This window comes from Ruegeria sp. C6 (assembly GCF_056537625.1).
In genome coordinates, this window is the sequence record NZ_JBQFRW010000005.1 from 167,203 (window position 1) to 276,250 (window position 109,048).

The 109,048-nt window shown below is 57.3% G+C and carries 112 protein-coding genes, 1 tRNA gene and 2 pseudogenes (1 of these 115 cut by a window edge); 49 read left to right on the plus strand and 66 right to left on the minus strand.

The window, feature by feature from the left end:
• The 4 genes from ACR0MJ_RS16405 to soxR form a co-directional block, all read right to left on the minus strand.
• Nucleotides 1-655 carry the 5' portion of a 4-(cytidine 5'-diphospho)-2-C-methyl-D-erythritol kinase gene (locus ACR0MJ_RS16405; protein ID WP_480761768.1) on the minus strand. The gene continues 164 nt to the left of window position 1, outside the view, so 655 of the gene's 819 nt are visible here — the first part of the coding sequence; it begins with the start codon at nt 653-655; the stop codon falls past the left edge of the window.
• On the minus strand, nt 645-2,357 hold the full coding sequence (locus ACR0MJ_RS16410) for a tetratricopeptide repeat protein (protein ID WP_480761769.1): 1,713 nt from the start codon (nt 2,355-2,357) through the stop codon (nt 645-647). The genes ACR0MJ_RS16405 and ACR0MJ_RS16410 overlap by 11 nt, the downstream gene beginning before the upstream one ends.
• Before the next feature lie 104 nt (nt 2,358-2,461).
• Nucleotides 2,462-4,108: an electron transfer flavoprotein-ubiquinone oxidoreductase gene (locus ACR0MJ_RS16415; RefSeq protein WP_170626187.1), complete on the minus strand. Its 1,647-nt coding sequence runs from the start codon at nt 4,106-4,108 to the stop codon at nt 2,462-2,464.
• A 136-nt stretch (nt 4,109-4,244) separates the two neighbouring features.
• Complete coding sequence (soxR, locus tag ACR0MJ_RS16420; RefSeq protein ID WP_170612843.1) at nt 4,245-4,700, minus strand: redox-sensitive transcriptional activator SoxR; 456 nt, start codon at nt 4,698-4,700, stop codon at nt 4,245-4,247.
• Nucleotides 4,701-4,789: 89 nt separating this feature from the next.
• Here soxR and ACR0MJ_RS16425 point away from each other — a divergent pair, with 89 nt between their 5' ends.
• The 3 genes from ACR0MJ_RS16425 (at nt 4,790) to ACR0MJ_RS16435 (ending at nt 6,884) form a co-directional block, all read left to right on the plus strand.
• Complete coding sequence (locus ACR0MJ_RS16425) at nt 4,790-5,170, plus strand: VOC family protein (protein ID WP_170408363.1); 381 nt, start codon at nt 4,790-4,792, stop codon at nt 5,168-5,170.
• Nucleotides 5,171-5,406: 236 nt separating this feature from the next.
• On the plus strand, nt 5,407-5,877 hold the full coding sequence (gene greA / locus ACR0MJ_RS16430) for a transcription elongation factor GreA (RefSeq protein WP_170408364.1): 471 nt from the start codon (nt 5,407-5,409) through the stop codon (nt 5,875-5,877).
• A gap of 14 nt (nt 5,878-5,891) precedes the next feature.
• On the plus strand, nt 5,892-6,884 hold the full coding sequence (locus ACR0MJ_RS16435; RefSeq protein ID WP_480761771.1) for a hypothetical protein: 993 nt from the start codon (nt 5,892-5,894) through the stop codon (nt 6,882-6,884).
• On the opposite strand, the gene ACR0MJ_RS16440 is transcribed toward ACR0MJ_RS16435, so the two are convergent.
• From ACR0MJ_RS16440 to ACR0MJ_RS16455, 4 genes are read right to left on the minus strand one after another with little or no spacing between them, the layout of a single operon-like run.
• Nucleotides 6,881-8,146, minus strand: coding sequence for a molybdenum cofactor synthesis domain-containing protein (locus ACR0MJ_RS16440; protein WP_480761773.1), 1,266 nt, complete (start codon nt 8,144-8,146; stop codon nt 6,881-6,883). The genes ACR0MJ_RS16435 and ACR0MJ_RS16440 overlap by 4 nt on opposite strands.
• Nucleotides 8,143-8,634, minus strand: coding sequence for a molybdopterin-guanine dinucleotide biosynthesis protein B (gene mobB / locus ACR0MJ_RS16445; RefSeq protein WP_170408367.1), 492 nt, complete (start codon nt 8,632-8,634; stop codon nt 8,143-8,145). Before mobB ends, ACR0MJ_RS16440 begins: the two co-directional genes overlap by 4 nt.
• The gene (gene mobA, locus ACR0MJ_RS16450; RefSeq protein WP_480587292.1) at nt 8,631-9,287 is read right to left on the minus strand and encodes a molybdenum cofactor guanylyltransferase MobA; all 657 of its coding nucleotides are present in this window, start codon (nt 9,285-9,287) and stop codon (nt 8,631-8,633) included. The genes mobB and mobA overlap by 4 nt, the downstream gene beginning before the upstream one ends.
• Entirely contained in the window at nt 9,280-10,221 is a 942-nt protein-coding gene (locus ACR0MJ_RS16455; RefSeq protein ID WP_255612005.1) for a formate dehydrogenase accessory sulfurtransferase FdhD, read from the minus strand. The genes mobA and ACR0MJ_RS16455 overlap by 8 nt, the downstream gene beginning before the upstream one ends.
• On the opposite strand from ACR0MJ_RS16455, the gene ACR0MJ_RS16460 reads away from it, so the two are divergent.
• Nucleotides 10,220-10,930 carry an AzlC family ABC transporter permease gene (locus ACR0MJ_RS16460; RefSeq protein WP_480761775.1) on the plus strand — a complete coding sequence of 237 codons (711 nt, stop codon included), beginning with the start codon at nt 10,220-10,222 and terminating at the stop codon, nt 10,928-10,930. The genes ACR0MJ_RS16455 and ACR0MJ_RS16460 overlap by 2 nt on opposite strands.
• Nucleotides 10,927-11,259 carry an AzlD domain-containing protein gene (locus ACR0MJ_RS16465; RefSeq protein WP_480761777.1) on the plus strand — a complete coding sequence of 111 codons (333 nt, stop codon included), beginning with the start codon at nt 10,927-10,929 and terminating at the stop codon, nt 11,257-11,259. The genes ACR0MJ_RS16460 and ACR0MJ_RS16465 overlap by 4 nt, the downstream gene beginning before the upstream one ends.
• Here ACR0MJ_RS16465 and ACR0MJ_RS16470 read toward each other — a convergent pair.
• The 7 genes from ACR0MJ_RS16470 to ACR0MJ_RS16500 all read right to left on the minus strand — a co-directional run bounded on the left by ACR0MJ_RS16470 (nt 11,248) and on the right by ACR0MJ_RS16500 (nt 17,752).
• The gene (locus ACR0MJ_RS16470) at nt 11,248-11,880 is read right to left on the minus strand and encodes a hypothetical protein (protein ID WP_170395709.1); all 633 of its coding nucleotides are present in this window, start codon (nt 11,878-11,880) and stop codon (nt 11,248-11,250) included. The genes ACR0MJ_RS16465 and ACR0MJ_RS16470 overlap by 12 nt on opposite strands.
• A gap of 21 nt (nt 11,881-11,901) precedes the next feature.
• Complete coding sequence (locus ACR0MJ_RS16475) at nt 11,902-12,036, minus strand: aa3-type cytochrome c oxidase subunit IV (protein ID WP_170395707.1); 135 nt, start codon at nt 12,034-12,036, stop codon at nt 11,902-11,904.
• Nucleotides 12,037-12,104: 68 nt separating this feature from the next.
• Nucleotides 12,105-12,659: a hypothetical protein gene (locus ACR0MJ_RS16480; RefSeq protein ID WP_170423670.1), complete on the minus strand. Its 555-nt coding sequence runs from the start codon at nt 12,657-12,659 to the stop codon at nt 12,105-12,107.
• The gene (locus tag ACR0MJ_RS16485) at nt 12,646-14,484 is read right to left on the minus strand and encodes a glycerophosphodiester phosphodiesterase family protein (RefSeq protein ID WP_480761778.1); all 1,839 of its coding nucleotides are present in this window, start codon (nt 14,482-14,484) and stop codon (nt 12,646-12,648) included. The genes ACR0MJ_RS16480 and ACR0MJ_RS16485 overlap by 14 nt, the downstream gene beginning before the upstream one ends.
• A gap of 64 nt (nt 14,485-14,548) precedes the next feature.
• Nucleotides 14,549-14,998 carry a DUF6173 family protein gene (locus tag ACR0MJ_RS16490; protein ID WP_170395701.1) on the minus strand — a complete coding sequence of 150 codons (450 nt, stop codon included), beginning with the start codon at nt 14,996-14,998 and terminating at the stop codon, nt 14,549-14,551.
• A gap of 4 nt (nt 14,999-15,002) precedes the next feature.
• Nucleotides 15,003-16,049: an MBL fold metallo-hydrolase gene (locus ACR0MJ_RS16495; protein ID WP_480761779.1), complete on the minus strand. Its 1,047-nt coding sequence runs from the start codon at nt 16,047-16,049 to the stop codon at nt 15,003-15,005.
• Nucleotides 16,049-17,752 (minus strand): acyl-CoA dehydrogenase family protein, encoded by a 1,704-nt coding sequence (locus tag ACR0MJ_RS16500; protein ID WP_480761780.1) that lies wholly within the window; start codon nt 17,750-17,752, stop codon nt 16,049-16,051. Before ACR0MJ_RS16500 ends, ACR0MJ_RS16495 begins: the two co-directional genes overlap by 1 nt.
• Before the next feature lie 132 nt (nt 17,753-17,884).
• On the opposite strand from ACR0MJ_RS16500, the gene ACR0MJ_RS16505 reads away from it, so the two are divergent.
• A complete protein-coding gene (locus ACR0MJ_RS16505) occupies nt 17,885-18,832 on the plus strand; it encodes an L-threonylcarbamoyladenylate synthase (protein ID WP_480761783.1) in 948 nt (315 codons plus the stop codon).
• Here the strand turns inward: ACR0MJ_RS16505 and ACR0MJ_RS16510 are convergent.
• A complete protein-coding gene (locus tag ACR0MJ_RS16510; RefSeq protein WP_170395693.1) occupies nt 18,829-19,383 on the minus strand; it encodes a YqgE/AlgH family protein in 555 nt (184 codons plus the stop codon). The genes ACR0MJ_RS16505 and ACR0MJ_RS16510 overlap by 4 nt on opposite strands.
• A 148-nt stretch (nt 19,384-19,531) precedes the next feature.
• On the opposite strand from ACR0MJ_RS16510, the gene ACR0MJ_RS16515 reads away from it, so the two are divergent.
• On the plus strand, nt 19,532-20,344 hold the full coding sequence (locus ACR0MJ_RS16515; RefSeq protein WP_480761784.1) for a protein-disulfide reductase DsbD domain-containing protein: 813 nt from the start codon (nt 19,532-19,534) through the stop codon (nt 20,342-20,344).
• 4 nt (nt 20,345-20,348) lie between these two features.
• A complete protein-coding gene (locus tag ACR0MJ_RS16520; protein ID WP_480761786.1) occupies nt 20,349-20,768 on the plus strand; it encodes an NUDIX hydrolase in 420 nt (139 codons plus the stop codon).
• Here ACR0MJ_RS16520 and ACR0MJ_RS16525 read toward each other — a convergent pair.
• From ACR0MJ_RS16525 to ACR0MJ_RS16550, 6 genes are all read right to left on the minus strand, one after another.
• Nucleotides 20,765-24,166 (minus strand): efflux RND transporter permease subunit, encoded by a 3,402-nt coding sequence (locus ACR0MJ_RS16525; protein ID WP_480761787.1) that lies wholly within the window; start codon nt 24,164-24,166, stop codon nt 20,765-20,767. The two genes, ACR0MJ_RS16520 and ACR0MJ_RS16525, sit on opposite strands and share 4 nt — an antisense overlap.
• A gap of 5 nt (nt 24,167-24,171) precedes the next feature.
• Nucleotides 24,172-25,629 (minus strand): efflux RND transporter periplasmic adaptor subunit, encoded by a 1,458-nt coding sequence (locus ACR0MJ_RS16530; protein WP_480761789.1) that lies wholly within the window; start codon nt 25,627-25,629, stop codon nt 24,172-24,174.
• Between the two features lie 105 nt (nt 25,630-25,734).
• A complete protein-coding gene (moaB, locus tag ACR0MJ_RS16535; protein ID WP_170408382.1) occupies nt 25,735-26,277 on the minus strand; it encodes a molybdenum cofactor biosynthesis protein B in 543 nt (180 codons plus the stop codon).
• 6 nt (nt 26,278-26,283) lie between these two features.
• Complete coding sequence (locus tag ACR0MJ_RS16540) at nt 26,284-26,904, minus strand: LysE family translocator (RefSeq protein ID WP_170664006.1); 621 nt, start codon at nt 26,902-26,904, stop codon at nt 26,284-26,286.
• The gene (locus tag ACR0MJ_RS16545; protein ID WP_170395679.1) at nt 26,901-27,500 is read right to left on the minus strand and encodes a metallophosphoesterase family protein; all 600 of its coding nucleotides are present in this window, start codon (nt 27,498-27,500) and stop codon (nt 26,901-26,903) included. Before ACR0MJ_RS16545 ends, ACR0MJ_RS16540 begins: the two co-directional genes overlap by 4 nt.
• Entirely contained in the window at nt 27,497-28,261 is a 765-nt protein-coding gene (locus ACR0MJ_RS16550; protein ID WP_480761865.1) for a uracil-DNA glycosylase, read from the minus strand. Before ACR0MJ_RS16550 ends, ACR0MJ_RS16545 begins: the two co-directional genes overlap by 4 nt.
• Before the next feature lie 758 nt (nt 28,262-29,019).
• Between ACR0MJ_RS16550 and ACR0MJ_RS16555 the strand changes: the two genes are divergently transcribed.
• The 8 genes from ACR0MJ_RS16555 to ACR0MJ_RS16590 all read left to right on the plus strand — a co-directional run bounded on the left by ACR0MJ_RS16555 (nt 29,020) and on the right by ACR0MJ_RS16590 (nt 34,436).
• On the plus strand, nt 29,020-29,955 hold the full coding sequence (locus ACR0MJ_RS16555) for an aspartate carbamoyltransferase catalytic subunit (protein ID WP_480761790.1): 936 nt from the start codon (nt 29,020-29,022) through the stop codon (nt 29,953-29,955).
• Nucleotides 29,952-30,470: a hypothetical protein gene (locus ACR0MJ_RS16560; RefSeq protein ID WP_480761793.1), complete on the plus strand. Its 519-nt coding sequence runs from the start codon at nt 29,952-29,954 to the stop codon at nt 30,468-30,470. Before ACR0MJ_RS16555 ends, ACR0MJ_RS16560 begins: the two co-directional genes overlap by 4 nt.
• Nucleotides 30,455-30,841 carry a hypothetical protein gene (locus tag ACR0MJ_RS16565; protein ID WP_480454241.1) on the plus strand — a complete coding sequence of 129 codons (387 nt, stop codon included), beginning with the start codon at nt 30,455-30,457 and terminating at the stop codon, nt 30,839-30,841. Before ACR0MJ_RS16560 ends, ACR0MJ_RS16565 begins: the two co-directional genes overlap by 16 nt.
• Nucleotides 30,838-32,118, plus strand: coding sequence for a dihydroorotase (gene pyrC, locus ACR0MJ_RS16570; RefSeq protein ID WP_480761796.1), 1,281 nt, complete (start codon nt 30,838-30,840; stop codon nt 32,116-32,118). Before ACR0MJ_RS16565 ends, pyrC begins: the two co-directional genes overlap by 4 nt.
• Nucleotides 32,118-32,723, plus strand: a complete 606-nt coding sequence (gene plsY, locus ACR0MJ_RS16575; protein WP_480761797.1) for a glycerol-3-phosphate 1-O-acyltransferase PlsY — start codon at nt 32,118-32,120, stop codon at nt 32,721-32,723. Before pyrC ends, plsY begins: the two co-directional genes overlap by 1 nt.
• Entirely contained in the window at nt 32,720-32,995 is a 276-nt protein-coding gene (locus ACR0MJ_RS16580) for a hypothetical protein (protein WP_480761798.1), read from the plus strand. The genes plsY and ACR0MJ_RS16580 overlap by 4 nt, the downstream gene beginning before the upstream one ends.
• Before the next feature lie 172 nt (nt 32,996-33,167).
• Entirely contained in the window at nt 33,168-33,641 is a 474-nt protein-coding gene (locus tag ACR0MJ_RS16585) for a YHS domain-containing (seleno)protein (protein WP_480761800.1), read from the plus strand.
• Between the two features lie 261 nt (nt 33,642-33,902).
• Nucleotides 33,903-34,436, plus strand: coding sequence for a porin family protein (locus ACR0MJ_RS16590; protein ID WP_170395659.1), 534 nt, complete (start codon nt 33,903-33,905; stop codon nt 34,434-34,436).
• 41 nt (nt 34,437-34,477) lie between these two features.
• Here ACR0MJ_RS16590 and ACR0MJ_RS16595 read toward each other — a convergent pair whose 3' ends face one another.
• A complete protein-coding gene (locus ACR0MJ_RS16595; protein ID WP_170423639.1) occupies nt 34,478-35,461 on the minus strand; it encodes a quinone oxidoreductase family protein in 984 nt (327 codons plus the stop codon).
• 214 nt (nt 35,462-35,675) lie between these two features.
• On the opposite strand from ACR0MJ_RS16595, the gene ACR0MJ_RS16600 reads away from it, so the two are divergent.
• Nucleotides 35,676-36,533 (plus strand): DUF2189 domain-containing protein, encoded by an 858-nt coding sequence (locus ACR0MJ_RS16600; RefSeq protein ID WP_170408392.1) that lies wholly within the window; start codon nt 35,676-35,678, stop codon nt 36,531-36,533.
• 15 nt (nt 36,534-36,548) lie between these two features.
• Here ACR0MJ_RS16600 and ACR0MJ_RS16605 read toward each other — a convergent pair whose 3' ends face one another.
• Both ACR0MJ_RS16605 and ACR0MJ_RS16610 read right to left on the minus strand, forming a co-directional pair.
• A complete protein-coding gene (locus ACR0MJ_RS16605; RefSeq protein ID WP_480761801.1) occupies nt 36,549-37,535 on the minus strand; it encodes an NAD(P)H-quinone oxidoreductase in 987 nt (328 codons plus the stop codon).
• A gap of 72 nt (nt 37,536-37,607) precedes the next feature.
• Nucleotides 37,608-38,300 (minus strand): COQ9 family protein, encoded by a 693-nt coding sequence (locus ACR0MJ_RS16610; protein ID WP_170423633.1) that lies wholly within the window; start codon nt 38,298-38,300, stop codon nt 37,608-37,610.
• Between the two features lie 112 nt (nt 38,301-38,412).
• Here ACR0MJ_RS16610 and rpsU point away from each other — a divergent pair, with 112 nt between their 5' ends.
• Both rpsU and ACR0MJ_RS16620 read left to right on the plus strand, forming a co-directional pair.
• Nucleotides 38,413-38,619 (plus strand): 30S ribosomal protein S21, encoded by a 207-nt coding sequence (gene rpsU / locus ACR0MJ_RS16615; RefSeq protein ID WP_005614280.1) that lies wholly within the window; start codon nt 38,413-38,415, stop codon nt 38,617-38,619.
• Between the two features lie 296 nt (nt 38,620-38,915).
• The gene (locus ACR0MJ_RS16620) at nt 38,916-40,145 is read left to right on the plus strand and encodes a CAP domain-containing protein (protein ID WP_170736732.1); all 1,230 of its coding nucleotides are present in this window, start codon (nt 38,916-38,918) and stop codon (nt 40,143-40,145) included.
• A 51-nt stretch (nt 40,146-40,196) separates the two neighbouring features.
• Here the strand turns inward: ACR0MJ_RS16620 and ppk2 are convergent, their stop codons facing one another.
• Nucleotides 40,197-41,135, minus strand: coding sequence for a polyphosphate kinase 2 (gene ppk2, locus ACR0MJ_RS16625; protein WP_170395648.1), 939 nt, complete (start codon nt 41,133-41,135; stop codon nt 40,197-40,199).
• A 151-nt stretch (nt 41,136-41,286) separates the two neighbouring features.
• On the minus strand, nt 41,287-41,745 hold the full coding sequence (locus ACR0MJ_RS16630) for an Lrp/AsnC family transcriptional regulator (RefSeq protein ID WP_170395646.1): 459 nt from the start codon (nt 41,743-41,745) through the stop codon (nt 41,287-41,289).
• A gap of 135 nt (nt 41,746-41,880) precedes the next feature.
• On the opposite strand from ACR0MJ_RS16630, the gene ald reads away from it, so the two are divergent.
• On the plus strand, nt 41,881-42,996 hold the full coding sequence (ald, locus tag ACR0MJ_RS16635) for an alanine dehydrogenase (RefSeq protein ID WP_480761802.1): 1,116 nt from the start codon (nt 41,881-41,883) through the stop codon (nt 42,994-42,996).
• Between the two features lie 187 nt (nt 42,997-43,183).
• Here ald and ACR0MJ_RS16640 read toward each other — a convergent pair whose 3' ends face one another.
• Nucleotides 43,184-43,990, minus strand: coding sequence for a mechanosensitive ion channel family protein (locus ACR0MJ_RS16640; protein WP_170423629.1), 807 nt, complete (start codon nt 43,988-43,990; stop codon nt 43,184-43,186).
• 223 nt (nt 43,991-44,213) lie between these two features.
• Between ACR0MJ_RS16640 and ACR0MJ_RS16645 the strand changes: the two genes are divergently transcribed.
• On the plus strand, nt 44,214-44,912 hold the full coding sequence (locus tag ACR0MJ_RS16645) for a glutathione S-transferase N-terminal domain-containing protein (protein WP_170423627.1): 699 nt from the start codon (nt 44,214-44,216) through the stop codon (nt 44,910-44,912).
• 51 nt (nt 44,913-44,963) lie between these two features.
• On the opposite strand, the gene ACR0MJ_RS16650 is transcribed toward ACR0MJ_RS16645, so the two are convergent.
• The 9 genes from ACR0MJ_RS16650 to ACR0MJ_RS16690 all read right to left on the minus strand — a co-directional run bounded on the left by ACR0MJ_RS16650 (nt 44,964) and on the right by ACR0MJ_RS16690 (nt 54,166).
• Nucleotides 44,964-45,410 carry a YtoQ family protein gene (locus ACR0MJ_RS16650; protein ID WP_170423625.1) on the minus strand — a complete coding sequence of 149 codons (447 nt, stop codon included), beginning with the start codon at nt 45,408-45,410 and terminating at the stop codon, nt 44,964-44,966.
• Between the two features lie 80 nt (nt 45,411-45,490).
• Nucleotides 45,491-47,887 (minus strand): phenylalanine--tRNA ligase subunit beta, encoded by a 2,397-nt coding sequence (pheT, locus tag ACR0MJ_RS16655; RefSeq protein ID WP_480761803.1) that lies wholly within the window; start codon nt 47,885-47,887, stop codon nt 45,491-45,493.
• Nucleotides 47,888-47,965: 78 nt separating this feature from the next.
• On the minus strand, nt 47,966-48,769 hold the full coding sequence (locus ACR0MJ_RS16660; RefSeq protein WP_480761805.1) for a CE1 family esterase: 804 nt from the start codon (nt 48,767-48,769) through the stop codon (nt 47,966-47,968).
• Between the two features lie 301 nt (nt 48,770-49,070).
• Nucleotides 49,071-49,493: a hypothetical protein gene (locus ACR0MJ_RS16665; RefSeq protein WP_480761807.1), complete on the minus strand. Its 423-nt coding sequence runs from the start codon at nt 49,491-49,493 to the stop codon at nt 49,071-49,073.
• The gene (gene pheS, locus ACR0MJ_RS16670; RefSeq protein ID WP_010443591.1) at nt 49,490-50,563 is read right to left on the minus strand and encodes a phenylalanine--tRNA ligase subunit alpha; all 1,074 of its coding nucleotides are present in this window, start codon (nt 50,561-50,563) and stop codon (nt 49,490-49,492) included. Before pheS ends, ACR0MJ_RS16665 begins: the two co-directional genes overlap by 4 nt.
• Before the next feature lie 70 nt (nt 50,564-50,633).
• Complete coding sequence (locus ACR0MJ_RS16675; protein WP_480761808.1) at nt 50,634-52,004, minus strand: glutamate--cysteine ligase; 1,371 nt, start codon at nt 52,002-52,004, stop codon at nt 50,634-50,636.
• Nucleotides 52,005-52,071: 67 nt separating this feature from the next.
• Complete coding sequence (locus ACR0MJ_RS16680; protein WP_170408404.1) at nt 52,072-52,599, minus strand: hypothetical protein; 528 nt, start codon at nt 52,597-52,599, stop codon at nt 52,072-52,074.
• Nucleotides 52,596-53,444, minus strand: a complete 849-nt coding sequence (locus ACR0MJ_RS16685; RefSeq protein WP_480761809.1) for a GNAT family N-acetyltransferase — start codon at nt 53,442-53,444, stop codon at nt 52,596-52,598. Before ACR0MJ_RS16685 ends, ACR0MJ_RS16680 begins: the two co-directional genes overlap by 4 nt.
• On the minus strand, nt 53,441-54,166 hold the full coding sequence (locus tag ACR0MJ_RS16690; RefSeq protein ID WP_480761811.1) for a 16S rRNA (uracil(1498)-N(3))-methyltransferase: 726 nt from the start codon (nt 54,164-54,166) through the stop codon (nt 53,441-53,443). The genes ACR0MJ_RS16685 and ACR0MJ_RS16690 overlap by 4 nt, the downstream gene beginning before the upstream one ends.
• A gap of 12 nt (nt 54,167-54,178) precedes the next feature.
• Here ACR0MJ_RS16690 and ubiA point away from each other — a divergent pair, with 12 nt between their 5' ends.
• The 3 genes from ubiA to ACR0MJ_RS16705 all read left to right on the plus strand — a co-directional run bounded on the left by ubiA (nt 54,179) and on the right by ACR0MJ_RS16705 (nt 57,453).
• The gene (gene ubiA, locus ACR0MJ_RS16695) at nt 54,179-55,141 is read left to right on the plus strand and encodes a 4-hydroxybenzoate octaprenyltransferase (RefSeq protein ID WP_170395623.1); all 963 of its coding nucleotides are present in this window, start codon (nt 54,179-54,181) and stop codon (nt 55,139-55,141) included.
• Nucleotides 55,142-55,208: 67 nt separating this feature from the next.
• Nucleotides 55,209-57,131 (plus strand): OmpA family protein, encoded by a 1,923-nt coding sequence (locus tag ACR0MJ_RS16700; RefSeq protein ID WP_480761813.1) that lies wholly within the window; start codon nt 55,209-55,211, stop codon nt 57,129-57,131.
• 1 nt (nt 57,132) lies between these two features.
• The gene (locus tag ACR0MJ_RS16705; protein ID WP_170395619.1) at nt 57,133-57,453 is read left to right on the plus strand and encodes a hypothetical protein; all 321 of its coding nucleotides are present in this window, start codon (nt 57,133-57,135) and stop codon (nt 57,451-57,453) included.
• Between the two features lie 5 nt (nt 57,454-57,458).
• On the opposite strand, the gene ACR0MJ_RS16710 is transcribed toward ACR0MJ_RS16705, so the two are convergent.
• The 3 genes from ACR0MJ_RS16710 to pgsA are packed head-to-tail and all read right to left on the minus strand — an operon-like array spanning nt 57,459 to nt 58,821.
• The gene (locus ACR0MJ_RS16710; RefSeq protein WP_170408409.1) at nt 57,459-57,902 is read right to left on the minus strand and encodes a molybdopterin synthase catalytic subunit; all 444 of its coding nucleotides are present in this window, start codon (nt 57,900-57,902) and stop codon (nt 57,459-57,461) included.
• A 1-nt stretch (nt 57,903) separates the two neighbouring features.
• The gene (gene moaD, locus ACR0MJ_RS16715) at nt 57,904-58,149 is read right to left on the minus strand and encodes a molybdopterin converting factor subunit 1 (RefSeq protein WP_170395615.1); all 246 of its coding nucleotides are present in this window, start codon (nt 58,147-58,149) and stop codon (nt 57,904-57,906) included.
• A gap of 3 nt (nt 58,150-58,152) precedes the next feature.
• Nucleotides 58,153-58,821, minus strand: a complete 669-nt coding sequence (gene pgsA / locus ACR0MJ_RS16720) for a CDP-diacylglycerol--glycerol-3-phosphate 3-phosphatidyltransferase (RefSeq protein ID WP_170395613.1) — start codon at nt 58,819-58,821, stop codon at nt 58,153-58,155.
• A gap of 190 nt (nt 58,822-59,011) precedes the next feature.
• Here pgsA and ACR0MJ_RS16725 point away from each other — a divergent pair, with 190 nt between their 5' ends.
• A complete protein-coding gene (locus ACR0MJ_RS16725) occupies nt 59,012-59,896 on the plus strand; it encodes a DMT family transporter (RefSeq protein ID WP_480761815.1) in 885 nt (294 codons plus the stop codon).
• Here ACR0MJ_RS16725 and uvrC read toward each other — a convergent pair.
• From uvrC to ACR0MJ_RS16760, 7 genes are all read right to left on the minus strand, one after another.
• The gene (gene uvrC / locus ACR0MJ_RS16730; RefSeq protein ID WP_480761866.1) at nt 59,893-61,767 is read right to left on the minus strand and encodes an excinuclease ABC subunit UvrC; all 1,875 of its coding nucleotides are present in this window, start codon (nt 61,765-61,767) and stop codon (nt 59,893-59,895) included. The genes ACR0MJ_RS16725 and uvrC overlap by 4 nt on opposite strands.
• Before the next feature lie 290 nt (nt 61,768-62,057).
• A complete protein-coding gene (locus ACR0MJ_RS16735; protein ID WP_480761817.1) occupies nt 62,058-62,837 on the minus strand; it encodes an SDR family oxidoreductase in 780 nt (259 codons plus the stop codon).
• Between the two features lie 21 nt (nt 62,838-62,858).
• Entirely contained in the window at nt 62,859-63,821 is a 963-nt protein-coding gene (locus ACR0MJ_RS16740; protein WP_170395605.1) for a calcium/sodium antiporter, read from the minus strand.
• 168 nt (nt 63,822-63,989) lie between these two features.
• Nucleotides 63,990-64,787, minus strand: a complete 798-nt coding sequence (locus tag ACR0MJ_RS16745) for a S49 family peptidase (RefSeq protein WP_170423599.1) — start codon at nt 64,785-64,787, stop codon at nt 63,990-63,992.
• Nucleotides 64,788-64,891: 104 nt separating this feature from the next.
• Nucleotides 64,892-65,653 (minus strand): ABC transporter permease, encoded by a 762-nt coding sequence (locus tag ACR0MJ_RS16750; protein ID WP_170395601.1) that lies wholly within the window; start codon nt 65,651-65,653, stop codon nt 64,892-64,894.
• Nucleotides 65,650-66,579, minus strand: coding sequence for an ABC transporter ATP-binding protein (locus tag ACR0MJ_RS16755; protein ID WP_480761818.1), 930 nt, complete (start codon nt 66,577-66,579; stop codon nt 65,650-65,652). Before ACR0MJ_RS16755 ends, ACR0MJ_RS16750 begins: the two co-directional genes overlap by 4 nt.
• Nucleotides 66,580-66,670: 91 nt before the next feature.
• The gene (locus tag ACR0MJ_RS16760; RefSeq protein ID WP_170395597.1) at nt 66,671-67,186 is read right to left on the minus strand and encodes an SRPBCC family protein; all 516 of its coding nucleotides are present in this window, start codon (nt 67,184-67,186) and stop codon (nt 66,671-66,673) included.
• A 155-nt stretch (nt 67,187-67,341) separates the two neighbouring features.
• Between ACR0MJ_RS16760 and ACR0MJ_RS16765 the strand changes: the two genes are divergently transcribed.
• On the plus strand, nt 67,342-68,436 hold the full coding sequence (locus ACR0MJ_RS16765; RefSeq protein ID WP_480761819.1) for a CaiB/BaiF CoA transferase family protein: 1,095 nt from the start codon (nt 67,342-67,344) through the stop codon (nt 68,434-68,436).
• A gap of 58 nt (nt 68,437-68,494) precedes the next feature.
• On the opposite strand, the gene hemE is transcribed toward ACR0MJ_RS16765, so the two are convergent.
• Complete coding sequence (gene hemE, locus ACR0MJ_RS16770) at nt 68,495-69,529, minus strand: uroporphyrinogen decarboxylase (protein WP_480761820.1); 1,035 nt, start codon at nt 69,527-69,529, stop codon at nt 68,495-68,497.
• A gap of 107 nt (nt 69,530-69,636) precedes the next feature.
• Between hemE and hemC the strand changes: the two genes are divergently transcribed.
• Nucleotides 69,637-70,593 (plus strand): hydroxymethylbilane synthase, encoded by a 957-nt coding sequence (gene hemC / locus ACR0MJ_RS16775; protein WP_480615343.1) that lies wholly within the window; start codon nt 69,637-69,639, stop codon nt 70,591-70,593.
• A 220-nt stretch (nt 70,594-70,813) separates the two neighbouring features.
• Here the strand turns inward: hemC and ACR0MJ_RS16780 are convergent, their stop codons facing one another.
• Nucleotides 70,814-73,075, minus strand: a complete 2,262-nt coding sequence (locus tag ACR0MJ_RS16780) for a CHASE2 domain-containing protein (RefSeq protein WP_480761822.1) — start codon at nt 73,073-73,075, stop codon at nt 70,814-70,816.
• Nucleotides 73,076-73,096: 21 nt separating this feature from the next.
• Nucleotides 73,097-74,053, minus strand: a complete 957-nt coding sequence (locus tag ACR0MJ_RS16785) for a FecR family protein (RefSeq protein WP_480761824.1) — start codon at nt 74,051-74,053, stop codon at nt 73,097-73,099.
• A 304-nt stretch (nt 74,054-74,357) separates the two neighbouring features.
• On the opposite strand from ACR0MJ_RS16785, the gene ACR0MJ_RS16790 reads away from it, so the two are divergent.
• A tRNA-Ser gene (locus ACR0MJ_RS16790) sits at nt 74,358-74,447 on the plus strand.
• 456 nt (nt 74,448-74,903) lie between these two features.
• Here ACR0MJ_RS16790 and ACR0MJ_RS16795 read toward each other — a convergent pair.
• From ACR0MJ_RS16795 to ACR0MJ_RS16815, 5 genes are all read right to left on the minus strand, one after another.
• Nucleotides 74,904-76,493 (minus strand): recombinase family protein, encoded by a 1,590-nt coding sequence (locus ACR0MJ_RS16795; protein ID WP_480761827.1) that lies wholly within the window; start codon nt 76,491-76,493, stop codon nt 74,904-74,906.
• 2 nt (nt 76,494-76,495) lie between these two features.
• Entirely contained in the window at nt 76,496-76,888 is a 393-nt protein-coding gene (locus tag ACR0MJ_RS16800; RefSeq protein ID WP_480761828.1) for a DUF2924 domain-containing protein, read from the minus strand.
• The gene (locus tag ACR0MJ_RS16805; RefSeq protein ID WP_170408420.1) at nt 76,852-77,130 is read right to left on the minus strand and encodes a DUF3489 domain-containing protein; all 279 of its coding nucleotides are present in this window, start codon (nt 77,128-77,130) and stop codon (nt 76,852-76,854) included. Before ACR0MJ_RS16805 ends, ACR0MJ_RS16800 begins: the two co-directional genes overlap by 37 nt.
• A gap of 123 nt (nt 77,131-77,253) precedes the next feature.
• Nucleotides 77,254-77,730, minus strand: coding sequence for a DUF5681 domain-containing protein (locus tag ACR0MJ_RS16810; protein ID WP_480761829.1), 477 nt, complete (start codon nt 77,728-77,730; stop codon nt 77,254-77,256).
• On the minus strand, nt 77,636-78,019 hold the full coding sequence (locus tag ACR0MJ_RS16815) for a DUF5681 domain-containing protein (RefSeq protein WP_480761830.1): 384 nt from the start codon (nt 78,017-78,019) through the stop codon (nt 77,636-77,638). The genes ACR0MJ_RS16810 and ACR0MJ_RS16815 overlap by 95 nt, the downstream gene beginning before the upstream one ends.
• A gap of 70 nt (nt 78,020-78,089) precedes the next feature.
• On the opposite strand from ACR0MJ_RS16815, the gene ACR0MJ_RS16820 reads away from it, so the two are divergent.
• The gene (locus ACR0MJ_RS16820) at nt 78,090-78,452 is read left to right on the plus strand and encodes a DEAD/DEAH box helicase (protein ID WP_480761831.1); all 363 of its coding nucleotides are present in this window, start codon (nt 78,090-78,092) and stop codon (nt 78,450-78,452) included.
• Here the strand turns inward: ACR0MJ_RS16820 and ACR0MJ_RS16825 are convergent.
• Both ACR0MJ_RS16825 and ACR0MJ_RS16830 read right to left on the minus strand, forming a co-directional pair.
• Nucleotides 78,373-78,651: pseudogene (locus ACR0MJ_RS16825) on the minus strand (BCCT family transporter); the annotation flags it as partial. The gene ACR0MJ_RS16820 and the pseudogene ACR0MJ_RS16825 overlap by 80 nt on opposite strands.
• A 337-nt stretch (nt 78,652-78,988) precedes the next feature.
• Complete coding sequence (locus ACR0MJ_RS16830; RefSeq protein ID WP_480761832.1) at nt 78,989-79,624, minus strand: LuxR C-terminal-related transcriptional regulator; 636 nt, start codon at nt 79,622-79,624, stop codon at nt 78,989-78,991.
• Nucleotides 79,625-79,839: 215 nt separating this feature from the next.
• Between ACR0MJ_RS16830 and ACR0MJ_RS16835 the strand changes: the two genes are divergently transcribed.
• The 14 genes from ACR0MJ_RS16835 (at nt 79,840) to ACR0MJ_RS16900 (ending at nt 94,806) form a co-directional block, all read left to right on the plus strand.
• A complete protein-coding gene (locus ACR0MJ_RS16835; protein ID WP_170513286.1) occupies nt 79,840-81,081 on the plus strand; it encodes an alanine--glyoxylate aminotransferase family protein in 1,242 nt (413 codons plus the stop codon).
• 15 nt (nt 81,082-81,096) lie between these two features.
• Nucleotides 81,097-82,293 (plus strand): malate--CoA ligase subunit beta, encoded by a 1,197-nt coding sequence (locus ACR0MJ_RS16840; RefSeq protein ID WP_170396612.1) that lies wholly within the window; start codon nt 81,097-81,099, stop codon nt 82,291-82,293.
• The gene (gene sucD, locus ACR0MJ_RS16845) at nt 82,293-83,183 is read left to right on the plus strand and encodes a succinate--CoA ligase subunit alpha (RefSeq protein ID WP_480761833.1); all 891 of its coding nucleotides are present in this window, start codon (nt 82,293-82,295) and stop codon (nt 83,181-83,183) included. The genes ACR0MJ_RS16840 and sucD overlap by 1 nt, the downstream gene beginning before the upstream one ends.
• Entirely contained in the window at nt 83,183-84,154 is a 972-nt protein-coding gene (locus tag ACR0MJ_RS16850) for a 2-hydroxyacid dehydrogenase (RefSeq protein ID WP_480761868.1), read from the plus strand. The genes sucD and ACR0MJ_RS16850 overlap by 1 nt, the downstream gene beginning before the upstream one ends.
• A 28-nt stretch (nt 84,155-84,182) precedes the next feature.
• Complete coding sequence (locus ACR0MJ_RS16855; RefSeq protein ID WP_170817896.1) at nt 84,183-85,160, plus strand: HpcH/HpaI aldolase/citrate lyase family protein; 978 nt, start codon at nt 84,183-84,185, stop codon at nt 85,158-85,160.
• Nucleotides 85,161-86,161: 1,001 nt separating this feature from the next.
• A complete protein-coding gene (locus tag ACR0MJ_RS16860) occupies nt 86,162-86,359 on the plus strand; it encodes an Arm DNA-binding domain-containing protein (protein WP_170408426.1) in 198 nt (65 codons plus the stop codon).
• A gap of 202 nt (nt 86,360-86,561) precedes the next feature.
• Nucleotides 86,562-86,744 carry a phage integrase central domain-containing protein gene (locus ACR0MJ_RS16865; RefSeq protein WP_480761869.1) on the plus strand — a complete coding sequence of 61 codons (183 nt, stop codon included), beginning with the start codon at nt 86,562-86,564 and terminating at the stop codon, nt 86,742-86,744.
• 584 nt (nt 86,745-87,328) lie between these two features.
• Nucleotides 87,329-88,450: a ring-hydroxylating oxygenase subunit alpha gene (locus ACR0MJ_RS16870; protein WP_170513307.1), complete on the plus strand. Its 1,122-nt coding sequence runs from the start codon at nt 87,329-87,331 to the stop codon at nt 88,448-88,450.
• Complete coding sequence (betC, locus tag ACR0MJ_RS16875) at nt 88,447-89,973, plus strand: choline-sulfatase (protein ID WP_480761836.1); 1,527 nt, start codon at nt 88,447-88,449, stop codon at nt 89,971-89,973. The genes ACR0MJ_RS16870 and betC overlap by 4 nt, the downstream gene beginning before the upstream one ends.
• Before the next feature lie 5 nt (nt 89,974-89,978).
• On the plus strand, nt 89,979-90,773 hold the full coding sequence (locus tag ACR0MJ_RS16880) for an SDR family oxidoreductase (protein WP_170395498.1): 795 nt from the start codon (nt 89,979-89,981) through the stop codon (nt 90,771-90,773).
• Nucleotides 90,773-91,705, plus strand: a complete 933-nt coding sequence (gene kce / locus ACR0MJ_RS16885) for a 3,5-dioxohexanoate:acetyl-CoA acetone transferase (RefSeq protein WP_480761840.1) — start codon at nt 90,773-90,775, stop codon at nt 91,703-91,705. The genes ACR0MJ_RS16880 and kce overlap by 1 nt, the downstream gene beginning before the upstream one ends.
• 10 nt (nt 91,706-91,715) lie before the next feature.
• Complete coding sequence (locus ACR0MJ_RS16890) at nt 91,716-93,134, plus strand: gamma-aminobutyraldehyde dehydrogenase (RefSeq protein ID WP_480761842.1); 1,419 nt, start codon at nt 91,716-91,718, stop codon at nt 93,132-93,134.
• Nucleotides 93,134-93,874, plus strand: coding sequence for an SDR family NAD(P)-dependent oxidoreductase (locus tag ACR0MJ_RS16895; protein ID WP_480761844.1), 741 nt, complete (start codon nt 93,134-93,136; stop codon nt 93,872-93,874). The genes ACR0MJ_RS16890 and ACR0MJ_RS16895 overlap by 1 nt, the downstream gene beginning before the upstream one ends.
• Nucleotides 93,874-94,806: a 3-hydroxyacyl-CoA dehydrogenase NAD-binding domain-containing protein gene (locus ACR0MJ_RS16900; protein WP_170648593.1), complete on the plus strand. Its 933-nt coding sequence runs from the start codon at nt 93,874-93,876 to the stop codon at nt 94,804-94,806. Before ACR0MJ_RS16895 ends, ACR0MJ_RS16900 begins: the two co-directional genes overlap by 1 nt.
• On the opposite strand, the gene ACR0MJ_RS16905 is transcribed toward ACR0MJ_RS16900, so the two are convergent.
• From ACR0MJ_RS16905 to ACR0MJ_RS16940, 8 genes are all read right to left on the minus strand, one after another.
• A complete protein-coding gene (locus ACR0MJ_RS16905) occupies nt 94,784-95,815 on the minus strand; it encodes a GlxA family transcriptional regulator (RefSeq protein ID WP_170648595.1) in 1,032 nt (343 codons plus the stop codon). The two genes, ACR0MJ_RS16900 and ACR0MJ_RS16905, sit on opposite strands and share 23 nt — an antisense overlap.
• Nucleotides 95,816-96,570: 755 nt before the next feature.
• Complete coding sequence (gene otnC / locus ACR0MJ_RS16910) at nt 96,571-97,212, minus strand: 3-oxo-tetronate 4-phosphate decarboxylase (RefSeq protein ID WP_480761846.1); 642 nt, start codon at nt 97,210-97,212, stop codon at nt 96,571-96,573.
• Entirely contained in the window at nt 97,209-98,486 is a 1,278-nt protein-coding gene (gene otnK, locus ACR0MJ_RS16915) for a 3-oxo-tetronate kinase (protein ID WP_480761847.1), read from the minus strand. The genes otnC and otnK overlap by 4 nt, the downstream gene beginning before the upstream one ends.
• On the minus strand, nt 98,480-99,280 hold the full coding sequence (locus ACR0MJ_RS16920; RefSeq protein ID WP_480761849.1) for an N-acyl homoserine lactonase family protein: 801 nt from the start codon (nt 99,278-99,280) through the stop codon (nt 98,480-98,482). Before ACR0MJ_RS16920 ends, otnK begins: the two co-directional genes overlap by 7 nt.
• Nucleotides 99,277-99,564, minus strand: a complete 288-nt coding sequence (locus ACR0MJ_RS16925; protein ID WP_480761851.1) for a putative quinol monooxygenase — start codon at nt 99,562-99,564, stop codon at nt 99,277-99,279. Before ACR0MJ_RS16925 ends, ACR0MJ_RS16920 begins: the two co-directional genes overlap by 4 nt.
• Complete coding sequence (locus ACR0MJ_RS16930; protein WP_170638038.1) at nt 99,564-101,075, minus strand: tripartite tricarboxylate transporter permease; 1,512 nt, start codon at nt 101,073-101,075, stop codon at nt 99,564-99,566. The genes ACR0MJ_RS16925 and ACR0MJ_RS16930 overlap by 1 nt, the downstream gene beginning before the upstream one ends.
• A gap of 4 nt (nt 101,076-101,079) precedes the next feature.
• The gene (locus ACR0MJ_RS16935; RefSeq protein WP_480761854.1) at nt 101,080-101,829 is read right to left on the minus strand and encodes a hypothetical protein; all 750 of its coding nucleotides are present in this window, start codon (nt 101,827-101,829) and stop codon (nt 101,080-101,082) included.
• A gap of 56 nt (nt 101,830-101,885) precedes the next feature.
• On the minus strand, nt 101,886-102,893 hold the full coding sequence (locus tag ACR0MJ_RS16940) for a Bug family tripartite tricarboxylate transporter substrate binding protein (RefSeq protein ID WP_170513339.1): 1,008 nt from the start codon (nt 102,891-102,893) through the stop codon (nt 101,886-101,888).
• Nucleotides 102,894-103,028: 135 nt separating this feature from the next.
• On the opposite strand from ACR0MJ_RS16940, the gene ACR0MJ_RS16945 reads away from it, so the two are divergent.
• From ACR0MJ_RS16945 to ACR0MJ_RS16965, 5 genes are all read left to right on the plus strand, one after another.
• Nucleotides 103,029-104,117, plus strand: coding sequence for an isocitrate/isopropylmalate dehydrogenase family protein (locus tag ACR0MJ_RS16945; protein ID WP_480761856.1), 1,089 nt, complete (start codon nt 103,029-103,031; stop codon nt 104,115-104,117).
• Entirely contained in the window at nt 104,114-105,145 is a 1,032-nt protein-coding gene (locus tag ACR0MJ_RS16950) for a Gfo/Idh/MocA family protein (RefSeq protein ID WP_480761857.1), read from the plus strand. The genes ACR0MJ_RS16945 and ACR0MJ_RS16950 overlap by 4 nt, the downstream gene beginning before the upstream one ends.
• A complete protein-coding gene (locus ACR0MJ_RS16955; RefSeq protein WP_170380084.1) occupies nt 105,142-105,819 on the plus strand; it encodes a GntR family transcriptional regulator in 678 nt (225 codons plus the stop codon). Before ACR0MJ_RS16950 ends, ACR0MJ_RS16955 begins: the two co-directional genes overlap by 4 nt.
• Nucleotides 105,820-106,034: 215 nt before the next feature.
• Nucleotides 106,035-107,135, plus strand: coding sequence for an Acg family FMN-binding oxidoreductase (locus tag ACR0MJ_RS16960; RefSeq protein ID WP_480761858.1), 1,101 nt, complete (start codon nt 106,035-106,037; stop codon nt 107,133-107,135).
• Nucleotides 107,125-107,574 carry a MarR family winged helix-turn-helix transcriptional regulator gene (locus ACR0MJ_RS16965; protein ID WP_480761860.1) on the plus strand — a complete coding sequence of 150 codons (450 nt, stop codon included), beginning with the start codon at nt 107,125-107,127 and terminating at the stop codon, nt 107,572-107,574. Before ACR0MJ_RS16960 ends, ACR0MJ_RS16965 begins: the two co-directional genes overlap by 11 nt.
• Nucleotides 107,575-107,611: 37 nt before the next feature.
• Here the strand turns inward: ACR0MJ_RS16965 and ACR0MJ_RS16970 are convergent, their stop codons facing one another.
• On the minus strand, nt 107,612-108,322 hold the full coding sequence (locus tag ACR0MJ_RS16970) for a hypothetical protein (protein WP_480761861.1): 711 nt from the start codon (nt 108,320-108,322) through the stop codon (nt 107,612-107,614).
• Between the two features lie 393 nt (nt 108,323-108,715).
• Between ACR0MJ_RS16970 and ACR0MJ_RS16975 the strand changes: the two are divergent.
• Nucleotides 108,716-109,048, plus strand: a pseudogene (locus ACR0MJ_RS16975) (hypothetical protein); the annotation flags it as partial.

A 109,048-nucleotide genomic window follows, 5' to 3' on the forward strand; every position in this document is an offset into this window, starting at 1 on the left:
TGACCTCCGCAATGCCCGGCGCTACAGATATTGCAGGTGCCTCTAAATCATTCCGCTGAGCCCTCAACCACATAGCGCAGTCTTCCGGTGTTTTGAATGCAGGGATCTCAGCAGGCATCGGTGCGTTGTCTCTGCTGTGCAAAGCGGAAAACACCGGGCCGGTGGGAACTTCAATACCCGGATTGACCAAAAGCGCCGGGAGGGGCGGCAACGCCATCGGCTCAATCTGTTCACCAATCCCGCGCATACGCGCTGCAGCAGCATGTATGCATACCGGGACATCCGCGCCGAGCGACAGCGACACGCTATCGGGCCACTCTCCCCCCTTCTTCACGGTGCGCAAAACCGCCGCAGCATCCGAGGAGCCGCCCCCGACACCGCCACCGTGCGGCAGTTGTTTGTTCAGATGAATGCGACCGGTCCAGCCTGCGGCCTCGGCGGCCTGCCAGACCAGATTGCGATCATCGGTCGGTACGCCATCCGAAAACTCACCCGTGACCGACAGAGACAGCTCGGGGCCGGAACTGAGGCTCAACTGATCCCCAACATCGGCAAAGGCCACCAACGAATCAAGCAGATGATAGCCATCCGCGCGTTGGCCGGTCACATGCAGGGTCAGGTTGATCTTGGCGGGGGCAAATGCCTCAGCCTTCATTGGCGACCTTCAGGGGTTCGGCACCTTCCTCGGCCAGAACCGCATCCAATCCGACTTCAATCTTGCGGCGGATGCGTTCAGGATCGGCTTCACCGTCGGTATCTTCAGGATCAATGAAAGATAGTGCTCGTTTCCACTGGAACTCGGCTTCACGCCCGCGACCTACGGCCCAGTAAACATCGCCCAGATGGTCATTTACCACCGGATCGACCGGCATCAGTTCAACGGCGCGCTCCATGTGGTCGACTGCTTCGTCGTACCGGCCCAGGCGGAACAACACCCAGCCCAAGCTGTCAACGATATAGCCGCTGTCAGGGCGCGCTGCGACTGCGCGTTCGATCATATTCAACGCTTCGTCCAATTTCTCGCGCCGCTCGACCAGCGAATACCCGAGATAGTTCAGCACCTGTGGTTGGTCCGGGTTCAACTCAAGCGCGCGGCGGAAATCGGCCTCGGCCTCGTCCCAGTTCTTCAGACGTTCATGCGATATCCCGCGGGCATAATGCAGGAACCAGTTTCCGCCTGCACCCTCTTCCGTCAGGCCAATCGCCTTGTCGTAAGAGGTGACCGCTGCCGCGTAATCCTCTTGCTGGCGCCGCAGGTCGGCCAAAGCTACATGCACACCGGGCAAATCGGGGCTTTGAGCGGCAAGGTTTTGCAGGACTTCGGCGGCAGCTTCTTTTCTGTCAGAGCGACTGAGGACCTCGGCGCGCCCCAGCTCGGCGGCATGATAATCGCTGCTGTCCGGAGGCACCTGCCGATAGACATCAACCGCCAGATCATATTGTTCCAGCCCATCCAACAACTCAGCGCTTAGCAAAAGCGCATCAATATGGTCAGGCCGCAGAAAGGCCGCGACGCGGGCATATAGCAGAACATAATCCTGCGCGGCCTCCGCACTCAGCGCAGCGCCAACTGTGAAGAAAACCTCGGCCATGCCATCCTGTGCAGAACGGACATGGGTAAAGGGCAGCGTTTCGCCATCAGACAGCCGGGTGGCGTAACCTTCGATGGTCGGATCACTGCCGGCGGCAAAGACGTTATCCAGAAATTCCAGCGCATCGTCGTTGCGATCCAGCTGCGACAGCACTTCGGCACGCGCCAGCGCAGCCCGGCGTGAAAAACGGGCGACCAGGCCATCATCTGCGGCAAGGATCGCCTCGGCCCCCTCAAAGTCTCCGACTGACGCCAACGCCATGGCCTTGTGATAAAGAGCAAATTCTTTCAGACCTTCCTGCGTGGTAACAACGTCAAATTGTTCCATCGCTTTGGTCATGGCGCCTTGCCCCATATGAGCCCAAGCAATCATCAGGCCATCAACCAGCGGTCCAACCCCTTGCGTTTCAGGATCGCGGGCCAGAAATTCATCCAGCTTGCCATCTGCCACCAGATTGGCGGCGATCACCATCCGAGCGGCCTGGCTGGGCAGTTCATTTTCCTCGATAACTTCGGCGACGGTCAGGGCCCGCTCAATCTCACCCAAAGCGAGCCGGGCGACGACCACGTTTTCCAGCAGTTTCGGATTTTGGGGATCAGCGCGAAGCGCCTGCGCATAGTAACGCTCGGCAGCGGGATAGTCGCTCTCATAAATCGCCTGACGCCCGGCCAGATACGACCCCGATCCGGTATCCGATACCGCAGGAAACGCGATTGAAGAACTGAGGATCACGGCCAGAGCCGCGCGTCGAACCAGGGAAACCACTGATAATCTGCCTTGCTGTCGTTGACTGACCGACAAGCTAGGGCTTTGCTGGGCGAGAGGCAATGGCAGGGCCTTCACGACCCTGCCAACGCCCGTGTTCTTGCCTACATATTGGGGTAGTTCGGCCCGTCGCCGCCCTGCGGTGTAGTCCAGGTGATGTTCTGGCTGGGATCCTTGATGTCACAGGTTTTGCAGTGAACACAGTTCTGGAAGTTGATCACGAATCGCGGCCCGTCTTCATCCTCGACCATCTCATAGACGCCTGCGGGACAGTAACGCTGTGCCGGCTCGTCGAATTTGGGCAGGTTGACCTTAACCGGGATGTCCGGGTCGGCCAGTTTCAGATGGCAAGGCTGGCTTTCCTCGTGGTTGGTGGCCGCAAACGATACGTTCGTCAGGCGGTCAAAGGACAGTGTGCCATCGGGTTTCGGATAGTCGATGGGTTGATGCTTGCTGGCATCTTCGGTCGATTCCGCGTCGTTCTTGCCGTGGCCCAGCGTGCCCAGCAGCGAGAAGCCCAGCGTGTTGGTCCACATGTCCATACCGCCCAGTACCAGGCTGGCGGTCAGGCCGTATTTCGACCACAGCGGTTTGACGTTGCGCACCTTCTTCAGATCCGAGCCGATTGCACCATCGCGAACGTCGGCCTCATAAGCGGTCAGCTCATCACCCGAACGCTCGGCCTTGATGGCGTCATAGGCGGCCTCGGCCGCGGCCTTGCCTGACAGCATCGCGTTGTGGTTGCCCTTGATGCGCGGCACGTTGACCATGCCCGCCGAGCAACCCAACAGCGCAACACCCGGTGCGACCAGTTTCGGCATCGACTGGTAGCCACCCTCGGTGATCGCGCGGGCACCATAAGCCACACGCTTGCCGCCCTTAAGCAGGTCAGCCACCATCGGGTGATGCTTGAAGCGCTGGAATTCCATGTAGGGGTACAGGTGCGGGTTTTTGTAGTTCAGGTGAACCACAAAGCCGACATAGACCTGATTGTTTTCAAGGTGATAGATGAACGACCCGCCACCCGCGTTGCTGCCCAGCGGCCAGCCCATGGTGTGCGTGACGCTGCCTTCTTTGTGCTTGGCCGGGTCGATCTCCCAGATCTCTTTCATGCCAACGCCGTATTTCTGCGGCTCTTTACCGGCAGACAGGTCGTATTTGGCGATGACTTCCTTGGACAGTGAGCCGCGCACGCCTTCCGACAGAAAGACATATTTACCATGCAGTTCCATGCCCGGTTCGGTGTTGGGGCCGTAGGATCCGTCTGGCTCCAGACCAAATACACCGGCTACAACGCCTTTGACTTCACCGTTCTCACCGTAGACCAGCTCGGAACAGGCCATGCCGGGGAAGATTTCGACGCCTAGTTCTTCGGCCTGCTCTGCCATCCAGCGGCAGACATTGCCCATCGAGACGATGTAGTTGCCGTGGTTGTTCATCAGCGGCGGCATCGGGAAATTGGGGATGCGGATCTTGCCAGCCTCGCCCAGCATGTAGAAATTGTCTTCATGCACAGGCACGTTCAGCGGGGCACCCTTTTCCTTCCAATCGGGGATCAGAGCATCCAGACCACAAGGGTCCAGCACCGCACCCGACAGGATATGCGCACCCACTTCCGAACCCTTCTCTAGAACCACGACGTTCAGGTCGGCATCCAGCTGTTTCAGACGGATGGCCGCAGACAGGCCCGCAGGGCCAGCACCCACGATCACCACGTCATATTCCATCGCTTCGCGTTCAATCTCGGCCATCGCGGGCTCCTTAGCTAACTTTCCGAATTGGCGCTTTCTTCATGCGGTCGGCGCAATATTGTTTCACGGCTGATTACATGGTCATAAAGACTTTGGTCAATCGAAACACGGCGTAACAACGCCGCTATTCGACACTTCAGGCTCCGGGTGCGTCCCCCATAAGGTATCTGGGACCGCTACCATGGGATTTGGCCCTGTCATCGGGGTTGTAAAGCTTGCATTTCGGCAGGCTGAGGCAGCCACAACCAATACATCCATCCAGATTGTCGCGCAGTCGCATCAGCGTATCGATTCGCTGATCCAGATGCGTGCGCAGCCGTTCGCTGATACTCTTCCAGTCCTGAGGCGTCGGTGTGCGATTTCCTGGCAAGCCCGACAATACCTCGCGGATCTCGGGCAAAGTCAGACCGAATTGCTGCGCGATCATCACAAAGCTTAGCCGTCGGATATCGGCGCGCTGATAACGCCGCTGCCCACCCGCGTTACGCCATGGAGATATCAAACCTTGCGCCTCGTAGTATCGGATCGCCGACACCGCCAACCCGGTGCGCCGGGCCAATGCTCCAATCGCCAGACCTTCCGAAACAACCATTACATCCTCCCAAAGAAATCTCTTGACCTAAAGTTAGGTTTAGAAATTACAGTGAGTCGGGACAAGCCTCAAATTGGAAGGAGAATCCCATGATGGCGACGCTGGAACATACTAATTTCACGGTCCGCGACCCAAAGGCATCTGCGGCGTGGATGCAGAAAGTCTTCGACTGGAAAACACGCTGGGAAGGCCCTGCCATTGCCGGTGGCTATACGGTGCATGTGGGCAGCCCGCATACCTATCTGGCACTCTACGCCCCCGGCGATCCCAAGCCATCAGGCGAAAACAGCTATGATTTCGTGGGCGGCTTGAACCATGTAGGTGTGCTGGTCGAGGATATCGACGCCACCGAGGAAAAGGTCCGCAAAGCGGGATTTGAACCGCACAACCACGCAGACTATGAGCCAGGCAAGCGGTTCTATTTCGAAGATGACAATGGCATCGAATTCGAAGTGGTTCAGTATGATTGAGATGCTGTGGCTTGGGCACGAAGCCAGCCGTTGGCGAAGTGGAGAATTGTTGGGACAGCGCCACAGGCGCACCCGCCCCCCCCGGAACGGCGGCGCTAAGTTGCGAGTTTACTGACAACGCACACCTCCCCTCTTGCAATTCACGCCTCATTTGGGTCAGGTAATTGCCAACCCATCCTTCGCCCCGACGCTATTGTGCGGCGGGGCGTAACAATTTCTGCGTGGACGACAAGACAATGGAAAAGATCCCCATGACGCCTTCGGGCAATGCCGCGCTCGAGGCAGAGCTGAAGAATCTGAAATCCGTCGAGCGCCCGGCGATCATCGAGGCGATTGCCTCAGCCCGCGAACTGGGCGACCTGAAAGAAAACGCCGAATACCACTCGGCGCGCGAAAAGCAGGGCTTTATCGAAGGCCGCATCAAAGAGCTTGAAGGCATCCTGTCGCTGGCAGATGTCATTGATCCGGCCAAACTGTCAGGGGCTATCAAGTTCGGCGCGAAGGTCACGTTGGTGGATGAAGATACCGACGAAGAAAAGACCTGGCAGATCGTGGGTGAGTATGAGGCCAATATCGAAGCGGGCCTTCTGAACATCAAATCCCCCATCGCCCGCGCCCTGATTGGCAAAGAAGAAGGCGACAGTGTCGAGGTCCGCACCCCCGGAGGCGTGCGCTCTTATGAAGTTCTGAATATCGAATACGCCTGACCGGAGCGTTTGTCATGTCAGGGTCTGAACCTGAGCAAGAACCCGAGAAACCCACCTCGCTGGGTATCTACGACCGTCCGGCGCACCGTTCGGTCACCGAGATCGAGATTGCAGCAGTTGTTCTCAGCCTGATCTGGCTGGTGGTGTCAGTCGTGTTTCTGGTACTGCCCGGCGGGCAACAAGGAGGGTTCATCGTCACCTTCCTGGCGGTGTTCATGCCGGTCGCAATGATCTGGGTCGCAGCCCTTGCGATGCGCGCCAGCCGAGTGATGCGCGAAGAAAGCGCCCGCCTGCAGACAGCCATCGATGCGATCCGCAACAGCTATGTCGTTCAGCAACAACGCGCGGCCAGCACGTATGAGCCGAGGGTCGGCAAGAAACTGGATGAAATCGCCGAAAGCGCAAAAAAGACCGAGAGCGCGCTGGCGACATTCTCGACCAATCGCGGTGAACCCGGGCGCACCCAAAGGCCCGCGCCGGACATGGCCAATCAGACTTCGTTGGAACTTGGCACCTCAGCGGAAGAAATTGCGCCCCCGTTGCCCACCGACATCTTTATCCGCGCCCTGAACTTCCCCGAGACGCAAAGCGATGCCGAGGGATTTAACGCGCTGCGGCTTGCATTGAAAGATCGCAAGACCTCGAAACTTGTGCAGGCCTCACAAGATGTTCTGACCCTTCTCAGCCAGGAAGGCATCTATATGGATGACCTGCGCCCCGATATGGCCCGACCCGAAGTCTGGCGGCAATTTGCCCAAGGCGCGCGCGGGCGGTCGGTGGCTGCCTTGGGTGGCATTCGGGACCGTTCGTCACTGGCGCTGACTGCGGCGCGGATGAAACAGGATCCGATCTTTCGCGATGCCGCACACCATTTCCTACGCCGCTTTGACCATATGATCGTCGAGTTCGAACCTAATGCCAGCGATGCCGAGCTTACAGCCCTGGGCGAAACCCGCACAGCGCGTGCCTTCATGCTGGTGGGACGTGTCGCAGGGACGTTCGATTAAAGCCCAAAACTCCCGTAGGGTATGAACCTCACCAGATCGCCGGGCTTGATATCGCGGGCACCGTCCTCGATTTCGACCAAGCCTTCGGCCCAGCTCAGCCCGCTGATCCGGCCAGATCCTTCCGAATGGAATACCTCGGCCTGTCCTTCACGGATGCGCGCCCGCAGATATTCGCGACGCCCTGGTTTCTTGCGCTTTTCGAACGCGGCGGGCACGTCGAAGCCTTGCGGCTCTTGCCAGCCTGCACCGGCCAGCAGGTTCAGTGCTGGGCAGGCAAAGATCAACGTGCAAACCAGTGCTGCCACCGGATTGCCCGGCAAGCCAAACACCGGCGTCTGATCCCACATGCCCAGCGCCAAAGGCCGCCCGGGTTTTAGTGCGATGCGCCATTCCTGCATCGCCCCGGCCTCTCGCAACAATGCCGAGACGTGATCTTCATCGCCGGCGGAGGCGCCGCCACTGGTAAGGATTACATCCACTTGCTGAGCTGCGCGATCCAAATGCTGTTTCAGCGCCGCGCGATCATCCTCGGCGCGCCCAAGATCAACCGATTTGAATCCAATCCGCTCGGCCAGTGACAGCAGCATCGGACGATTGGCATCATAAATCTGCCCCAGTCCGGCGCTGTCACCCGGCTCGACCAGCTCATCCCCGGTCGATAGCACTCCGACCCGCAAAACCTTGCGGACAGAAACCTCAGTCAGACCAACCGCCGACAAAAGCGCCAGATCCGTTGGTGTTAAACGCCGCCCAACTGGCAAGGTCAGCGCGCCTTCAACCACGTCTTCGCCTGCCTTTCGCGTGTTCGCGCCCTGTTTTAACGGACCTCGGAATGCAATGTGCCCCTGATCAAAGGTCACATCCTCTTCCAATATGACCGTATTAACACCCTTTGGCAGTGCAGCTCCGGTAAGAATGCGTATCGCATGGCCCTCTGGGACCTCACCGTCAAAGGGTACACCCGCGGCCGCCCGGCCCTCTACCAAAGGCATGACACAGGGTCCGTCCGGCACCGGACCGGCAAATCCGTACCCATCGACAGCGGTGTTGGGCTGAGGCGGGTTTGATCGTTTGGCCGACACGTCCACCGCCAGAACTCGGCCCGCCGCCCGCATCACGGGCACGTTTTCAACCCCAGCTACAACCGACAATCTGTCTCGCAAAAGCGCCAGAGCCTCATCAACGGGTGTCCAGTTCACCCCTGCAGGCAAGGCGAAACAATCATTGCGCAAGGGCGGAGGTGAGATATCCGACGTGCTCATAATCCGACCTCTTCCAGGATAAAATCTGCAATGGCCGCCGTATCATCCAGATCAAACACCGGGCAATCCAATTCCAAAGGCGTATCACTTGCAACCGCGCGAACCGTGTCATCATCCGTGGCGATCAGCGGATTTTCGGGTTCTGCGCGAAACGCTTCGATCTTGGGGTGACGCTCGCGCTTGAAGCCTTCGATCAACACCAGATCGACCGGAGACAAACGCGGCAGCAAGGTGTCCAGCTTCGGCTCGGGCGCACCGCGCAACTCCTGCATCAGTGCGATCCGCTGGCCGGATGCCAACAGCACTTCGGACGCACCCGCCGCGCGATGCCGCTGGCTGTCGGTACCCGGCTGGTCGACGTCGACGGAATGATGCGCATGTTTAACGGTGGAAACGGTATACCCACGTCCGGTGATTTCAGCCACCAGCCGTTCCACTAGGCCGGTTTTGCCCGCGTTTTTCCAACCGGTGACGCCGTAGACCCTCATACCTGCTCCAACAAGGTTTCAGCGCGGGCCAGATCATCGGGAGTGTTGACGTTGAAGAACGGATCAAACGGCTGGGCCGAAAACAGCGCCTCTCGCCCATCATGCTGGTCAGTCCACAGGACAACCTTGCGCAATCCAGCGTTCAACGCCTCCCTCAGATCATCGCGCAATGCTACCGGCCAGAGCCCAAAGGTCGGGTGCCGATTGACCCGCTTGCCGCCGCCGGATTTCAAAGCCTCGTCACCCGTGCGCGGGGTGGTTGCCAGAACGAGTGGGTGTTTCTGACCTTCGGATGCGTGCACCAGTTGCGCCACAAGATCATGCGGAAAGAACGGAGTATCCGCCGCAACCGTCACGATAGATTGAGCGCCCTGTTCAGCGGCCCAATCAAGCCCGGCCAAAACACCGGCCAGCGGTCCTGCAAAGCCCTCGATCGAGTCCGAAACAACCGGCAAGTTCAAGCGGGTAAACCGTTCGGCATCGCCGTTGGCGTTCAAAGCCAGCCCGCCGACCTGAGGGCGCAGCCTGTCTATCACCCGATCCAGCAGGCTCTGCCCGCCGATCTGCAACAGCCCTTTATCGCCGCCTCCCATTCGCGTTGCGAGGCCGCCTGCCAGAATAACCCCCAGCGGTTTTTGCGACTGTTCAGCCATCGGCACTTTTCCTGCGATGTTTTTTGTCCTCAATCGCCACGCTCGACGGATCAACATCGCGCACCAATCGGTCTTCGCCCGACAAACACACGAACCGCTGCCCGCGCATCCGGCCGATTAGAGTCAAACCGACCTCGCGCGCGATCTCGACACCCCAGGCGGTGAATCCCGATCGCGAAGCGAGAACAGGGATGCCCATCATTGCCGTTTTGATCACCATTTCCGAGGTCAAACGACCGGTCGTATAGAGGATCTTGTCAGACGCAGTCGCACCCTCGGAGAGCATCCAGCCTGCGATCTTGTCGACCGCGTTATGGCGGCCCACGTCTTCCATATAAACCAACGGGTGGCTTTCATGACAAAGCACCGTGCCATGGATGGCACCCGCCTCGAGGTACAGAGACGGGGTGCGGTTGATCTTCGACGCCAACTCATACAGCCACGAGGTGCGCACCGAGACCTGTGGCAGGCGCACGTCCTCTAGCCCCTCCATCATGTCTCCGAACACAGTGCCTACTGCGCAACCGCTGGTGCGGGTCTTCTTCTTCAGCTTGTCCTCGTATGAGGTCTCACGCGCTGTACGCACGACCACGGTTTCCAGATCGTCGTCATAGTCGACCCGAGTAATTTCATCATCTGCAAGCAGCATCCCCTGATTACGCAGAAACCCGAGCGCAAGGTATTCAGGATAGTCGCCGATGGTCATTGCCGTCACGATTTCCTGTGAGTTGAGGAAAATGGTCAGCGGGCGTTCCTCGACCACTGAGATCTGACTTATCTCACCATTCTGGTCCACACCCTCGACACCGCGCGTCAGGCGGGCAGCCCCCGGATCGGGCGCAATGAGGTAGTCTGACAGGTCGATCTCCGTGGCCAATTGCAACCCCTTCCCAAGACGGCTACTGCTGCTCGCGTCACCATAGGATTTAGCCATGGCCTCTGCCACATCCAAGTCGTACTTCTGGATAGGTTTTCGCGACGGGACGCCGTTTATCTTCGTCGCCATGCCCTTTGGCCTTCTGTTTGGTGTTTTTGCCACAGAAGCAGGGCTGGATATCATCCAGACGATGGCCTTTTCCGCCACGGTGTTTGCCGGCGCCGCTCAGTTCACCGCATTGCAATTGCTCCAGGACAATACACCAACGGTTATCGTTCTGATCTCGGCCCTGGCTGTGAACCTGCGGGTGGCCATGTATTCGGCTTCACTGACCCCTTATCTGGGGGCGGCTCCGCTGTGGCAACGGGCCCTTGGAGCCTATCTTATTGTTGATCAGTCTTACGCCTGTTCGATTGTCCGATTCGAGAAAGAACCGGATATGTCCGTGCCTCAGCGCATGGCGTACTTCGTCGGCTCGGTCACGCCGATCACGCCGCTTTGGATACTCGCCACTTATCTGGGTGCTGTTCTGGGGGCGCAGATTCCGGAAAGCTGGGCTCTGGATTTTGCGCTGCCGATCACGTTCTTGTCCATGATCGGACCGATGATGCGCACCATGGCGCATGTTGTAGCCGCGCTGGTCGCGATTGTTGTCGCCCTGCTCTGCGTGGCAGTGCCGTTCAATCTTGGACTGTTGATCGCAGGAATAGCCGGGATGATGGCAGGTGCGCAGGCTGAATTGATGTTAGAGCGAAAAAAGTCATGACGCAGATCGACTCGACAACCATGTGGATCATCATCGTAGGTCTGGCTATAGGCAGCTACCTTCTGCGCTTTACCTTTATCGGGCTGGTTGGCGACCGCCCGATGCCGCCCTGGCTTCTGCGGCACCTGAGATACACAGCAGTGGCGATTCTGCCTGCCCTGATCGCACCTTTGGTAGTCTGGCCGACAGCCACCGAAGGACAACCGGATATGCCGCGCATGGCGGCTGCGGCAGTTGCGTTGACGGTAGGAATTGTAACGAAAAACGTCATAGCGGCCATCTTTTCAGGGGCCGCCACGCTTTACGGTCTGCTTTACCTAGTTGGTTGAGACCGCTTCAAGCTGATTGAGACGCGCATTGTTTTCCGCCAGCCCCTGCTGCAGATCAGCCGAGTCATTCTCACGATAGTCCGTGGTCACAACGCCTGGAATCTGACCAAACTGATCGGATAGCTTCACCGGGTAGAATGTTGTTTTGATTTGCTCGAACCCCGGGACCTGTTGCAGCAATTGCGAGGTCGAATTTGCACAAAAAGCCTGCGAAACCGGGCCCATCTGCTTGGCCAATTGCAGCGCGATCTCGGCCTGCTGTGGCGTCACTTCGATCGTCTGAATACGGGCATAATGCGTCTCGCGCGCATGACTGCTACGATAGGCGCGTTCAACATTTGGCGTGATGCCATAAAGGACATCATTCTTGATCGGCACCACATCCGCCCGGAACGATCCGGCAGGATCAAATATGACCCGCTCGCTGCCGCTGATCATCAGCGACGTGTGTGCCCCCGATCCGGTGCGCGTGCTGATCATCGTATAGAGCGTCAGTGTCGATGGCCCCGGATCACGATAGGACCGAGCCACGATTTCCGAGGGATCAGCCTGCGGGCGCTGCGATCCCGCGCAACCCGCAACTGTCACTGCCAGCAGGCAGGCAATCAGAATCCTGAACAAGAGATGCGCCTCGTGTACCGTTTAGGCCGCAAAGACCGCCAGGAACAGGCAAAGGAGTACAATTGCCACCACGCACCACGTGGTGAATTTGATGAAACCGTCAAAGGTTTTTGTTTGAACGGTGATGTCCATCTCGCCGTGCTTGTGATCAGCCATGTTTATTAGAATCCCAATTCGCGTATTTGAAATGTTGGATAATGCAAAACTCAGGGCCTGTCACGACGTCATTCGCGCGCAGTTGGTCCAAAAATCGTGCAGCCTGGATAACCAAACCCCCAGCGCCAGGGCAACCCGCTGCAGGGACCACCCCCAAAACGCACGGCCAGAAACATCGCCTCGGAGGTGATCGAATGAACCGAGCGGATTTGATCCGGCGTCATATCATAGCGTTCGGCATATTCATCAGCATGGCTTTCGCCGTGGGTTTTGACACAGGTGCGCAGCGCGTCATCGGCAGCGAGCCGGGCGTCAAAGCTGGCCTCGGCCTGCGATGCGCCGCCTGCGTTGTAATAGGCGCGATCGTGAGTAACGCAGCAGTACTCCCATGGCGGGTGTTCTTCATAAAGCAGACTGAACTTCGGAAAGGTCTCGGCAACCATACGCCAGCTGGAAGATAATCCGCCCGAACAGCCATCCGTTTCAAAGGGGGTCAGTTCAGCGCCTTCTATCGTGTCGGCCAACGCCCGGTGAGCGGGCATTTCCACGCTACGCATCAGGTCCTGCGCAGCTGCAGGCAGCGCGCAACAGGCCAGAATGAGGGTGAGTTCACGGGTTCGCATCGCGCATCTCGGCAGTATCGATAGACAATCCGAACGTCGTCGCCAACCATAGCATCAGACGCTCGCCCGGTCCCATCTCGGCACGAACACGCAGCACTTCGCGGGCCATGGCAGGACGATCGGTGATCAGCCCGTCGACCCCCATCGATGCCATGGCCGACATCTGTAGCGGGTCATTCACCGTCCAGACATAGATGTCCTTGCCCGCCTCATGGACCGAGCGGATCAGACCCGGAGACACCGTCGCCGCATTTACGGCCACAAAATCGCCCTCAAGCCCCGACAGATTGCCGATGGCGGTCGCGGCCAGAACGCCTGCCCGCCAATCGGGGCGCAGCGCTTTCATCTTCTGCACGGCCGGATATTTCAATGACATGGTGGCGATGTCATCCTGCATATCCAGCTCCTCGACAATCGTGGCAACTCGGTTTTCCAGGTCGACGTCATGGCCATAGTATTTCAGCTCGATGATGACCTTGGATTTGCCCTTCGCAGCTTCCAGAACATCCCGCAGCGTGGGCGTCCGTTCCGAAGCATATTCGGGGCCGAACCAGCTGCCGATATCGATCTCGGCTATATCCTCCATGGTTGCGTCCCAGACCTTGAGCGGCACACCCGCCAGTTTCATGAAATCACTGTCATGCGCGATGATGACCACACCATCCGCAGTCTCCTGAACGTCGATCTCAACCCAATCGGCGCCATCTTCGATAGCCTTCAACACAGCCGCCATGGTATTTTCCGGCCTTATCGCCGCCGCACCCCTATGACCAATGACATCCGCATGATCGGAGGCCTGAATGCGGACCAGCAACTCCTGCCCGGACCAGAGCCCGATCAGCAGGGCGATTGCCGCGCCACCGACCACAGCGTAAAGCGGCGCGCGCAGGTTGCCGGGTTCGGGATGAGGGACCTCTCGGCCTTGTGTGACGAAGAACCCATCCAGCAGAACCGCCAATGCTCCCAGAGCGACGGCTGCAAGCACAAGCCCAGCCAGCGACCAGAGGCCCGCTACGATCATACTGAGGATCAGCGCAAAGCGCAGGTTCGTGCTTTCCTGCAACGGCACCAGATCGAACAACAGTCCGGCCACAAAGGCAATCAGTGCGGCGATCACGAGACGCATCGCAAGCCAAAGGCCGAGCTCGATCTTGAGGCGACCGCGTTTTCCTTCCATTCGATCCGTGCTGGTGGAGAAGGCTTCGGCGGGTTTGCAGCCCTCAAATAATACAAGATGCAGCGACAGCGCCCAGGCCGAGAGCCTGCGGATCAGAACCCAAGCCAGACACAGCACCACAAATCCGATCAGCACCACTGCGACCCAGAATGAAGGCGGGTGGAAGGTGAGGTAATAGTTGATGTCGTATTCAGTCAGCATCCACCAGGCGATCAGGCCAGCCACGGCGACAAAAGGCAGCGCAAGTACCAGCACACGCAAAATGAACCGTGCGGCAAAGCCGAAAAGCGCAGGTAAACGCGTCAGGATCAACCGGATGGAAGCACTGCCCGCGCGCCAAGGGTCACGCTCACCCATCCGCAATGATCCGGCCATGACCGAGAAGACAAAGACCTCGGCCAGTAAGAACAGGCTGAGAACTACAACCGCAGCGATGAAGCCCGCTGGTGACAGCAGGAACATCGCAATGTCCTGATCCGTCAGCGCCGATTGATCAGACAATGAAACAGCAAGATTGACGGCGATGGCAACGCCCGGAGCGATCAGTGCAACCAGCAGCAACCGGACGGCGACATAAACAGGCACAAACACGCGCCGCCGCGCCCATGCGCCCCGGTAGGCAGTTGTAACGGCTGAGAAATTGGTCACGCGGTTGCCTCCTGAATGGTCTATCCATTCAAGGCTGCGTAAGTGTGAATTGCAAGAGTGGGCGTCAGCTTTCTTCCAGATCAGCCGCCAGCCGGAAACCAATGCGGTTGGCTGGTTTATCCTCGATCGATTTCGGCAAGGCACGTAGCATCACATTCAACTGGCTGACATGCTGGACGAGCTGCGTTTTGGCGCCGCCTCCGTCCGAGCCATAGAAGGTAATCACATCCGGATCGAAATAGCCCATGCCCTCGATCCGCATTACACCGGCATCACCACCGGTAAATCCCATGGCAACCTCGTGATCGCCATCCAGAGTCTTCTCGAAATTCTGAATATACATGATCAGCCGCTCATAGGCCCATTGAGCAGGGCTTTTGCTTTCGACCGGCTTTTGCAATGGCTTGGGCAAATCCTTGTTCCCCGATGCCGCTTCAGGGTTGGCGTGCACCTCATAGCACCGCGGCAACGCCGCAGATTCCGCTGCCTCGGCTGAGGTTTCGATCTTGTCCATTGCTCTACCCTTTGCGCTGATATTCCCAAGCTCCGTCCGCGCGCCGCGTCCGGGCGACAGCTCCAATGTGGTAGAGATGGTTCATATGTGCAACCGCCTCGACCAGCGCGAGACCGTATTCCCCGCCCCTGATCTGGCGCTTGAACAGCGGGGCAAAGCACTCGGCGGCGGTTTTGGGTTGATCGAGATCGTTCAGCAGACGCTCCAGCGCGCCGTGGTGGTTATCGATCAACTGCCGCATGCGGATCGGCAACCCGGTGAACGGCAGTTTGTGCCCGCCCAAAACCAAATGATCGGGCCGGGCCAGCGGTTGCAGGCGTTCGCAAGCCTCCAACCAGTCGGCCACCGGATCGGCCATCGGCTCGGTGGCATAGACGCCCAAGTTGGAACTGATCGAACTGAGGATCTGATCGCCGGTCAGCACCAGATTGTCCTCGCGGCTCCAGAAGGTGCAATGCTCGGGCGCATGGCCGTTGCCCATGTGAACATCCCAGTCGCGGCCACCCATGCGGATCACGTCGCCCTGTTTGACACGGGTAAATCCCAGCGGCATAGGGTACACGGCGTCGGCAAAGTTGAACGGACGCTCGGCCATCCGACCGGCCAGCACGTCCGGATCCATCCCCGCGCTGCGGTAATAATCCAACGTTTCCTTCGGCCAATTCTCTTGCACATCCAGCGTCAGCATACGCGCGAACAACCATGCGGTACGACTGGTGACCAGTTCCGCGCCATGCTCGGACTGGAACCAGCCCGCATTGCCGACATGGTCAGGATGGTGATGAGTCACGACAACGCGACGGACGGGTTTGCCAGCCAATGGCCCTTCCATCAGGGTCTGCCAGATTCCCCGTGTTTTCTTTGAAGAAAGCCCTGTGTCGACTATGGTCCAACCGTCGCCATCATCCAATGCATAGACATTCACATGATCCAGCGCCATCGGCAAAGGCAGCCTGATCCACAGAACTCCTTCTGCAACTTCGACCCATTCGCCAGGAGCGGGTGGTTCCTCCCACGGATATCGCATCACTTGCGGAGCCTCGCCATCCATCAAACCGCCAGTTCCTCTGGGCTGAGGGCATAGAGGTCATCCGCCCCGTTCTGCGCCTGCGCAAGCAAGCCCGTATGTTCAGGCAGCAGCACATTGATATAAAAACGTGCCAACTTGGCGCGCGGTCCATCGGGATCGGCCAGCGCCGCTGACAAATGGTAATGCCCGCCCAGAACCCGCGCGAACGCTTTTAGATACGAAGCCGCGCCAGCAAACCGGTTGTTCATATCCGATTGAGCAACGAGCCACTCCGTCGCTTCCCGCAGCGACTCGGAAGCTTCCCAAACAGGACCAGCAAGTTCAGGCATCGTGGCGCGCGCCTTCTCAGCTTGATCCTCGATCTCATCCAGAAGGTTCGAGGCCGCCTCACCCCCATCCATCATCTTGCGCGCTACGAGGTCCATGGCCTGAATACCATTGGTGCCCTCGTAGATCGCGGTCACACGGACATCGCGATAATATTGTGCAGCACCAGTTTCTTCGATGAAGCCCATGCCACCATGCACTTGAACGCCGGTCTCGGAAACGCGCATGCCGGTCTCGGTGCCAAAAGCCTTGCAGATCGGCGTCAGCAGCGCCGCACGTGCCGCCCAATCGGCCTCACCCGTGGCCTGCGCCATGTCGATTGCAGCTGCATTGGCCAGCATGATCGCCCGCGCCGCAAACACATCCGCGCGCATCGACATCAGCATCCGCCGCACATCCGCATGCTCGATGATCGTGCCCGAGGGCGTCTTGCCCTGCTTACGCTCCAACGCATAGGCCAACGCGTGTTGATAAGCGCCCTCGGCGACGCCCACACCTTCGCCACCAACGCCCAAACGCGCGTTGTTCATCATGGTGAACATCGCGGCCATCCCGCCATGTTCCTTGCCGACCAGCCAGCCTCTGGCCCCGTCATATTGCATCACGCAGGTCGGCGAGCCGTGCAGGCCCATCTTGTGTTCCAGCGAGACCACCTTGAGGTCATTGGCCACGCCGGGGTTGCCGTTCTCGTCGGGGATGTATTTCGGCACCAGAAACAGTGAAATCCCTTTGGTTCCCGGAACACCGTCTGGCAGGCGGGCCAGAACAAGATGGCAGACATTCTCGGCAAAGTCGTTGTCGCCCCAAGAGATATAGATCTTCTGCCCGGTCACCGAATAGGTGCCGTCGCCATTGTCTTCGGCTTTCGAGGTCAGCGCGCCCACATCCGATCCGGCCTGCGGTTCGGTCAGGTTCATGGTGCCTGACCATTCACCCGCCATCATCTTGGGCAGATAGAGCGCTTTCAGCTCATCACTCGCGTGATGCTCCAACGCTTCGATCTGGCCTTGGGTCATCAAGGGGGCCAATTGCAGCGACAGGCAAGCAGCGCTCATCATCTCATTCACGGCAGTGGTCATGGTCATGGGCAGACCCATACCGCCATATTCGGGATCGCCGCTCATCCCGATCCAGCCGCCTTCGGCAATCGCCCTCCAGCCCTCGGCATAGCCCGGAGAGGTCCGCAGCACGCCGTTCTCCAGCCGCGCGGGTTCCAGATCTCCGGGGCGCTGAAGCGGGGACATGATTTCTTCGCACATCTTCCCGGCTTCGGTCAGAATGGCGCTGACCACATCCTTGCTGGCTTCCGAGAACTTTTCGGTCGCGGCGATCTGGTCAAAGCCGATCACGTTGCGGAACAGGAATTCATAGTCTGAGATCGGGGCGCGATAGGGCATGGTTTCCCTCTGGTTCTGGCAAGTTGTCAGCGTGGGGTTGGAATCCCGGCCCCACGCCGGTATTCATCTGGGCTGGCACGATTACCTACCGTTACCTGAACTGCAAGCAACCAAAACGCGGCGTCACGATCCATGACCCTTCTCGGTACTCAAGACTTACCAGCAAACGCCGACGGGCTCGCCAAGGCCTCTGACCTGTTGCGGCAGGGGCTGCTGGTCGCTTTCCCGACCGAGACCGTCTATGGACTGGGTGGCGATGCACGGAACGGCGAGGCTGTGGCCGCGATCTATGAGGCCAAGGGGCGACCCAGTTTTAACCCACTGATCGCCCATGTCGCCTCAACCGAGACCGCGAAACGCTTCGTCGAATGGACCGATCAGGCTGATTTGTTGGCTGATGCCTTCTGGCCCGGACCGTTAACTCTGGTTCTTCCTCTGCGCCCCGATCACGGGATTTCGTCGCTGGTCACAGCTGGCTTGGATACTCTGGCCGTTCGTGTGCCTGCGCATCCCACAGCGCAGGCTTTACTGGCCGCTTTTGACGGTCCTGTGGCGGCCCCATCGGCCAACCCCTCTGGTCAGATCAGCCCAACGACGGCGGCCCATGTCCGAGCGGGGCTGGAGGGACGCATAGCCGCAGTTCTGGACGATGGGCCGTGCGGTGTCGGGCTTGAGTCCACTATTGTGGGTCTGGCCGGCACCCCTGCCCTGTTGCGTCCAGGTGGTGTCGCATTGGAACAAATCGAAGAGGTTCTAAAGGCAGAACTGCATCACCACCAACCCGGCGATCTGCTTACCGCGCCGGGGCAGTTGCAATCCCACTACGCGCCGGACGCGCCGGTGCGGCTGAACGCCCGGTCACGGCAGGGGGACGAGGTGTTGCTGGGTTTTGGCCCCGTTGATTGTGATCTGAACCTCTCCAGCACCTGCAACCTGCCCGAGGCCGCCGCCAACCTGTTTGCCGCCCTTCACAAACTTAACGATACCGGTCGGCCAATCGCCGTATCACCAATTCCCCATCACGGATTAGGTGCGGCCATCAACGACCGTCTACGCCGCGCAGCAGCCCCTCGCGATTAGGCGCGGCCTGCACTGGCTGATAGGGTCAGCGGATCAACACCAAGCGTAGCCAAAGCCGCCTCCCATTTCTCGTCATCAGGGACATCAAAGACCAGTTTCGACGACGCATCAGTCGTTAACCAACCATTCATCGCGATCTCATCTTCCAACTGACCCGGCCCCCAGCCGGAATAACCTAAAGTCAGCATCGAATTCAGCGGCCCCTTGCCCGAGGCCAGATCCTCGAGCACATCCAGCGTTGCGGTCATGCTGAAATCTTCGGAAATCTGCATTGAATGCAGATTCGCCTCGTAATCTGCGCTATGCAGGACAAAGCCACGCGACATCTCGACCGGGCCGCCAAACTGCACCAGCCGTTCGCCAATTACGGGTATCCGACACGGGATGTTGAGCTGTTCCAGCAAGGTCTTGATCCGCAAGTCCGAAGGCTTATTCACGATCAATCCCATCGCGCCGTCATCACCATGGCTGCAGATATAGACGACCGAATGCTCGAATCGCGGGTCGCCCATTCCGGGCATCGCAATCAACAGTTTTCCCGTAAGGTCCATCAGCAGATATCTCTTGCGCCATAGGATATCCCTAGAATGACCCTGTGAACCGGGGAATGGCAAGGGATCAGCCGGGATTTCCGTGCATTTCACAGAAGTGACCGGAACGTGACTTGGCAATCCCGACCGGAATGCGCATGTTCTGCATATGAAAGCGCTTTGCAAATCTGCTGCAGCCGTGTTGGCCGTCAGCCTTTGTTTTGGTGCCCCCGCCACTGCGCAGGGGGTTGATAATCTGGTTCAGATTGAGGTGTTGGACGGCGGCAAAACCGCCGAAGGTACCTATCAGGGGGCCTTGCGTCTAAAGCTCAAAGACGGGTGGAAGACCTATTGGCGCGCACCCGGCGATGCGGGCATTCCTCCACAGTTTGATTGGAAAGGCTCTCGCAATATTGCAGACATAGCCTTCACATGGCCCGCGCCGCATGTGTTTGATCAGAACGGGCTGCGCTCGGTCGGTTATGAGGATCAACTTGTACTGCCCGTCGAAATCACGCCTAAGAACCCTGCCAAACCCGTGCGTTTGCGCGGCGAGATGGACTTGGGCGTGTGTAAGGATGTCTGCGTGCCGGGTCGGTTGGAATTCGATCACACAATGGATGCCGACGCTACACGCAATCCGGCCATCGCCGCAGCCCTCGCCCAGCGCCCGTTTTCCGAACGCGAAGCAGGCGTGGCGGATGCGACGTGCCAATTGACTCCCACTGCAGACGGAATGCGGATCGAGGCGCGTATCACCATGCCTTCAGCGGGCGGGTCCGAATTCGCCGTCATTGAACCAGGAAACCCGGCACTCTGGGCATCGCAGCCCGATACACGCCGTCAGGGCAACACCCTGATCGCAAGCTCGGAGATTATCGGTGCCTCCGGCGGGCCATTTGCGCTGGATCGGTCCGAAGTGCGCATCACGGTTCTGGGGGCAAACCACGCTGTCGATATCCAAGGATGCAGCGCAGGCTGACCGGATGAGCCAGAACCCAAAGATCGGTGCCTTGGCTGTCGTGCTGCACGATGGCCAGGTACTTTTGGTGCAACGCAGCAAGCAACCCGATCAGGGGTTGTGGGGCTTTCCAGGCGGCCATGTGGAATGGGGTGAAACGGTTCTGGACGCCGCCACCCGCGAGCTGCGGGAAGAGACCGGTGTGATTGCTGAGCCTTTGGTCTATCTCGACAATCTCGACCTTTTGCTGCGCGATGATAGCGGGCAGACCCGGGCGCACTACCTGCTGGTCGGAGTTGCGTGTCGCTATGTAACCGGCACGCCTGTCGCCGCAGACGACGCGCAGGACGCTCAGTGGTTTCCGGTGGACCAGATCACCAGCGGCGACCTGCCAATGAGCGACCGCGTTCCCGATCTTTTGCGGCGTGCTTTAGAGATGGACTAAGCCTCGACCCGATCCGACAAGCGTGCATAAAGCACGCTGGACAGCACGACACCTACCAGCAGGATCACGGTTGCACCCGCTACGAAAACGCCAAAGCCCATTTGCAGCACACTTGGACCTTCGGCGGCGGGGTAGAGACCCGAGAGCAGCGCCAACGGCGCACCTGTCACTACGGGCCAGATCATCGAGGCCCCCAGCCAGATCGCCAACGCTGCGCCCGTTGCGCGCACGGCATTGCGCACCACCCTGTCCGGCGCGCGCAAGGCCCGTCTCATCGATGTCATCGGGCGTGAGATGTCGTTCAGGATGGCCAGCAACGCAGGCACCAGCAGCAGGATCAGGGCCATGCCAAAGCCCAGCCCATAGACCAGTGTGATCACGGTCGGTTTCAAAAACTGCGCCTGCTGCGAGCTTTCGTACATCAAGGGCGTCAGCCCCAGTACCGTGGTCAGCGTGGTCAGCATCACAGGCCGCAAACGATCTGCCGTACCTTCTACGATTGACGGCACCAACCCGCGCTCTTTCCGGTATCCGTCGATTGTGGTCACCAGAACAATCGAGTCGTTGATGATGATCCCGGTCATGCCCAACAGGCCGACGACGGTGAACATGCTTAACGGCACGCCCCACAGGTAATGCCCCCAGATCGCGCCCACGAGGCCAAAGGGAATGATCGCCATGACCACCAAGGGCCTTGTCCAACTGGCAAAGACCCAAGCCAATACCAGATAAATTCCGGTCAGACACAGGATCAGGCCTGTGCGGGCCTCGGACAGGAATTCATCCTCCTGCTCACTCAGGCCAGCCATGCGCCATTCGACCTGCCGTTCGGCGGCGATGTTTGGCAATATCTCTTCGCGCATGGCGCGGGCGATTTCGGCAGCCTGCGCCGGGTCGTCCTCGGAAATATCACCATTCACCGAGATGACCCGCAGACCATTTTCGCGCCGGACGGTCGAGAAACCCGATTTACGCTCGACCGAGACGATATCGGCGAGCGGGACATAAACGCCATCCGGAGTCCGCATCAATGTGCGTTCGAGGAAATCAGCAGTCAGTTCGCCCTCGGGCAGTTCGATCCGAATCTCGGTGCTACGCGGACCATCCGGGAAGGTCGCGGCCTCAATCCCGTTCAGCCGGTTTCGCAACACGCGGCCCAGTGTTTCGATGCGGAAACCCAGCGCCTGACCCTGCGCGGTGAGGTCCAGAATGAACTCTTCCTTGTCATAGGCGAGGTTATCCTCGAGCGCCGAAACTTCCGGGTATTTCGCGAGTTCCGCCTGGAGGTCCTCGGATGCAGATTTCAACGTGTTCACATCCGCACCGTAGAACTGCACGTCAATCGCGTCGCCACCGGGCCCTGAACGCCAACCACGGAAGCTAAGCAGCTCGACCTTCGGGTGGCGCGGCACGAAATCCTGCAGCTCGCCCACAAATTCAAAGCTGGAATAGGGGCGCAAGTCGGCATCAATCAGCTCGATCGAGATGCCGCCCAGTAGATCGTCATCCTTGCCATCCGCCGCGCGCAGCCCCCATCCGGCCGAACCGCCAACCTCGGCTAGAACGTATTCGATTGGATTGCGGCCATGGCGTTCTTCGTAAACCTGACCCAGTTCTTCCGTGGCTTTCTGGACCATGCGCATCATTTCCAGCGTCTCAGCGCGCGTCGCCCCTTCGACCATGATGAAATTGCCAGTGACCGAGCCGCGTTCCGGTGCGTTGAAGAACCGCCAATTCACATCGCCCCGAATGAACAGAGCAATCTGGCTGGCCAGTATCACCACCATCAGTGCAACAACCACATACCGTGCCCAGACCACCCAAGCGACCAGCGGGCGGAACAGGTGGTCGCGCACCCAGCGGAAGCCCTTGTTCACAACCCGGTTGGGCCAGTCATACCAATGCTCCTTAGCCGAATGCGCGATGGCATGGGCCATATGGTTCGGCAGGATCAGGAAGCATTCGATCAGTGAGGCAATCAGGACAGCGATAACGGTGAACGGGATGTCTCGGATCAGCTCTCCGAAGCGGCCACCGATGGCGGTGAGACCAAAGAAGGCGATGACCGTGGTCACTGTTGCAGCAAACACCGGCATCGCCATACGGCGGGCAGCGCGTTCTGCAGCTACGATTGGCGCTTCGCCCAAACGGCGGGCACGGAAATCGGCGTGCTCTCCCACGACGATGGCGTCATCAACCACGATGCCCAAGGTAATAATCAAACCGAACAGAGACACCATGTTCAGCGACAACCCGCCCAGATACATCAGCGCAATCGCCGCAGACATTGCCACCGGAATACCGGCAGCCACCCAGAAAGCGATGCGGGCGTTCAGAAACAGGAAGAGTAGACAAACCACCAGCCCAAGCCCGACCAGCCCATTGTCGACCAGAATATCCAGTCGGTCGGTGATCGCTTGTGCGCGGGTGCGGATCAGCTCAACCGTGATACCTTCGGGCAGGCTGGCCTGCATCTCGGCCACGACGTCCTCGACATCGCGCTGAATTCCGATGGCATCGCCCAAATTGGACCGGTCGACGCGGATCGACATCGCCGGATTGTCACCGACGAAATAGCTGCGGTTGCGCGTGACCCCTTCGACCCGAATTTCAGCCACATCGCCCACAACCAGCTTTGAGCCATCGGCAAAGTTGCGCAGGGCGATGCCTTCGATCTCTTCCGGGGTGCGTTTCTCAACACCTGTCCGAATACGCGCATTGGCACCTGTGACATCGCCCGCGGGGTTCGCGGTGACTTCTGCCGCAATGGCCTCGGCAATATCCGAAAGCGAGATATCATTGGCGATCAACTGTGCGGTGGGGACTTCGACCACCACGCGCGGCGCGGCCAGTCCCCGGATCGTTGTCCGCGTGACACCAACCGCAAACAGGCGGCTTATCAATTCATCGGTGAATTTGGCCAGTTGTTCAGCTTCGATGGGCCCTGTTATGACCACATCCGTGACACGATCCCGCCAAGCGCCGCGCCTGATGGTTGGTTCCTCGGCGTCTTCGGGCAGGTTGGTGACGCTATCGACGGCGGTCCGGACCTCCTCAACCGCGCGAGACATGTCCCAGTTCGGCTCAAACTCCAGCCTGACCTGCGCCGTTCCCTCCCGAGAAGTTGATTCCGTGCTGGCAACGCCCTCAACCGCCAAAAGCGCAGGTTCCAGCAATTGGATGATGCCATTGTCGACATCCTCGGGGCCTGCGCCGTCCCATTGAACGTTCACATCGACGCGTTCGAGAATCACATCAGGAAAGAACTGCGCCCGCATGTTGGGGATCGCGGCGGCCCCCAGCACCAGCATGATCAGCAGCAACAGATTGGCCGCAGTCCGGTGCCGGGTGAAATAGCTGAGGATACCGCCCGCCGCGTTGGGAATGTCGCGGATCATGGCGCTTAGCCCCCAGCCCGGTTGTCATCAAGACGGCGTATTAGGGTGGCGGGCACTTTGGCCTCGCTCAACTGGCCCAATACTTGGGCTTTGTCTTGTTGTGACATCGCATCACTGGCCTCGACCTGGGCCACAAGTTGAGCGCGCTTTTCGTCCGAAAGCTCGACCATGCCCGGATCAGTTTCAGCGTTCGCCTCAATCCGTAGGGGCCGCACACGTACACCCGAACCCAGCAGAGGCGTCCGGCCAATCACAACCTCGCGGCCTTCCAGGCCTTCACCACGCAAAAGCACCTCGTCGCCCTGACGACGGATCAATTGCACAGCCAACGATTCCAGCCGGTCATCGGGGCCGAGAACAAGCACGTTGCCCGTGGCGTCCAGAACCGAGGATGGCAGACGGACCACATTATCGAGCGGCTGTTCTTCAATCGAAACGGTGACAAAATCCCCCGGCTTGAATCCCGGCGCGTCGTCGAGACGCGCATAGATGAGACGCCCGGTTTGCCCTTCACCCGCCGCGCCGCTATCGCGACTGATCCGGCCGGTGGCAGTGAGATCGGTCCCAGTGACCTCAAGCGATACAGTCACCGGGGCCGAGATCAGATCACCCTGCGCGTTCAGCAACCGCACGAATTGCGCGGTGGAAACCCGAAACGCGACCTCAAGCGCATTGGGGTCGACGAGTTCGGCCAGCTTTTCGTTGGCCGCGACCAAGCGGCCTTCAACCAAAGTGACCTCGGTCAGCGTCCCATCAAACCCGGCATGGATCGTCATATCCTCCAGGTCACGCTCGGCCCCTTCCAACGCGATACGAGCCCGCGCAAACAGGGTTGTTGCCTGATCCACACGGGATTCGGCCTGCGCCAGAGCGATCCTGCGCGCGAGAACTGCCTGATGAGCCGATGTTGCGGCCAGTTCCGCTTCTTCGACGCTTGCAGCAGCCCCGACACCTCGCGTCTGCAGGTCCTGCTGGCGCTGCAATGCCCGGTCACGCAGTTCGGCCTGTGCCTCGGCTGATTTCAACTCATCCTGCGCCAACAGCAGCGAGCGTTCGGCGTCGCGCTCTTCAAACTGGGCATCCAGAAGATCGGATTTGGCACGGTCCAGAGCTGATTGCATATCGGCTGGGTCCAGTTCGACCAGCAATTCTCCCGCCGTTACGGTACCGCCATCTTCAAAATCTTCGGCCAGTGATACAACGCGCCCACCCAAGGCCGCGCGCAGCTCTAACCGGCGGCGGCTTTGAATCTGGCCAAACGCTTCCAGATAAGGAGTGACGGTTTCCGGCTCGGCGGTTCGTACGGTAACGGCGAATATGCGTTCCCGCGCCTCAGGTGCCTGATTGTCCCGCGTCAGCACATCCTGCACCGCGCCCGAGATCATCTGTGCGGCAACGATCAGCAGGCCCAGCGTCAGAAACGCCAGGAACACCCCAACAAGGCTTTGCCGCAGAAATCGCATCGGTCACTCACCTTTGGTCGCACATGCTGCCTTCCGCAAAGGTAGCCGGGTCGCAAAAAATGCCAAGCCACAAAGCGGTTATGATCCGTTAAACGCAGAACCAGTCTACTTCCGTCGCAGGTGTTCGTCCAATCTGGGCATTATTTCAACGAAATTACAGGGCCGGTGGCGATAATCGAACTGTTTCTCCAGAATCGCATCCCAAGCGTCTTTGCAGGCACCCGGGCTGCCCGGCAACGCAAACAGATAGGTTCCGCCTGCAACTCCGCCTGTGGCGCGGGACTGCACGGCAGAAGTACCTATCTTTTCCATGGACACGATGGTGAAAACGGTGCCAAACGCTTCGATCTCTTTTTCATAAACGTCCCGGTGCGCCTCGACTGTAACATCGCGACCCGTCAGACCTGTGCCGCCGGTCGAGATCACGACGTCGATTTCAGGATCCGCAATCCAACTGCGCAATTGCTCGGCAATCTGGGCGCGTTCGTCCTGAATGATCTTGCGGTCCGCCACTGAATGTCCAGCCGTTTCGATCCGGTCGACAAGCGTCTGGCCCGAGCGGTCGTCGTCCAGTGAGCGTGTATCCGACACGGTCAGAACCGCAATACGGACGGGGATGAACTCAATGCTTTCGTCAATGCGCGACATATGTCGTCAAGCCCTTTCCATAATGGCAAGCCGGATGGCAAGAGCCGCGAATATCCCGCCCGTGACCCATCCAATGATACGTGAAGCGCGTGGGTTTGAGATCAAAATGCGCCCTGCTCCGCCCGCAAAGATACCGACCATCCCATTCACTAGAATGCTGCCCAAGGTGATAATTGCACCAAAGGTTAGGAATTGCAGCAGAACCGGGCCGTTTGCTGGGTCCACGAACTGAGGGATAAAGGCCAAAACAAACAGAATGACCTTGGGATTGGTCAGGTTCACCAGCAACCCCTCGCGAAACGCGAAATGAGCAGGCTTGATTGCTGCATCGTCCGACACTGCCCCTTTCCGGATTGCGCCCCATGCAAGAACCAACAGATAAGCAACGCCCATCCACCGGATAACGTCAAACAGCCAAGGCACGGCTGATACCAACGCCCCAAGTCCAAGCCCCGCCAGCAAAACTTGCACCATCAGACCCGTCGAAACACCGAGGCTGGCCATCATCGCTGGGCGTGACCCAGACCGTAACCCTTGCCCGAAACAGAACATCATGTCAGCGCCGGGTGTGAAATTCAGCACCAGTGCGGCTGGGATGAAGGCCATCAATGTCACTGTCTCGATCACGTTGTTACCTCGAACCAATGTGGTTTTGGGCCCAGATTGGCGATCTGAGACCGCCCGAGCATGCCGCGGTATCCCCAACTGTCGTGGATATGACCGCAAAAGACAAAATCGGGCTGGATGCGTTCAACCGCGTCCCGAACTGCGGTCGAGCCGACCGACACATCTTGTGATGTCACATCCCCATATCCTTTTGGCGGAGAGTGCGCGATCAGAACATCCGCAGCCTCGCACCGGTCCAGCAGTTCCGATGCTTCAGCTTCAGTAAGATCGCAGGACCAGTCTCCAAAAGGCGTCACCGGCACGCCGTAGCCCAGCCCGAACAGGCGCAGACCATCCAATGTCATGCCCGTCCCGTGCAGAACATGCGCGCCTTCGGGCGCAGCGGCTGTCAGTTCCTCGGCGCTCTCAGCGTTGCCCGGCACCAGGATCAGCGGCGCTGCAATGCCCGACAGCATCTGCATCGCTTCTTTCAGGCCCCGCCGCGCATTGCAAAAATCCCCCGCTCCGATGACAAGATCAGCCTCGGCGCTGGCGACCACCAGATCAGCGGCCCGGTTGCGCGCCATATGAAGATCGGAAAACGCCAGAACTCTCATCCCGCGCCTCTCAGCCGTGCTTGCAGGTCCAGCAGATCGGCCCAGGCCTGTCGCTTCATCTGCGGTTGACGCAGCAGGTAGGCCGGGTGGAACATCGGGATGACCGGCAGGTTCAGCGCCTGATCCCATTTCCCGCGCAGCCGCGTGATACCGCGTTTGCCCAGCAAGGCCTGACAGCTAATATTGCCCATCACCACCAGCACCTCGGGCTTGGCCAACGCCACATGCCGCTCCAGAAACGGCTTCATCATGCCAATCTCTTCCGGCTTGGGATCGCGATTCTGCGGGGGCCGCCACGGCAACACGTTGGTAATGTAGACATTCTCGCGCCGATCCAGATCAATCGCGGCCAGCATCCGGTCCAGCAATTGCCCAGCGCGCCCGACAAAGGGCTTACCTTCGCGATCCTCATCACGGCCGGGCGCTTCGCCGATGATCATTACCCGTGCACCGGGGGTGCCATCGGCAAACACCAACTGCCGCGCGCCGCGTTTGAGGTCGCAAAGATCAAACGCCTCCATCGCCGCACGCAAATCGACGAGCGATCCAGCGGTTTTCGCCGCCTGTTTTGCAACAGCTGCGGCATCGACCGGTTCTGGTTTTTTCGCAGGTTCAACCGCAGCTGGTTTCTTAGCCTTGGCCGCTTTGTCCGGCAACGCATAGCGATCCACCGGCGCGTCGCCGATCGCCTCGGTTGCGCCCAGCTCGATCTGCCATTCCAGCAGCGCCCGCGCGGTATGATGGTCCAAATCCGATTCCATAACCCTCAATCTAACCAGCTTTTGACCGAGGGAAAGCGAATAGACCTTGCCATGGCACAGGGTCGCACCGACCATGGCAGGGTCATGCTGTCATTTCTGCGATTCCTTCTGATTGCTCTATTGCTGGCAACCTCTGGCGGTTCGGCGAGTGCGCAGCTGTTTGATCGGAATACTCAATGCCGCGCCGGACAGTTGCAATGCGGGCGCAGTTGCTGCCCCGCAGGCCAACGCTGCAGCTTTGATGGTCGCTGTATCCCGCCGGGACACACCTATTGTGGAGGTGGGCGCACCTGCGGCCCGTTCGAGCGCTGCGTGGCAGGAGGAACCCGTTGCGCCCCTGCTGGGGCGAATAAGTGCACCTCGCGCTTGGATTGCCCCGGTGGTAGCTTCTGCAACGGACGCGGTGAATGCGAGCGCAGCAGACCGGATTTGGTCCCCGCTCCACCCACAACCTGCGCCGATGGCAGGAGTTGCGGAGCCGGTTCATCCTGCTTGCCGGGCGGCGGATGTTCGCGCCCCGGCTGGTTTCTGTGTGAAGAAACCGGTTCGCAATGCCGACCCGGCTTTAAATGCTCGGCTCATCAGGGCTGCGTTCCGATCAAGGCTATCGATTGCGGCTACGGCAAGTGGTGCAAACCCGGCGAACAATGCCTGCCCGAAGGTGGATGCGAGAAACTGCCCGAAGGGTCGGAACCTTAGGTTGCCTTGGCCTGCATGGCTTCCTATAAGCGGTCCGATTGTCAGACAGGAGCCCGCCCATGCGTTTCGCCCATCGTCACCTTCTTGGCATCGAGCATCTGTCGCAATCCGATATCACCGCTATCCTTGATCTGGCCGAAACCTATGTCGATCTGAACCGGCAATCGACTAAGCATTCCGATGTGCTGTCGGGCCTGACTCAAATCAACATGTTCTTTGAAAACTCGACCCGCACGCAGGCCAGTTTTGAACTGGCGGGCAAGCGGTTGGGGGCTGATGTGATGAACATGGCGATGCAGGCCAGTTCGATCAAAAAAGGCGAGACGCTGATTGATACGGCTATGACGCTGAACGCGATGCATCCCGATCTGCTGGTGGTACGGCATCCTCATTCTGGCGCGGTCGACCTGCTGGCGCAGAAAGTGAACTGCGCCGTTCTGAACGCGGGAGACGGGCGGCACGAACACCCGACGCAAGCCCTGCTGGACGCGCTGACCATCCGCCGTGCCAAAGGCCGCCTACACCGGCTGAACATCGCGATTTGCGGAGACGTGGCGCATTCGCGCGTGGCGCGTTCGAACCTGATCCTGCTGGGCAAGATGGAAAACCGCATCCGTCTGATCGGCCCGCCGACGCTGGTGCCGTCGCAGTTCGCGGACTTCGGGGCCGAGATCTATGATGATATAAATGAGGGTCTGAAAGACGTCGACGTCGTGATGATGCTGCGCCTTCAGAAGGAACGGATGGACGGCGGCTTTATCCCCTCGGAACGCGAATATTATCACCGCTACGGTCTGAACGCTGAAAAGCTGGCGCTGGCCAAGCCAGACGCCATCGTGATGCACCCCGGTCCAATGAACCGCGGGGTCGAGATCGACGGCACTCTGGCCGATGACATCAACCGATCCGTCATTCAGGAACAGGTCGAGATGGGCGTTGCTGTCCGCATGGCCGCCATGGACCTGCTGGCGCGCAACGTGCGAGAAGCCGCATGAACGATCTGATCATCGCCCCCCATGAGCGCGGTGTGATCCGCCTGTTCTCGCTGGACATGCGCCCGGAAGAAGCCAAATTCCTGCGCGAACCGGGGGCTGTTGATCAGGTGTTGGGTGTCGAGGGGCTGGATCCAGAACAGATCGACATTTTTCCGGTATCCGACCTCGAAGATCTCGGGCTTTATGGCTATCTCAGCGAAGGTTGTGGTGTCTCGGAAGACCAGTTGGATCGCGCGAAGTTGGACGCCATTGAAGGCTGGTTGATGGTCCTGCGCAGTGCGGCGCTGGGTGGTCGATCTGCAACCCTTTCCCTCGATCTCCGCCTGCATCTGATTGGCCTGTTCACCGAAGAGGCTACCAACTGGTCCGGCGGCACGATTGAGACCGAAAGCGCAAAACCGTTCTCGGCCGCGCAAAGCCCGCCAGTGGATAATAAACCAAGCCGCATCGGTTCAGCCGTCATTGCCTTGCTGATTCTGATCGCCGTCGGAGGTGCCTTGTGGCTGATCCTGTGACCTTCTCCTCAGACAAGGGCGCTTATGTCCGCACCAACGCATGGCTCGCCGCCTTTGCAATGGCGGCCGCAATGGTCGTGCTATGGTTGATCGGCAATCCTTACGTCTGGACCGGCGCACCCGCAGGGTTGGCCGCCATCACCATCCGCGCTTGGTATTTGGCTTCGGAAGAACTGGTCGCCAAGTGGGAAATGACGGGCACCACTCTCACTGGTCCTGGTCCGCGTAAGGTGGCGCTGAACCAAATTCAGGCGGTCAATACCATTGGCAGCTTTGTCCAGATCGTCACAAAAGGCGGCGACAAGCACCTGATCAAATATCAGGCGGACCCCGCCGCCACCAAAGCTGCAATCGAAAGGGCCATGGCATGAGCAATCTGATTTTTACCAACGCTCGCCTGATCGACCCCGAAGCTGGCACAGATAGCATCGGCTGGCTGCAGATTGCCGATGGTCGGATCGCAGCGCTTGGTGAAGGCACGGCCCCAGACGCTGACACGCAGGTGGTCGATTGCGGTGGGCAGTGCCTCGCCCCCGGCATTGTCGACATTGGCGTCAAGGTCTGTGAGCCCGGTGAGCGGCACAAAGAAAGCTATAAATCCGCAGGTCTGGCTGCGGCTGCAGGGGGTGTGACAACCATCGTCACCCGTCCCGATACTCTGCCTGCCGTCGACACACCCGAGACGCTGGAGTTCGCCACCCGCCGCGCGCAAGCGGACGCTCCGGTCAACGTTTTGCCAATGGCCGCCCTGACCAAAGAACGCGAAGGGCGTGAGATGACCGAGATCGGGTTCCTGCAAGACGCAGGGGCCGTGGCGTTTACCGATTGCGATCATGTCGTGACCAATACCAAGGTCTTCTCACGCGCGCTGACCTACGCCAAATCCTGCAGCGCTCTTGTGATTGCCCACCCGCAGGAGCCGGGCCTGAGCAGCGGTGCCGCGGCTACCAGCGGCAAATTCGCCGCACTGCGAGGCTTGCCTGCCGTATCGCCTATGGCCGAGCGTATGGGGTTGGACCGCGACATCGCCCTGCTTGAAATGACCGGGGCCGCCTATCACGCCGATCAGATCACCACGGCCCGCGCCCTGCCTGCGCTGGAGCGCGCCAAGCGCAACGGGCTGGACATCACAGCAGGCACCTCGATCCACCATCTGACGTTGAACGAATTGGACGTGTCCGATTATCGCACCTTCTTCAAGATTAAGCCTCCACTGCGATCCGAAAATGACCGGCAAGCCGTGATCGAAGCGGTGCGAACCGGTCTGATCGATACGATCAGCTCCATGCACACGCCGCAGGATGAGGAAAGCAAGCGACTGCCGTTTGAAGAGGCAGCCTCGGGCGCGGTGGCGCTGGAAACACTGCTGCCTGCTGTGCTTCGGCTATATCATTCCGAACAGCTGGACTTGCCGACCCTGTTCCGCGCCATGGCCCTCAATCCGGCCAAACGGCTGGGGTTGGAGAGCGGTCGCCTGGCCCTAGGCGCGCCTGCCGATCTGGTGCAGTTCGACCCGGATGTTCCCTTTGTTCTGGACCGATTTACGCTGAAATCGAAATCGCAGAACACACCGTTTGACGGTCAGCGGATGCAGGGTAAGGTCACCGCAACCTTTGTCGCTGGACAAGAAGTGTACCGGAGAGCCTGATGCCCCTGATCGACAGCACAATGATTCAGCTCATACTGTGGGCCGCGTTGGGATACCTGCTTGGGTCCATACCCTTTGGCATGATCGTCGCGCGCGTGATGGGTCTGGGAAATCTGCGGCAAATCGGGTCGGGCAATATCGGCGCAACCAACGTCCTGCGAACCGGCAATAAGGCAGCGGCAGCGCTGACATTGCTGTTTGATGCAGCCAAGGGTGCCGTTGCTGTTCTGCTGGCACGCGCTTTGGCTGGTGAAGATGCCGCGCAGATCGCCGCATTGGCCGCGTTCCTCGGGCATTGCTTTCCGGTCTGGTTGGGTTTCAAAGGCGGCAAAGGCGTTGCGACCTTTCTGGGCCTTTGGCTGGCACTTGACTGGCGCGTGGGTGTCGCCTGCTGTTTGACATGGCTGGTCGCGGCGCTGATCTGGCGTATTTCGTCCGTTGGTGCGCTGGCCGCCGCCGCCCTATCCACCACTTGGATCATGGTGCTGACAGATGGCAGTACTTTCATTCTTGGAATTGCTCTGACCCTACTGCTTTACTGGCGGCACAGCGCCAACCTTGCGCGGATCAAGGCAGGGACAGAGCCGAGAATCGGTAAATCGTGACCGCGCCCAGCGCGTTGCTGAAAGCGTTCCATGATCTGCCTGTCGGCACGTTCACCGGAACGGCTGGCCCACATAGATATGTGGTTTCACATCAAATCATGGCCTGCGGGAAATCTCACAAACTGGTGGCTCACCAATTGTGCGGGCCGGATTACATCAGCCTGAACCTTTATCTCACACAGAAAAGCGGCGCATTGCTTCGCCCCTGCGAAATGCCTGCGGAAAAGGTGGTCGATTTTGTCCTGGCGCTGGTGCCTGACGTGCAGGAATGAACAACCGGTCTTTGTGATTGCACAATCACAATTGATTGCTTTGAACGTGATCGGGCCATTCCCCAACTGGGATTTTGTGACGGCCAATTACAGGCGTCGCGACAATCAAATCCGGTTCGCCCGGGCAAAATTACAGTGCTCTTCAGCGAGCCTATTCACGAAAGGTGAAGTCATGAACACGTTCAAATCCATCATCAGCGGAGTCGCGCTGTCTGTTGCGATCGCAAGCTCAGCAATGGCGGCTGGCGTCGAAATCAACGCAAGCTCGACCGGATTGGCAATGCAGGGCTATGACCCGGTCGCCTATTTCACCGTTGGCGAAGCAACCAAGGGTGATTACAAAATCACCACGCTGCACAACGACGCCCTGTACCGTTTTGCAACAGAAGAGAACAAAGCCGCTTTTGAGGCGAACCCAGAGGCCTATCTGCCTGCCTACGGCGGCTACTGCGCATTTGGCACCGCAATGGGCTTCAAGTTCGATGGTGACCCGAACTACTGGAAAATCGTCGACAACAAGCTGTATCTGAACCTGTCACAAGACATTCAGGAGCGTTGGGAAGGCGACATTCCGGGCTTTGTTGAGAAAGCCAGCGCAAACTGGGAAGACATCGCCGACAAAGACCCGGCTGAACTACAGCAATAATTCGCTGACAAGACCTTTGTGCATCGGCGGCAGATACGATCTGCCGCCGATCTTCGTTTGAAGGCATCATGTTTCACCCTATCTAGCATATGAGAAAAGAGCCCAACCTGAGTGGGTCCACGCCGGGGCACCGGCCAGAATAAATTTGTTCGGGACAGTCAAAACATCACTGATCCGGCCTAAGGGCCGGAACGTAGATTCAATCATAAAGCTGCCATTAGATTTGATTGGCAGCAGGTTTCGAGCGAAAGGAATGAGACGATGACAGGAAGATTGGCACTGATCACCTCGGTCGCCGTATTGGCTGCGGGATCCGCCATGGCGCAATCCTCAGGCAACTGGACTGGATTCTACGGCGGTGCACAGTTTGGTTATGCGGACATCGACACAAACGTATCAGGCGTCGACGGCGATGGTGCGATCGGCGGTATCATCCTTGGATATGATTACGATCTAGGCGATTGGGTCGTCGGAGGTGGCTTCGACTATGACTGGAGCGACGTAGACCTTTCCGGCGCCGCCACGGTCGAGAATGTCTGGCGGCTCAAAGCGCGCGCGGGCTACAAGGTGAACCCGCAGGGCCTGCTTTATGGCACCGCCGGTTATGCCGATGCGGATACCGATAATCTGGGCAGTGACGATGGCTGGTTCATCGGCGCAGGCTATGAGCAGATCGTAGCCCCCAATATCAGCGTTGGAGGCGAGATTCTGTATCATGAGTTCGACGACTTCAACTCATCGGGCGTCGATGTTGACGCAACTACAGTTCAACTGCGCGTCGCATATCGGTTTTGATGAGAAAGTAGGGCCCGGCTATTTGCGCCGGGCCCGTGCCGCTAGGGCACCAAGACTGTGCTGCCGGTGGTTTGTCGTGCTTCCAAAGCACGATGCGCATCAGCAACTTGATCCAACGGAAACTCCTGATCGACATGGATCTTGACCTCGCGCCCGTCCACTTTGCCAAACAAGCGTCGCGCCATCGCCTGACAGGTGGCGTGATCCGAGATATGCGTGAACAAGGTTGGCCGCGTCACCTTCAGAGATCCCCGCTGCGCAAGCATTCCCAGATCGACAGGCGGCACTGGCCCCGAAGCGTTTCCGAATGAAATCATCATGCCCAAGGGTTTCAGGCAATCCAGCGATCCCTCAAACGTGTCCGCACCGATGGAGTCCATCACCACATCAACCCCTTTGCCTCCGGTGATTTCGGCCACACGCTCGACAAAATTCTCGGTCCGGTAGTTGATGCAATGTGACGCGCCATTGAATTGCGCCAGGCTGCATTTCTCATCCGTTCCCGCTGTCCCGATCAGTTTGATGCCTTCGGATTTCGCCCATTGGCAGGCGATCAGTCCCACACCTCCGGCTGCCGCGTGGAACAACACGGTATCTCCGCGCCGCAGCGGCGTTGTGCGGTGAAACAGGTATTCAACCGTCATGCCCTTTAGCATCATGGCCGCTGCGGTGCGGAACGAGATACTCTCGGGCAGCGGACAAACCTGCGCTGCAGGCATCACGCGCGCTTCGGAATATGCTCCTGATGGGCCTGCGGCATAGGCCGCGCGTTGGCCGGGGGCAAGATGCGTAACGCCTTCGCCTACCGCCTCAACGACTCCGGCCGCTTCCATTCCCAACGCATGAGGCAACTCCAGCGGATAAAGGCCGGTACGCTGGTACACATCGATGAAATTCAATCCGCAGGCATGATGGCGAATGCGCACCTCACCCGGGCCGGGATCGCCAAGCGGGCGATCCTCAATCCGAAGAACCTCGGGGCCGCCGGATTCGTGTATGACGACTGTGCGTGCTGTCTGCTGCATGAATGCCTCCCTTGCCTGTGGAAACAAAGCTAACACGCCTGTGCGGCAGAGCAATCCTTCCGGCTCTGCAAGGGTGATCGGGCAAAATTTCGCAATATGTGCTATAATGCAACGAGACGTTGTAATTGGGCAGACGTTGCCGGCTGATCCGGTCACGCGAATTGCCACGCCGGATGCATCCCGCGGCGCACCCACGCCAGAAAAGGGGATGAACATGGACAAGACAATCGGTAACCCAATCACCTGGGTCGCCCGAAATCTGCGGGCAACCAGCGATCATGTCACTGAATCCGTGACCGAGATCGGCAGCGCGGATGTTCAGGCTCTGCCGACGGTACATACGCTGACCCTGCAGGATCTGCGCGAATGCCTGAAAGCTGGATATAACGATTTTCTCGAAACCCGGGCCGATGCGATCTTTGTCGTTCTGATCTATCCAATCGCAGGTCTGCTGATGTTCGGTATTGGGCTCAACAAAGACATGGTGCCCCTGCTGGCCCCGCTTGTCATGGGTTTTGCCCTGATCGGGCCGGTCGCCGCCGTCGGGCTTTATGAGATCAGTCGCAAGAGGGAACAGGGCGGAGACGTTCATTGGCTGGACGCGTTCGGCGTATTCCGTTCGCCTTCCTTCGGAGCCATACTGGCATTGGGCTTCTATCTGGTCATGCTATTGATGATCTGGCTGATGGTCGCGCAAGGCATCTACGCGCAAACCCTAGGGCCAGAACCTCCGGCCTCGGCCATGGCATTCGTGACAGAAGTGTTCACCACCGGAGCAGGCTGGAGCATGATCATCATCGGCACCGCCACCGGTTTCCTGTTTGCACTGGTCGCATTGGCGCTAAGCGTGGTCAGCTTTCCGCTGTTGCTGGATCGCAAAGTGGGCGTTCCCGTGGCCGTCGTAACCTCGGTCCGGGTCTTGCGTCAGAACCCGGGTGTGATCTTGACCTGGGGGGCCATTGTGGCCGCGATGTTGGTACTGGGCGCGATCCCGATGTTGCTGGGGCTGATCGTCGTCATGCCCGTTCTAGGCCACGCCACATGGCACCTGTATCGCCGGGCGGTCGCCTGACTACATGGCAGCAGCTTAACCAGAGACCTTCAGAACGATCTTGCCAATGTGGCCCGATGCTTCCATCCGCGCATGTGCAGCGGCGGCATCAGAAAGATCGAATTCTGAATCCATCACCGGTGCGACCTTCCCGGCCTCAAGCAATGGCCACACGGCTTCACGCAAGTCTTGCGCGATGCGCGACTTGGCCAAATCGCTTTGTGGGCGCAAGGTGCTGCCAGTCAGGGTGAGGCGTTTCACCATCATAAGCGCAAAGTTCAGTTCGACCACCGTACCTTGCAGGAAAGCGATCTGAACCAGCCGCCCGTCTTCCGCCAAAGCCTTGATGTTGCGCGGGATATAATCACCACCGACCATGTCCAGGATCAGGTTCGCCCCGCCCTCGGCGCGCATCGCAGCCACGAAATCTTCGTCGCGATAGTTGATGGCCTTTTCGGCACCTAGCTTGATACAAGCCTCACATTTCTCAGCCGACCCGGCGGTTGCAAAGACGCGGGCGCCAAACGCATTGGCCAGCTGAATGGCCGTCGTGCCGATCCCGCTGGAACCGCCATGGACCATAAACCGCTCCCCTGGTTTCAAGCCGCCACGGGTGAAGACATTGGACCAAACAGTAAAGAAGGTTTCGGGCAGGCAGGCAGCTTCTTTCAAACCCATACCCGCAGGCACAGGCAGGCAATGGGCGGCGGGCGTTGCGACATATTCAGCATAACCGCCGCCGGGCAACAGGGCGCAAACCTGATCGCCAACAACCAGACCTTCGACACCCGAGCCGATGGCGACGACCTCGCCCGAGGCCTCTAGCCCCGGCAAATCGCTTGCACCGGGAGGTGGATCATACGCCCCCGCCCGCTGCAGCGCATCAGGACGGTTCACCCCGGCGTACGCGACTTTCAGAACCACTTGACCCTCTGCCGGTTCCGGCATCGGGCGTTCCGTCAGTTGCAGAACGTCCGGGCCACCAGCTTCGGTGATCTCGACAGCGCGCATTGTCTGGGTCATGGGCATATCTCCTTTGCCCAATGCCTAGCAGGCGAAAACGCAGAGGCCCAGCGGCAAGTGGAAACGCTGCGACTATTTTCCCGATGACAGCGAACCGGGCAGGTTGTTGGGCAACTTCGTCGGAGCCTTCACCTGACCCGCAAGCCAGTTGGGGACGGCCAGAAACGGTTTCAGCAGCGGGTTGCCATTCACCTGCGCCTTGAACTTTTCAAACTGCATTACGCCCTCGATCCGCCGATCCAGGAATTCCCATGTCGCCTGATAATCCGGGCTGTCATCACCCAGCCAATACAACAGTGTCGAAGAATAGACGCCCGACAGAGTGGCACGTTTGGTGTACCAGTTCACGTCGTCCGAAGTATCGCCAAGCGCTATCCAGATCTGGTCACAGGTGCCCCAGACCGCCTTGGCCCCATCCGCGGCATGGATCGGCAACGCGAACAAAGTCATACCTCGGCGCACTGCTTCTTTGTCTTCGACCGCCTGCAGGCGGAAACGGACGGCAGCGGCGATCTTTTCACGGAATTTCAGCCCGCTCAGGTCTTCGGATTTCAACCGCTCCAACATCGCGGCATCCCCGCGCGCATGAAAGGCCAGTGCCAGATCGACGGCACCACGCGGACAGATCGCTCGGGCCAGCGCGGGCTCCAGATCGCAATCGCTGATGGCCGCACGAAAGCTGGTTTCCGACCAGCCGTCGAACGGCACATGGTTCAGAATCGCATCGAGAAGCTGCTCTTTGGTGTCTTCATAGGTTGCTGTCATGTCGGGTCTCCGAGGCTGCGGGTCCAGTACTAGACAAGTTAGGCGTGCTTTGCTATACGGCCACTTCCTGCAATTTCCTTGCAACTCTATCTAGAAAGGTGGTGACAACCACATGCAGGTTAGTGTTCGCGACAATAACGTCGATCAGGCGCTTCGTGCCCTGAAGAAAAAGCTGCAGCGCGAAGGCGTGTTCCGTGAAATGAAGCTGAAGCAACATTTCGAGAAACCGTCCGAGAAAAAAGCGCGCGAGAAAGCTGAAGCGATCCGCCGTGCCCGTAAACTGGCACGCAAGAAAGCACAGCGCGAAGGTTTGCTCTAAGAGCTTCCTGCGACTCGTCCAGCTTTGGATGACACTATTTGACGACCCCCGAGGCCCTGCCCGGGGGTTTGTCGTTTTTAGGGCGGATGATCCCGCCAATTCCCGGCTTTACCCTCGCGGCAACCTGCCGATTTTGATGCAATCGCCGCAGTCGGCATTTTACAGCGCAGCGAATCGCCGTTCGGTTGCATTCTGCCGCCGAAAAACGCCCATCGCCGTACCCGCCCTATTCAGCGTTCTTTGATCGTCTGTAAGTGAGGCCGTCCACTCAGACATAACCAAAAACGGAGGCACTGATGTCGACAGCAAGTACGGTCGAGCGCGAAATGCTCGCGCTGATCAACCAAGAGCGCACATCCCGCGGTCTTGATCCCCTGGAACTTGAACGCAACCTGAACGAATCTTCCGAGGACCACAGCAGCTGGATGCTGGATACCGACCGGTTCAGCCACACCGGTCAGGGTGGTTCATCCGCGACCCAACGGATGCAAGCCGCAGGGTTCGACCTGTCCGGGAGCTGGCGCACCGGAGAAAACATCGCCTGGCAATCCGAGCGTGGCGCACCCGGTATCAGCGATGATATCGCCCAGTTGCACCAGAACCTGATGAATAGCCCCGGCCACCGCGCCAATATTCTGAACCCCGATTTCAAATATATCGGCATCGGGATCGAAGAAGGCGACATGCAGGGGTACGACGCTGTCATGGTGACGCAGAACTTTGCGGCGACTCAGGGCGATGTCGATCTTGATAACGGCGGCACCACCCCGCCAGTGACGCCTCCGGTTGAAGAAGTTGTTGAGCCAGAGGAGGAAGAGGTTACCACCCCGACCGAACCAGAAGTGCCGGAAACCGATGTGACCGAGACTGAGGAACCAGTTGACGAAACACCGGTAGCGGAAGTTCCCGATGCCGAAGAACCGGCAGAGGAGACCCCGGAGGAAGACGTCACCGAAGAACCATCGGACGAAACACCCGACACCGATGTGACGGAAACCGAGCAACCGGCAGACGAAACGCCAGAAACTGACGTTACCGAGACCGAGGACCCGGTTGAGGAGACTCCGGAAACAGACGTGACCGAAACTGAAGAGCCGGAAACGCCTGATACCGATGTGACTGAAGTTGAAGACCCGGAATCCGATGTGCCGGATACTGACGTCGTCGAGGTCGAGGAACCCGAAACTCCGGAGACCGACGTCACCGAGGTCGAAGAACCCGAGCCAGAAACACCTGAAGTTGTCGTTGACAATGGTGCACCGGGCGCGGACTGCTTTGACGTTCAGGCCTTCCTTGCCGGGATCGAAGCGTTTGTTAATGCGCTGCAAGCCCAATTTGACCAGTTCGAATGGTCTCCGGTGCAGCAGGCTGACACGACCCCGGAGATGGATGATTTCGATCTGGTGTTCGACACCGACTTCGCTGACGACATGATCGAAACCGTTGAAGCCACAGTCGAAGACATGAATGACGACATGTGCGGCGTGTTTGTTTTCGAAACGAACTGCGGATTTGATTGGGGTTAATCAAACCGTTCAGGTGCGGGGATCCTTTTCCCGCACCACTTTCCTGCCAAATCAATATATCTTAGGCACGTGTAGCTCATCCGGCAAAATGCGCCGTTCGTATTCGGGGTTATAGCGACGATCCGGCAGATTGACCTTTTCCTGCGGCACATCCTCATAGGGGATCTTGGTCAGCAGGTGCTCGATACAATTGAGCCGTTCGCGTTTCTTGTCGTTGCCTTCAACAATATACCAAGGCGCCTCGGATATGTTGGTGCGAAAGAACATATCCTCTTTGGCCTTGGTGTATGCCTCCCACCGGATGCGGGATTCCAGATCCATCGGTGACAGTTTCCACTGCTTCATCGGATCGTGAATGCGCATCAGGAATCGCAATTGCTGTTCTTCGTCTGTAATCGAGAACCAGTATTTCAGCAGGATAATCCCCGACCGCACCAGCATCCGTTCGAATTCAGGAACGTCCTGAAAGAACTGTTCGACCTGATCCTCGTTGGCAAATCCCATCACGCGTTCAACACCAGCGCGGTTGTACCAGGACCGATCGAAGAACACGATCTCACCGGCCGCAGGCAAATGGGGCACGTAGCGCTGAAAATACCACTGGCTTTGTTCGCGTCGGCTGGGTGCAGGCAAGGCGACCACACGCGCTACACGAGGGTTCAAACGCTGCGTGATCCGCTTGATCACGCCCCCTTTACCGGCGCTGTCGCGCCCTTCAAATAGAATACAGACCTTGGCCCCTGTATGGACCACCCAATCCTGAACTTTGATAAGTTCAGCCTGCAGCCGCAAAAGGTTGCGAAAATAGACCTTGCGATCCAGCATGTCAGGATGCTGGTCCTTGTAAATCTTGCGCACTTCCATCGAAAGCATGGGTTCGCTGAATTCGATCTCGAAATCTTCGTCCAGCGTGTCTTCCAGTTCAGCTTCCAGCCAATCTTTCGGCGTGCTGTTGTTTTCGTAAGCCAAGGTCTGCTCCTTATCGTTCATCGGGTTCGGACCGTACACGGCCAGTGTAACCACGGAGTGTCAGCGCAAAGTGCCGAGGTCGTACATAAGGTCGGAAACATGGATTTTGGCCCGACCGCACGACAGATACAAGCGGCAGAATTGACGCAAGGCTAACCCCCAATAGTTGGTTTCAGACAGGCAAAGCCGTGGTTTTGAACACCGTGCGCAAAGCAAATGAGCTTTGCATCTGCGCCACCCCAGGCAAGCGAGACAGGTATTGCCGATGAATGCGAGCAAAATCCTCGGTATTTTCTGCGACGACCTTCAGAATGTAGTCCGCCGTGCCCGCCATCAAATGGCATTCCAGCACATCCGGAATCCGTGCTACGGCTTTTTCAAACGCCTCCAGCACTTCTTCCGCCTGACCCTGCAACGTGATCTCGACAAACACGGTGGTTGGAACGTTCAACTTCCGTGCGTCCAACAGGGCGACGTAGTCCTTGATATAACCCTCAGCCTCAAGTCGCTGCACGCGCCGGTGGCAGGCCGAAGGGGATAGATTCGCCTGTTCGGACAATTCCGAATTTGACATCCGCCCTTTGCGCTGCAGGGCAGCCAGAATCTTCCTATCTGTTGCGTCAATCGTCATTTGCGCACATCCATTGCGTCAAGTTGTCTATATGCTGAATATTTTCCCGCAGATTGTGTGTTTAGCAAGTGGGGTTTCACAAAAATTGCGCCAATTTATGCCCATAATTTAGGCAGTTTATGAATGGAGTCTCACATGAAAATCGGCTGCCCCAAGGAAATCAAACCTCAGGAATTCCGCGTCGGGATGACCCCGAACGCTGCTGGCGAAGCTGTGGCCCGCGGTCACGAAGTCATCATCGAAACCGGTGCCGGGATGGGCTCGGGCTTTGATAACGATGCTTATGTAGCGGCAGGTGCCCGCATCGTCGACACTGCAGAAGAAGTGTTCGCCACGGCTGATATGATCGTCAAGGTCAAGGAGCCTCAGGCGGTCGAGCGTAAAATGCTGCGCGAAGGTCAGTTGCTGTTCACCTATCTGCACCTGGCACCCGATCCAGACCAGACTCACGATCTGCTGGAATCCGGCTGCACCGCGATTGCCTATGAGACCGTGACTGACTCCAATGGCGGCCTGCCGCTGCTGGCGCCGATGTCCGAGGTTGCCGGTCGCTTGGCTCCGCAAGTTGGATCCTGGTCTCTGCAGAAGGCCAACGGTGGCCGCGGCGTTCTGATGGGTGGTGTACCGGGTGTAGGCCCTGCCAAAGTGATCGTCATCGGCGGAGGCGTCGTAGGCACCCACGCAGCGAAGATTGCCGCAGGCATGGGTGCGGATGTGACCGTACTGGACCGTTCGCTGCCGCGTCTCCGCTATCTGGACGATGTGTTCGGCGGAACCTTCAAGAACCAGTATTCAACCGCTGGTGCGACAGCCGAGCTGATCCAGGATGCCGACCTGGTCATCGGTGCGGTTCTGATCCCGGGCGCAGCTGCTCCCAAACTGATCTCGCGCGAACAGCTGTCGACCATGAAGCCCGGCGCGGCTCTGGTAGACGTTGCGATCGATCAGGGCGGCTGTTTTGAAACCTCGAAAGCCACCACCCACGCCGATCCGGTTTACGAAGTTGACGGCATCATGCACTACTGCGTCGCCAACATGCCCGGTGCGGTTGCCCGGACTTCGACCATCGCACTGGGCAACGCAACCATGCCGTTCATGCTTTCGCTGGCAAGCAAGGGCTGGAAGCAGGCCTGTAAGGACGACGCACACCTGCTGGCAGGTTTGAACGTCCACGCCGGCAAGCTGACTTACGAAGCGGTGGGCACCGCCCTCAACATCGACTCTGTCGATCCAACAACTCTGTTGAACTAAGAGCGCTCCCGCCTCTGAAAGCGTCCTTTTCCAAAGGACGCTTTACAGACTTGGGCCCAGTGCCGCGCCAATAGCGCGGCGCTGTTTTTTCTGGACCAAGGTTCGCGCAAAAAAGCACCGCGCCTTAGCGCGGTGCCCGGCCCAACCAGAGGATGGCATTTCAATGCCCGATCGACGGGCGGGAGGCTTACGCCTCTTTGTGAATCTCCACAGAATGCGGATACGGGATGGATACGCCTTTGGCGTCAAACGCTTCTTTGATCGCTTTGGTAAGTTCAAACTTCACATCCCAATAGTCAGCCGCGGCGCACCACAGGCGCGCGGTCAGATCAACCGAACTATCCCCAAGATTTGTCACCCGCACCCAGGGCTCAGGATCAGCCATGATACGATCGTCAGCTTTGGCCACATCCAGGATGATGTTCATAGCCTCATCCGCGCTATCGCCGTAGTCGATGCCAAACACCAGATCGACCCGGCGGGTGTCATGGGCGGAATAGTTGGTGATCACCGAACCCCAAGCCTGACCGTTTGGCACGATGATCTGCACGTTGTCCGGCGTCACCAGCTCGGTCGTGAACAGGTTCAGGTCTTTCACAGTACCCGCTGTGCCACCAATATCGACATATTGGCCCAGCTTATAGGGCCGGAACACCACCAGCATCACGCCCGCGGCCAGATCGCTGAGTGTTCCCTGCAGCGCCAAACCGATGGCCAGGGATGCGGCACCCAGTATGGCCACGATGCTGGTCGCCTCGATTCCGAAAATGCCCAGAACGGCGACAAAGACAATCGCCAGCAGCACCCATTTCACGAGGCTCGCAACGAAATTCCCCAAAGTCGGGTCGATATGTGGCGTGGCGTTGATCCGCCGCCGCACCAGACCGCTAATGGCTCCGGCAACGATCCAACCCAATACCAGAACGATCAACGCTTTGATCGCGCTCATGATCAGCGGACCAAATGCGCCCACCTGTGTTACGACATCTTCCACACGCTTCTCCTTTGCGCCAACAGCAAACCCGCGCCTTTTGGCGCGGGATCGCTGAAAAGTCTGGGCTAATTTTGCGCGCAGGTCTAGGTGCGGGATTTCCGAGTTTTCCCCCCTGCTGTTCCCCAGCAAACATCGACTGACCGATCACGCACAGAATTGGACCTTACAAAAGCGCCACAAATTACCAGATTGACCGAGACAGGCGCGATAAAAGGAGCCCATCATGCTGGACACAATCCAATTCCCGATCATGAATAAATGGTCCCCACAGTTCCCCGAGCGGATTCAGCTTTATTCCTTCCCCACACCCAACGGGGTAAAGGCGTCGATCATGCTGGAAGAAACCGGCCTGCCTTATGAGGCACATCGTGTCACACTGGCCGATGCAGATGTCAAAAGCCCGGAGTTTCTTTCGCTGAACCCGAACAACAAGATCCCGGCGATCATTGATCCCAACGGGCCCGACGATGCTCCGTTGGCTTTGTTCGAAAGCGGTGCAATCCTTCTGTACCTCGCTGAAAAGAGCGGTAAGCTGCTGGGTCAGAACAAAGGCGACAAGCACCGGGTCACCCAATGGGTTATGTTCCAGATGGGCGGTATCGGACCAATGTTTGGCCAGCTTGGGTATTTCCACAAATTCGCAGGGGCTGAAATCGAAGACCCCCGCCCGCGCGAACGCTACGTGTCCGAGGCCAAACGCCTGCTGAACGTTCTCGACCGGCAACTGGACGGCCAAGATTGGATCGCCGGAGAATTCTCGATCGCGGATATCGCAATCGCGCCCTGGCTGCGCGGTTTAGATTATTACGGCGTCAAGGATGTCATAGGCTGGGAAAGCTATGGCAACGTTACGCGCTATCTGGATAGGTTCCTGGATCGACCCGCAGTGCAAAGAGGACTGAACATCCCCTCACGGGATTGATAAACAAGGCCTGTGCGGCGGGATCCAAATCCGCCGCCACGGGCCATCGGGTTACCCAGGCAGCGCGCCTGTTAGAACGTAGCGCAAGATCTCAACAACTTGCGCGGGTTCTTCAGCGACGGCGAGTGCTGCTGCATCTACTTCTTTCAGCGCGTGCTGATGATCAGCCCCGTGCAGAACAATGATCGACTTGCCCAGTGCTGCTGCATAGCCCGCGTCAAATGCCGCGTTCCACTGCTTGTATTTGTCCCCAAAGCGTACAACCACAACATCCGCGTCTGATATGCCCTTGCGGGTCCGGATCGCGTTGACCATGGCACCCTTGTGATCGTGCCAGTACTTGTTCGGCTCGGCCCCCAAGATCGTGACACCGCAATCGTCCGAAGCACCGTGATCGGTGACCGGGCTACTGAACTCAACATCCAACCCATCGGCGCCCGCAATGATCTGCTCGCGCCAATCCGTGTGAATCTCACCGGACAAATAGACCTTCAGCATTTTTCTCTCCTCCCGTGAAAAAGGGGCGCAATGGCCCCTTTATCATTTCAAAAATACTCCCGCCGGAGGCGAAAACCAACTCATCCCCGCAAGACGCCGCCAGTGGCTTTCATCACTTTTTCGACAATCTTGGTGCTGACCGCCTCGATATCCTTTTCCTTCAGGGTCGCGTCCGACGGCTGGAGCCTTACGGTAATGGCCAGAGACTTCTTGCCCTCGCCGACGCTACCGCCAATGAATTCGTCAAAGACGCGCACGTCCTCGATCAGAGCCTTATCAGCACCCGCAGCCGCATTGACCAACGTCAGAGCTTCGATATCCGCATTTACAACAAAGGCGAAATCGCGCTCGACCGCCTGCAGGTCGCGCAATTCCAAGGCAGAACGGGTCGCACCGGATTTACGTGGCATCGGCACCTGATCCGGCCAGATGGTGAACGCCATTGCCGGACCCTTGATATCCAACGCCTGCAACACGCGCGGATGCAATTCACCAAAAACGCCCAGAACCTTTTTGGGGCCCAGACAAATCTTGCCGTGCCGACCCGGGTGCCACCAGGCATCGCCGCCACGAAGGATCTGAACCTTGGCAGGCGCACCAATGGCGGCAAGCACCGCCTCTGCGTCGGCTTTGGCATCAAACAGGTCAACGGGACGGGAAGCATCATGCACGTCCTTGGGACCGCTACGCCCAACCAACAGGCCGGTAATCTGTGTCTGTTGATCCCCCGGCTCACCATCGTGGAACACTGGCCCGACCTCGAACAAGGCCAGATCGGCATAACCCCGCGCCTGATTGCGCGCCGCCGCTTGCAGCAGACCAGGCAGCAGATCAGGGCGCATATGGCTCATCTCGGACGAGATCGGGTTTTCCAACATGGTTGCTGCGTCACCGCCCCCGAACAAGGCTGCCGAGGCCTGATCGATGAAGGTATAAGACACACATTCATTGTACCCCAGCGCTGCACAGGTCCGGCGCGCCATCGACTGGCGACGCTGCGTGGGTGTCATGACCGGTTTGGGGATACCTGCTGTCGTACGCGGCAGCGGAATACCCTGCAACTTGGTCAGAGAAGCGATCCGCGCAACCTCTTCCACCAGATCGGCCTCCCCCATGATATCGGGTCGCCAGCTGGGCACATGCGCCATCTCGCCATCCAGACGAAAGCCCAAACGGGTCAGTGTCTGCCGCTGCTCGCTTTCCGGAATCTCCATCCCGACTAGGGACTGCACGCGCGCCGCGTCCAGTTTGTAGGCCCGCGCGTGGTTCGGCGCTTTGCCCGCCTCGACCACATTCGAGGCTTCACCGCCGCAGATATCCAAGATCATCTGCGTCGCATGCTCCAACCCTTCGCGCGTGTATTCCGGGTCGACGCCGCGCTCGAATCGATACCGCGCGTCCGAGTTTATCTTCAGCGCCCGACCTGTGAGGGCAATCTGCACATGATCCCAGAACGCACTTTCAAGGAAAACGTTCACGGTCTCCTCGGTACAACCGGTTTCCTCGCCGCCCATGATGCCCGCGATAGATTCCGGGCCTTCGTCGTCCGAAATTACCATCATGCCGGGCTGTAGTGTGTATTCTTTCTCATCCAGTGCAACCAGCTTCTCGCCACCTTTGGCACGGTGAACGCGTAGGTTACCCTGCACCTTGTCGGCATCGAATACGTGCAGCGGGCGGTTGTGATCGAAGGTCATATAGTTGGTGATATCCACCAAGGCCGAGATCGGACGCAGACCAATCGCCTTCAACTGGTCCTGCAGCCATTGCGGGCTGGGGCCGTTTTTGACGCCCCTGATAAGCCGACCGGTGAAATGCGGCGCGCCATCCAGCGTATCTTCATCAATCGACACTTTGATCGGGCTTTCAAAGTCCCCCGGCACGGGGACATAGTCACGCACCTTCAGCGTGCCCAATCCACGTGCAGCCAGATCTCGCGCAATACCCGCAACACCCAGCGCATCCGGGCGGTTCGGCGTAATCGCGATCTCGATCATCGGATCAACTTTTGATGGGTCGTTCTCGGCCAGCCAGTCGACAAACTTGTCACCGACCTCGCCCGAGGGCAGCTCGATAATCCCGTCATGTTCATCCGACAGCTCAAGCTCGCGCTCGGACGCCATCATGCCAAAGCTCTCGACGCCACGGATCTTGCCGACGCTGATGGTGATATCCAGGCCGGGAATATACATACCCGGTTTACAAACCACCACGGTGATGCCTTCGCGCGCATTGGGCGCGCCACAAATGATCTGCAGATCGCCCTCGTCGGTTTCAACCGTGCAAACGCGCAGCTTATCGGCGTCCGGGTGCTTCTCGGCATGTTTCACATGGCCCAGCGTAAAGCCCGCCAGACGGTCCGCCGGGTTGACGATCTCTTCGACCTCAAGCCCGAGATCGGTCAGTGCTTCGGCGATCTCATCAACCGACGCATCCGTATCGAGGTGGTCTTTCAGCCAGGACAGAGTGAATTTCATTGCAGCGAGCCTTTTCCGGCAAACATTCAGTCGGCACAGGCAATGGCAAAGATTGCGCCAAGGTGCAAGCGCTGCGGCTCACGGATAGGTGGGGGTGCGACTCAAAAGCTCGTCCAGCTGCCAGCCGATCCAGCCGTGGGGAATAAAGTGCCCGCCGGGATGGGTGTCCAGTGTCACCTGCCCTTGCGCGCAATCGGTCCACTCCAATCGGCTGAGCGTCAGGAAGGGCTTCACGCTCCAATCCCCACGCGGGGTCGCGCCGTTGCAGTTGAACTTGGCCTTCCACAGCGCCACTGGATAGGTCGTATCGCCGTCCGGCCCAAAGGGAAAATCCATCACCGTATCGTCCAGCCCATGCACATGGCGCACCTCGCGCGGGGCTTCCGGGCAGTCCTCGGTCTGGCGGATTGATCCCGCAACGGCCAGCAGCGCGGCGATATCATTGCCCGATTGGCAAACAAAGCGCCATGCCATCGCGCCGCCGTAGGAATAACCCGAGACATAGATGCGTTCAGGATCAATGGGATAGTGCTTGGCAACATCCTCTAACACCCGATCAGCGAACGGCACGTCTGCGGTATCAGCGGTCCAGAAATTCCAGCTTTTGCCCAACCCGTTCGGAGCCACCAATAGCACATCGCGCAGCTTGGTTGCCCCAGCGATGCGTTCATGGTTCACCACCACATCACCCTGTCGCGCCCAACCGTGGAAGTGCAACAGCACCGGCAGAGGCGTTTCGCCGTCCCAACCATCAGGTTCCAGCACATGGTAAGAACGCTCGCCGATCTCGCAGGCGGTATCGCCGTGGCAGTCAGATTTCCACGGCCCCATCGCAAAGGCCGGAATCGCGGTTAGCAGAAGAAAAAGCAGTCGATAGATCATAGGCCGGAGCCTAGCGACGTCTGCCGCCCTGTCACATAACATATTGGTGTAGGGTGGGGTTTCACCCCACCCTACACCGGATCAAGCCACAAAGCCGCGCTATCGCCAGACCGCAGGGTGGCGATCAAAGGTTTGTGTTGAGCACTTTATGCCAGCCAAATCCGCGAAACACTCAATCGGAGCGCTAACGGAGACAAATCGCCAGCCCGTGCGGGCGGTCTGGCGATAACGCGGCGGCCTATCGGCCTTTGCTCCGCGCGCTGAGCGACTCCTGCAGGATCAACTTCTTTTGGGGCAGTTCTTATTGAGTTAGATTTAAGTAACGCATTACAAAAACAGTCAAAATTGCGACTAGTACCGGAAGAACGATCGAAGAGAATATCTTATCAAACTGCCTTGCTAACCACTTCAGAGCAACTTTAGCAATCTTTTGATCTCTGAGCTCCTTCAGATAAGCATGCCCATCTAACGTCAACTTGAGGTTCAAAATGCCATTCTTAGTGAAATTACCACTAACCAACTGATCATTCCTCAGCAACGAAAGGTAATAGTCTCTCTCAGAAATCGATAAACCAACCTTATCCTTAGTTGTCTCAGTTTGTTGCTGAGAAGATGGGTACATTACAGCCCGCCTTTCTGCAGCATCATCAAAAGAGGCTCCGGAAACATCCGAAGCCTCAATGTACTCCATCAAACGGAGAAGCTGCTTATGGTCGATTTTCACCGAGACAAACCACCATGCAGGTTTGGCATATCCAGCGCCGCAAACCCATAGTGGCGCAGCCAACGCAGATCGCTGTCAAAGAATGCCCGCAGATCCGGAATGCCGTATTTCAGCATCGCCAGACGGTCGATCCCGATCCCGAACGCAAAGCCTTGGTAGACCTCTGGATCAATACCACCGGCGGCGATCACCTTGGGGTGGACCATGCCGGAACCCAGAATCTCCATCCAGTCGTCGCCTTCGCCGATCTTCAGCTGACCGTTGTCCCAGGAACAGCGGATATCGACCTCGGCCGAGGGCTCGGTAAAGGGGAAGTGCGATGCGCGGAAGCGCAGTTCGACATCATCGACCTCAAAGAACGCTTTCACGAACTCTTCCAGAACCCATTTCAGGTTCGCCATCGAGATATCCTTGTCGATGGCCAGCCCCTCGACCTGATGGAACATCGGCGTGTGAGTCTGGTCATAGTCGGCGCGGTAGACACCGCCCGGGCAGATCACGCGGATCGGCGCGCCCTGCAGTTCCATCGAGCGGATCTGCACTGGCGAGGTATGGGTGCGCAGCACATGCGGCGGGCGATTGTCGCCCTCGGCGCGGTGCATGTAGAACGTGTCCATCTCGGCCCGCGCGGGGTGGTGGCCGGGGATGTTCAGGGCGTCGAAGTTGTGCCAGTCGGTCTCGATCCGCGGCCCTTCGGCCACCGAGAAACCCAGTTCGGCAAAGATCGCGGTCAGTTCCTCGGTCGCCTGGCTGACCGGGTGGATCGAGCCCTGACGACGTGCCCGGGTCGGTAGTGTAACGTCGAGCCACTCGGTGCGCAGACGCTCATCCAGCGCGGCGTCGGCAAGCGCGGCCTTTTTGGCAGAAAGCGCCGAGTTGATCTCATCCTTCAGGGCGTTCAGCGCGGGGCCTGCGACCTGACGTTCCTCGGGGGTCATCTTGCCCAGCTCGCGCATCTTCAGCGCGACCTCGCCTTTTTTGCCGACGGCGGCGACGCGGATCGCCTCAAGCGCGTTTTCATCGCCAGCTTCGGCGATTTGGCCCAGATATTTTGCCTTAAGATCGTCCATGACGCCCTCTGAATTTGGTCGCCAACCTGCTATCGGCCCCGCCCCGCGAATGCAAGCGGGACGGTGGGGATCAATAGCTGTATTCGGGATAAATCCGGGTCAGATCACCATTCCAGTCGCCATTGTAGTGATCCAGCAACTCATCCGCCGGAACCTTGCCCGTATCGATGCTGTCCTTTAGCGCGTTCAGGAAATGCGTCTCGTCCTGCACCAGACCACCTGCGCCGGGGCGCGCGCGCGACGCCAGACCGGCCTCGGCAATCGAGACCACTTCGCGCGCCAGATCATGCATGTTGATGTTGCCAACCTGTGCTTGCAGACCATCCTTGGCAGCCTCGACCCGCAGCGCTTCGCGCGTCTCGGCATCCCAGCCTTTGACCAGATCCCAAGCGGCATCCAGCGCAGTTTGGTCATAGGTCAAACCAACCCAAAAGGCGGGCAACGCACACAAGCGACGCCATGGGCCGCCATCGGCACCGCGCATCTCCATGAATTTCTTGATCCGCGCTTCGGGGAATGCCGTGGTCAGGTGATCGGCCCAATCGGACAGAGTCGGTGTCTCGCCGGGTAATGCAGGCAATTTGCCCTGTAGGAAGTCGCGGAACGACATGCCCAGCGCGTCGATATATTGTCCGTCGCGATAGACGAAATACATCGGCACATCGAGCGCGTATTGAACATAGCGTTCAAAGCCGAACCCCTCTTCAAATACAAAGGGCAGCATCCCGGTGCGGGCGTCGTCGAGATGCCGCCAGATATAGCTGCGCCAGCTTTTCTGGCCGTTCACCTTGCCCTCGAAAAACGGAGAATTCGCAAACAGCGCCGTCGCGACCGGCTGAAGTGCCAGCGCAACGCGCAGTTTCTGCACCATGTCCGCCTCGGACCCGAAGTCGATATTGACTTGGACCGTGCAGGTGCGCCGCATCATGGCACGGCCCATGGTGCCGACTTTCTCCATATAGTCGTTCATCAGCCGGTAACGACCTTTAGGCATCAACGGCATCTCGTCATGGGTCCAGATCGGAGCCGCGCCCAAACCGATGAAGCCCACACCAATCTCATCGGCGATGTCTTTCACCTCACGCAGGTGGATGTTCACCTCATCACAAGTCTCGTGGATGGTCTCGAGCGGGGCACCCGACAGCTCCAATGCGCCGCCCGGTTCCAAGCTGACATTCGCGCCGTCTTTTTCGAGACCGATCAGATGTCCGGCTTCGCGCACCTCGGCCCAGCCGTGACGATCGCGCAGGCCTTCCAGCACGGCCACAATGGACCGTTTGCCTTCAAACGGCAGCGGTTTCAGCGTGTCTTTGCAATAGCCGAACTTTTCATGCTCGGTGCCAATACGCCAATCTTCCTTGGGCTTGCAGCCCGATTCCAGATATTCGGCCAGTTGCTCATGGCGTTCGATCGGTCCGCCGCCGGACTGGGGGATGGACATGTGACCCGTGCTCCGATCCTGATGTGTCTGTCTTGGCGGTCAGTCCTGAGCGCAAACCGCGCCAGTGTCAATGCAGCCTAAGGTGCGCAGGCCGTGACGGCGTGCGTTCCCAGATCACCACCGGATGTGCCGCACGACCGTTGAGTTCCGACAGCATTTGCTCGGTTTTAAGCCCCGGAAGTGCTGAGAACACATCAAACAGTGCCTCGGCCCCTTCGGCGTTCACCGGAATGTGAAGGGTCGGCTGCCCCGGCTGATCCAAAACCCAATGCGCAGGTTGCGAGGTCGGATCCAACGCCAACCGCTCGATTTCGCGGGCTGCAACGATGCCGCCGTCGAGCGGGCCCAGATAGGTGATCTGGCCTTCATCAATAGTCACCACACCCGGTCCTCCCGCACCATTGCGAAAGCGCGCGCGTTGCACTCCGATCACCGCCAGTGCCATCGAGACGACGATCAGCAGCCACCCCAACCACGCCAGCAATCCGCCGGGGCCGCTGATCCAGCTGAGGCCGAGGATCAGAACAAACCCTGCAACCAGCACTTCGCGCCAGCGCCACAGGGCCAGTTTGGCTTCGGGTCGAAAGAAACTCATGCCACGTCCTCCGGGTTTTTGAACAGGATCAGCGAGTAATGACCTGCAGGCTGGAACCCAATGGATATATAGGCACGCGCTGCCGCATCGGAAGCCGCAAAGAGGACAGCCCTGGAAACTCCCGCATCGCGCGCCTCAACCAGATGCAGGGCAACAGCCAAACGCGCATAGCTCCGCCCTCGTAAATCTGGTGGCGTGTAGACACCGCCGATCTGCACCACATCAGGCAGGCGGGCGTTGAAGCCGGTCATGCTGACCGGTTGGCCATTATGTAGCAAAACTCGATGCGAATCCCGCTCGATATAGGTCTTGATATCCTTCCTAGCCTGCGTCTGTGCACGCAAAGGATCAAAATCCATGGCTTCGATGAGGTAGCTTTCTCGCCAGTCTTCAAGGACCGAACGATCGACATCAGTAAGCGGCATGAGATCTGCCCCACTGAAAACCGGTATTTGGAGTCGATCCAGCGCCAGGGAAAACCCCGGCTCATCGCTGTTCAGGGTCGCGGGTCGCCCTTCCCAACCTGCCAACCGGATTATCCGACGAGCCTGCGTTGCCTCAGCCGCGATGCCGAACAGGGCCCGGCCTCGAATAAGGTCAATCGCTGCGGCAAGTTCGGTATCCGAACAGTCGGGACATTGCAGCAGGATCATGCCTTCATTTGTTATGGCAAAGACCGCACGCAACGGGCTGCCAAGCGTCCATGCATTCAACGACCGGGGATGCGTACCGCACAGGCCAAAATCCCGTAGATTGGCCAAAGGGAACATCGATGTTTGGATATGTTGGGACAAAAACGAGTCGATCCTGGACAGGTCCGTTTCATGCGCCAATTGCCACGTCACGTCCAATCTCCCAAAGATTGCTGCCACATTGTCATCGCTGCAACGGCTGCTGTATCGGCGCGCAGGATGCGTGGGCCGAGGCTGACCACATGGGTAAATGGTAGCTCCGCCAACCGTTTGCGTTCGGGCTCGGAAAACCCGCCCTCGGGGCCGATCAGGATCGCCCACGGCTTGCCTTTCTCATTCTCTGCCATGCGCAGGGCCGAGCCGGCTTCAGCCTCGTCACAGAACATCAATTGGCGATCATCGGGCCACGCGCCCAGGATACGATCCAATCGCTGGAGGTCAGCGACCTCAGGCACAAAAGTGCCGCCACATTGTTCGGCCGCCTCAATTGCGTGGGCCTGCAAGCGATCCTGCCGAATGCGCTCGGAGTTGGTGAATTCGGTCTGCACCGGTATGATCCGCGCGGCCCCCATTTCAGCTGCTTTTTCAACGATGAAATCGGTCCGCGCCTTCTTGATCGGTGCAAAGAGAAGCCACAGATCGGGCGGTAATTGCAGAGGTTTCGATTGCTCCACGCACGACAGGATTCCGCCTCGTTTGCCCGCTTCTGCTACCTCGGCCTGCCACTCGCCATCGCTGCCATTGAACAGGGCGACCCGGCCCCCAACCGACAGGCGCATGACGCCGAACAGGTAGTGCGCCTGCTCACGCGTCAAAGGAACCGATTGCCCCGGACCCAAAGGGTGCTCTACATACAGTCTGATCTTCGCATTCATGAGACCCTACATATGCAAGGCAATGCCCCAACACCAGACGGTCAGGTCGCCGATGCCGTTACCGGCAACTGGGTCGACACTCACGCGCCTGCCTTCACCCGCCCTTACCTGCGGCTCAGCCGCGCGGACCGACCTATCGGCACATGGTTGCTGCTGATCCCCTGCTGGTGGGGTCTGGCGCTGGCCATCCTGAGCGACGGCACTCCACGGTGGGGGGATCTTTGGATCGCCGTTGGGTGTGCGATCGGCGCGTTTTTGATGCGCGGCGCGGGCTGTACGTGGAATGACATCACCGATCGAGAGTTTGACGGGAAGGTCGAACGCACAAGGTCGCGCCCGATTCCCTCGGGTCAGGTGAGTGTCCGTCAGGCGGTATTCTGGATGGTGCTGCAATGTCTGTTGGCCCTGGCCATCCTTCTGACCTTCAACCGGGCCGCGATTGCGATGGGAGTTTTGTCTTTGCTGCCTGTTACCATCTATCCCTATGCAAAACGATTTACCTGGTGGCCGCAGATTTTTCTGGGGCTGGCCTTCAACTGGGGCGCATTGCTGGCCTGGGCTGCACATACCGGCACCGTGGGCTGGCCTGCGATCATGCTTTATCTGTCAGGAATCGCCTGGACTTTGTTCTACGACACGATCTACGCCCATCAGGATGCCGAGGATGACGAGCTGATCGGCATCAAGTCCACCGCACGGCTGTTTGGCACCGATACCGCCCGTTGGCTCAAGTATTTTCTGATTGGAACCGTCAGTCTAATGGCCTTTGCAATTATCGACGCGGCTTTGCCCGGGACATCGGTTCTTGCTTTGGCGGTCGCCCTTGGCGGGCCCTGGGCGATGGGGTGGCATCTGGCCTGGCAATTGCGGGGGCTGGACACGGAGGACAACGCCAAATTGCTGCAGCTTTTCCGGGCCAATCGTGACACCGGCTTGATTCCGCTGATCTTCCTCTGCGTCGCCCTTTTCCTCTGATTGCACCTCTGTGCTGCGCTCTGTATGAGTCCCGGAACCAACCGCCCGAGGAGTCTCGATTTCGCCCATGCGTCTGCCTTACGCCCTAGCTGTTGCGTTGATTTTCGCGGTGTCCGCCGTTCTATCGCTGGTGGTCGCTGGATTTGCGGTCAGCAAGATCGAAGACGCCTCGGAACTGGCCGTGCGAAAGGCCTTGAACTTGCAGGGGCATGATTGGGCCGAAGTCGAATCCGACGGCCTGCGTGTCGTTCTGACCGGCACGGCCCCGACTGAGGCGACCCGATTCAACGCCCTGATCGCTGCGGGCACCGAGGTCGACACCTCGCGCGTCATTGACGAGATGGAGGTTGCTCCCACCGCCGATCTGACACCGCCCCGCTTTTCTACCGAGATCTTGCGCAATGACAGTGGAATTTCGATTATCGGGCTAGTACCTGCGGCTCTGGATCGCGATGATCTGGTAGACAGGCTGCAACGCCTTGATCGGGACGCGTCAGTTTCGGACCTGATGGAAAGTGCCGACTATCCCAAGCCAGACGGTTGGGATCAGGCAATCGACTATGCGATCGAAGCGCTCTCGGATTTGCCACGGGCCAAGATATCTGCCAGCCCAGGGTTGGTGCGTATCACGGCCATTGCCGATAGCCAGCAAGAGAAAGACCAGCTGGAACAAGACCTGAGCCGCGCCGCGCCACCAGGTCTGCGAATCGGCCTTTCGATTTCGGCACCTCGCCCGGTAATCACACCATTCACGCTGCGCTATCTGATAGATGAGGATGGCGGGCAGTTTGATGCGTGCTCGGCCCAGGATGAAGTTGCGCGCGACATCATCGTCGCTGCAGCACAAGAGGCCGGATTAACCGGCCCCTATTCCTGCACCATTGGGCTAGGCGTACCGTCTCCGCGTTGGGCGAATGCAGCGCAGCTCAGCATTCGTGCGCTATCCGAACTTGGTCAGGGTTCAGTTACTCTGTCGGATGCAGATATCACTCTAGTTGCCACACAAGGGACTAACCCTTTGGAGTTCGACCGCATCGTGGGAGAGCTCGAAAATATGCTGCCCGAGGTCTTCGCCTTGCATGCAATTCTTCCCGAACCCGAACCGGATGACCCGACTGGGCCTATTGAATTCGTCGCAACACGTAGCCCTGAGGGTTTGGTTCAACTGCGTGGCCGTCTGAGTGACGAAACGCTGCGTGAAATGACCGACAGCTTTGCACGTGCCGCCTTTGGATCATTGCAGGTGCACACAGCCACCCGGATTGCACCGGACCTGCCCGCGGATTGGCCCATACGCGTCTTGGCCGGGCTGGAGGCACTGTCGCAACTGCACAATGGCGCCCTGACCGTTACGCCGGACAATGTAGCGCTGTCGGGCATCAGCCATGATCCCGACGCCAAGGCCCGGATCGCCGGCATGCTGTCGGACAAGCTGGGCGAGGCGCAGGATTACACCCTGTCAATCACCTATCAGGAGCCGCCCGCACCCGCCGACGCGCCGCCCGACCCTGAGGTCTGCGAAGAGCAGCTGGCAGAGGTACAGGCCGCCAGAAAGATTGCGTTCGAACCGGGTTCAGCCACAGTAGCCGCCGACTCGCGCGATGCCCTGAACCAGATCGCTGACATCCTGCGCGAATGTGGCCCCATCCGGTTGGAGATTCAGGGCCATACCGACAGTCAGGGCCGTGAAGAGATGAACCAGCAGCTCAGCCAGTCGCGCGCACAGTCGATCCTGAACGAATTGCGCGGACGGCGCGTGCCGACCTCAAGCTTTTCTGCGGTCGGGTATGGCGAGACGCAGCCCATCGCCGATAACGAAACCGAAGAAGGCCGCGAAGAGAACCGCCGCATCGAGTTTCGCCTGATCCGTCCTGAACCCGTGGCCAACACCCTGACCGGGCTTGAGGCGATGGAAGCCGAGGCCGAATCTGAGGCCGAAATCGAGACACCTGAAACCGACGCACCGGATGCAGGCTCAGAGGACCAGTAAGTTGAACAGAACAGAATTCATCATCGCCACAGCCATCATCCTGTTCGCAGCTTTCTGCATGGGTTGGTTCGCCAACTGGCTGGCCCATCGGCTGTCCCGTGTTCGCCAAAGCGACGTGGCCGATCTTGACCGCATGAGTCAGGAACTGCACGAGGCCGAAGAAACACGCGATCAGGCAATCACATATCTTCAGCAGCGCGAGGCAGAGCTGACCAACCAGCTGACTCAAACCGAAGCCGAGTTGAATGCCGCAATGGAAGGGCTGCGCGCGGCGCGGCAGGAAGCCGAAGAGATGCGCGGGCGGATCAACAACGCAGACTAGGCACCCTACCAGCGGGTCAGCGCGTCTTCATCCTCGTCCTTGGCAGCCACCCATTCTGCTCCGGACGTGGTGATTTCCTTCTTCCAGAATGGCGCGCGAGACTTAAGGTAATCCATCAGATATTCCGCCGCCTCAAACGCATCTTTGCGGTGCGGTGCGGCGGTTGCGACCATCATGATCCGGTCACCCGGCGCAAGCCTTCCGTGGCGGTGGATCACCAGAACGTTGCCCAGTGACCAACGGGCTTGCGCCTCTTCCGCGATCTTGGTTAGGGCGCGTTCGGTCATGCCAGGATAGTGCTCGATCTCCATCACATCCAGATCGCCCGAAGCCAGATCGCGCACAACGCCCGTGAAGGTCACGATGGCCCCGTTGGCATCGTCCCCGGCGGCAAAAGCGTTGGCTTCGGCCCCCAGATCGAACGGGGCCTCCTGCACGACGATCCGCATTCTAGCCACCCGTCATGGGCGGAAAGAACGCAACCTCGCGTACACCGGTCAGTGGGGCGTCAAAATCCGAAAGCTCTTGGTCCAGCGCCACGCGCAAGGCCGACAGATCGGCAAAGGCAGCAGCATAGCGATCCTCACGCGCGCTCAGTTCCGCGACCAAATCGCTGACTGTTGCGGCCTCGGTTTCAATCTTCTCTTTCGGCAGGCCGATGCGTTCGCGCACCCAAGCGAAATACAGCACGTTCATCGGTTAGCTCTCCTTCAGGTGGGGCATGGCTTTACGTAGGTAGTCATAGCCTGTGATCAATGTCAGCGTCGCGGCAATCCAGAGCAGCCATAGCCCGATACGACCTGACCAGAACATGGCCTCAAGATGCCAGCGGATGTTGTTCAGGTCCTCGACCTGCCCTGCCAGAACCTGATCAATGGTTGTCGCATCCATGCCAAACGTGGCCATCACAAAATGGTGCTCGAATATCCCCTGCGAGAACAGGATCGCGATCGCTACCATCTGTGCCGTCGTTTTCCACTTGGCTAGCTTGGTGACCTTCAGGGTTCCGGCCACATCGCCCAGATACTCTCGCAAGCCTGAGACAAAGACTTCGCGAAACAGGATCACTGTCGCGGGCAGGACCAGCCATGGTGTCCAGTGTTCAGTCGAATAGCCCACCAATATCATCAGCGCGATCACCACCATTGCCTTGTCGGCAATGGGATCCAGCATGGCGCCAATCTTCGTTTCCTGTTTCCAGGCGCGCGCCAGATACCCGTCGAACCAATCGGTGATCGCCGCTGACAGGAACAGAATCAAAGCAAACCAATCCGCATAGGGACGGGTGAAATACAGAAACATCACGGCGAGACCGGGGGCCGCCACAAGGCGCAGTACAGTCAGAATATTCGGCAGGTTCCATTTCATGGCTTGGACCCTACATCGCCGGGTCAAGACAGAAAAGACAGGGTCTTAAAAAACTGACCCAGCACAAGCGTTTGCTGTCTTAAAAGTCAAAGCGTCGCAGCGGTGGTCACATTACAGGTTTCATCTTGGCACTTGATTGCTTTGGCGTCAGATTGTCGGCTGGCCAACCAGACAACACCCCAGAGCTGACATGACACCGCATATTCAAACCGATCCCCGGTCAAATCTGATCGGCAGCGCCTGGATGGTCGCCGCAATGGCGCTGTTCGCGCTGGAGGATGCGCTGCTTAAGGCGGCTTCGGCGTCGATCCCGATCTGGCAGGTGCTTGTACTGTTCGGTTCGGGTGGTGCTGTGATCTATGCAGCGGTTGCCACAGTACGTAGCACGCGTCTGTTCCAGCCCGACGTGTTGTCGCGCCCAATGAAGGTGCGTGTGGTCTTCGAGATTCTTGGACGTTTGTTCTATGTGCTGGCGATCGCTTTGACGCCACTGTCATCGGCCACGGTGATCCTGCAGGCCACACCACTGGTTGTCGTCGCAGGGGCCGCGTTGTTCTTTGGAGAATCCGTCGGCTGGCGGCGATGGAGCGCCATTTTGATCGGTCTTGTTGGCGTTGTGATCATCATCCAACCGACCGGAGACAGCTTCTCGGCCCTGTCAATCCTTGCCGTGCTGGGGATGCTCGGCTTTGCGGGGCGCGATCTGGCCAGCCGCGCCGCACCCGCAACACTGGGCACCGAAGTTCTGGGGTTCTATGGCTTCCTCTGCATCATTGTCGCGGGTTTGGCTTATCGATTCTGGGAAGGAACACCGCTGCAAACTCTGACGCCTAATGTCAGCCTGCACATGGGCGGGGCGATTGTGATGGGGGTCATGGCCTATGCCGCGCTGATGAAGGCGATGCGCACCGGCGAGGTCTCATCTGTGACGCCGTTTCGCTATTCGCGGCTGTTATTCGGTATCGGCTTGGGCGTGTTGATGTTTGGCGAGCGATTGGATCAGACCATGTGGATTGGCTGCGGCCTCATCGTGGCGTCGGGCCTCTATATCCTTTGGCGGGGGCGAAAAGCCTAGCCCTTGTCATGGAAGAAGTCATAGACCTTCTGCGCCAACCCGGCTGAAATCCCCTCGACGGCTTTAAGATCCGCCAAATTGGCTCGGCTCACCGCTTTGGCGCTGCCGAAATGAGTCAGCAGGGCGCGTTTGCGCGCGGCCCCGACGCCGGGGATTTCGTCCAGTGGCGTTGCACCAACCGCCTTGGCGCGTTTCGCGCGATGGGTGCCGATGGCAAAGCGATGCGCCTCATCCCGCAAGCGCTGGATAAAGTACAATACGGGATCGTTGCGTTTCAGCGCAAAAGGGCGCTGCCCGATGCGGTGGAATTCTTCCTTGCCGTGATCGCGATCGACACCCTTAGCGACACCGACCATCGGGATATCCTCGACCCCGTGCTGGGCCATGATCTCATTCACGGCGCTCACCTGCCCTGCACCACCGTCGATCAGCAGCAGATCGGGCCAATGCCCTTTGTCCCGATCCGGATCTTCCTTTTGCAGGCGCGTAAAACGGCGGGTCAGGACCTCTTTCATCATGCCGAAGTCATCGCCGGGGGTTAGATCATCGCCGCGGATGTTGAACTTGCGATAGGCGTTTTTCATGAACCCCTCTGGGCCCGCGACGATCATGCCACCCACGGCATTGGTGCCTTGAATGTGAGAGTTGTCATAAACTTCGATCCGGTTCGGTGGCGCGTCCAGATCAAAGGCCTCGGCCACACCGCGTAGCAATTTGGCCTGCGTGGCACTTTCCGACATCCGCCGGGCCAGCGATTCACGTGCGTTGCGCAAGGCACCGGCGATCAGTTCCTGCTTTTCACCGCGCTGGGGCACCAGGATTTCCACCTTGCGTCCAGCTTTTTCCGACAATGCCTCCTGCATCAGATCGGCATTCTCGATTGCATCAGACAGGATCAACTGCCGGGGTGGTTCCTTGTTGTCATAGAACTGGCCCAGGAACGCTTCCATCGCCTCAGCCTGTGACACATCCGGGCCGACGCGCGGATAGAAATCGCGGTTACCCCAGTTCTGGTTGGCCCGGATGAAAAACACCTGAACGCAGGCTTGACCGCTGTCCATATAGAGGCCAATGACGTCAGCCTCGGCCACGCCGCGCGGATTGATGCCCTGAGACGTCTGCACCTGCGTCAGCGCCCGGATACGGTCGCGCAAACCGGCGGCTCGTTCGAACTCCATCGCCTCGGAGGCAGCCATCATCTGCGCGGCGAGATCTTCCTGCACTTTGGTAGATCGGCCTGACAGGAACCTTTCGGCATCCTTAACGCTTTCACGATAATCGGCTTCCGAGATCAGTCCGACGCACGGCCCAGAACATCGCTTGATCTGATAGAGCAGGCACGGCCGGGTCCGGCTATCGAACATGGAATCCGAACAGTTCCGCAGCAGGAACGCCTTTTGCAGCTGGTTCAGCGTCCTGTTCACCGCGCCTGCACTGGCGAAGGGGCCAAAATAAGCCCCCTTTTCTTTCTTCGCCCCTCGGTGCTTTTTGATCTGCGGAAAGGCATGATCCTTGGCGACCAGAATATTCGGGAAGCTTTTGTCATCCCGCAACAATACGTTGTATTTGGGCTTGAGCTGCTTGATCAGGTTCTGTTCCAGCAGCAGCGCCTCGGTCTCGGTCCGAGTGGTCAGAAACATCATCGAGGCAGTTGCGGCGATCATTTTCTCGATCCGACCCGAGTGCCCCGGGCGCGTGTAGTTCGATACCCGCGCCTTCAGGTTTCGCGCTTTACCTACGTAAAGAACTCGGCTGTCCCCATCCAACATCCGATACACACCCGGCGAGCTGTCCAGCGTTTTCACATAACGCTGAATGCAGGCATAGCCGGTGGCTTGGGTCGGCGATTCGGAATCGGTACTGGCGGTCATGAGTCTGAGATATGATTCTCTGACCATGGCTGCAATCTTGTGCGCTTCAGATCAAGAGAAAACAAATCCACGACTTCTGTGGATAACTGTGCAGATAACTTTAGGGGCATCGTGATTTTCCCTTGAATCCTTGCCTATTCGTTGATCTGCACAAAAAATAGGCAGGAAATTATGGTATTGTTTTTAAACGATAAATTTGTTGATCTGAGACAAGTGTATGAAAATTAAGACATTTTTGTAACGTTCAGATAACAGGAACGAGAGCAGTGCAAAACTTGCAGCAGATTTACTTATTCTACACCAAGAACATCGGGTGTTTGCCAACCCAAATGTTGCCCACCATCGACGCAAAGAAGCTGCCCCGTAACGGCATGTGCATCCAGAAAGTATCCCAGCGCAGCAGTAATATCCGACGGGTTCGCGCCGCGCTCCAGAATCGTGTTCTGCCGCTGAGCGCTAAAATGAGCATCACTTTGGCGATGACCCTGCAGCGTTGGGCCGGGGCCGATCGCGTTCACACGGATTGCGGGTGTCAGAGCCTGCGCTGCAGTCCGGGTCAAGGCCCACAACCCCATCTTGGCAATCGTGTATGACATGAACTCAGGCGTCAGTTTACGCACCCGCATATCCACCATGTTCACGATCAGCCCAATCGCCAGAGGCTCTCCCTGATCATCAAGCTCCGGCTGCAACCCCTGCTCGGCCATGGCTTGGGTCAGTACGAATGGTGCGCGCAGATTGCTGTCGAGATGCCGATCCCAGCTTTGGCGGGTAGCTGTGTGTATATTGTCATACTCAAATATCGATGCATTGTTGACCAGACAGGTGATCGGACCACCCAGCGCCTCAGCTGCACGCGGCAGCAATGAGCTGACTTGCCCCTCATCAAGCAGATCGGTCTGCAGCGCAACTGACCTTCGGCCCAGCGCCTGAACCTCATCAACCGTTTCACGCGCGGCCTGAGCCGAACTGGAATAGTGCACAGCGACATCCATGCCGCGCTGCGCCAAATACAGCGCCATGGCACGACCAAGGCGTTTACCGGCACCGGTCACCAATGCTCGGGTCATGGGCTCATTCTCCTCGTCAGGTCAGGCTAACAGGCTTGCAACATAGATCACATAGAGCGCTGTCAAGATCAGGCCCCAGACGCGTGTGATATCTTTCTTGAAGAATACAAAAGGAACCAACAAGAGCGACGCGCCGAGCATCACCCACAGATCGAAACGCAGGAATTCAGGATCGACGGGAATACGCCCAAACAAGGTCGTAATGCCGACAATGGCCAGCAGATTGAACATGTTCGATCCGATGACGTTACCCAGTGCCACATCCGCTTGTCGCCTCAGGGCAGCCATGACGGTTGTCGACAGTTCCGGCAGGGACGTACCCACCGCGATCAGCGTAAGGCCGATCACTGTTTCGCTCACACCATAGTTCCGGGCAATGACGGTCGCATTTTCGACCAGCAGATGCGCACCCATTGGCAGTCCTATCAAGCCGAGGATCAGGTAGATCGCCACCTTCCAATAAGGCATGTCAGGATCTGCTTCCTCAAGACCCTCAAGCTCGTCCTCATCGGCACAAGCTTCACCACAGGCTTTACGGTGCGCATGTGCTTCGCGAAACGCGTTGCCGAGGATCAGAGCCAACGCAGCCAGCAAAATTGCCCCGCTGAGCAGATTAAAGACCCCGCAAAAAGCCAACCCGATAAATAACACCGACGCCAGAAGCATGAAGATGTAGTTCTTGCGGCTGTCGCACTCGCTTGTGTGCAAGGTCGCCAGAAGCGCGGGCAATCCCAGAACCAGCAAGATATTCGCTGTATTCGAGCCCACCACGTTACCCAACGCAATGCCCGGCGCGTTTTCCTTGATGGCGCTGATTGCAATCAGCAGCTCAGGGGCCGAAGTTCCGAATGCAACTATTGTCAGGCTGACGATCAGGGCGGGAACCCCCAACCGCAGGCTGAGGTTCACGGCCCCTCGCACCAGCGCGTCACCTGCCAACAACAGGATCAGCAGCCCGAGGCCGGAGAACAGCCATGCCGTCATCCACGGCCTCCTTCTTCGCAAGGACACGGGCCTTTGCCGATCCTGAACCGCCCACAACGCGGACATTTCGCAGAACTCAATCGTTTCTGTCCAGGAAAGCGTAGCTTGCCGAACATCGCCAGAACGCCCATGGCGATCAGGAACAAGGTGACTGCTTTGATGATCACTCTACAACCCGAAACGCGCGTAGGCAGCGCGCTCCTCAATACCGGCAATGGCATCCTGCGCCAGCGTCGCGCCGAAGCGCGACCAGATCGGTTTGCGCAGGCCATAGCGGCGGAACCTGACTTTGTCGCCAAACTTCTCCTGCATCTTGGGCTTCAGATGGGCAATACCATCGATCAGGCCCAGCTGTTGCGCGCGACGGGCCAGCCAGACCTCGCCGTTGAACAGATCAGCGCTGCTGTCCAGCTTGCCGTCCCGGCGAGATTTCACATGGGTTATGAAATTCTCGTGGATATCGCCCAGCAGCACTTTGAGCCGTGCAATGTCTTCTTTCTTTTCCGGAGCAAACGGGTCGAGCATTGATTTCGACTGACCCGCAGTATGTACGCGCCGTTCAAAGCCCTGACGTGCCAGAAAAACATGCGCGCCAAATCCCGACGATATCACGCCGATCGACCCCAGAACCGAACTGTCATCGGCCCAAATCTCATCCGCTGAAACCGCCAACCAATATCCACCCGAAGCCGCCACGTCTTCGACGAAAGCGTAAACAGGGATCTTAAGCTCTTCCGCCAGTCGCTGGATACGCGCACCGATCAATGAGCTTTGAACGGGGGAGCCGCCCGGCGAATTGATCTCCAGCGCGACCGCAGCGGGCTTGCCCTTGCGAAAGGCTTTCTCCAACACCGGTGCCAGAGCGGTCGCGTTCATCGACCCTCGCCCGGCCATTCCAATGGCACCGGACAGGCGAACAACGGCCACAAGTGGCGGCTTTTTCATGAAGGGCAGGCTGAGTTTCATGGAAGCCGATGTAGAGCGCGCCGGAGCCGTAAACAAGAGACCCGAAGCGCCATAAACGCGACGTGAACCAATTTCACACACCTGATGGGCAAAAATGCAACGCCCTAGCTGCGGATGCGCCAACCGGTTTTGAAGATCCAGCCAATGATCGCGAGGCATATTCCGGTGAAGGCCAGTATGGCCAGAAGGCTCCAAAATATCGGGACATCTGCGATACCGTAGAATGACCAGCGGAACCCGGAAATCAGATAAACCACAGGGTTGAACAGAGTGATCGTCTGCCAAAGCGGAGGTAGCATCGAGATCGAGTAAAACGTCCCACCCAGAAAAATCAGGGGCGTCACAACAAGCTGGGGGACAAGCGACATTTGCTCAAAATTTCCGGCCCAAATGCCCACGATAAACCCCAGCAGCGAGAAACTGAGGCAAGACAAGATCAGGAAAGCCGCCATGGCAAACGGGTGTTCAATGCGAATGTCCACAAAGAACGTCGCAGTGGCCAGAATGACAAGACCTACAAACAGTGCCTTAGTTGCGGCCGCGCCCACATAGCCAATCACAATCTCGATGAAATTGATGGGGGCTGAAAGTAACTCATAAATCGTACCCAAGAATTTGGGGAAGTAGATGCCAAAGGACGCGTTCGAGATTGACAGCATCACTACGGACAACATGATCAGACCCGGCACAATGAAGGCCCCATAGGACACGCCTTCGATCTCTTGAATGCGACTGCCGATGGCAGTGCCAAACACCACGAAATAAAGCGAGGTCGACAGGACCGGAGACAAAAAACTCTGCGCCAGTGTGCGAAAGAACCGGGCCATTTCAAACCGGTAGATGGCAGTAATAGCGGACCAGTTCATGCGGGTTCTCCGGACACGAGGTTGACGAAAATCTCTTCAAGGCTCGATTGCCGCGTCTGCACATCACGCAGCACTAAACCGGCCTGTGCAACATCATTGAGAAGAGTGGTGATGCCCGTGCGCTCGGCATTGGTGTCGTAAGTATAGATCAGCGCATCGCCTGCACCGTTGAGCGTCAGTTGATGATCGGACAGAACGTCGGGAACCGATAAAATAGGCTCGGTCAACATGACCTCAATCTGCTTTTTGCCCATCTGCGCCATCAATGTGTCTTTGTCCTGAACGAGCAAAAGCTCACCCTTGTCGATGACACCCACACGGTCGGCGATTGCCTCGGCTTCCTCGATGTAGTGAGTGGTCAGGATGATGGTGACACCAGCCTGCTTCAATTCGGCCACGATCTCCCACATGTCCTTACGTAGCTCGACATCTACGCCGGCGGTGGGTTCATCCAGAAACAGCACCCTTGGCTCATGCGCCAAGGCTTTCGCGATCAGCACACGTCGCTTCATGCCTCCGGATAGTTCCTTGATTGCGTTACGGCGTTTGTCCCATAGGGACAGCTTGCGCAGGATTTCCTCGATCCTGGCGTTGTCTCCGCTATGACCGAACAGCCCGCGCGAAAAGCGGACAGTGTTCCAGACCTTCTCGAACGGTTCCAGCGCGATTTCCTGCGGCACCAGCCCAATCATCTTGCGGGCTGCGCGATACTCGGTCTGGATGTCATAGCCGCCAACTGTGACCGAGCCCGAAGACGGTGTTGTAATACCGCACACAGTCGAGATCAGCGTTGTTTTACCCGCCCCATTGGGGCCCAACAGCGCTAGAATCTCACCTTCTTCAATGTCCAGAGACACACCTTTCAGCGCCTCAAACCCATCGGCATAAGACTTCCGCAAATCCCGGATCGACAATATGGTCGTCATGCGTACCCTCGTTCTGACCCCGCAACCTATAGCGACGGACCATCGTGGAACAGTCCAATTCCGCACAGTGCCATGCGCGTGTGCGCAGGGTTCAGTCTCGTCCCGTCAGGCGACCTAGCCAGCCTGACTTGGTCTCTTCTTCGGCTGCGTCTTCTTGCGGTGGCGGACCTTCGAAATATTCTTGAAGATTGGCGAAAAACTGATCGGCCATCTTCTTGGCAAACCCATCAATCAGGCGGCTGCCCAGCTGAGCCAGTTTGCCACCCACCTTAGCCTCGACCTCGTAGGTCAGAAGGGTGCCACCAGCCTCGCTGGGCGCGAAGGTTACATCAGCGCTTCCCTTGGCAAAGCCTGCAGCGCCCCCCTTGCCCTCACCTGCGATGGTCAGGCGTTCGGGCTCAATCATGTCGGACATGGTCACTGTGCCTTTGAAAGTCGCCTTCACAGGGCCAACCTTTTGCACCACGGTCGCATTATACCCCTCGGTTGGATCACCGGTAATCTCCTGCGCGCCGCTGATGCAGGCTTTTAATACTTCAGGGTCCAGCAACGCAGCGTAAACGGCGGCAGGCGGCGCCTGAATTTCACGGGTATCGCTTAACTGCATCTCTCAACCTCTTTTTAATCCTACGGCAGACCATAAAGACCTAGCCCTGAAACATCGATGCAGGCAACCAGTTTGCACAAACTAAGGCACTGGATCGGGATTCTTCGCTTGCATTCGTTCCGCCCAACAGAAACCCTGCGCCGCAGGAGGAAGACATGCTGCACGGCATACGCATCATCGAAATCGAAGGGCTGGGCCCAGCCCCCTTCGCGGCCATGCTGCTGGCGGATATGGGCGCCGATATCATTACCATCCATCGCAAAGGGTCCGCCGTCACTCCGGGTATGCCTGAACGTTCGCTGCTGGATCGCGGCAAACGATCAATTGCGCTGGACCTCAAAGACCCGCAGGACCTTAGCGTTGCAAAACGGCTGATCGCAACGGCTGATGCGCTGATCGAGGGTTTTCGCCCCGGCGTGATGGAAAAGCTGGGGCTGGGGCCGGAAGACTGTCATTACCTGAACCCAAAGCTGGTCTATGGCCGAATGACAGGCTGGGGGCAGCATAGCCCACTTTCTGAGACAGCGGGCCATGATCTCAACTATATCGCCCTTTCAGGGGCTTTATCCTACGCGTCGCTGCCCGGCCAACCGCCTTTGACGCCCGCAACACTTGTCGGGGATATCGGCGGTGGTGCGATGTATCTGGTTGCAGGTCTGCTCGCCGGGCTTCTGAATGCCCGGAGCACAGGCAAAGGCACGGTGGTGGACGCCGCCATCTACGATGGCTCGGCACACATGATGAATTTGCTGATGAGCCTGCGCCAAACCGGCAACCTGTCCGACACCCGGGGTCAAAGCCTGCTTGACGGACCGCATTGGAGCAGAACCTACGCCTGCGCAGATGGCGGTTTCATCTCAGTTCAATGTCTGGAGCCAAAATTCTATGCTCACTTCCTGGACATCCTCGGGCTCAGCGATGACGCGGAATTCGCTCAGCAATATAACCATGCGACGTGGCCCAACCTGACGAAGCGGTTGAGCAAAATCTTTGCCGAGAAGCCGCGCGACGAATGGGCGGCGCTGTTTCAAGGCACGGACGCCTGCGTTGCCCCAGTCCTAAGTCCACAAGAAGCACGAGATCACCCCATGAATTCGGCTCGCCAAGCATGGGTCGACCACGACGAAACACGTCAAGCCGCAGCCGCTCCTAGATTCTCAACCTACAACTGGCAACCGCGGCCCAGCCCCAAACGCGGAGAGCATACAAATGAGATTTTGAACGAACTTCCTCCCGCTTCATCTGGCTAAAAATACCTCGGGGGCGAATTGGCCGCAGGCCAAGAGGGGGCTGGCCCCCTCGCCAGGCTTACCGCCCGCGCACCGTATCGATCATCAATTGAACGTTCTCAGGGTCCGCATCTGGCGTAATACCATGACCCAAATTGAAGATATGCGGTCCTTTTGAGAAGGCTTCGACAATCCGCCGCGTCTCATCGACAAGCGCTTGCCCGCCTGTCACCATATGCGATGAAGCCAAATTGCCCTGCACACACCCATCGACTTGCACATTCGCAGCAGCCCATTCGGGCGACACAGAATTGTCCAGCGCGACACAATCCACACCGGTGGCCTTGGCGAAACCGATGTAACCCTGATCCGCTTCGCGTGGGAAACCGATGACGGGAATGCCCGGATGGCGGGCCTTTATGGCAGCAGTAATCTCGCGACAGGGTTCTACGGCGTATTTCTGAAACGCTTCGCCCTTCAATGATCCCGCCCAACTATCAAATATTTTGACAACCTCGGCCCCTGCCTCGATTTGGGCAGACAGGTATTCAATTGTCGCGGCCGTGATCCGATCCAACAGCGCCTCGAACAGCGCAGTGTTTTCTTCGCGCAGCGCATGGGCTGGCCCCTGATCCGGGGTGCCCCGTCCGGCGATCATGTAGGTAGCCACTGTCCAGGGCGCGCCTGCAAATCCGATCAGAGTTGTCTCAGAAGGAAGCTCACGCGAAAGAATACGCACGGTTTCATACACCGGAGAGAGCGTCTCATGAATTGCATCAACCGGCTTCAGCGCATCAAACTCCGACTCCCGTGTAATTGTCGAAAGGCGAGGACCTTCGCCGGTGACAAACCACAAATCCGCACCCAGCGCCTGCGGCACAAGCAGGATATCAGCAAACAGGATCGCGGCATCAAAGCCGTAGCGGCGAATGGGCTGAAGGGTGACTTCGGCGGCAAGCTCGGGGTTATAGCAAAGAGACAGGAAATCTCCGGCCTGTGCGCGCGTTGCACGATATTCAGGCAAATACCTCCCAGCCTGTCGCATCATCCAGATCGGCGGCACATCCTGCACTTCCCCCGCCAGCGCCCGTAGCAATTTCTTTGTCTCGGCCATTCGTGCCCCCAGTGTTCCGGTTTGGTGCAACGCGTCGGCCCTCAGTGGCAATTTGTCAAGCTCTGCCCCCATTGTCAGGGCAATGTGACGCGACTAAAGCTGTGCACATGAGTCTGATATTGCCTACCCCCGCATCGCCTCTGAAAATCGGCACCCGTGGATCTCCGCTGGCGCTGGCGCAGGCCTATGAAACCCGTCAGAGACTTGGCGCCGCTTTCGACCTGCCTGAGGACGCGTTTGAGATCGTGGTAATCAAGACCACCGGTGACAACCGCGCCATGATCGACGCGGACCGGCCGTTGAAAGAGATTGGCAACAAGGGTCTGTTCACCAAGGAAATCGAAGAGGCGATGCTGAAGGGCGAGATTGATGTCGCCGTGCATTCGACCAAGGACATGCCGGTCGAACAGCCTGATGGGCTGGTGCTGGATACTTTTCTGCCGCGTGAAGACGTGCGCGATGCCTTTATCTCTCCGACGCTGAGTTCGATTCACGACTTGCCAGAGGGCGCAGTTGTCGGGACTTCATCGTTGCGCCGCCGGGCGCAGTTGCTGAATCGGCGGCCCGATCTGAAAGTGGTCGAGTTTCGCGGCAATGTGCAGACTCGCCTGAAGAAGCTGGCAGATGGCGTGGCCGATTGTACCTTCCTGGCCATGGCCGGATTGCGCCGCTTGGATATGAAAGACGTCCCCGCGACTGCTATATCGCCTGATGACATGCTACCTGCCATTGCGCAGGGCACCATCGGCATTGAACGGCGCAGCGACGATAGCCGCACCGCCGAGATGCTGGCGGCGATTCATCATGTTGAAACAAGCCAACGCCTTGCGGCTGAACGCAGCCTGCTGGCCGGGCTGGATGGCTCATGCGAAACACCGATCGCCGGTCTGGCACAAGTCCAAGATGGCCAACTGCATCTGCGTGGAGAAGTTCTGCGCCCGGACGGTTCCGAGGCGATCAGCGAAGAGGCCACCGGGGCGCTCGAAGACGGCGCAAAACTGGGTCAGACAATGGCCGCCTCTCTGCTGATACAGGCCGGACCGGGGTTTTTCGACTGGCGCTAAGAAAAAATTTAAACAATTTCAGGGTAATGTGAACTTCTTCACTGTCTACCCTGCCGAATTCGTTAAATATGGGGACAGAAGGTCGATCTCGAATATATCGAAAGTTTTAGCCCGTGTTGTTTTAGATGGTATTCGAGGGGGCGAGATTGATACTTCCGGCGGGGCGCAGTTGATTTTCAACAGCGCCCCGTTCTCTTTTCCAAAGCATATGGCGAAGTACTTACTCTGCACCTTCGCGCAGACCATGATGATGACTAAACACCGGCCGCGCATGAAGCACCTCTGATCGGAAATCCGCCATGCGCCCCGGTAGCGCGCGATAGAATGATGCCAAACCTGGCTCAACCGCCATCGCATACTTGGCACATTCCTTGCACAACCCAGCGACTACGGTCTGTGATTCCCGTGCGCGTATCGCCTCTAGTAGACCTATGTGTGCGGTCTGCAGCTTTTGAAACGATGCACTGCCTGCTACTTCTCGATCTCCGACCAGTACATAAACAGGCTCTGGCTCGCTTTTGCCTTTCAAATCCACGAAGCCCGCCTCTAGCAGCGCAAGATCAGAATTGGTGACACGGCGAATAGAGTCTGAGACTAGAATATCATAATCCACATGTCGGCAGTTTTGTTCGATCCGCGCTGCCACATTCACCACATCTCCGATTACTGTGTAATTGAACCGGCGCCGCGAGCCGATATTGCCTACGCAGGCGGCTCCGGTTGCGCAGCCTGTCGCCAGAGCGATGGGAGGACGCCCGCGCATGATGGGCAAAGTGTTGAACCTATCTAACGCGCCGCGCATCTTCAGCGCGGCCAAAGCAGCGCGGCACGGGTGATCATCCACGGGCAGCGGTGCATTCCAAAAAGCCATAACCGCATCGCCGATGAACTTGTCGATCGTTCCACGCTCGACCAGAATCTGATCCCCGATCTCTGAGAACAGCGCATTCAGCAAGGCCACCAGATCGGTGGCTGATACAGACTCGGACAATGGCGTGAAGCCCCGAATGTCCGAAAACATCACCGTGATCTCCTGAGATTCACCTCCCAATTGCAGCTGATGCCCGTTGGCCTCCATCTCATCGAGGATTTCCGGTGCGACATAATGCGAGAAAGTCTGGCGGATCACCCGCTTCTCCCGCTCGGTCGAAACAAAGAGGTACCCGGCCAGAAGCCCGAAATTGGCCATACCTCCGGCCAAAGGGAAGGTCGCATCAAACAGAACCGACTGGTTCTGGAACGCCAACCAACTGATGGCAATCACGGCCGATGCGGCCACACCGCCTGCAGCAAAAGAAGCGACCGCCCCATAGTTGGACATGACCACTGTGACAACGACGCCCAGGATCACGAACGCCAGCAGCTCAAGTGCAGAGGTAACATCCGATCTGCTCAGCACATCGCCAAGGATGATCTGTTCGATAATCTGGGCGTGGATCGAAACACCGGGAACAGATTCACCCAGTGCCGTTTCGCGTATATCGAACAAGCCCGCCGCAGAGGTGCCGACCAGAATGATCCGTCCTTCTATCTCTGACTGAAGCATTGGATCACTACCGCTGCGCATGACATCATCGGCCGACAGATAGAGGCCAGGATTGTCCCGCCTGTAACGCACCCAGATCTCGCCATTCTCGGTGGTCGGCAGCACAAAATCACCCAGACCAACCTCAAGCATGATGCCGATCTCGTCCTGCGATCCTTCCGCAAAATAAACGGATTCGCCCATGGCCACCCGCAGGGCTTCAACCCCAAGCGCAGGTAATACACCGTTGGGCCCGGACCAAAGCACAGGGACCCGTCGCACCACACCCAAACTTCCTTGGGGCGAAACATTAACACCCCCGATCCCGGCCGCTTCTTCCCCCAATGGCGGTGCCAGAGAGGTCCAGTGGGCAACGCTGACAAGGCCAGCTGCGGGGTTCTCTCCGATTTCAACTAACCCCGCCTTCGGTACAATGGCCGAACCGCTATCGGTTTGCCGGGCTGCCACACCCAGAACCACTGGCCATTTCGCAACTTCGTCCCCAAATCTGACGTCATTGTCCAGATCGATCGCGGCCTGATCCACCTGCAGTAGTCCGGACAAGGTCGGGTCTTGCAACAATCGCATGGGAGAGTATCGGTCGGGCTCGGCAAACAGCATATCAAAGGCAATCGCAGCGGCACCGTATTCGCCCAATCGTTCGACCATCTGACCCAACAGCGTACGAGGCCAAGGCCATTGGCCCCATTCTGCCAGAGACCTTTCATCAATATCCACCACGCGGACCGGCAGATCCGGGTTGTAGGCCCGTGGTGAAATCCGCTGCAGGATATCGAAGTAAATCAATCTGGACATTTGAACGGGATACGGATCCGCGACCCTAATGAAGCAGCCCATCAGGATCAGCGCCAAGCCCACAAGCCTGAATACTAATCGATGCCCAATTTTGTCTCTTATCTTACCCACCACGTTCACCTTCCAGGCGCAGGGGAACATGAAAATATATGTAACCTGATGCTACCAACCAGCTATCGCTGAAGCGTTACCTGCCGTCGCCGTTGCCCTGACACCCGATCCACCGCTATCTCCACTGGATGCGTTTACGGATGTTCTCGTTTCACCCGAGGCGCTTACACCTGCGCGCGCTGATGTCCCAGAACGCCCTTCGGCGCTGGCTGAGGCCCGGTCTGGCGCTTCGGATCGCCCGCTTTCGCGGGCCGCCGACACCTCAGTACGACCTTGTTCCGTTTGCCGCCGCGCTTCGCGCCGCTCTGGCCTTTCAGATTCAATCTTTGGGGCCTGAGCCTGTCTGCCCGAACACCCTTCTGCACTCACCCGAAACGGTGGCAGCAGTTGCGTTTGCGAGCGTATGAAGGGGAAACCACCTTTTAGCGCTTTGTCATACTGCTCCTGATCTATCGGGCGCCCTACCTGACCGCCCGAACCGGTCGCAAAGAGACTGCACTGTCGGCTTGCCGACCGGCACGACCCGCGTCGGCCGCACATCTGAACGGTGCCCTCGATAACCAGCATCGCGCTTTGGCTGCCGGATGTAATCCACATGTCAAATGTCGTTCCCCGCACGGCCATGGTGGCATCGGGCGTTTTGATCGAATAAGCGCGCTTTCTGCTTTTGCCCGAAATGAAACGGAAACTGCCGCCCAGCGCCTGCACGGTGAAGTTTTTTGCCTTCCGATTGCCTCGCAGCATCGAGACATCCAGGATCATTCGCGCGTTCGGACCAACCGCGATCTTGGTTTCATCTACGAACACCAATTGAACCACGCCTGATCTGTCGGTCGAGATAGTATCGCCTGAAACAACATCCATCCCTTCACGCAAGCGTATCTTTTTACCGGCCCGGATAATATCCGCGCCCGGTTTAGCACTGAGCACTTTTCCGATTGATGCGATGGCCGACGCAGGCAGCGTCGCTAGAACCAAGAAAACACAAAACAATTTCAACCAGGCCAAACCCAAGTCCCCTTCCCCCAAAAGGTACCTACCAGGGTGCCAAACACCCCACGCCCGATATCTGTCGCCTCAGAAAGCTAAATCTGAATAGTTATTAGAGCCTTAAAACTAGACAAATATGCGCCAGAACAGGTGGAGTTGGCAAGGTTTTGCATGTTTTTCAGCATTTCGGGGGTTTCGCACCCCTGCTTCCGGTAGCCCCAGCGCTCCTTCTTGTGGGTTTGATCATCGGTATTCAGAAAAATTTTCCAGACATAGAAAATCGCCTTGTATCTGGATGACAGGCAAGGATATACCGGCCAGCGGAGACGTGGCCGAGTGGTCGAAGGCGCTCCCCTGCTAAGGGAGTAGGCGGGAAACCGTCTCGAGGGTTCGAATCCCTTCGTCTCCGCCACCCACCCCTATCTCTGCCTGCGCAGTCCTTCTTTCCCTGTTTTCTCCCGTTTTCCCGGGCGCTTGGGCTATGCCATCTGCCAGAGAGACGACCATGATCCCATAAGCTGGCGCGATTTCCTCGTAACTTCTCTGGAGGCACCATCATGCGCTTCGGTTAGGGCCAAAATTCCCTGCTAACAGGGAATTAATAGGGAAATACTTCAGATTTGGGCCTTTTGGCTGATTTTGGCTTCTGAATCATCACGTGTTATCAGTGCGTTGCACAAGATTTCCCTGCGCAAAATAAAAGGGAACATTTTCGCGATTATCAGGGAAATTCTTAGGAGGAACAGGGAACGCCACATCCAGATCAGGGAAGTCTCTGACCGCCTTTGAAGCCGAACAATCGGGCCTGGGCATCCCATTCCAGTGGCAGTGGTTTTCGGATGAACCGTTCGAGGGTCAGGTTCGTCGGCTAGCGCCCCTCGAGGATTGCGCTCTGGATCGCGGGCGACAGGAACGCCAGCTGCGATCGGGTGCGAATGTAGGATTCTGCATGCCCCGTCGCCACGGCGATCTCTCTAAGGAGCCTGCCGTCGCGCAATTCGGCTGCCCAGACATGCGCGCGGGAAAGAGCGCGAAGGAGCGTACGATCTGGTTGAGGCTCGCGGTCGCCGATGACGATCTTTCCTTCGACACCGCGTCGCCGAAGTTCGAAGGGAGCCTCGATCGTCCGAACTGCACCGTCCATCTCATTGGGCTGCATTTCCAACGCCTTGGCTAGGCAATCCGTATTAAGTCGCAAGACAATGCCGTTTTTCGTGATCTGCTCATCGTCCAAAATCTTCTGCAGAAGATCGGGTGTACCCTCTGAGAGCCGACTGGCGAGTCGACGCGCTTTTGCCAGTATGGCGCCGTCACGTTGCAGATCTGGTCGTGTGCAAATCCGATGGTCCTGGGCGAGCTTGCTGATGCGCCCTGCAATGGCGTTCGCCACAGCATGCTCCAGGGCGTTTGCAGGCAATCGCCAGCCTCGCGGCTCCGTCCCCCCAGAAATCAGCCGGTTTGAGACGTAGTACCGGATCTGCCGTCCATGACGATGGGTGTGCGTCGGGGTCAGTCGATCTCCGGTTTCATCACGGAGTTTCCCGGTGAGCGGTGCAGTGGGCCTGGTACTGAGTTGCTTGGCAGCGGTCTTTCGACTCCGCGGGCGCGCACTGGCAGTCTCCAGTTTTTCCTGGACCCGTTCCCAAACCGCCTCGCTTACGATCGGCTCATGCTGTCCATCCCAGACTTTGGTCTTGTGGCGGATCTTTCCGATGTAGATCGGGTTGCGCAGAGCCGCATAGATCTGGCCGCGCGAGAGTGTATTACCGCCCTGGACCCGCCCGGACTTGAAACGGTGCAGCTTGGAGCGCAGGCCCAACTCATTGGCGCGACGCATGACAGCATTCAGGCAGCCGAGGTCCTCGTAGAGGGCGAAGATCGTCCGCACTGTTTCAGCTTCGTCTGCGTTGATGACGAGGCCGCGGATCTTGGGATCGGCATGCGGATCGTATCCGAGCGGCGGCACGCCGCCCATCCAAAGACCCTTCTTCTTGGAGGCCGCGATCTTGTCCCGGATCCGCTCGGCCGTCACCTCACGCTCAAATTGGGCAAAGGACAACAGAACGTTGAGCGTCAGCCAGCCCATCGACGAGGCGGTGTTGAAGGCTTGGGTAACCGAGACAAAGGAACAACCGGCGGCATCGAAGCGCTCGACCAGCTTGGCAAAGTCGGCAAGGGATCGGGTCAGACGATCAATCTTGTAGACTACAACCATCTGAACGAGCCCCGCGTCGATGTCTGCCAGCAGGCGCTGAAGGCCGGGCCGGTCGAGCGTGCCACCGGAGATGCCGCCATCGTCATATCGGGACTTGCCCGCAACCCAGCCTTCGTGCCGCTGGCTGGCGATGTATGCGGCACACGCCTCGTGCTGGGCATCGAGCGAATTGAAGTCCTGGTCGAGCCCCTCGTCGGAGGATTTACGCGTGTAGATGGCGCATCGGATTCGCGGCTTGCTCACGGTCAACCCGCCCGCTTCAGACCGAAGAAGCGGGGCCCGGACCATCGGGCCCCGGTGATGGCGCGGGCGATCGGCGACAGCGACGCATAGCGCTGACCTTTCCAGAGAAAGCCGCCCTCGACGACATCGACCACATGGGTCGCGCCAATCCATTCGCGGATCAGACGGCCGCCGGGTTTGAGCGCGGGGCTTGTGGTAGACGGAATGTCCCGTGCAGCCTTGGCGAGCCTTGTGACAAAGTCTTTTGGCAACCCGCCACGCTCGTGGGTCTGCACTTCGACGGCCAGGAACCGGCGCAGGAAGGGACTGCTGAGGAGTTTCGGGGCAGGGATGCCGAAGACCTCTTTCCAGGCGGCGATCAGCGCCGCCCGGTCCACGGTTTCGATCTCGGCCACGGAGAGCTCTCCGGGCCGTTGGTGATGCGGTAGATGGCGCCAGTGCCGGGCTTGGTGGGTTCCGCGCGGTCGATGCGATACCCCGCCTTCCTGAGCCCGCTCAGCGCCGCCCGGACCGAATGGGGCTGCCAGCCGGTTGCGGACTGAAGGGCGGCAAGATCTGTGCCGGCCTTGCGGCTCCGCAATTTACGCAGGATTGCAGTCTTGCTCACGCGCGAAGGGGTTGATTTGGACTTGGACATTCTTGTTCCTCGGTTTTCCGGGCCTGCGGGATGCCGGCCCTGGTACCGAGATGCGCCCGGGGTCCAACCGGGCGTGGGAGCAGTGACGCTCGTGTCCGCGCTGAAGTCCAGTACGGATTTGCGCTAACCGCGCAATTTGGAGTCTTCTGGAATTTTCACGCCCATGCGCTCCAGCCGTTCCACCAATTCCTGCCGCTTGTTTTTCTGCTCTTCCTCTTTCGCTTGCACGGCTGGGCCTACTTCCAACATGATCCGGATCGCTTCAAGCAGTGACGGTTTGTGCCCTTTGAGACCTTTGCGGCAGAGCGCAAGATAGGCGGCTTCAATACCGTCCAAACGAACAGTCGTGCCGTCTGGCGCGCGGGCGTCGACGGGCTGGGTCAGAATCTGTGCAGCGTCCATCATGAATTCGGACTTCGTCTTCGGCCGACCCTTAGGATTCCCGGATTGACCCTTCTGCCACCGCGTGGACTCAGGAGGGTTGGCGTAGCCTACTTTCTTGTCGTTACTCATTGTCTTTTTCTTTCTGCTTCCTGTGTTCGGCGATCCGCTTGACGGCGCGGAGGATCTTCTTTTTCTCTTCCTCCGGCGAATAGGCATTGGGATCGGCGATACCTGACTCGTCGATGATGCGTCGCTGCAGAGCCATTGCTTGCTTGTCACCGTTCAGTGCCAGATCGCGCAGCTTCCATATCAGTGCATCCCGGATCGGCAATTTCTGGTCGTTTTCTTTGACCCGCACCTTGCGATTGAGGACTCGGTTCAGAACTGTGTTCAGGTCTTCCCGCTTGCGCGGGCGACCACGGGGATTGCCCGACTTACCCTTTTTGAAGCGGGTATGTTCGGGCGGGTTCATGTAGCCGACCGCAGATGTGTTTTCGTCTGTCATTCGGCAGCCTCCAAATTCGCATCATCGGCCCCGGCTTGCGCCACCTGCAATCTGAAGAAAGGCGCAAGCAATGACGACGATTAATCTCAGACCGTGGCAGGCTGCCTGCGCCAACAAAACAATGGACTGGCTCCAGGCCGGCGAAGATCGGCATTTTTTGATCAACGCGGCGCCGGGCGCGGGCAAGACCATCTGCGCCTCGGTCATCGCACAGCGTTTGCTCAATGCGGATCTGATCGATCGGGTCATCGTGATCGCCCCGCGAAAAGCGGTCGTCAAACAGTGGGCGGCGGAATTCAAGCTCGTGACCGGGCGCCCCATACTTCAGATCACCGGGGCTGATGAAGAGCCCGAAGAATACCTGACAGAGCCTTGCCGAATAATGGCGTCAGAGACGAGCGGATCGTTAGGGGAAGCCCGCGGCGATAGCTGAAAAACGCCAGCGCAAGGCCGGCAATCGCATAGCACGCCCAAGCGCCCAGACCCCAATGCAGATAGGACCAGACATAAGCCGTGCGCACATTGTCCGCGTCAAGGGCCGTTGTCACGCCCTGAATAACCGATGGGTTGTTCTTGAAGTGCGCGACGGGTTCCGCAACAGCCCATGTCAACATCCCGACACCGATCCCGCTAGCACCAACGAATATGCACATCTCTCAGCCGGGACTCAGCTTCACATCCTGACTGCTCTAATCCTAAGAGCCGAAGGTGCGGGGTATCACAATCATGGATTTGAGAACTCAACGCGGTATAACCGCCGACAGCAGCCTGAGCACGAGATCGCCGCCTCAATCAAGACGGGGCTGCAGACGGGAATCTGTTTCGCGGGTTATCTTGGTTTCAACGGGTATTGCAATGGCTATTTGGTATTTCTGCAGGCTGCAGCCCTAATGCGCGAGAATGTCGCCAGTATCACAAAACCTGCGGACGCTTCTTTCTAGAAATCACCGATTATCTGAGCTTCGCAGTTCACGAGTTTACGTTGTCCAGTTTTGAAGCGTAATAGAAGGCAATCGCCTGCGCGCGGTTCTTGATCGACAGCTTGTCGTATATGTTCGACAGATGGAACTTTACCGTGTTGGTCGAAATCTGCAGCTCTTTCGACAATTCCTTGTTAGACATGCCCTGCGCCAGTGCCTCAAGGATAGCGAGTTCCTTGCGCGACAGAGTCTGCAAAGGGTTCTGATGCATTTTGCGCACGTCGATATAGGGAAATACCATTTTGCCCTTAGCGACATCGACACAGGTTTCCAGCAAGCCTTCGACCTCGCCCGAACGCGGCGCGAACCCTGCGGCCCCGGCCTGCATAGCCTGACGCGGTACATCCCCAGCCTCGTCCCCATAGACCACAAAGCGTGGCGCGTTGGTCTGTTCGCGCAGAACCTCAATCAGTTTTGCCGCGCCCAAAGCAGGAAGTTCCCAGGACACGATCCCCACCTGAACCGGCACCCGCATGACTGTGCCCAGAAATCCCTCGGCGGTCGCTGAAGTGGCCACCAGAGAGAATCGCGGGTCGCGCTCGAAGATCTCGGACATGGCCGACAGCACCAAAGGGTTGTTGTTGGCCAGCATGACATCAATGGGGCGTTGAGATGTGTCGAACATTGTTTTCCCGTCTGATTTTAACTAAACCTACCCATTTTGGTGGGGATTCTTTCAGTATACATTGGCATATTTACCAAAATGGGTAGGTTAATACCCACCTAACAAGATATGCTAAAGCTGTAGTAAGTTACGTTGCGCCCCGGCGCAAGTTTCAGTTTTCCTCTGGGTCAAGGCGATCGGCGGTATCGAACACACCCGACGCACAGGAGGAGCACATGACGTTTCAGACCTATCCAACGCTCGACATCCCCGAGACGCTGGCCGCTGGCCCAGGACCGGGAAACACCGACGCACGTGTTTTGCAGGCGTTTGCCAGCGCCGGCGTTGCCGACCACATGCAGAGCGACGTGCTGCGTGGCATGATCGAATGCAAGCACATGCTGCGTCAGATCTGGGGCACCGCCAACACCCATACCTTCGCGGTTGCTGGCACCGGATGGAGTGGGCTGGACACCATGTTCTCGGCGGTGATGCCGGGTGACAAGGTTGTGGCATTCACCAATGGCACCTTCTCGGGCATCGATGCGATGACTCTGCGGATCAAGGCTGCAACACCGGAAGAGCACGCGACCAACCCTCTGGACCCACAAGCCGCGAGTGTCGCCGTTATTGAAATTCCCCACGGCCAGCCCGTCACAGGCGAGATGGTCGAAGAGGTGTTGGCCACGCACAAACCGAAGTGGGCCTTCATGGCGCATTGGGAAACCGGGTCAGGTCGGGTCAACGACCTGCGCGGCTTCTCGGATGCCTGTGAACGCCACGATGTGATGGGTTTGATCGATGCCGTATCGTCGTTGGGTATCGCGGATTTCCGCATCGATGACTATCCGGGTGTCGCGGGATGGGCCTCGTGCCCGCAAAAAGGGCTGTGCTGCCTACCGCTGACCTATGCGCCGGTCAGCTTCACCGACGCCTATATCGACGCGCTGAAGACCTCCGGCGCCTATACATACGTCCACAACCCGATTTTCGAAGCACGCCACTGGGGCATCGTTGACGGGCAAGACGTGGAAAAGGGCACCTATCACCGTACCCATTCGGGCTATGCGGTCGCCGCCTTCCATGAATCGCTACGCCTGACTCTGCAGGAGGGATTGGCCAAACGTGCGCATTCCTATCGCACGCATGAGGCCGTCCTGCGCGACGCCGTCACCGCGATGGGTTGCCAGGTCACATCGGACATGCCCAGCCTTGTGGTGCTGAACCTGCCCGCAGAGCTGGCGGGTCGTGAGATGGAGTTGGTACAGAACTGCCGCGCCCGTGGCTTTGGCATCTGGCCGACGCTCAGCGCCCCGGTTCAAGTCCGTATCGGCATCCTGAACCAGCTAACCCACCAATCGGTCAGTCGCATCGTCAGGCTGTTCGCCCAGGCCATCCGCGAGATGGGCGGCTCGGTTGATTTCGAAGCCATCGAAGCACTTTTGGAAAGTCGCTACGGCACATCTATCGCTGCATAACGGGAGGGAATGCAGATGGATATCCATGAATATCAGGCGAAAGAACTTCTTTCGAATTTCGGCGTCGAGGTCCCTTCGGGGGCTTTGGCCTACAGCCCCGAGCAAGCGGCATATCGCGCGCGTGAGTTGGGTGGTGACAAGTGGGTCATTAAGGCGCAAGTCCATGCCGGCGGGCGTGGAAAGGCCGGTGGTGTAAAGCTGTGCAACTCGGAAAGCGAAATATACGAGGCTTGTGACGAGATGTTTGGCCGCAAGCTGGTGACGCACCAGACCGGCCCCGAGGGCAAAGGCATTTACCGCGTCTATGTGGAGGCCGCCGTACCGATTGATCGCGAGATTTATCTGGGCTTTGTGCTGGATCGGTCCAGTCAGCGGGTGATGATCGTGGCCTCTTCGGAAGGTGGGATGGAGATCGAAGAAATCTCATCTGAGCGCCCCGACAGTATCGTCCGCTCAATCGTTGAACCTGCCGTTGGATTGCAGGAGTTTCAGGCCCGCGAAATAGCGTTTAATCTGGGGCTGGAACCTCGCCTAATTCAGCACATGGTCCGTACCCTGCAGGGTTGCTATGCTGCGTTCAGCGAGCTGGACGCGACTATGGTCGAGATCAACCCGCTGGTCATCACTGGTGACGACCGTGTGCTGGCATTGGACGCGAAGATGAGCTTTGACGACAATGCTCTGTTTCGCCATCCGCAGGTTGCTGAATTGCGCGACAAAAGTCAGGAAGACCCGCGCGAAAGCCGCGCGGCGGATCGCGGACTGTCTTATGTCGGACTGGACGGCAATATCGGTTGTATCGTGAACGGTGCCGGTTTAGCCATGGCCACGATGGACACCATCAAGCTGGCTGGGGGTGAACCTGCGAACTTTCTGGACATCGGTGGCGGTGCCTCGCCCGAGCGGGTGGCCAAGGCGTTCCGACTGGTACTGTCCGATGACAACGTTCAGGCGGTGCTGGTCAATATCTTCGCAGGCATCAACCGCTGTGACTGGGTGGCCGAGGGCGTAGTACAGGCGCTGCGCGAGTTGGAAATCGACCTGCCGGTCATCGTGCGTCTGGCGGGTACCAATGTCGAGGAAGGTCAGAAAATCCTGGCCAAATCGGGCCTGCCAATCATCCGCGCGACAACCCTTATGGAAGCCGCTGAACGCGCTGTGGGTGCATGGCGCAACGATCTGTCCCAAAACACCAAGATGAGGGCCGTGTAATGAGCATTCTTCTGGACCGCGACACCCGCGTTATCGTTCAGGGCATCACCGGACGCATGGCGCGCCTGCATACCAAGGATATGGTGCAATATGGCACCAACGTCGTTGGCGGCGTTGTTCCCGGCAAAGGCGGAGAGACCGTCGAAGGCGTACCCGTATTCGACACCGTCAAACAAGCGGTTGTGGCCACTGGCGCCGAGGCTAGCCTTGTCTTCGTGCCTCCGCCGTTTGCGGCGGATTCGATCATGGAGGCCGCAGATGCCGGTATTCGCTATTGCGTCTGCATCACCGACGGCATCCCCGCGCAGGACATGATCCGCGTAAAACGCTACATGTACCGCTATCCTAAGGACAAGCGCATGGTGCTGACCGGTCCGAACTGTGCCGGTTCCATCAGCCCCGGTAAGGCGTTGCTGGGCATCATGCCGGGACATATCTACCTGCCAGGCAATGTGGGCATCATCGGACGTTCGGGCACGCTGGGTTACGAGGCCGCAGCGCAGTTGAAAGAGCGCGGCATCGGTGTCTCAACCAGCGTCGGCATCGGCGGTGATCCGATCAACGGCTCGTCCTTCCGCGATATCCTTGAGCGGTTCGAACAGGACGAAGACACCGAGGTCATAGTTATGATCGGCGAGATCGGTGGCCCTCAGGAAGCCGAGGCTGCAGAATATATCCGTGACCACGTCACCAAGCCTGTTGTGGCCTATGTCGCGGGTCTGACCGCGCCCAAGGGTCGAACCATGGGCCATGCCGGGGCGATCATCTCGGCCTTTGGCGAAAGCGCCAGCGAGAAGGTGGAAATCCTGTCCGCGGCGGGTGTGACGGTTGCTGAAAACCCCGCGGTGATCGGCGAAACCATCGCCCGCGTGATGGGAAAGGCTGCGTGATGGTCAAACCTTCGGTCCTTGTCACCCGTCGCTGGCCTACCGCCGTCGAGGCGCAACTGGCCGAAAACTACAACGCCGTGCTGAATACCGGGGACATTCCGATGTCTCCGGCTGAACTCCGCGACGCGTTGAAGACATACGACGCGGTTCTGCCGACAGTGACAGATACACTGAGCGCCGAGGCGCTGGACGTACCAACCGCACAAACCAAGATTTTGGCGAACTACGGCGTGGGTTACAGCCACATCTGTGAACCGGCGGCCCGAGATCTGGGTATGACGGTCACGAACACGCCGGATGTCCTGTCCGAATGCACCGCTGATTTGGCCATGACGCTGCTGCTGATGGCCGCTCGGCGCGCGGGCGAGGGTGAACGCGAGCTGCGCGCTGGCGGCTGGACCGGCTGGCGTCCGACCCATTTGGTCGGCACCAAGGTCAGCGGCAAGACGCTGGGTATCATCGGCTTTGGCCGCATCGGTCAGGAAATGGCCCGCCGCGCTCATCACGGTTTCGGCATGAAAATTCTCGTACAGAACCGCAGCACCGTGTCGCCAGACGTACTGAAGCAATTCAACGCCACGCAGGTCGAGACAGTGGACGATCTGTTACCGCAGTGCGATTTCGTCTCGCTGCATTGCCCCGGCGGGGCCGCGAACCGGCACCTGATCAACGGGCGCAGGCTGGACTTGATGAAACCCGACGCCTTCCTGATCAACAGCGCGCGCGGTGAGGTGGTGGACGAGCGCGCTTTGGTACAGTCGCTGATGTTCGACACGATCGGCGGCGCTGCGCTGGATGTTTTCGACGGCGAGCCGCGCATCAACCCTGACCTGTTGCAATGCGACAACTTGGTGATGCTGCCGCATCTGGGCAGCGCAACAAAAGAATCGCGCGAAGCCATGGGCTTTCGCGTGCTGGACAATCTGGGCGACTTCTTCGCTGGTCGCCCACCCCGTGACCGCGTGATCTGACGAACCCTTCTTCAAAGGAGCAAAACCCATGAGCTTTTATGCCATCGAACAGGCCCCCGCGCGCCTGAACCGCAGCGAACTCGCCGTGCCGGGCAGCCAGCCCGGCATGTTCGAAAAAGCCGCGAACTCGGATGTGGACGTGATCTTCCTAGATCTCGAAGACGCGGTAGCCCCGGATGAAAAAGAGCAGGCCCGCAAGAACATCATTAAAGCCCTGAACGATATCGACTGGGGCAGCAAGACAATGTCGGTGCGCATCAACGGGCTGGATACGCATTACATGTATCGCGATGTTGTGGATGTAGTCGAACAAGCCGGTGAGCGGCTGGACCTGATCATGATCCCCAAGGTCGGCACAGCAGCAGATGTCTATGCCGTCGATATGATGGTCACGCAGATCGAAGACGCGATGGGTTACAAGAAACGCATCGGGTTCGAGCATATCATCGAGACCGCTCTGGGCATGCAGAATGTCAGCGAAATCGCGGCGGCCTCGAACCGCAATGAGAGCCTGCACTTCGGTGTGGCGGACTATGCAGCCTCGACCCGCGCGCGAACCACGATCATTGGTGGCGTGAACCCCGACTATTCGGTTCTGACTGACCCGGATGGCGATGCTGCGCGCGCGACCCATTGGGGCGATATGTGGCACTACGCGCTCGCCCGTATGGTTGTCGCCGCCCGTGCCAACGGTCTGCGTCCGATTGATGGTCCGTTCGGTGATTTCCAGGATCCTGAAGGCTATAAGGCAGCTGCCAAAAGGGCGGCGGTGTTGGGCTGCGAAGGCAAATGGGCCATCCATCCCAGCCAGATCGCTCTGGCGAACGAGGTCATGTCACCCAGCGATGCCGAAGTCACCAAGGCGCAGCGTATCCTTGTTGCTATGGCCGAGGCCGAGACCGCAGGCAAAGGTGCAGTGTCGCTGGATGGTCGTCTGATCGACTATGCCTCGATCCGCCAGGCGGAGGTCATGGTCGAAAAGGCTCGCCAGATCGCGGCTGCCTGATTTTAGCCCGAACTGGCGTAACCAGTAGACGGATACTCCCTTGCACCGGTTGGTCCGGGGCAGGCAACACCCGCGGATTACGTCGATCATCTATTCGGAATTGTACCAGATCTGTAGCACCCAATCCCTGACATTCACAACGCTATTTGAAAACAGTATTTTTCGACTCGGTCAGACAAAACCATCCGCCGACGGCGCGTTACCATTTGCCCCTATTGAGCCAAATACGCTGACGTCGAGCGTCTCGAGATTTTCCTGCGTTGCCCGGGCTCGCCGTATCTGGCTCAGACCAATCACTTAAGTCAAACTTGCTGTAGCGCGCGGCGAATGGCCGGTTTGGTGAGGCAGCGCTGCAGCCAATCTGACTAGGATTGTACTTCCGATTTAGTCCGTCCGGAAAAGTTTGCAAAGTCCGCTTCCTGCGCGTAGCCGCCGCTAAAGAACAACTAGGACTGCAACCGCAGCGAAGATGTGTTGTGTGGCGCATACGAGCCTTATCGGGCGAATTACAGCAATCGATCAGACCGCACCGCGAGAGGGACCATATTCACAGCTTATAAATGCAAAGGTACTTCAAGCAAATTCCAAAAGGATGACTAACGTCAGTTGGCGTTGGAGCCATGCCGTTTGAACGTCGACTACTTTTTTAGTCCCAAGTGTTCGAATTTAGCTACCTGATTTATCTCGCATTAAATCCCGCATAGCTTCTTCGGTGGAAATGACCAAGGGCTTCTAAGATGTTTATGTTATACATTATTTATTAGATCTTATCGATTTACATAAACTCTCTTCGTCTCCGCCATTACCCACTTTAGGAATGTTAAAACGGCGCCAGCGCACCGTTGTGTCATTGAAATCAGACACTTTTTTTCTGCGCTCAATATCCCTGTTCTGATCCCCGTAATTTGGTGTAAATTGCGGGGTGGATATCTGGTAACCGAAATTCGGGACAAAGCTGCAATGCAAAGGGTCGATACGTCGAACGTCGACTGACACAGCGTGTGGTCGAGAAAGCCGCTCTGGACTGCCACATAGTCGGAGGCGGCCTCTACTTAGTGGTAGATCCAAAAGGTGCAAAACGATGGCTATTGCGCATCGTAGTGCAAGAGCGGCGCAGTGACTTTGGTCTGCGATCCGCGTCGATGGTCTGCGTCGAAGAAGCAAGATCAAAAGCCGAGGAATACCGAAGATTGGCATGAGGCAGTGACGATCCCGTTGAGCAAAAGGAAGCTGTAGCGAAGGTCTTTATCACATTCGATGAGCTTGCCACTCGCGTTCACAAAGGATGTATCATTCCGAAAAGCAGTAACGGCAAGCAGGTTGACCATCAGTTTAACACACTGAACATCTACACGTCACCCGTTGTTGGGAAAAAGCCGGTTCACTTGATTTCGCGATCAGATTTTTTTCGCCGTTCTTAACTCAATCTGGAAAGCAAAACATGAAATGGCGCGTCGAGTGCGAAAAAAGATTAGAGTAGTGATTGACTACGCACTGGGAACCGGAATCAAATCAGACAGAAACCCGGTCGCCGACGTCTTAAAAGACAGCAAAACACGACTCGCCGAAAGTGAAACACTTTGAAGCTGCCACTAGGCTTGAGGCGACAGAGAATTTCTAAGCCCTCAGGAAAAGGGATGAGATCAGGGCACTCGATCTTTACTAGAGAATCGCAACAGGCGTGCGATCCGGTGCAGTTCGAAGCTCGGTGGAACGAGTTCTGTGACACATTGTCTGGTGGACGATCCCAGACGTTCACATGAAATCGCGGGAGATATTTGAAGTTCCACTATGTCATACCGCGAGTGACATAGTGGTCAGGGCCAAGAGGTTTGCAGACGGTCCAAATAGCCTCGTTTTCCATCGCCTTATGGAAATGGAAAGTCGATGCTAAACGTCAGATATGGGCACCGACCAGTCAATAACACATACAGCAGAGAACGACCAATTCGAGCCCAGTTTACCGATTGCTGCAATGCGCACCAATGACCGCTAAACGGGTACTGACACGGCGGAGCAGTTGCCTGTCAGTTAAATCCAGCGCTCGTTTGATCAACAGGGTATTCTCGAAAATTAATTGAGCGGCGAAATATTCCGAAGTGATGGCGAATTATGTACAATCTCTGATTTAACTTTAAATAGGGTTAGCGATACCTGGGAGAGACAGCATGACCGGTTCAGAAACAATTTCCTTGGGCTATCACGTCGATCCATCACGTTCTAGCTCGTTACAGGCTTCGGCATACACACAGGATAAGTGGTTTGACGCTGACCTTCGCTCGATTCTCTCCAAGAGTTGGCAATGGGTGTGTCATGTCGAAAAGACGCGTGAGCCGGGATCATATGTAACGGTGGATGTTGCCGGTCAGCCTATTGCGGTCGTGCGTGACAAAGAGGGTAAGCTTCGCGCCTTTTACAACGTCTGTAAACACCGTGCCCATGAACTGCTATCAGGCGAAGGCAATACCACACGGATTATGTGCCCCTATCACGCCTGGGTCTATAAGCTTGACGGGCAATTGGCGCGTGCGCCACATACTGAAAACCTCGAAGACTTCAACAAGGATGAGATTTGCCTCGACGAAGTGCAGGTTGAAGAATTCTGCGGTTTTGTTTTTGTCAATTTGGATCCGACGGCTGCCTCTTTGTCAGAGCAATCCGGAAACCTGGAAGCCGAGGTGCGCCATTGGGCACCGGATGTGGATCAACTCACTTTTGGCCACCGTCTGACCTACGACATCAAGTCGAATTGGAAGAACGTCGTGGACAATTTCCTTGAGTGCTATCATTGCCCTACGGCCCATAAGGATTTTTGTGACCTCGTGGATATGGATACCTACAAGGTTACAACCTACGGCATCTACTCCAGCCATATGGCTGACGCAGGCAACAATCCAAATACCGCCTATGACGTCTCGAACGCCACGGTGAAAACTCACGCGGTTTGGTGGCTCTATCCCACCACTTGCCTGATGCGATATCCCGGACGGTCCAGCATGATCGTGTTGAACATCATACCTGTTGGGCCAGATCGGACGCTTGAAACTTACGACTTCTTCCTTGAGACGCCGGAACCCGACGCGATGGAGTTGGACGCAATTCGCTATCTGGACGAAGTTCTTCAGGTCGAAGATATCAGCCTTGTCGAAAGTGTGCAGCGCGGGATGAATACACCTGCGTTCACCCAAGGTCGGATCGTCAATGACCCGGACGGGTCCGGCAAGTCCGAGCACGCCGTTCATCACTTCCATGGCTTAGTCTTGGACGCTTACGCTAAAGGTGCCACGTGACGCGGCCAAACATCCTTGTGGTCATGGCGGACCAATTGGCTCCGCATTTCACAGGGGCGTACGGGCATAAGGTCGCCAAGACGCCACATCTTGACGCGTTGGCCGCGCGCGGCAGGCGCTTCGATGCAGCTTACTGCAATTCCCCTCTCTGTGCGCCTTCACGGTTTTCCTTTATGTCGGGTCAGCACATCAGTCGCATCGCAGCTTACGACAATGCATCCGAGTTCAAGGCTTCGGTGCCGACATTTGCGCATTATCTGAAATCGCTGGGCTATCGTACATGTTTGGCAGGCAAGATGCACTTTGTCGGGCCGGATCAGATGCATGGATTTGAGGATCGTGTGACAACCGACATCTATCCTGCTGATTTCGCGTGGACCCCGGATTGGGAGGCCCCGGACGAGCGGATCGACAAGTGGTATCACAACATGCAAACGGTCAAGGAAAGCGGCGTTGCCCACGCGACTTTCCAGATCGACTATGACGACGAGGTCGGTTTTGCTGCCAAACGCTGGCTGTTCGATGCGGCCCGAGACAAAGCGCTTGGCAATGACGCGCCTTTTGCGATGGTTGCAAGCTTCATTCACCCGCACGATCCATATGTAGCCCGACCAGAATGGTGGGACCTGTATACGGATGATGAAATTGACTTGCCCGCGTTTGTGCCCGCGTTGGAGGATCAAGACCCCTTTTCACGACGTTTATTGGATGGGATCGAAGCGTCTTATGTGCCACTGACCGAGGAAGAAATCCTGCGCGCGCGCCATGCCTACTTGGCAAACGTCAGTTACTTCGACAGCAAAATCGGAGAGCTGGTTCAAACCCTCGAAGAAACGGGCGAGTTGGACAGCACCATTGTGATTGTCACAGCCGACCATGGCGACATGCTGGGTGAACGTGGGCTGTGGTACAAAATGAACTTCTTCGAGCACTCAGCACGAATTCCATTGGTCATGGCCGGACCAGGCATCGCTGTTGGGGCCGCTCAAAATGCAGTGTCACTGGTTGATCTATTGCCGACATTTATCGACATCGGTGGCGGTGATGAGACGATGATCGGAGAGCCGATCGACGGTCGTAGCCTTATGCCTCTGGCTCGGGGTGAAGATGATCCAGTTGATGAGGCGATCGGAGAATATTGTGCCGAGATGACGGGCTATCCTGTGATCATGATCCGGCGCGGGCCCTTGAAATATATTCATTGTGATAGCGACCCACCGCAGCTCTATGACCTGAGTGCTGACCCGATGGAAACGAAGAATTTAGCTTCGGACCCAAGCTACTCTGACGCGAAAACTCGTTTTGCAGCCGAAGTCGCCGAACGGTGGGACGGCAGCGCTTTGCGAAAGAAGATAATCGCCACGCAAAAATCGCGCCGTGCATTACATGCCGCGATGGAGGCCGGTGCCAGCGAGCCTTGGGACTACAACCCGCCGTCCGATGCAAGTCAGCAATATGTACGCAACAATATGGATTGGACAGTGGCTGCACGCCGCTACCGTTTTCCGCCTTTGAAGGATTGAAACCAATGATGCTGAACGGAAAAGTTGCTCTCGTGACTGGTGCTCGCGGTGGGATCGGGCGCGCGATTGTCGCTCGGTTTCTAAGAGAGGGCGCAACGGTATTTGCCGCTGACCTCACGCCGGAAGGGTCGTTAGATCAGCACGACGATGATGGCAGTCATTTTGTTAAGCTGGATGTGACTCAAGAAGCAGACTCGGTTGCGGCGATGGATCATGTGCGCGCCGCACACGGAAAGTTGGACATCCTAGTGAACGCGGCGGGGATCGAGATCGAAAAAACGGTTGAAGAGACCACGTTGGAGGAATGGAATCAAAGCTTTGCGGTTAATTCCACGGGCACGTTCCTGACCTCGAAATACGCCATCCCATTGATGCGCGAAGCGGCGAAGACAGGGAATAGCGCAAGCCTTATCAATTTTGGCTCCTACGACGGGTTCATCGCAGATCCAGGGCTTGCGGCCTATTGCGCGACCAAGGGTGCAGTTCACGCTTTGACCCGCGCAATGGCTTGCGATCATGGCCCAGAAGGTATCCGGGTGAATGCCATCTGCCCTGGCTATATCGACACTCCAATGCTGCAGAGCTTCTTCAACGGCGATGGATCCGGCGGAGGAGGTGGCAACATTGAAACGCTGCAAAAGGCCGTGCGTGATGTTCATCCGATGCGCACCTACGGGACGCCCGAGGATATTGCAAATTTGGTCAACTGGCTTGCCTCGGACGAGGCGCGCTATGCCTCTGGCCAGTTGTGGGTTCTGGACGGGGGGCTGTCTGCACAAGTGCAGCAGATGAAGCTCTGATGCCCAAGCCAGTCATTATCACTTGCGCGCCGACTGGAGGCATCCATACGCCGTCAATGTCACCGCATCTGCCGATTACACCGGCCGAGATTGCGACGGCCAGTATTGAGGCGGCCCAGGCAGGGGCATCAATCGTTCACCTGCACGCACGGCACCCGGAGACAGGAAAACCCGATCCCCGACCTGAGCTGTTCAAGCAATTTCTACCCGTAATCAAGCAGTCCACCGATGTTGTGATGAATGTCTCGACCGGCGGCGGCTTGGGGATGTCGATGGATGAGCGGCTGCTGGCGGCGACATCTACCAGCCCAGAGATGGCATCGCTCAACATGGGATCCATGAACTTTGGTATCTTTCCGATGCTGCAGAAATACACCGAGTTTCAGCACGACTGGGAACGGCCATTTTTGGAGATGACGGAAGACTTTATCTTTCCCAACACTTTCAAAACAATTCGTTACGCCATCGAAAAACTTGGTGGAGATCACGGCACCAAGTTCGAGTTCGAATGCTATGATCTTGGACATCTCTACAACGTCAAATGGTTCGTGGATCAGGGCCTGATCAAACCGCCATTTTTCATTCAGATGGTATTTGGCATCTTGGGTGGCGTTGGCGCAGATGCGGACCATCTGACTCACATGCACAACACAGCCGATAAGCTGTTCGGAGCAGAGAATTACGAATGGTCGGTCCTTGCCGCTGGTCGTCACCAAATGCCATTTGCGACCCAAAGCGCCATGCGGGGCGGTAACCTGCGTGTCGGTCTCGAAGACAGCCTGTTCATCGGCAAGGGTGAGTTGGCAAAATCTAACGCGGAACAGGTCACTCGCATCCGATCAATCGTTGAAAACCTTGGCCTTACGGTCGCGTCGCCAGCAGAAGCGCGCATGCGGCTCGCACTAAAAGGCGGCGATCAGGTTGGCTTCTGAGGAGACGCATATGCAGACGAACATGTTGATCAACGGTGAAATGGTTGAAGGCACCGGCGATGCCTTGAACATCCTGAACCCTGCAACAGGAGAGGTTATTGGTACCGCAAAAGAAGCCAGCGATGCACAGATCGAGGCGGCGGTGCGCGGCTCAGCAGAGGCATTTGAGACCTTTTCGGTTACGACCCCTGCAGAACGCGCTACAATCTTGCTTCAGATAGCTGATGTTATCGAGGCGAACAGCCATGAGTTGGCAGAACTTGAGAGCCTAGATGTGGGAAAACCCTGGCCATCGGCTCATGATGATGAAATGCCGCTTACGATTGATGTCTTTCGCTTTTTCGCCGGGGCTGCGCGCACCATGATGGGGTCTGCCTCTGGAGAGTATGTCGCGGGTCATACGTCGATGATCCGGCGCGACCCCATTGGCCCTGTCGCCGCCATCGCCCCTTGGAACTACCCGCTGATGATGGCGTCCTGGAAGATTGCTGCACCAATTGCGGCAGGATGTTCGGTGGTGTTGAAACCGTCCGAGATCACGCCGCTATCTACTCTGCGACTTGCAGAACTGTTACAAGATGTTCTGCCAAAAGGCGTGCTAAACGTGATCCATGGTCGCGGGCCCGGCGTGGGGAATACCCTGATGAACAGCCCACAGGTGGAAGGGATCAGTGTTACGGGTTCTCCGGCGACAGGCATGGCTGCAATGCGGGCTGCTTCCCAGAAAATTAGACACGTTCATCTGGAATTGGGCGGCAAGGCGCCAGTCATTGTCTTTGATGATGCTGATCTCGATGCTGTGGCCGAGACGATCCGATATGGCAGCTACTTCAATGCCGGTCAGGACTGCGCACAGCCTTGCCGCGTGATGGTAGCAGACAGAGTTTACGACAAACTTGTGGCCGCGATTGCCGATCAGGTTGGCCAGATCCAGATCGGTGCACCGAAAGCTCAAGGAACGGAAATGGGTCCGCTTGTTTCTGCGACTCAGCGGGATCGTGTTGCGGGTTTTGTTGATCGCGCACGCAGCAGTTCTGAAATCGTTTCCGGTGGGGTGTCTGGCGAAGAAGACGGCTTTTTCTACCAGCCGACAGTCATCGCGAATGTCGACAACACTGCAGAGATTGCCTGCAATGAGGTTTTTGGACCCGTTGTAACTGTCTCTCGGTTTTCTGAGGCAGAAGATGCGTTGAAGACCGCCAACAACGGACCTTACGGGTTGGCCTCATCGGTTTGGACACGAGATGTTGGGAGAGCAATGCAAATGACGTCCAAGTTGCGCTATGGATTCACCTGGGTAAACACGCATGGGGTTGCGACCCCCGAGATGCCATGGGCCGCGATGAAGGGCTCAGGAACGGGCAGTGATATGTCGGTCTATGCGCTGGATGCTTACACCGCAGTCCGTCACGTTATGGTGGCACACTGATGCGGTTAGCTGGGAAACGCGCCTTTGTTACAGGCGGCAAACAGGGCATTGGTCGCGGCATCGTTGAGGCCTTCGCAGCCGAAGGTGCGGCTGTCGCCACCTGCGGGCGCGGCTCGCAACCAGATGATCTACCGGATCACGTAGCATGGTATACGCTGGATGTATCCAATCCCGAAGCGGTTGCACGTACTGCCCGAACAATCGGCCTGGTAGATATCCTGGTAAACAACGCCGGCGTTCAGGTCGAAAAAACGGTGACCGAAAGCACAGACGCGGATTGGGATTTGGTGATGGGAGTAAACGCACGAGGCGTTTTTAACTGTTGCCGCGCCTTTATCCCGAAAATGTCTCAGGGTGGTTCGATCATCAACATTGGTTCGATCTCGGGCAATGCCGCTGACCCATCGATGGCGCTCTACAATGCTTCAAAAGCGTTTGTGCATGGACTTACACGCTCTATCGCAGTGGACCATGGACCTGCGGTGCGCTGCAATGCAATCTGCCCGGGATGGATTGAGACGGGCATGCTGGACGCAGCATTCGAACTCGCCCATGACCCGGAAAAGGCTAGATCAGACGCGCTGGCACGCCATGCGGTCAAACGCTTTGGTAAGCCCGCAGACATTGCTGCGATGGCTGTTTGGCTAGCTTCTGACGAGTCGTCTTTTGCGACTGGCCAACTGTTCACTGTAGACGGTGGTATGACTGCGGCCTCCCCCCTGAATCCGGGACTGTTCTGATGTCGGAAATCGAAAGAACCGCCATTCTCGGAGCCGGTGTCATCGGGGCAAGCTGGGCAGCGCTGTTCCTCGCGTCGGGTCGCAGTGTGACCGTATTTGATCCCGATCCGAACGCTGAGGCATCCGTCCGTAAATACATTGAAATGGCGTGGCCTGCGTTGGAAGAATTGGGCCAAGTTGGCCACGCCACCCGAGATGCGATCACCTTTGCACCGACCGCAGCTGAGGCCGTGCGAAACGCGCAGTTCATTCAGGAGAATGTGCCGGAGCGGTTGCCGATCAAACATTCCATCTATGCGGAAGTTGAGCCAGAGTTAAGCGCTGATGCAATAGTTTCAAGCTCAACATCCGGCCTAACACTCGATGCTCTCCAACAGGGATGGCGCGATCCGAGTAAGCTCATCTTAGGTCATCCGTTCAACCCGCCACATCTCATTCCGCTGGTCGAGTTGACGGCGAACGACGCAACCGGTTCAGATGTTCTGAACCGAACAGAGACGTTCTACGAAGATCTGGGTAAAGTCACGATCCGGATCAAGAAGGGCATGCCCGGACACGTCGCAAACCGCTTACAAGCTGCAGTATGGCGCGAGGCCGTCCATATGGCGATTGAAGGCGTTGCGAGCGTCGAAGACATCGACAAAGCGATGTGGGCCGGCCCGGGATTGCGGTGGGCCGCGATGGGTCCGACGACGCTTTTCCACCTGGGTGCAGGCGACGGCGGTCTGCGGGCCTTCTGTGACCATTTCAAGGATACATTCAATGGCTGGTGGGACGACCTGGGCAACCCTCGTCTTGATGAGGATGTCATCAATAAACTGGTCGATGGCATTAACGATCAAACTCAGGGGCAAAGTACCGAAGAGTTATCAGCGCAACGCGACAAGATGCTTACCGCGATGCAAAAAGCTACCCAACACCTTCGGACTTAATATCAGGCTTGAACATTGGCCAAGCGCGGAACTCGAATGGAGTACGGCCTTCAATACGGTCTGCAGTTGGTGTGAGGCCAAAACGGCTTCGATATGCCCGGCTGAAATGAACTTGCCCGTTAAATCCTGATGCTTCTGCAATCTCGCTGAATTTCAACTCTGTTTGGGTTACTAGTCCACGCGCGCGATCAAGGCGTATGTCACGGTAGTACTCGATCGGCGACTTCTGGACATATTGCTGAAACAATCTGCTAAGTTGTCGTTGCGAAATCTTCAACCTCGCTGATATTTCAGGGATCGACAAAGTGGCTTCCAAATGTGCCTCCATCAAGTCGATCGCGTCCCTTACCACCCCAGAGGTGACATACCCCAGTGGCTCCACGTCTTTGGGGTTCTGTGATTGGCCCTCACCGCGTACATTGTGATGAAAAAGATATCGCGCAGATGCATTGGCGATACTCTCACCATCGACAGAGTGCACAAACCGCAAACCCAGATCAGTCGCTGCGGAACCCCCGCAACAAGTGAACAACTTTCCATCCATAACAATCATGTTCTCTGACACTGTGGTATCATGGGCCATTTCAGCAAAGGCATCGATGTGCTCATAGTGAACCGTCGCTGTCTTGCCTTTAAGCAGTCCAGCAGCCGCAAGAACAATCGCACCAGTATCCAAGCCGCCAACGATTGCTCCGCACGCCTCCCACTTCTGAAGGGCCACCTTAAACTGAGATGTTCCGTGACGTTCAGGTGACCAACTTGTACTCACCAGAACCAACCAGGGCTTGCGCCCCGTCACGGCCGCCAATGGGGCAGTATCAACGACTAGGCCGCTGCTAGACTCGACTGGTCCACCGAGGTCCGAGACATAGGTCCAAGAAAATCGAGCCGAACCTGTCAGGTAATTGGCTATTCTGAAAGGATCCACGAAAGACGTAGTCGCCGAAACATTGAAATGCTGACTCACCAGGACAACGATATCTAGCTTGCGATCAATTGGATGGATCATGGCCGATTCTGTAAAATGGCGTCCAAAATTGTCAATAATGAACTTATCACTGGTTCAAAAAAGTCCAATTACTAAGGCAAACACAGCATAAACAAGGGGAAAATACCGGGGGAGATCAGCGCTCATTAAGTTTCTGAAATCCAAAAACCGACATTCGTTCTACCGCGGCGAAAGTCCGTTTTGGCCGCTAGAAACTTAGTGTTGTTGCGAGACAAAGAGATCACAATTCGGGAATCCGCGTCCAAGCGCATTCATATCAATCTTTCACAGGCCAAAGCTTCTGATTTGCAAGGCATTCTGCAAGGCTCACATGATGAGCGCCAACCCATCAAATCTTAACTGGTCTCCCATCCGCCTGGATCATCTCATCACCGCCTGAGAGGCCTTCAACAATTACGCTACTTGTGGCTGTTTCGATTGCTGTTCCATCGACAAAGCATACGTAATTCATCTTGTTCGGATTGTTTGTGCTTATGCTGGCTAATGCAAGCGGAACGCCTTCTAGCAAGGCCCGGTCGTCGAAAAGAACCAGCTACTTGCCCCGCCATAATAGTCACCCGCTGTCGTCGATACCTCTAAAGGGTAGAGGACATAGTTATCAGTACCGTCTATAGTGGTGAACGTGGCCTTATAAAAAACTCGTTCTCCGCCAATCGTTTGCTGGGTTGTATCGCTTGAGATCTGCTGAGGTAAGTCACCGGATAACTTTGCACGATTTGCCCGATAGTTTGCACACGCACCATTTTGGTGCCAGATCAAATCCTTCCGAAAGTCTCTTTGAGTTCTGCGACTTGTTCTGCATCCAGTAGGCGGGTTGGCAGGCCGCGCAGTGTCACGAGCAGCTTGGCTGTTTCTTCTAACTCTTCTGCTGCAGAGACCGTTGAAAACAGATCCTCTCCCGATACGACGGGACCGTGATTGGCCAACAGAACCGCACTATATTTGCCATCCAGATCGCGGATCAAATCACCGGACGTCGGGTCGCCCGGCTTGACGTATGGAACCAGTTTGACTGTGCCGACACGCATAACCACATATGGCGTAAGCGGTGGAATACAGTCGTCAGGATCGGTGTCTTCCAGACACGACAGTGCGGTGGCCCAGGTCGAATGTAGATGCACCACTGCACCAGCTTGTGGCCTCGTCTCATAGAAGGCTTGGTGCAGAAAGACCTCCTTGGTCGGCTTGTCACCGGAGACGTGGTTGCCATCCAAATCAATCTTAGCGATGCGCTCGGGGTCAATATCGCCCAAGGTGGAATTGGTTGGTGTCAGGAGGATGCCGTCGTGCAGACGTGCAGAGACGTTGCCCGCAGTGCCGACGGAAAACCCACGCGCAAACAGAGATGCACACAGGTCCGACATCTGCTGGCGCAGCGCCTGTTCTTTAGAACTCATTTGCCTGCCTCCATCATTCTCAGTGCTTTCGCGAAAAAGTCCGAAGCGCCAAAGTTCCCAGACTTTAGAGCCAGCGCAATGGGTTTAGTTTTTCCAACGCTCAGGACTGGTACGCCCGGGTCTATCTCTGGTCCAATTGACATGGCCGGAGACCCCAGTGCCTCAGAGACAGCCTTGGCAACAGCTCCCGACGTCTCTCCCCCTGCCACCACCAATCGCTTGTAGCCCTTTTGGACAAGTTCTCGGGCGGTATCTTCAAAGAGACTATCCAGTTTTTCTGCAACCGCTTCCTGACCAAATTGGTCTTGGATCGCCCGCACATCCTCCGGGCTTCCCGATGAATACGCTAGCGGTGCCTGACCTAAATGCGTTTCAAAGAAATCCAGAAGCGTTTGCATAGTCACATCCCCGGACATAACACCCGGAACGTCAATGGAGAAGGTCGGATGGGATTTCGCATGAACATCGATCTGACCACGGGTCGCACCCGAACATGACCCTGCAAGGATAGCGGCGGGCCCAGCGATACCTGTGAATACACTGCCACCTCTTTTGGACGAAGCTTTTCTGACGAAGTTCTTGGGTAGCCCCAGCGCTATCCCAGATCCCCCAGTAATGAGCTGGGCATCCTTCAGAGCCTCGCCCCAGGCCAGCAAATCCTCGTCCGAAATCGCATCACCGATCACAAAGCGTTCGTCGACGTTCCGCAAAGCAGTAGCAATCGCCTCTGGTCCTTGCGTCACGGCGTCAATTGAAACCAACCCAACCGCTTCTTGGGTCTGATACTGCAACCAACGCTTGATGTTGGCATCCGTCATCGGAGTAAGAGGGTGATTTTCCATCCCGGACTCGTTTAACAGCTTGCCGAACACAAATAGATGGCCGTGATAGATGGTGCGCCCCGTTGTCGGAAAGGCTGGACAGAAAACCACCTTTTGCGCGCCCAGTTCGTTGGCCAACGCTTCCGCAACCGGGCCGATATTTCCCAGCCTAGTGGAATCAAAGGTCGAGCAATACTTGAAGATGAACTGGCGGCATCCTTGATCTTTAAGCCATCGCAGGGCTCGCAGGCTGTCCGCAACAGATTCTTCGACAGGTGCAGTGCGGCTCTTGAGTGAGACGACACCCGCTTCGATCTCTTTGTCGGCTGGGGTATCCGGAATACCTGGAAACTGCGCGGTTCTTAATCCACCTTCCGGCTCGACGCCCTTTGCCAAGGTGTTCGCAATGTCGCTCGCACCAGTGAAATCGTCCGCTATGACGCCGATCAGCATATTTTAATGTCCTTCGTCGGCCCTGGATCCAGCCTATGGATGTGCGTTGCCGCTCCGACGGGAAAAATCTCGCGCACAAGTGGATCATGGCCGGGCACGATAAGTCGAGGATGCGAGGCTAACTTCTCGAGTGTCTCGAAACCATCCATCATGTCCTGCAGGTCGACGACGATGGGAAAGGCTTTGCGCGCCATGAAATTCTCGTAATAGTGTGAGGCATCAGAGGCGAGTACCATCCACCCGGCTGCTGTTCTTACCCGAACACATTGCAACCCCCGCGAATGCCCGCCGATACAGTGTACGGTCACCCCATCTGCTATCTCGGCCTCTCCGTCGTAGAACACGACCTTGCCTGAATAGAGGCGCTTTACGACCTCGCAGATATGGCCCGCCGAGAAAGGCGCGCGTAAGTGGTCGTGGCACATGCAGGGACCTGTGGCGAAGGCCATTTCCGCCGATTGCATGTGCAACTTCGCATTTGGGAACATATGCAGCCCCCCAGCGTGGTCATAATGGAGATGGGTCACGATAACCTCGGTCACCGCTTCGGGCATGATGTCCAATGGGCGCAAAGCCTCGCGTGGGTCCATCACAATGGGACGTCCACGGGCGGCTGCCTCGTCGCTGTCGTATCCGGTATCGACCAGTATAACTTTGTTGCCACGCTTGAGCACCCAAACGAAATAGTCCATCGCGTGAGGTGCATCGTGATTGTCATCCAATATGAAGCTGTCGCGTCGAGTGCGGGCATTGCGATCCGCGTATTTCACGGCGTGAATTTCCCAATCGTTCATCGGATGACCTCGGAATACTGTTGAACAGTCTTGGTGGCGATCATATCAGCCACAGCCGTATCGAAGGACTGGAAATGCGCGCTTTCCAGGTGGGCGGAGAACGCCACGCTGTCATCATAAACCTCATAGAGAAAAACTGTCTCGGGATCGTCGCCTAGGCAAACGTCAAACTGCTGGCATCCGGGTTCTTCACGCAAAGTGGTTGAAGCGTTTTCGACCATTAGCGGCAAAAAGGTTTCTCTCGTACCGGACTTGAGAGTGAAGGTGACGGTAACCACAAACATCAGACGGAAAGTCCTTTCAAACGTGAGAAAGCGCGCTTTGCCACGGGCAGTTGGCTGAGGATCAAACCAACGTTGAGCACAAGTAGAATGGCCGCACCGGGTCGCGAAAAGAAGACCGAAAGATCCCCGTCCGACAAGAACAGCGATCGGCGGAAAGTTTCGTCAAACAGGCTTCCCAGTATAACCCCAATGACCAATGGAGCGATTGGGTACTTCATCAGGTTCATAAAATAGGCGACGGCGCCGACACCAAGCATCAGGTAGAGATCATTGATGCCACCACCGACGCTGAAGGACCCGATTGTTGTCAGAACCATCACAACCGGCAAGAAGATGGTCTGCGGTATGGCGAGTATTTTGATAAAGACCCGAGCAGTGAACAGGCCCATCAAGAACATAGTCAGGGATGCCAGCACTAGGATTGCGACTACGCGCAGAATGATCTCGGGGTCTATCGTGGGGCCCGGGATCACGTTGTTGATCTTGAAAGCCCCCATCAAAGCCGCGGCGGGTGGCGAACCGGGAATGCCCAAAACCAAAAGCGGGATTAGCGCGCCCCCAATGCAGGCGTTGTTTGCTGTTTCAGAGCATAGCAGACCTTCCAATGAACCTTTTCCGAACTTGTCGCCCTCGGCAGATACGGTCTTGCCGACACCGTAGCTGACCCAACCGGCGACATCTTCGCCCACGCCAGGAAGCGCTCCCACCCCGGTCCCAATTACCCCTGAACGGCCTATGGTCGGCAGGTAGCGTCGAATAGAGCGAAGGTTTGGAAGAATACGGCCCTTCAGTGCCAGAACTTTCCCGGCTTCAACATGCCTTAGACCGTCGATGATTTGAGGTATCGCAAAAGCCCCCATCAAAACGGGCACAACCTGAAACCCGCTCAATAAGTAAGACCAGCCGAAAGTATAGCGCGGCTCAGACAGAAGCGGATCGAGCCCCACCATAGACATTGCAAGCCCGATCAGACCGGCGATCCATCCCTTAATCACCAGATCCTCGCTCATAAGCGTGCCAGATAGAAGGATGCCAAACAAAGCCAAGAGTGCTTTTTCCGGACTCGCGATGTTCTTCGAAACCAAAAGCAGTGCCCAGACAAAAATCAAAAGCGTGATAGTCCCGATAACCGTACCGATAAAGCTGGCCGTTGTGGTCAGACCAAGTGCTTCGCCCCCTCGACCTGCTTTGGCCAGAGGGTAGCCATCCATGGCCGTCGCCGCGCTGGCTGCTGTGCCAGGTATGTTCAGCAGAATAGACGGGTAAGAGCCGCCGTAAATCGCGCCGACATAGGCCCCGAGCAAAGCGATAAGCGAATAGTCCAATGGAATCTTGTTGCCGAAAAATCCCGTCAGGATCGTCACTGCCAGCGTTGCGGTCAGGCCGGGCAATGCGCCGAACGTGATGCCTAGGAACACGGATGCAATCAAATACAGATAGGTCAGCGGGTCCACTGCCAGACCAACGAATGCGGTCCCAAACCCAGCCAGTTGCGAAAGGATAAAGTCCATCCGGTCAGTCTTTCCATAACGGACGAAGCGTCACGTAGTAGTGGTATTCGATTTGCTTGAAGATCAGTCCACCGCGCGCGGGCACGTTCTGTCGGAAAACAAACGCCATCGCGCAAACAAGGACCAGCGGCGCCAGTATTGCGACGACTGGTACAAACCGCAAAACGCGTTCGGAAGCCGCTTTGGTCAACACCACAAGTGATAGCGAGACCCATAGGGCCAGTGTAAACCAATCATCACTGTGTGCATTCCAATCCGCCTGCGCGGGAAATACGGCGAACGCAAAAAGCCCGGCAGAGACAACTGCGATACAGGCTACCAAAGCACGCCGCGCGTGACCGCCGTAGTAGCCGTAAGTCAAAGCTGTAATCAGTAACCCCGAGCACAATATGAAGTCCACTCTGGGAACCAGCCCGACGACATATGCAAGAAGGATCAGGCCTATTGTTGATGCTCGATAGGCTTCCGACTTATCCCATCCGATTCCCAAAGCCGTGAGCGCGTTCTGGGCTCCACCTGAGCGGATCGAAGTAGCCAACAAGACGAAGGACAACACAAGCAATCCACAGAAGATGAGCAACGGTACAATTGCAGCCGAGTTGTACCAGTCTGACCCACTTACACCTGCGCGGTTTTCACCCCAAAGTGGGATGTCCAACGTCTTCCAAAGGAAAAAGACGGACACTGTTATTAGAACAATAGCAGCCCAGAAATCGCGGGACCGCATCACCAGTGTTTCGTCGATTTTGTCCATGCCTGCCTCCTAGAGGAAAGGGCGCGATCAAACGCGCCCTTCCAAAGTTGATCGGATTAGGGCTTCTCGATACCCAGCGAGGCTGGATCGACCGTGGCAGCGCCCAAATCTTGCAAGGTATAGGCAAAAGTAGCCTCAAGGTTCGCAAACAATTCTTGAGCTTCTTCGCCGTGTTGACCACCGACATCATAATTGTTTGCCTCAGCCCATTCAGCGACGGTATCGGATGCAATCGCCTGCTCGAACGCATCGCCGAGGGCCGCCTTCACATCATCTCCAGCCGAGCTGTGAACGGCAAATCCGATGGCTTGTTTTAGCGGCAGATACTTGTCGAGACCGTCATAGATGCCAAAGGCAGATGGCACTGTAGCTCCGGCAATCTGCGCATCTTCCGGTGTCAACATCGCAAGTGGCTTCAATTGTCCGCCTTCGATCAAAGGAGCTTGTTCAGCCAGCGAAGTCACAACCAACGCAACCTCACCTGCTATCGCCGCTTCCTGCCCGGGCGCTGAGCCTTTGTATGGAACAAACTTGAACTCTGCACCGGACCCTTTCTCGATGGCGAGAAGATTCAAGTGGTGGATCGAACCCGCGCCGGACGCGGCAGCGGGAATAGTGCCAGGAGCGGCTTTGGCAGCGTCGACCAGTTCTTCCAGAGTATTGTAAGGGCTGTCCGCTGGAACCGAGATCAGATCGGGTGATCCGCCAACAATAAACGGATACCAAAAGTCAAATTTCTTGTCCCAACCGCCCTGCACAGCAGCGGTGACGTTCGATTCAGACAGACCAACCAGTGTATAGCCATCGTCTGGTTGGTTCATGACGTAGACCATGCCGTTGGAGCCTGCGACCCCACCGGTTTGGTTAATCACATTGATCGAGACTGGAAGGTGTTTTTCCATTTCGGCCATGATCATTCGGTTGATCGTGTCCGTGCCGCCACCGGCCCCCCAGACCACAGCTGTGGTGATATCACGGTAAGGGTAATCCTGCGCGGTAGCAGCCCCTGAAATCCCGGTTGCAATCACGGCTGCAGCCGCCAACTGCCCTAACTTCAGTTTCATTTCCAAGTCCTCCCAAACATCTTTGCGTTTATTATTGCATTTATTTGCGTATACATTAAAGAATGCATTGTCAACGGACTGTAGCGAAAGCTGCTATCGCGCTATGAATGCGAAACTGGAAGGAAGCGGGCCAAGATGAAAAAGAACTACGATGTCGCGGTGTTCCACGGGGACGGGATCGGCCCGGAAATTATGGCCCCTACGCTTGAAATCCTGCGGCAGCTCTCCGGCAACAATCCCAGCTACGACCTAGCGTTTACAGACGCTCCAGCAGGCGCAGGCCACTACGCCAAAACTGGAGAATCGTTTCCGACTGGTTCACTTGAAACTGCACGCAAGGCAGATGCGATTCTGCTATCTGCAATGGGTTTGCCGGATGTTCGCTATCCTGATGGAACCGAGATTTCACCACAGATCGACCTGCGGAAGCAGCTCGGCCTTTTTGCCGGCGTGCGTCCGGTAAAGGTTAGCAGCGGACAAATGACCCCCTTGGCGCTGCCTCCCGGAAAAGAGATCGACTTTGTCTTGATTCGTGAAAGCACTGAAGGGTTGTTCTTCACTCAAGGCGCGGGGGAAGTCACCGAAGACGAGGCACGTGAAACCCTTTTGATCACGCGCGAGATATCTGAAAAGCTATTCCGGTTCGCGTTTAAACTTGCCAAAAACCGAAAGGCTTCAGGGCGTGGCAAGGGGCGGGTTACCTGTGTCGACAAGGCCAATGTGTTCCGCGCCTTTGCATTCTTCAGATCGATGTTTGACGCTGAAGCCGCTCGCCATCCCAAATTGCGGGCAGATCATGCTTATGTTGATGCCACTGCGCTTTGGATGGTGCAGAAGCCTTGGGAATTCGATGTTTTGGTGACTGAAAACATGTTCGGCGACATCCTTTCTGACCTTGGCGCCGGCCTTATGGGCGGTCTTGGATTGGCTCCTTCAGCAGATATCGGGTTGAACCACGCCGTGTTCCAACCCTGTCACGGCTCTGCTCCGGACATTGCGGGACAAGACATTGCCAATCCTTTCGCGATGATCCTGTCTGCAGCAATGATGCTTGAATGGTTAGGGTTGACCCATAATCATCCAGAACTGTCCAAAGATGGCGAACGTTTACGGGAAGCCGTGGAAAAGGTGACTGAGAGCGGTCAAAACCTGACGCGTGACCTAGGTGGCACAGCCGGAACACAGGACGCAGCCTCATCGGTATTGGAAGCATTGCGGGCATGAATACTCAAGAAGTTATCAGAGTCGCGTGTGTGGGTGCGGGATACTTCAGCAAATTCCACTACGAAAGCTGGTCTCGAATGCCCGGAGCGGTTCCGATTGCATCCTGCAACCGTGACATCAAAAAGGCGAAAGAAACAGGACTGGCCGCTTACGATGATCTGTCAAAAATGCTGGAGACGGAAGAACCGGATCTCGTGGACATCATCCTTCCGCCTGTGGCGCAGGCCGACGCTATTCGAACTGCGCTGCATTCGGGCGTAAAGTGGCTGATCTGCCAAAAACCTTTCTGCATGTCTCTGGATGAAGCGGAGAAGATCGTCTCCGAGGCTGAAGCGGTAGGCGCAACTATTGTTGTGCACGAGAACTTTCGCTTCCAGCCTTGGTATCGCGCAATCAAAGAGGCGATGACCGAGGGTCGAATTGGTACACCTCTCCAAGCGACTTTCCGGCTTCGGCCCGGCGACGGACAGGGACCACGAGCCTACCTTGACCGGCAGCCGTACTTTCAGGAAATGCCGCGTTTCCTGGTTCATGAAACAGCGGTACATTGGGTAGACACATTCCGATTTTTGTTCGATGCGCCCAGCGCAGTTTATGCGGACTTGCGCCAAGTTAACCCAGTTATCGCAGGCGAGGATGCAGGTTACATCCTGTTTGACCACCCCAACGGTTTGAAAGCTCTGTTCGATGGCAACAGATGCCTTGACCACAGTGCCGAAAACCTGCGTCAGACCATGGGCGAAGCGCTCATCGAAGGAACGGAAGGATCACTGGTTCTTAATGGCGACGGTTCAGTAGAACTCCGCGCTTTTGGAAAACAGGAGCGGCAGCAGATTCTACCTCCAAGCGATCACGATGGATTTGGAGGAGACTGCGTCCACGCCTTGCAAAGTCACGTCGTTTCAGGCCTTCTAAGAGGCACGCCGTTGGAAAACACGGCCCGAGATTATTTGGATGTGATCCGCATCGAAGAGAACATCTATCTCTCGGCTGCGGAGGGACGAAAGATCAACCTGGAGACGCCGTGAAGGATCAGGACGCAAAAACTCTTTCCAATACGCAACGCGCTGTTAGGGATTTGCGACAGATGATCCTGTCTGGCGAACTTGCGGCCGGAACTGACCATCTGGAGTCGGAACTCGCCGAAACTCTGGGCATGTCCCGCACTCCGATACGGGAAGCTGCGCTGATGTTGGAAAGTAAGGGGTTGCTGGAAATGCGGCCCCGCAAGGGTGTGCGGATACTGCCTGTTTCATCAGACGATATGCGTGAAATTTACGACATACTGACGGAACTCGAGAGCCTAGCAGCACAGCGCGCTGCCGAAGCGGGTTATTCAGAAGATGAACTGGCAGTACTTGCCGGATCAATTGCAAAGATGGACCAAGCCATCGAAGCCGAAGACCTAGAAGCCTGGGCCGAGGCCGACGAGTTGTTTCATCAGGAGCTCGTTCGGTTGGGCGGCAACAAACGGGTCGAAGCGATTGTCGCCATGATGAGCGATCAGGTGCGTCGCGCGCGCGCAACGACGTTGTTCATCAGGCCCCTGCCCGTCAAATCCAACGAAGATCACCGTGTTGTTTTTCAAGCAATTAGTGAAGGTCGACCGGATGTTGCCCGTGAACGTCATCGAGAACACAGGCTGCAAGCACAGGCTATGCTTTGCGGGATACTCGAAAAACATCGGCTCAACAGCCTCTGATCTTCTCGTATCCGGTCGTTAGTCAACTAAAGTAACTGCCTGTTTTCGGCATTGAAGACGCTCCGAGTGCTTGTCTACCACAGCAACCCGCAGTTGCCTCCGGCTGCTCTGATTTTCTTTTTTCTAGTCGCTCAAACAATCACTGCATCGATTGGGGTTGAAATAGTACGATTTCGTATTATTTTAGTTCGATATCGTACTATTGGAGAGTCAAGATGCCAAACCGAAGACGTTTTCTCAAGATTCTAGGCGGAGGCACAATACTGGCGGCAACGGGCGCGGCTGGGTTTCTCACGACACGTACACCCCATGAAGCTTTAGCTCCGTGGACGCCAAAACCGTATGATGACCCACGCAAGGCTGCTTTGTCCTACGCAATTCTCGCCCCCAATCCACACAATTTGCAACCTTGGCTGATCGAGTTGGTTGGGCAAGACAAAGTGCGCATCCACCGTGATCCTGAACGTGAGCTTCCTGAAACCGATCCTTACCACCGCCAGCTCTATATTGGTCTCGGTGCATTTGTTGAGACGATGGTACTGACAGCAGGTGCACAAGGATTTGATACCGAGGTCACGTTACTGCCCGATGGAGATGACGGACCTATCGCAGAAGCGATGTTTGTATCTGGCGGGGCATCCGATCCACTCTCAGATCAAATCCTCAAACGGCATTCCAACAAAGAACCGTACACAGAACAGCGGCTCTCTGAGGCGGAAATATCGGTCCTTGAAAACTATGCCACTCTGATTTCCGATGAGGATCTAGTGGCCCGTATTCGAGACCTCACAAAACGCGCTTTTGAAATCGAAATGCGAACTCCACAGACTCTTAGAGAATCCGTCGACCTGATGCGGATCGGCAAAGCAGAAATCAACGCCAACCCAGACGGGATTGAACTGCGTGATCCCATGCTGGAAACGCTGCGACTTACCGGCCTATTGGACAATGAGACCCTGATGAACGTTGATCACCCGGGCACTCAGGCGCACATGCAAGACTACTTCGCTATGCTAGACGCGACGCCGCAATATGCTGTCCTCAAGACAGCCACAAACACCCGAAAGGATCAACTTGATGCAGGACGTCAGTTGATGCGTTTCTACTTGAAGACAACCGAAATGGGCCTAGGCGTTCATCCGGTCAGCCAGGCACTTCAGGAGTATCCTGAGATGGCCGATGAATACGCTCTGGCGCATGAGCTTCTTGCGTCACCGGGCCACACGGTGCAAATGTTGCTGCGTTTGGGGTATGGACCTGAACCAATTCCCACACCCCGCTGGCCGCTGGAGACACGAATTCTGAATGAAGCCTGAAGATGAGACCAACGAAGTTTACCGGTTCTTCACCGAGGTCGGGATCATCAATCAGTTGATCTCGACCAAGCTGGAAGCGTTCTTGCCTGGTAGAATGACGGCGACTCAATTCGGAATTTTGGGCCATCTGGTGCGGCGTCCCGAGGGTGAAACTCCACAGCAACTTTCGAACGCGTTTCAAGTGCCTAAAACTTCGATGACGCACATGCTCTCCAGTCTTGAAAATCATGACCTGATTACTCTTGAAGCCAACCCCAATGACAAGCGTTCGAAAATTGCTCGGCCTACACCGCAAGGCGCGGAGTTTTTGAAAGCTTGTATGGAGCGGATGTCGGAATCCCTGGTTCCAGTATTGTCCGAACTCGGGCCTGAACCGTTCCATGAATCATTGCCTAATCTGACGCTCATACGCGAAACTTTGGACAGCGAGCGCGACTAGCCGAAACCTGCGCCAGCCGAATCAAGCAACCAAATTTTCAGAACATCATGCAATCCGCGCCCGGCGGGAGCGGCGGCGATCCTTCAGGCAAAGTGGGCGTGTAGTCAAATGTCACAATCTTCGCGCCACCGTCGAATGCAATGAACAGTTGATTGGACCCCGGCCTAATGGCGATGCCTTCTGGATCAGTTCCGAATTCCAACAAACTTTGCTGGGCGAGCAGTTGGCCATCTGCCGTGAACTCATACAGGCTGTTTGACCCTTCCCAGTCATCAACAATCAACATGTGGCCGGTACGCGGATCAATCGCGATGCCCTGCGCCTCACTCAAGGGAGGAGAGAGCTTCATGGTATCCAATCTCGCCGTCAAAGCACCCTCTGAAGTGAACCACGACAACCGTTCGGGGTCATCCTCTACGGTCACGATCTGTCCCTTGGCGTTGATCGCAATTCCTTCCGTATCCGCGAAACCACCTTCCAATTCGAAGGGTGCTCCCAGGCGTGATCCGTCCTTGGTGACACGTTGAAGACTGCCGAGACCATCGCCCAGCAACAAGTGATCCCCTTCAACAGCAATTGCTTTGATCCGAAAGAGATCGCTGGATATACGGCGCAATTCATCACCTTGCAGTGTAACGAGAATTGCCTCGGGCCCCTCGTTCGCAATCCACAACCCACAAAAGGTCGGATCGTAGTCAAGACTTGCGGGCTGATTAAGTTCATAACGCCCTGTTTCGCGAAGCTGCAACGCCGTGGCCGGGGTCGACACAGCAAAAATCACTAAGGCGGTGGTCCTCACAAACACTCAGGATGCTCCGAAAATCTGCATCAAAACTGTGGGGCGGAATCGTAACACGTCAATGCTAAGAGCACCTAAACTTCCAAAATCAGAGAGCATCATTTTACCTGATCAAAGACTTATAACACGGAAACTGGTTACGAGCGGTGTGGTTCGACGCATCAGGGTTCTGCCATAGTCCGTTGGAACTAGGGGTGTGTCGAAATCGCAAACCAACAACATGGCGCTTGTGAGAGTTACGAAATCAACACTAGCGAACGAAACAACCTCCGGCTTCATAGAACAAACTTGCAATCGCGTGCTCGGGCGTAGTCACCTAGGGCATAGGGTTGGAGAAAGCCAATGGCGCTGTGGAAGTTCGTGATTAGTGTTTATTGCGCGCTGTTTCTTGTCGCTTGCGCTCCGAAAACCCGCACGTATGAAAAGACTGTATCAGCTGCGCTACCGGCAAATTCCAGCACGGCTCTGGGTCAGGCGGCCAATCGCCTTGGGGATCCTAAAGACGGTCGGTCAGGCATCAAGCTGATCAGTGATGGAGAAGAAGCGCTCGTATCACGGCTGTTGTTGGCCACTGCGGCCGAGCGTGTCAATGAGCGTTCAAAACTGACCCGGTTTCAGCGTTTGATTTTGACCCACCCTATGTGGCGCAAAGCCCCCAGGCGGGCCGCCCTCATA

Coding starts and splice junctions, on each gene's coding strand:
- ACR0MJ_RS16415 (WP_170626187.1), bottom strand. CDS start 4,108: ATGGCCGAGATTGAACGCGAAGCGATGGAATATGACGTGGTGATCGTG.
- soxR (WP_170612843.1), bottom strand. CDS start 4,700: ATGGTTGTTTCGGAAGGTCTGGCGATTGGAGCATTGGCCCGGCGCACC.
- ACR0MJ_RS16425 (WP_170408363.1), top strand. CDS start 4,790: ATGATGGCGACGCTGGAACATACTAATTTCACGGTCCGCGACCCAAAG.
- greA (WP_170408364.1), top strand. CDS start 5,407: ATGGAAAAGATCCCCATGACGCCTTCGGGCAATGCCGCGCTCGAGGCA.
- ACR0MJ_RS16435 (WP_480761771.1), top strand. CDS start 5,892: ATGTCAGGGTCTGAACCTGAGCAAGAACCCGAGAAACCCACCTCGCTG.
- ACR0MJ_RS16440 (WP_480761773.1), bottom strand. CDS start 8,146: ATGAGCACGTCGGATATCTCACCTCCGCCCTTGCGCAATGATTGTTTC.
- mobB (WP_170408367.1), bottom strand. CDS start 8,634: ATGAGGGTCTACGGCGTCACCGGTTGGAAAAACGCGGGCAAAACCGGC.
- mobA (WP_480587292.1), bottom strand. CDS start 9,287: ATGGCTGAACAGTCGCAAAAACCGCTGGGGGTTATTCTGGCAGGCGGC.
- ACR0MJ_RS16460 (WP_480761775.1), top strand. CDS start 10,220: ATGGCCTCTGCCACATCCAAGTCGTACTTCTGGATAGGTTTTCGCGAC.
- ACR0MJ_RS16455 (WP_255612005.1), bottom strand. CDS start 10,221: ATGGCTAAATCCTATGGTGACGCGAGCAGCAGTAGCCGTCTTGGGAAG.
- ACR0MJ_RS16465 (WP_480761777.1), top strand. CDS start 10,927: ATGACGCAGATCGACTCGACAACCATGTGGATCATCATCGTAGGTCTG.
- ACR0MJ_RS16475 (WP_170395707.1), bottom strand. CDS start 12,036: ATGGCTGATCACAAGCACGGCGAGATGGACATCACCGTTCAAACAAAA.
- ACR0MJ_RS16480 (WP_170423670.1), bottom strand. CDS start 12,659: ATGCGAACCCGTGAACTCACCCTCATTCTGGCCTGTTGCGCGCTGCCT.
- ACR0MJ_RS16490 (WP_170395701.1), bottom strand. CDS start 14,998: ATGGACAAGATCGAAACCTCAGCCGAGGCAGCGGAATCTGCGGCGTTG.
- ACR0MJ_RS16495 (WP_480761779.1), bottom strand. CDS start 16,049: ATGGATGGCGAGGCTCCGCAAGTGATGCGATATCCGTGGGAGGAACCA.
- ACR0MJ_RS16500 (WP_480761780.1), bottom strand. CDS start 17,752: ATGCCCTATCGCGCCCCGATCTCAGACTATGAATTCCTGTTCCGCAAC.
- ACR0MJ_RS16505 (WP_480761783.1), top strand. CDS start 17,885: ATGACCCTTCTCGGTACTCAAGACTTACCAGCAAACGCCGACGGGCTC.
- ACR0MJ_RS16510 (WP_170395693.1), bottom strand. CDS start 19,383: ATGGACCTTACGGGAAAACTGTTGATTGCGATGCCCGGAATGGGCGAC.
- ACR0MJ_RS16515 (WP_480761784.1), top strand. CDS start 19,532: ATGAAAGCGCTTTGCAAATCTGCTGCAGCCGTGTTGGCCGTCAGCCTT.
- ACR0MJ_RS16520 (WP_480761786.1), top strand. CDS start 20,349: ATGAGCCAGAACCCAAAGATCGGTGCCTTGGCTGTCGTGCTGCACGAT.
- ACR0MJ_RS16525 (WP_480761787.1), bottom strand. CDS start 24,166: ATGATCCGCGACATTCCCAACGCGGCGGGCGGTATCCTCAGCTATTTC.
- ACR0MJ_RS16530 (WP_480761789.1), bottom strand. CDS start 25,629: ATGCGATTTCTGCGGCAAAGCCTTGTTGGGGTGTTCCTGGCGTTTCTG.
- moaB (WP_170408382.1), bottom strand. CDS start 26,277: ATGTCGCGCATTGACGAAAGCATTGAGTTCATCCCCGTCCGTATTGCG.
- ACR0MJ_RS16545 (WP_170395679.1), bottom strand. CDS start 27,500: ATGAGAGTTCTGGCGTTTTCCGATCTTCATATGGCGCGCAACCGGGCC.
- ACR0MJ_RS16550 (WP_480761865.1), bottom strand. CDS start 28,261: ATGGAATCGGATTTGGACCATCATACCGCGCGGGCGCTGCTGGAATGG.
- ACR0MJ_RS16555 (WP_480761790.1), top strand. CDS start 29,020: ATGCGTTTCGCCCATCGTCACCTTCTTGGCATCGAGCATCTGTCGCAA.
- ACR0MJ_RS16560 (WP_480761793.1), top strand. CDS start 29,952: ATGAACGATCTGATCATCGCCCCCCATGAGCGCGGTGTGATCCGCCTG.
- pyrC (WP_480761796.1), top strand. CDS start 30,838: ATGAGCAATCTGATTTTTACCAACGCTCGCCTGATCGACCCCGAAGCT.
- plsY (WP_480761797.1), top strand. CDS start 32,118: ATGCCCCTGATCGACAGCACAATGATTCAGCTCATACTGTGGGCCGCG.
- ACR0MJ_RS16585 (WP_480761800.1), top strand. CDS start 33,168: ATGAACACGTTCAAATCCATCATCAGCGGAGTCGCGCTGTCTGTTGCG.
- ACR0MJ_RS16590 (WP_170395659.1), top strand. CDS start 33,903: ATGACAGGAAGATTGGCACTGATCACCTCGGTCGCCGTATTGGCTGCG.
- ACR0MJ_RS16595 (WP_170423639.1), bottom strand. CDS start 35,461: ATGCAGCAGACAGCACGCACAGTCGTCATACACGAATCCGGCGGCCCC.
- ACR0MJ_RS16600 (WP_170408392.1), top strand. CDS start 35,676: ATGGACAAGACAATCGGTAACCCAATCACCTGGGTCGCCCGAAATCTG.
- ACR0MJ_RS16605 (WP_480761801.1), bottom strand. CDS start 37,535: ATGACCCAGACAATGCGCGCTGTCGAGATCACCGAAGCTGGTGGCCCG.
- ACR0MJ_RS16610 (WP_170423633.1), bottom strand. CDS start 38,300: ATGACAGCAACCTATGAAGACACCAAAGAGCAGCTTCTCGATGCGATT.
- rpsU (WP_005614280.1), top strand. CDS start 38,413: ATGCAGGTTAGTGTTCGCGACAATAACGTCGATCAGGCGCTTCGTGCC.
- ACR0MJ_RS16620 (WP_170736732.1), top strand. CDS start 38,916: ATGTCGACAGCAAGTACGGTCGAGCGCGAAATGCTCGCGCTGATCAAC.
- ppk2 (WP_170395648.1), bottom strand. CDS start 41,135: ATGAACGATAAGGAGCAGACCTTGGCTTACGAAAACAACAGCACGCCG.
- ACR0MJ_RS16630 (WP_170395646.1), bottom strand. CDS start 41,745: ATGACGATTGACGCAACAGATAGGAAGATTCTGGCTGCCCTGCAGCGC.
- ald (WP_480761802.1), top strand. CDS start 41,881: ATGAAAATCGGCTGCCCCAAGGAAATCAAACCTCAGGAATTCCGCGTC.
- ACR0MJ_RS16645 (WP_170423627.1), top strand. CDS start 44,214: ATGCTGGACACAATCCAATTCCCGATCATGAATAAATGGTCCCCACAG.
- ACR0MJ_RS16650 (WP_170423625.1), bottom strand. CDS start 45,410: ATGCTGAAGGTCTATTTGTCCGGTGAGATTCACACGGATTGGCGCGAG.
- pheT (WP_480761803.1), bottom strand. CDS start 47,887: ATGAAATTCACTCTGTCCTGGCTGAAAGACCACCTCGATACGGATGCG.
- ACR0MJ_RS16660 (WP_480761805.1), bottom strand. CDS start 48,769: ATGATCTATCGACTGCTTTTTCTTCTGCTAACCGCGATTCCGGCCTTT.
- pheS (WP_010443591.1), bottom strand. CDS start 50,563: ATGGACGATCTTAAGGCAAAATATCTGGGCCAAATCGCCGAAGCTGGC.
- ACR0MJ_RS16675 (WP_480761808.1), bottom strand. CDS start 52,004: ATGTCCATCCCCCAGTCCGGCGGCGGACCGATCGAACGCCATGAGCAA.
- ACR0MJ_RS16680 (WP_170408404.1), bottom strand. CDS start 52,599: ATGAGTTTCTTTCGACCCGAAGCCAAACTGGCCCTGTGGCGCTGGCGC.
- ACR0MJ_RS16690 (WP_480761811.1), bottom strand. CDS start 54,166: ATGAATGCGAAGATCAGACTGTATGTAGAGCACCCTTTGGGTCCGGGG.
- ubiA (WP_170395623.1), top strand. CDS start 54,179: ATGCAAGGCAATGCCCCAACACCAGACGGTCAGGTCGCCGATGCCGTT.
- ACR0MJ_RS16700 (WP_480761813.1), top strand. CDS start 55,209: ATGCGTCTGCCTTACGCCCTAGCTGTTGCGTTGATTTTCGCGGTGTCC.
- ACR0MJ_RS16710 (WP_170408409.1), bottom strand. CDS start 57,902: ATGCGGATCGTCGTGCAGGAGGCCCCGTTCGATCTGGGGGCCGAAGCC.
- moaD (WP_170395615.1), bottom strand. CDS start 58,149: ATGAACGTGCTGTATTTCGCTTGGGTGCGCGAACGCATCGGCCTGCCG.
- pgsA (WP_170395613.1), bottom strand. CDS start 58,821: ATGAAATGGAACCTGCCGAATATTCTGACTGTACTGCGCCTTGTGGCG.
- ACR0MJ_RS16725 (WP_480761815.1), top strand. CDS start 59,012: ATGACACCGCATATTCAAACCGATCCCCGGTCAAATCTGATCGGCAGC.
- uvrC (WP_480761866.1), bottom strand. CDS start 61,767: ATGACCGCCAGTACCGATTCCGAATCGCCGACCCAAGCCACCGGCTAT.
- ACR0MJ_RS16735 (WP_480761817.1), bottom strand. CDS start 62,837: ATGACCCGAGCATTGGTGACCGGTGCCGGTAAACGCCTTGGTCGTGCC.
- ACR0MJ_RS16740 (WP_170395605.1), bottom strand. CDS start 63,821: ATGACGGCATGGCTGTTCTCCGGCCTCGGGCTGCTGATCCTGTTGTTG.
- ACR0MJ_RS16745 (WP_170423599.1), bottom strand. CDS start 64,787: ATGAAACTCAGCCTGCCCTTCATGAAAAAGCCGCCACTTGTGGCCGTT.
- ACR0MJ_RS16750 (WP_170395601.1), bottom strand. CDS start 65,653: ATGAACTGGTCCGCTATTACTGCCATCTACCGGTTTGAAATGGCCCGG.
- ACR0MJ_RS16755 (WP_480761818.1), bottom strand. CDS start 66,579: ATGACGACCATATTGTCGATCCGGGATTTGCGGAAGTCTTATGCCGAT.
- ACR0MJ_RS16760 (WP_170395597.1), bottom strand. CDS start 67,186: ATGCAGTTAAGCGATACCCGTGAAATTCAGGCGCCGCCTGCCGCCGTT.
- ACR0MJ_RS16765 (WP_480761819.1), top strand. CDS start 67,342: ATGCTGCACGGCATACGCATCATCGAAATCGAAGGGCTGGGCCCAGCC.
- hemE (WP_480761820.1), bottom strand. CDS start 69,529: ATGGCCGAGACAAAGAAATTGCTACGGGCGCTGGCGGGGGAAGTGCAG.
- hemC (WP_480615343.1), top strand. CDS start 69,637: ATGAGTCTGATATTGCCTACCCCCGCATCGCCTCTGAAAATCGGCACC.
- ACR0MJ_RS16780 (WP_480761822.1), bottom strand. CDS start 73,075: ATGTTCCCCTGCGCCTGGAAGGTGAACGTGGTGGGTAAGATAAGAGAC.
- ACR0MJ_RS16805 (WP_170408420.1), bottom strand. CDS start 77,130: ATGTCCAAGTCCAAATCAACCCCTTCGCGCGTGAGCAAGACTGCAATC.
- ACR0MJ_RS16810 (WP_480761829.1), bottom strand. CDS start 77,730: ATGCCTATTCGCCGGAGGAAGAGAAAAAGAAGATCCTCCGCGCCGTCA.
- ACR0MJ_RS16815 (WP_480761830.1), bottom strand. CDS start 78,019: ATGACAGACGAAAACACATCTGCGGTCGGCTACATGAACCCGCCCGAA.
- ACR0MJ_RS16820 (WP_480761831.1), top strand. CDS start 78,090: ATGACGACGATTAATCTCAGACCGTGGCAGGCTGCCTGCGCCAACAAA.
- ACR0MJ_RS16830 (WP_480761832.1), bottom strand. CDS start 79,624: ATGTTCGACACATCTCAACGCCCCATTGATGTCATGCTGGCCAACAAC.
- ACR0MJ_RS16835 (WP_170513286.1), top strand. CDS start 79,840: ATGACGTTTCAGACCTATCCAACGCTCGACATCCCCGAGACGCTGGCC.
- ACR0MJ_RS16840 (WP_170396612.1), top strand. CDS start 81,097: ATGGATATCCATGAATATCAGGCGAAAGAACTTCTTTCGAATTTCGGC.
- sucD (WP_480761833.1), top strand. CDS start 82,293: ATGAGCATTCTTCTGGACCGCGACACCCGCGTTATCGTTCAGGGCATC.
- ACR0MJ_RS16850 (WP_480761868.1), top strand. CDS start 83,183: ATGGTCAAACCTTCGGTCCTTGTCACCCGTCGCTGGCCTACCGCCGTC.
- ACR0MJ_RS16855 (WP_170817896.1), top strand. CDS start 84,183: ATGAGCTTTTATGCCATCGAACAGGCCCCCGCGCGCCTGAACCGCAGC.
- ACR0MJ_RS16870 (WP_170513307.1), top strand. CDS start 87,329: ATGACCGGTTCAGAAACAATTTCCTTGGGCTATCACGTCGATCCATCA.
- ACR0MJ_RS16880 (WP_170395498.1), top strand. CDS start 89,979: ATGATGCTGAACGGAAAAGTTGCTCTCGTGACTGGTGCTCGCGGTGGG.
- kce (WP_480761840.1), top strand. CDS start 90,773: ATGCCCAAGCCAGTCATTATCACTTGCGCGCCGACTGGAGGCATCCAT.
- ACR0MJ_RS16890 (WP_480761842.1), top strand. CDS start 91,716: ATGCAGACGAACATGTTGATCAACGGTGAAATGGTTGAAGGCACCGGC.
- ACR0MJ_RS16895 (WP_480761844.1), top strand. CDS start 93,134: ATGCGGTTAGCTGGGAAACGCGCCTTTGTTACAGGCGGCAAACAGGGC.
- ACR0MJ_RS16900 (WP_170648593.1), top strand. CDS start 93,874: ATGTCGGAAATCGAAAGAACCGCCATTCTCGGAGCCGGTGTCATCGGG.
- ACR0MJ_RS16905 (WP_170648595.1), bottom strand. CDS start 95,815: ATGATCCATCCAATTGATCGCAAGCTAGATATCGTTGTCCTGGTGAGT.
- otnC (WP_480761846.1), bottom strand. CDS start 97,212: ATGAGTTCTAAAGAACAGGCGCTGCGCCAGCAGATGTCGGACCTGTGT.
- otnK (WP_480761847.1), bottom strand. CDS start 98,486: ATGCTGATCGGCGTCATAGCGGACGATTTCACTGGTGCGAGCGACATT.
- ACR0MJ_RS16920 (WP_480761849.1), bottom strand. CDS start 99,280: ATGAACGATTGGGAAATTCACGCCGTGAAATACGCGGATCGCAATGCC.
- ACR0MJ_RS16925 (WP_480761851.1), bottom strand. CDS start 99,564: ATGTTTGTGGTTACCGTCACCTTCACTCTCAAGTCCGGTACGAGAGAA.
- ACR0MJ_RS16930 (WP_170638038.1), bottom strand. CDS start 101,075: ATGGACTTTATCCTTTCGCAACTGGCTGGGTTTGGGACCGCATTCGTT.
- ACR0MJ_RS16935 (WP_480761854.1), bottom strand. CDS start 101,829: ATGGACAAAATCGACGAAACACTGGTGATGCGGTCCCGCGATTTCTGG.
- ACR0MJ_RS16940 (WP_170513339.1), bottom strand. CDS start 102,893: ATGAAACTGAAGTTAGGGCAGTTGGCGGCTGCAGCCGTGATTGCAACC.
- ACR0MJ_RS16945 (WP_480761856.1), top strand. CDS start 103,029: ATGAAAAAGAACTACGATGTCGCGGTGTTCCACGGGGACGGGATCGGC.
- ACR0MJ_RS16950 (WP_480761857.1), top strand. CDS start 104,114: ATGAATACTCAAGAAGTTATCAGAGTCGCGTGTGTGGGTGCGGGATAC.
- ACR0MJ_RS16960 (WP_480761858.1), top strand. CDS start 106,035: ATGCCAAACCGAAGACGTTTTCTCAAGATTCTAGGCGGAGGCACAATA.
- ACR0MJ_RS16965 (WP_480761860.1), top strand. CDS start 107,125: ATGAAGCCTGAAGATGAGACCAACGAAGTTTACCGGTTCTTCACCGAG.